The sequence below is a fragment of the Sphingomonas sp. So64.6b genome (assembly GCF_014171475.1).
Lineage (GTDB): Bacteria > Pseudomonadota > Alphaproteobacteria > Sphingomonadales > Sphingomonadaceae > Sphingomonas > Sphingomonas alpina_A.
In genome coordinates, this window is record NZ_CP048817.1 from 1,310,782 (window position 1) to 1,424,973 (window position 114,192).

The 114,192-nt window shown below is 63.2% G+C and carries 104 protein-coding genes, 2 tRNA genes and 5 pseudogenes (2 of these 111 cut by a window edge); 64 read left to right on the plus strand and 47 right to left on the minus strand.

Annotated features, from left to right (window positions below; translation table 11 throughout):
- Both G4G27_RS06285 and G4G27_RS06290 read right to left on the minus strand, forming a co-directional pair.
- Positions 1-668 carry the 5' portion of a PPC domain-containing protein gene (locus tag G4G27_RS06285; protein ID WP_183112551.1) on the minus strand. Its footprint begins 88 nt before the window's first position, so the window shows 668 of its 756 coding nt (coding positions 1-668); the start codon lies at positions 666-668; its stop codon lies beyond the left edge, outside the window.
- A 261-nt stretch (positions 669-929) separates the two neighbouring features.
- Positions 930-1,310, minus strand: coding sequence for a small multi-drug resistant family protein (locus tag G4G27_RS06290; RefSeq protein ID WP_183112552.1), 381 nt, complete (start codon positions 1,308-1,310; stop codon positions 930-932).
- Between the two features lie 176 nt (positions 1,311-1,486).
- Between G4G27_RS06290 and G4G27_RS06295 the strand changes: the two genes are divergently transcribed.
- The gene (locus tag G4G27_RS06295) at positions 1,487-2,665 is read left to right on the plus strand and encodes a glycosyltransferase family 39 protein (RefSeq protein ID WP_183112553.1); all 1,179 of its coding nucleotides are present in this window, start codon (positions 1,487-1,489) and stop codon (positions 2,663-2,665) included.
- Positions 2,662-4,104, plus strand: a complete 1,443-nt coding sequence (locus tag G4G27_RS06300) for a UbiA family prenyltransferase (protein WP_183112554.1) — start codon at positions 2,662-2,664, stop codon at positions 4,102-4,104. The genes G4G27_RS06295 and G4G27_RS06300 overlap by 4 nt, the downstream gene beginning before the upstream one ends.
- Before the next feature lie 77 nt (positions 4,105-4,181).
- On the opposite strand, the gene G4G27_RS06305 is transcribed toward G4G27_RS06300, so the two are convergent.
- The gene (locus tag G4G27_RS06305) at positions 4,182-4,661 is read right to left on the minus strand and encodes an RNA pyrophosphohydrolase (protein WP_183112555.1); all 480 of its coding nucleotides are present in this window, start codon (positions 4,659-4,661) and stop codon (positions 4,182-4,184) included.
- A 162-nt stretch (positions 4,662-4,823) separates the two neighbouring features.
- The gene (locus G4G27_RS06310; protein WP_183112556.1) at positions 4,824-5,798 is read right to left on the minus strand and encodes an alpha/beta hydrolase; all 975 of its coding nucleotides are present in this window, start codon (positions 5,796-5,798) and stop codon (positions 4,824-4,826) included.
- A 64-nt stretch (positions 5,799-5,862) separates the two neighbouring features.
- Here G4G27_RS06310 and G4G27_RS06315 point away from each other — a divergent pair, with 64 nt between their 5' ends.
- Genes G4G27_RS06315 through G4G27_RS06345 form a run of 7 tightly spaced genes read left to right on the plus strand, consistent with a single transcriptional unit; the run spans position 5,863 to position 14,092 of the window.
- A complete protein-coding gene (locus G4G27_RS06315; protein WP_183112557.1) occupies positions 5,863-6,870 on the plus strand; it encodes a histone deacetylase in 1,008 nt (335 codons plus the stop codon).
- Positions 6,851-8,737: a 2-oxoacid:acceptor oxidoreductase subunit alpha gene (locus G4G27_RS06320; RefSeq protein WP_183112558.1), complete on the plus strand. Its 1,887-nt coding sequence runs from the start codon at positions 6,851-6,853 to the stop codon at positions 8,735-8,737. Before G4G27_RS06315 ends, G4G27_RS06320 begins: the two co-directional genes overlap by 20 nt.
- The gene (locus tag G4G27_RS06325; protein WP_183112559.1) at positions 8,734-9,768 is read left to right on the plus strand and encodes a 2-oxoacid:ferredoxin oxidoreductase subunit beta; all 1,035 of its coding nucleotides are present in this window, start codon (positions 8,734-8,736) and stop codon (positions 9,766-9,768) included. The genes G4G27_RS06320 and G4G27_RS06325 overlap by 4 nt, the downstream gene beginning before the upstream one ends.
- Positions 9,768-10,196, plus strand: coding sequence for a hypothetical protein (locus tag G4G27_RS06330; protein ID WP_183112560.1), 429 nt, complete (start codon positions 9,768-9,770; stop codon positions 10,194-10,196). Before G4G27_RS06325 ends, G4G27_RS06330 begins: the two co-directional genes overlap by 1 nt.
- Complete coding sequence (locus tag G4G27_RS06335; RefSeq protein WP_183112561.1) at positions 10,193-11,566, plus strand: deoxyribodipyrimidine photo-lyase; 1,374 nt, start codon at positions 10,193-10,195, stop codon at positions 11,564-11,566. Before G4G27_RS06330 ends, G4G27_RS06335 begins: the two co-directional genes overlap by 4 nt.
- A gap of 58 nt (positions 11,567-11,624) precedes the next feature.
- The gene (locus G4G27_RS06340) at positions 11,625-12,893 is read left to right on the plus strand and encodes a cyclopropane-fatty-acyl-phospholipid synthase family protein (protein ID WP_183112562.1); all 1,269 of its coding nucleotides are present in this window, start codon (positions 11,625-11,627) and stop codon (positions 12,891-12,893) included.
- Positions 12,894-12,907: 14 nt separating this feature from the next.
- The gene (locus tag G4G27_RS06345) at positions 12,908-14,092 is read left to right on the plus strand and encodes a serine hydrolase domain-containing protein (protein WP_183112563.1); all 1,185 of its coding nucleotides are present in this window, start codon (positions 12,908-12,910) and stop codon (positions 14,090-14,092) included.
- Between the two features lie 21 nt (positions 14,093-14,113).
- Here G4G27_RS06345 and G4G27_RS06350 read toward each other — a convergent pair whose 3' ends face one another.
- Both G4G27_RS06350 and purF read right to left on the minus strand, forming a co-directional pair.
- A complete protein-coding gene (locus G4G27_RS06350; RefSeq protein WP_183112564.1) occupies positions 14,114-14,824 on the minus strand; it encodes an SDR family NAD(P)-dependent oxidoreductase in 711 nt (236 codons plus the stop codon).
- A gap of 164 nt (positions 14,825-14,988) precedes the next feature.
- Positions 14,989-16,455, minus strand: a complete 1,467-nt coding sequence (gene purF, locus G4G27_RS06355; RefSeq protein ID WP_183112565.1) for an amidophosphoribosyltransferase — start codon at positions 16,453-16,455, stop codon at positions 14,989-14,991.
- A 128-nt stretch (positions 16,456-16,583) separates the two neighbouring features.
- Between purF and G4G27_RS06360 the strand changes: the two genes are divergently transcribed.
- The 5 genes from G4G27_RS06360 (at position 16,584) to G4G27_RS06380 (ending at position 20,199) form a co-directional block, all read left to right on the plus strand.
- Positions 16,584-16,832, plus strand: a complete 249-nt coding sequence (locus G4G27_RS06360; protein ID WP_183112566.1) for a Rho termination factor N-terminal domain-containing protein — start codon at positions 16,584-16,586, stop codon at positions 16,830-16,832.
- Between the two features lie 170 nt (positions 16,833-17,002).
- Entirely contained in the window at positions 17,003-17,365 is a 363-nt protein-coding gene (hisI, locus tag G4G27_RS06365; RefSeq protein ID WP_183112567.1) for a phosphoribosyl-AMP cyclohydrolase, read from the plus strand.
- Positions 17,362-17,871: a hypothetical protein gene (locus G4G27_RS06370; RefSeq protein ID WP_183112568.1), complete on the plus strand. Its 510-nt coding sequence runs from the start codon at positions 17,362-17,364 to the stop codon at positions 17,869-17,871. The genes hisI and G4G27_RS06370 overlap by 4 nt, the downstream gene beginning before the upstream one ends.
- An 84-nt stretch (positions 17,872-17,955) precedes the next feature.
- A complete protein-coding gene (locus G4G27_RS06375; protein ID WP_183112569.1) occupies positions 17,956-18,369 on the plus strand; it encodes a MerR family DNA-binding transcriptional regulator in 414 nt (137 codons plus the stop codon).
- 27 nt (positions 18,370-18,396) lie between these two features.
- The gene (locus tag G4G27_RS06380; RefSeq protein ID WP_183112570.1) at positions 18,397-20,199 is read left to right on the plus strand and encodes an acyl-CoA dehydrogenase C-terminal domain-containing protein; all 1,803 of its coding nucleotides are present in this window, start codon (positions 18,397-18,399) and stop codon (positions 20,197-20,199) included.
- A 145-nt stretch (positions 20,200-20,344) separates the two neighbouring features.
- Here G4G27_RS06380 and G4G27_RS06385 read toward each other — a convergent pair whose 3' ends face one another.
- From G4G27_RS06385 to G4G27_RS06395, 3 genes are all read right to left on the minus strand, one after another.
- Complete coding sequence (locus G4G27_RS06385; RefSeq protein ID WP_202049669.1) at positions 20,345-21,913, minus strand: serine hydrolase domain-containing protein; 1,569 nt, start codon at positions 21,911-21,913, stop codon at positions 20,345-20,347.
- A gap of 65 nt (positions 21,914-21,978) precedes the next feature.
- Positions 21,979-23,343 (minus strand): cell wall hydrolase, encoded by a 1,365-nt coding sequence (locus G4G27_RS06390; RefSeq protein WP_183112571.1) that lies wholly within the window; start codon positions 23,341-23,343, stop codon positions 21,979-21,981.
- 396 nt (positions 23,344-23,739) lie between these two features.
- Positions 23,740-24,369 (minus strand): TetR family transcriptional regulator, encoded by a 630-nt coding sequence (locus tag G4G27_RS06395; RefSeq protein ID WP_183112572.1) that lies wholly within the window; start codon positions 24,367-24,369, stop codon positions 23,740-23,742.
- Positions 24,370-24,460: 91 nt separating this feature from the next.
- On the opposite strand from G4G27_RS06395, the gene G4G27_RS06400 reads away from it, so the two are divergent.
- Positions 24,461-25,126 (plus strand): O-methyltransferase, encoded by a 666-nt coding sequence (locus G4G27_RS06400; RefSeq protein WP_183112573.1) that lies wholly within the window; start codon positions 24,461-24,463, stop codon positions 25,124-25,126.
- 75 nt (positions 25,127-25,201) lie between these two features.
- Here G4G27_RS06400 and cysK read toward each other — a convergent pair whose 3' ends face one another.
- Together cysK and G4G27_RS06410 are read right to left on the minus strand one after the other, a co-directional pair.
- Complete coding sequence (gene cysK, locus G4G27_RS06405; protein WP_183112574.1) at positions 25,202-26,122, minus strand: cysteine synthase A; 921 nt, start codon at positions 26,120-26,122, stop codon at positions 25,202-25,204.
- Positions 26,119-27,402, minus strand: a complete 1,284-nt coding sequence (locus tag G4G27_RS06410; protein WP_183112575.1) for an MFS transporter — start codon at positions 27,400-27,402, stop codon at positions 26,119-26,121. The genes cysK and G4G27_RS06410 overlap by 4 nt, the downstream gene beginning before the upstream one ends.
- Before the next feature lie 153 nt (positions 27,403-27,555).
- On the opposite strand from G4G27_RS06410, the gene pdhA reads away from it, so the two are divergent.
- Complete coding sequence (pdhA, locus tag G4G27_RS06415) at positions 27,556-28,611, plus strand: pyruvate dehydrogenase (acetyl-transferring) E1 component subunit alpha (protein ID WP_244624577.1); 1,056 nt, start codon at positions 27,556-27,558, stop codon at positions 28,609-28,611.
- Entirely contained in the window at positions 28,611-30,029 is a 1,419-nt protein-coding gene (locus tag G4G27_RS06420) for a pyruvate dehydrogenase complex E1 component subunit beta (protein ID WP_183112577.1), read from the plus strand. The genes pdhA and G4G27_RS06420 overlap by 1 nt, the downstream gene beginning before the upstream one ends.
- A 9-nt stretch (positions 30,030-30,038) precedes the next feature.
- Here the strand turns inward: G4G27_RS06420 and G4G27_RS06425 are convergent, their stop codons facing one another.
- The 3 genes from G4G27_RS06425 to G4G27_RS06435 are packed head-to-tail and all read right to left on the minus strand — an operon-like array spanning position 30,039 to position 33,144.
- Positions 30,039-30,713: a pilus assembly protein gene (locus G4G27_RS06425; RefSeq protein ID WP_183112578.1), complete on the minus strand. Its 675-nt coding sequence runs from the start codon at positions 30,711-30,713 to the stop codon at positions 30,039-30,041.
- Complete coding sequence (locus G4G27_RS06430; protein ID WP_183112579.1) at positions 30,710-31,333, minus strand: TadE family protein; 624 nt, start codon at positions 31,331-31,333, stop codon at positions 30,710-30,712. Before G4G27_RS06430 ends, G4G27_RS06425 begins: the two co-directional genes overlap by 4 nt.
- Positions 31,330-33,144 carry a TadE/TadG family type IV pilus assembly protein gene (locus G4G27_RS06435; protein WP_183112580.1) on the minus strand — a complete coding sequence of 605 codons (1,815 nt, stop codon included), beginning with the start codon at positions 33,142-33,144 and terminating at the stop codon, positions 31,330-31,332. Before G4G27_RS06435 ends, G4G27_RS06430 begins: the two co-directional genes overlap by 4 nt.
- Before the next feature lie 90 nt (positions 33,145-33,234).
- On the opposite strand from G4G27_RS06435, the gene G4G27_RS06440 reads away from it, so the two are divergent.
- A complete protein-coding gene (locus G4G27_RS06440; RefSeq protein WP_244624578.1) occupies positions 33,235-33,924 on the plus strand; it encodes a squalene/phytoene synthase family protein in 690 nt (229 codons plus the stop codon).
- A 58-nt stretch (positions 33,925-33,982) separates the two neighbouring features.
- Positions 33,983-34,453, plus strand: a complete 471-nt coding sequence (locus tag G4G27_RS06445; protein WP_345940670.1) for a histidine kinase — start codon at positions 33,983-33,985, stop codon at positions 34,451-34,453.
- Positions 34,454-34,720: 267 nt separating this feature from the next.
- On the opposite strand, the gene trmFO is transcribed toward G4G27_RS06445, so the two are convergent.
- From trmFO to G4G27_RS06465, 4 genes are all read right to left on the minus strand, one after another.
- The gene (trmFO, locus tag G4G27_RS06450) at positions 34,721-36,055 is read right to left on the minus strand and encodes a methylenetetrahydrofolate--tRNA-(uracil(54)-C(5))-methyltransferase (FADH(2)-oxidizing) TrmFO (protein WP_183112581.1); all 1,335 of its coding nucleotides are present in this window, start codon (positions 36,053-36,055) and stop codon (positions 34,721-34,723) included.
- On the minus strand, positions 36,055-36,555 hold the full coding sequence (locus tag G4G27_RS06455) for a hypothetical protein (protein WP_183112582.1): 501 nt from the start codon (positions 36,553-36,555) through the stop codon (positions 36,055-36,057). The genes trmFO and G4G27_RS06455 overlap by 1 nt, the downstream gene beginning before the upstream one ends.
- A 58-nt stretch (positions 36,556-36,613) precedes the next feature.
- Entirely contained in the window at positions 36,614-36,994 is a 381-nt protein-coding gene (locus G4G27_RS06460; protein ID WP_183112583.1) for a hypothetical protein, read from the minus strand.
- An 86-nt stretch (positions 36,995-37,080) separates the two neighbouring features.
- Complete coding sequence (locus G4G27_RS06465) at positions 37,081-37,623, minus strand: MarR family transcriptional regulator (protein WP_183112584.1); 543 nt, start codon at positions 37,621-37,623, stop codon at positions 37,081-37,083.
- Between the two features lie 286 nt (positions 37,624-37,909).
- Here G4G27_RS06465 and G4G27_RS06470 point away from each other — a divergent pair, with 286 nt between their 5' ends.
- From G4G27_RS06470 to G4G27_RS06490, 5 genes are all read left to right on the plus strand, one after another.
- Positions 37,910-39,022 (plus strand): aspartate-semialdehyde dehydrogenase, encoded by a 1,113-nt coding sequence (locus G4G27_RS06470; protein WP_244624579.1) that lies wholly within the window; start codon positions 37,910-37,912, stop codon positions 39,020-39,022.
- 105 nt (positions 39,023-39,127) lie between these two features.
- Positions 39,128-39,517, plus strand: a complete 390-nt coding sequence (locus G4G27_RS06475) for a VOC family protein (protein ID WP_183112585.1) — start codon at positions 39,128-39,130, stop codon at positions 39,515-39,517.
- A 59-nt stretch (positions 39,518-39,576) separates the two neighbouring features.
- Positions 39,577-40,218, plus strand: a complete 642-nt coding sequence (locus G4G27_RS06480) for a lysoplasmalogenase (protein ID WP_183112586.1) — start codon at positions 39,577-39,579, stop codon at positions 40,216-40,218.
- Complete coding sequence (locus G4G27_RS06485; protein WP_183112587.1) at positions 40,215-40,646, plus strand: DUF488 domain-containing protein; 432 nt, start codon at positions 40,215-40,217, stop codon at positions 40,644-40,646. Before G4G27_RS06480 ends, G4G27_RS06485 begins: the two co-directional genes overlap by 4 nt.
- Positions 40,643-41,008: an AAA family ATPase gene (locus tag G4G27_RS06490; RefSeq protein WP_183112588.1), complete on the plus strand. Its 366-nt coding sequence runs from the start codon at positions 40,643-40,645 to the stop codon at positions 41,006-41,008. The genes G4G27_RS06485 and G4G27_RS06490 overlap by 4 nt, the downstream gene beginning before the upstream one ends.
- Positions 41,009-41,045: 37 nt before the next feature.
- On the opposite strand, the gene G4G27_RS06495 is transcribed toward G4G27_RS06490, so the two are convergent.
- Positions 41,046-41,591, minus strand: a complete 546-nt coding sequence (locus G4G27_RS06495; RefSeq protein WP_183112589.1) for a hypothetical protein — start codon at positions 41,589-41,591, stop codon at positions 41,046-41,048.
- 305 nt (positions 41,592-41,896) lie between these two features.
- On the opposite strand from G4G27_RS06495, the gene G4G27_RS06500 reads away from it, so the two are divergent.
- Positions 41,897-42,802, plus strand: coding sequence for a prolyl oligopeptidase family serine peptidase (locus G4G27_RS06500; RefSeq protein ID WP_183112590.1), 906 nt, complete (start codon positions 41,897-41,899; stop codon positions 42,800-42,802).
- Positions 42,803-43,167: 365 nt separating this feature from the next.
- Here the strand turns inward: G4G27_RS06500 and G4G27_RS06505 are convergent, their stop codons facing one another.
- The 5 genes from G4G27_RS06505 to yaaA form a co-directional block, all read right to left on the minus strand.
- On the minus strand, positions 43,168-43,521 hold the full coding sequence (locus G4G27_RS06505; protein ID WP_183112591.1) for a DUF952 domain-containing protein: 354 nt from the start codon (positions 43,519-43,521) through the stop codon (positions 43,168-43,170).
- Positions 43,518-46,319 carry a DNA gyrase subunit A gene (gene gyrA / locus G4G27_RS06510; protein WP_183112592.1) on the minus strand — a complete coding sequence of 934 codons (2,802 nt, stop codon included), beginning with the start codon at positions 46,317-46,319 and terminating at the stop codon, positions 43,518-43,520. Before gyrA ends, G4G27_RS06505 begins: the two co-directional genes overlap by 4 nt.
- A gap of 113 nt (positions 46,320-46,432) precedes the next feature.
- On the minus strand, positions 46,433-46,783 hold the full coding sequence (locus G4G27_RS06515; protein ID WP_183112593.1) for a hypothetical protein: 351 nt from the start codon (positions 46,781-46,783) through the stop codon (positions 46,433-46,435).
- A gap of 98 nt (positions 46,784-46,881) precedes the next feature.
- Positions 46,882-47,580, minus strand: coding sequence for an SDR family NAD(P)-dependent oxidoreductase (locus G4G27_RS06520; RefSeq protein WP_183113652.1), 699 nt, complete (start codon positions 47,578-47,580; stop codon positions 46,882-46,884).
- Positions 47,580-48,341 carry a peroxide stress protein YaaA gene (yaaA, locus tag G4G27_RS06525; RefSeq protein WP_183112594.1) on the minus strand — a complete coding sequence of 254 codons (762 nt, stop codon included), beginning with the start codon at positions 48,339-48,341 and terminating at the stop codon, positions 47,580-47,582. The genes G4G27_RS06520 and yaaA overlap by 1 nt, the downstream gene beginning before the upstream one ends.
- Positions 48,342-48,562: 221 nt before the next feature.
- On the opposite strand from yaaA, the gene G4G27_RS06530 reads away from it, so the two are divergent.
- Positions 48,563-49,882 (plus strand): hypothetical protein, encoded by a 1,320-nt coding sequence (locus G4G27_RS06530; protein ID WP_183112595.1) that lies wholly within the window; start codon positions 48,563-48,565, stop codon positions 49,880-49,882.
- A gap of 197 nt (positions 49,883-50,079) precedes the next feature.
- On the opposite strand, the gene G4G27_RS06535 is transcribed toward G4G27_RS06530, so the two are convergent.
- Positions 50,080-50,547, minus strand: coding sequence for an Lrp/AsnC family transcriptional regulator (locus tag G4G27_RS06535; protein WP_183112596.1), 468 nt, complete (start codon positions 50,545-50,547; stop codon positions 50,080-50,082).
- Between the two features lie 171 nt (positions 50,548-50,718).
- On the opposite strand from G4G27_RS06535, the gene G4G27_RS06540 reads away from it, so the two are divergent.
- From G4G27_RS06540 to G4G27_RS06565, 6 genes are all read left to right on the plus strand, one after another.
- A complete protein-coding gene (locus tag G4G27_RS06540) occupies positions 50,719-52,569 on the plus strand; it encodes a histidine kinase dimerization/phospho-acceptor domain-containing protein (RefSeq protein ID WP_244624580.1) in 1,851 nt (616 codons plus the stop codon).
- A 2-nt stretch (positions 52,570-52,571) separates the two neighbouring features.
- Positions 52,572-53,609, plus strand: coding sequence for a polysaccharide deacetylase family protein (locus G4G27_RS06545; RefSeq protein ID WP_244624581.1), 1,038 nt, complete (start codon positions 52,572-52,574; stop codon positions 53,607-53,609).
- Between the two features lie 52 nt (positions 53,610-53,661).
- Positions 53,662-53,738 (plus strand) — tRNA-Ile (locus tag G4G27_RS06550).
- Between the two features lie 152 nt (positions 53,739-53,890).
- A tRNA-Pro gene (locus G4G27_RS06555) sits at positions 53,891-53,967 on the plus strand.
- 214 nt (positions 53,968-54,181) lie between these two features.
- Positions 54,182-55,039 carry an integrase arm-type DNA-binding domain-containing protein gene (locus tag G4G27_RS06560; RefSeq protein ID WP_183112597.1) on the plus strand — a complete coding sequence of 286 codons (858 nt, stop codon included), beginning with the start codon at positions 54,182-54,184 and terminating at the stop codon, positions 55,037-55,039.
- Positions 55,040-55,473: 434 nt separating this feature from the next.
- A complete protein-coding gene (locus G4G27_RS06565) occupies positions 55,474-56,025 on the plus strand; it encodes a DNA-3-methyladenine glycosylase I (RefSeq protein WP_183112598.1) in 552 nt (183 codons plus the stop codon).
- 70 nt (positions 56,026-56,095) lie between these two features.
- Here G4G27_RS06565 and G4G27_RS06570 read toward each other — a convergent pair whose 3' ends face one another.
- Positions 56,096-57,175, minus strand: a complete 1,080-nt coding sequence (locus G4G27_RS06570) for a YadA-like family protein (protein ID WP_183112599.1) — start codon at positions 57,173-57,175, stop codon at positions 56,096-56,098.
- A 125-nt stretch (positions 57,176-57,300) separates the two neighbouring features.
- Between G4G27_RS06570 and G4G27_RS06575 the strand changes: the two are divergent.
- Positions 57,301-58,085 (plus strand): annotated as a pseudogene (locus tag G4G27_RS06575) (MobA/MobL family protein); the annotation flags it as partial.
- On the opposite strand, the pseudogene G4G27_RS06580 reads toward G4G27_RS06575, so the two are convergent.
- Positions 58,085-58,338, minus strand: a pseudogene (locus G4G27_RS06580) (IS5/IS1182 family transposase); the annotation flags it as partial. The pseudogenes G4G27_RS06575 and G4G27_RS06580 overlap by 1 nt on opposite strands.
- A gap of 38 nt (positions 58,339-58,376) precedes the next feature.
- Between G4G27_RS06580 and G4G27_RS06585 the strand changes: the two are divergent.
- The 3 genes from G4G27_RS06585 to G4G27_RS06595 all read left to right on the plus strand — a co-directional run bounded on the left by G4G27_RS06585 (position 58,377) and on the right by G4G27_RS06595 (position 61,642).
- A complete protein-coding gene (locus G4G27_RS06585; protein ID WP_183112600.1) occupies positions 58,377-58,721 on the plus strand; it encodes a hypothetical protein in 345 nt (114 codons plus the stop codon).
- Positions 58,682-59,041 (plus strand): hypothetical protein, encoded by a 360-nt coding sequence (locus G4G27_RS06590; RefSeq protein ID WP_183112601.1) that lies wholly within the window; start codon positions 58,682-58,684, stop codon positions 59,039-59,041. Before G4G27_RS06585 ends, G4G27_RS06590 begins: the two co-directional genes overlap by 40 nt.
- A 141-nt stretch (positions 59,042-59,182) precedes the next feature.
- On the plus strand, positions 59,183-61,642 hold the full coding sequence (locus G4G27_RS06595; RefSeq protein ID WP_183112602.1) for a serine/threonine-protein kinase: 2,460 nt from the start codon (positions 59,183-59,185) through the stop codon (positions 61,640-61,642).
- Positions 61,643-61,646: 4 nt separating this feature from the next.
- Here the strand turns inward: G4G27_RS06595 and G4G27_RS06600 are convergent, their stop codons facing one another.
- Positions 61,647-62,174 (minus strand): ECF-type sigma factor, encoded by a 528-nt coding sequence (locus tag G4G27_RS06600; RefSeq protein ID WP_183112603.1) that lies wholly within the window; start codon positions 62,172-62,174, stop codon positions 61,647-61,649.
- 64 nt (positions 62,175-62,238) lie between these two features.
- Between G4G27_RS06600 and G4G27_RS06605 the strand changes: the two genes are divergently transcribed.
- From G4G27_RS06605 to G4G27_RS06635, 7 genes are all read left to right on the plus strand, one after another.
- Positions 62,239-62,832 (plus strand): helix-turn-helix transcriptional regulator, encoded by a 594-nt coding sequence (locus G4G27_RS06605; protein WP_183112604.1) that lies wholly within the window; start codon positions 62,239-62,241, stop codon positions 62,830-62,832.
- A gap of 41 nt (positions 62,833-62,873) precedes the next feature.
- A complete protein-coding gene (locus G4G27_RS06610; protein ID WP_183112605.1) occupies positions 62,874-63,401 on the plus strand; it encodes a DCC1-like thiol-disulfide oxidoreductase family protein in 528 nt (175 codons plus the stop codon).
- Positions 63,402-63,743: 342 nt separating this feature from the next.
- Positions 63,744-64,211, plus strand: a complete 468-nt coding sequence (locus tag G4G27_RS06615) for a hypothetical protein (RefSeq protein WP_183112606.1) — start codon at positions 63,744-63,746, stop codon at positions 64,209-64,211.
- 68 nt (positions 64,212-64,279) lie between these two features.
- The gene (locus G4G27_RS06620) at positions 64,280-64,537 is read left to right on the plus strand and encodes a hypothetical protein (protein WP_202049671.1); all 258 of its coding nucleotides are present in this window, start codon (positions 64,280-64,282) and stop codon (positions 64,535-64,537) included.
- A 284-nt stretch (positions 64,538-64,821) separates the two neighbouring features.
- Positions 64,822-67,341, plus strand: a complete 2,520-nt coding sequence (locus G4G27_RS06625) for a TonB-dependent receptor (protein ID WP_202049672.1) — start codon at positions 64,822-64,824, stop codon at positions 67,339-67,341.
- Positions 67,341-68,807, plus strand: a complete 1,467-nt coding sequence (locus tag G4G27_RS06630) for a CehA/McbA family metallohydrolase (RefSeq protein WP_183112607.1) — start codon at positions 67,341-67,343, stop codon at positions 68,805-68,807. The genes G4G27_RS06625 and G4G27_RS06630 overlap by 1 nt, the downstream gene beginning before the upstream one ends.
- A 135-nt stretch (positions 68,808-68,942) precedes the next feature.
- Positions 68,943-69,137, plus strand: coding sequence for a hypothetical protein (locus G4G27_RS06635; RefSeq protein WP_183112608.1), 195 nt, complete (start codon positions 68,943-68,945; stop codon positions 69,135-69,137).
- A 197-nt stretch (positions 69,138-69,334) separates the two neighbouring features.
- Here the strand turns inward: G4G27_RS06635 and G4G27_RS06640 are convergent, their stop codons facing one another.
- Complete coding sequence (locus G4G27_RS06640) at positions 69,335-69,595, minus strand: hypothetical protein (protein WP_183112609.1); 261 nt, start codon at positions 69,593-69,595, stop codon at positions 69,335-69,337.
- 156 nt (positions 69,596-69,751) lie between these two features.
- On the minus strand, positions 69,752-71,161 hold the full coding sequence (locus tag G4G27_RS06645; RefSeq protein WP_183113656.1) for a M20/M25/M40 family metallo-hydrolase: 1,410 nt from the start codon (positions 71,159-71,161) through the stop codon (positions 69,752-69,754).
- A gap of 236 nt (positions 71,162-71,397) precedes the next feature.
- On the opposite strand from G4G27_RS06645, the gene ettA reads away from it, so the two are divergent.
- A complete protein-coding gene (ettA, locus tag G4G27_RS06650; protein ID WP_183112610.1) occupies positions 71,398-73,077 on the plus strand; it encodes an energy-dependent translational throttle protein EttA in 1,680 nt (559 codons plus the stop codon).
- A 69-nt stretch (positions 73,078-73,146) separates the two neighbouring features.
- On the opposite strand, the gene G4G27_RS06655 is transcribed toward ettA, so the two are convergent.
- The 7 genes from G4G27_RS06655 to G4G27_RS06685 form a co-directional block, all read right to left on the minus strand.
- The gene (locus G4G27_RS06655; protein ID WP_183112611.1) at positions 73,147-73,425 is read right to left on the minus strand and encodes an acylphosphatase; all 279 of its coding nucleotides are present in this window, start codon (positions 73,423-73,425) and stop codon (positions 73,147-73,149) included.
- Between the two features lie 223 nt (positions 73,426-73,648).
- Positions 73,649-75,316, minus strand: coding sequence for a M28 family metallopeptidase (locus G4G27_RS06660; protein ID WP_183112612.1), 1,668 nt, complete (start codon positions 75,314-75,316; stop codon positions 73,649-73,651).
- Between the two features lie 10 nt (positions 75,317-75,326).
- Entirely contained in the window at positions 75,327-76,055 is a 729-nt protein-coding gene (locus G4G27_RS06665) for an NYN domain-containing protein (protein WP_183112613.1), read from the minus strand.
- A 50-nt stretch (positions 76,056-76,105) separates the two neighbouring features.
- A complete protein-coding gene (locus G4G27_RS06670) occupies positions 76,106-76,384 on the minus strand; it encodes an acylphosphatase (protein ID WP_183112614.1) in 279 nt (92 codons plus the stop codon).
- Between the two features lie 152 nt (positions 76,385-76,536).
- Positions 76,537-76,917: a DoxX family protein gene (locus tag G4G27_RS06675; protein ID WP_183112615.1), complete on the minus strand. Its 381-nt coding sequence runs from the start codon at positions 76,915-76,917 to the stop codon at positions 76,537-76,539.
- A gap of 52 nt (positions 76,918-76,969) precedes the next feature.
- The gene (gene greB, locus G4G27_RS06680) at positions 76,970-77,473 is read right to left on the minus strand and encodes a transcription elongation factor GreB (protein WP_183112616.1); all 504 of its coding nucleotides are present in this window, start codon (positions 77,471-77,473) and stop codon (positions 76,970-76,972) included.
- A gap of 6 nt (positions 77,474-77,479) precedes the next feature.
- On the minus strand, positions 77,480-79,471 hold the full coding sequence (locus G4G27_RS06685; RefSeq protein ID WP_183113657.1) for a lytic transglycosylase domain-containing protein: 1,992 nt from the start codon (positions 79,469-79,471) through the stop codon (positions 77,480-77,482).
- A gap of 89 nt (positions 79,472-79,560) precedes the next feature.
- Here G4G27_RS06685 and dapA point away from each other — a divergent pair, with 89 nt between their 5' ends.
- The 9 genes and pseudogenes from dapA to G4G27_RS06730 all read left to right on the plus strand — a co-directional run bounded on the left by dapA (position 79,561) and on the right by G4G27_RS06730 (position 89,096).
- Positions 79,561-80,439, plus strand: coding sequence for a 4-hydroxy-tetrahydrodipicolinate synthase (gene dapA / locus G4G27_RS06690; protein ID WP_183112617.1), 879 nt, complete (start codon positions 79,561-79,563; stop codon positions 80,437-80,439).
- A gap of 82 nt (positions 80,440-80,521) precedes the next feature.
- A pseudogene (locus G4G27_RS06695) lies at positions 80,522-80,813 on the plus strand (GIY-YIG nuclease family protein).
- A gap of 146 nt (positions 80,814-80,959) precedes the next feature.
- Positions 80,960-81,442 carry an SsrA-binding protein SmpB gene (gene smpB, locus G4G27_RS06700; RefSeq protein WP_183112618.1) on the plus strand — a complete coding sequence of 161 codons (483 nt, stop codon included), beginning with the start codon at positions 80,960-80,962 and terminating at the stop codon, positions 81,440-81,442.
- Positions 81,435-82,007 carry a DUF2062 domain-containing protein gene (locus G4G27_RS06705; protein WP_244624582.1) on the plus strand — a complete coding sequence of 191 codons (573 nt, stop codon included), beginning with the start codon at positions 81,435-81,437 and terminating at the stop codon, positions 82,005-82,007. The genes smpB and G4G27_RS06705 overlap by 8 nt, the downstream gene beginning before the upstream one ends.
- An 82-nt stretch (positions 82,008-82,089) precedes the next feature.
- The gene (locus G4G27_RS06710) at positions 82,090-84,135 is read left to right on the plus strand and encodes a M13 family metallopeptidase (protein ID WP_183112619.1); all 2,046 of its coding nucleotides are present in this window, start codon (positions 82,090-82,092) and stop codon (positions 84,133-84,135) included.
- Between the two features lie 42 nt (positions 84,136-84,177).
- Positions 84,178-86,592, plus strand: a complete 2,415-nt coding sequence (locus tag G4G27_RS06715; RefSeq protein ID WP_183112620.1) for a response regulator — start codon at positions 84,178-84,180, stop codon at positions 86,590-86,592.
- Between the two features lie 37 nt (positions 86,593-86,629).
- Positions 86,630-86,983 (plus strand): response regulator, encoded by a 354-nt coding sequence (locus G4G27_RS06720; protein ID WP_183112621.1) that lies wholly within the window; start codon positions 86,630-86,632, stop codon positions 86,981-86,983.
- A 168-nt stretch (positions 86,984-87,151) separates the two neighbouring features.
- The gene (gene recA / locus G4G27_RS06725) at positions 87,152-88,246 is read left to right on the plus strand and encodes a recombinase RecA (protein WP_183112622.1); all 1,095 of its coding nucleotides are present in this window, start codon (positions 87,152-87,154) and stop codon (positions 88,244-88,246) included.
- A 217-nt stretch (positions 88,247-88,463) separates the two neighbouring features.
- Complete coding sequence (locus G4G27_RS06730; RefSeq protein WP_183112623.1) at positions 88,464-89,096, plus strand: glutathione S-transferase; 633 nt, start codon at positions 88,464-88,466, stop codon at positions 89,094-89,096.
- 67 nt (positions 89,097-89,163) lie between these two features.
- Here the strand turns inward: G4G27_RS06730 and G4G27_RS06735 are convergent, their stop codons facing one another.
- Positions 89,164-90,459, minus strand: a complete 1,296-nt coding sequence (locus G4G27_RS06735; RefSeq protein WP_183112624.1) for a dicarboxylate/amino acid:cation symporter — start codon at positions 90,457-90,459, stop codon at positions 89,164-89,166.
- A 99-nt stretch (positions 90,460-90,558) separates the two neighbouring features.
- Between G4G27_RS06735 and G4G27_RS06740 the strand changes: the two genes are divergently transcribed.
- The 4 genes from G4G27_RS06740 (at position 90,559) to G4G27_RS06755 (ending at position 96,640) form a co-directional block, all read left to right on the plus strand.
- Positions 90,559-91,827 (plus strand): Xaa-Pro peptidase family protein, encoded by a 1,269-nt coding sequence (locus G4G27_RS06740; RefSeq protein WP_183112625.1) that lies wholly within the window; start codon positions 90,559-90,561, stop codon positions 91,825-91,827.
- Positions 91,824-92,735: a diacylglycerol kinase family protein gene (locus G4G27_RS06745; protein WP_183112626.1), complete on the plus strand. Its 912-nt coding sequence runs from the start codon at positions 91,824-91,826 to the stop codon at positions 92,733-92,735. Before G4G27_RS06740 ends, G4G27_RS06745 begins: the two co-directional genes overlap by 4 nt.
- 32 nt (positions 92,736-92,767) lie before the next feature.
- On the plus strand, positions 92,768-95,428 hold the full coding sequence (gene alaS, locus G4G27_RS06750; protein WP_183112627.1) for an alanine--tRNA ligase: 2,661 nt from the start codon (positions 92,768-92,770) through the stop codon (positions 95,426-95,428).
- A gap of 195 nt (positions 95,429-95,623) precedes the next feature.
- On the plus strand, positions 95,624-96,640 hold the full coding sequence (locus G4G27_RS06755; protein WP_183112628.1) for an LLM class flavin-dependent oxidoreductase: 1,017 nt from the start codon (positions 95,624-95,626) through the stop codon (positions 96,638-96,640).
- A gap of 931 nt (positions 96,641-97,571) precedes the next feature.
- On the opposite strand, the pseudogene G4G27_RS06760 reads toward G4G27_RS06755, so the two are convergent.
- Positions 97,572-97,912 (minus strand): annotated as a pseudogene (locus tag G4G27_RS06760) (transposase); the annotation flags it as partial.
- Between the two features lie 711 nt (positions 97,913-98,623).
- Between G4G27_RS06760 and G4G27_RS06765 the strand changes: the two are divergent.
- The 4 genes from G4G27_RS06765 to G4G27_RS06780 all read left to right on the plus strand — a co-directional run bounded on the left by G4G27_RS06765 (position 98,624) and on the right by G4G27_RS06780 (position 101,714).
- A complete protein-coding gene (locus G4G27_RS06765) occupies positions 98,624-99,325 on the plus strand; it encodes a VIT family protein (protein ID WP_183112629.1) in 702 nt (233 codons plus the stop codon).
- Positions 99,326-99,452: 127 nt separating this feature from the next.
- Entirely contained in the window at positions 99,453-100,121 is a 669-nt protein-coding gene (locus G4G27_RS06770) for an NAD(P)H-dependent oxidoreductase (RefSeq protein ID WP_183112630.1), read from the plus strand.
- Positions 100,122-100,305: 184 nt separating this feature from the next.
- On the plus strand, positions 100,306-100,890 hold the full coding sequence (locus G4G27_RS06775) for a GNAT family N-acetyltransferase (RefSeq protein ID WP_244624583.1): 585 nt from the start codon (positions 100,306-100,308) through the stop codon (positions 100,888-100,890).
- Positions 100,891-100,988: 98 nt separating this feature from the next.
- Entirely contained in the window at positions 100,989-101,714 is a 726-nt protein-coding gene (locus G4G27_RS06780) for an alternative oxidase (protein WP_183112632.1), read from the plus strand.
- A 396-nt stretch (positions 101,715-102,110) separates the two neighbouring features.
- Here G4G27_RS06780 and G4G27_RS06785 read toward each other — a convergent pair whose 3' ends face one another.
- On the minus strand, positions 102,111-103,049 hold the full coding sequence (locus tag G4G27_RS06785) for a L,D-transpeptidase (RefSeq protein ID WP_183113659.1): 939 nt from the start codon (positions 103,047-103,049) through the stop codon (positions 102,111-102,113).
- A gap of 5 nt (positions 103,050-103,054) precedes the next feature.
- Entirely contained in the window at positions 103,055-103,327 is a 273-nt protein-coding gene (locus G4G27_RS06790; RefSeq protein ID WP_183112633.1) for a hypothetical protein, read from the minus strand.
- 315 nt (positions 103,328-103,642) lie between these two features.
- Here G4G27_RS06790 and G4G27_RS06795 point away from each other — a divergent pair, with 315 nt between their 5' ends.
- From G4G27_RS06795 to G4G27_RS06805, 3 genes and pseudogenes are all read left to right on the plus strand, one after another.
- On the plus strand, positions 103,643-104,335 hold the full coding sequence (locus G4G27_RS06795; RefSeq protein ID WP_244624584.1) for an NAD(P)H-dependent oxidoreductase: 693 nt from the start codon (positions 103,643-103,645) through the stop codon (positions 104,333-104,335).
- Positions 104,336-104,430: 95 nt separating this feature from the next.
- Positions 104,431-106,748: pseudogene (locus G4G27_RS06800) on the plus strand (phosphoketolase family protein).
- On the plus strand, positions 106,736-107,785 hold the full coding sequence (locus G4G27_RS06805) for an acetate kinase (protein ID WP_183112635.1): 1,050 nt from the start codon (positions 106,736-106,738) through the stop codon (positions 107,783-107,785). Before G4G27_RS06800 ends, G4G27_RS06805 begins: the two are co-directional and overlap by 13 nt.
- A gap of 45 nt (positions 107,786-107,830) precedes the next feature.
- On the opposite strand, the gene G4G27_RS06810 is transcribed toward G4G27_RS06805, so the two are convergent.
- From G4G27_RS06810 to mgtA, 6 genes are all read right to left on the minus strand, one after another.
- Positions 107,831-108,493, minus strand: coding sequence for a BON domain-containing protein (locus G4G27_RS06810; RefSeq protein ID WP_183112636.1), 663 nt, complete (start codon positions 108,491-108,493; stop codon positions 107,831-107,833).
- A gap of 126 nt (positions 108,494-108,619) precedes the next feature.
- Positions 108,620-109,885, minus strand: a complete 1,266-nt coding sequence (locus G4G27_RS06815; RefSeq protein ID WP_244624684.1) for a glycoside hydrolase family 130 protein — start codon at positions 109,883-109,885, stop codon at positions 108,620-108,622.
- A gap of 107 nt (positions 109,886-109,992) precedes the next feature.
- On the minus strand, positions 109,993-110,613 hold the full coding sequence (locus tag G4G27_RS06820; RefSeq protein ID WP_244624585.1) for a BON domain-containing protein: 621 nt from the start codon (positions 110,611-110,613) through the stop codon (positions 109,993-109,995).
- 94 nt (positions 110,614-110,707) lie between these two features.
- A complete protein-coding gene (locus tag G4G27_RS06825; protein WP_183112638.1) occupies positions 110,708-111,529 on the minus strand; it encodes a universal stress protein in 822 nt (273 codons plus the stop codon).
- A 170-nt stretch (positions 111,530-111,699) separates the two neighbouring features.
- Positions 111,700-112,755 carry a lysylphosphatidylglycerol synthase transmembrane domain-containing protein gene (locus G4G27_RS06830; protein ID WP_244624586.1) on the minus strand — a complete coding sequence of 352 codons (1,056 nt, stop codon included), beginning with the start codon at positions 112,753-112,755 and terminating at the stop codon, positions 111,700-111,702.
- Positions 112,752-114,192, minus strand: the 3' portion of a protein-coding gene (gene mgtA, locus G4G27_RS06835) for a magnesium-translocating P-type ATPase (protein ID WP_183112639.1). It continues 1,127 nt past the right edge of the window; 1,441 of the gene's 2,568 nt are visible here — the last part of the coding sequence; its start codon lies beyond the right edge, outside the window — the gene reads right to left on this strand; it ends in the stop codon at positions 112,752-112,754. Before mgtA ends, G4G27_RS06830 begins: the two co-directional genes overlap by 4 nt.

Sequence of the window (114,192 nt, forward strand, 5' to 3'; positions counted from 1 at the left end):
TCCTCCGGCGTGAAGCTGAGAAAAGCGTTCATCTTGCCGCCGCTATCGTCATCGCCGGCAAGGGGGTCGGTGCTCTGGCGATTGCCTGCAGGATAGACCTGCAGCAGCGGATCGAGATCGTCGCCCTCATGATCCATCGAGATCAGGACTTGCTTGCCGCCCTCGAAGTGGAACACATAATCATCGATACGGCGGCCGCGTATTTCGCCATCCGTCTCGGTCAATGCGCCGTTATAATGTTTGAAGACGATGGTGCTGGTCCCGACCGGGGTTGGCCGCAACGGCGCCGGCAACGGCGGAAGGTCGCGCACCTTCAGCACATAGCCGCCCTTATTGTCGCCGACGGAGGACACACGCACGCGATAGGTCCCGCTCTGCGCGGGCGCGAATTCGATATAGGCGTTGGTCCCGTCGCCGCTATCGTCGTCTTCGGCGATCTGTTCATCATTATCGTCGGCGAGGGAGAGGCGCATTTTGGGGTCGAAATCTTCGGACTCCGCGCTGAACGCGTAGCGCTTTCCCGCCTCCAAAGGCAGTGTGCGGACCTGATAGGGGTGATCGTCGTCCTTCGGGCTGTTGCTGTCCAGCTGTCCCGGAAGCTGCCGTTCATTCTTGCCGGCGGTCTGCGCCGACGCCGGCGTAGCGACCATCGCGATGGCCGCAGTCATGGCCGAAGCCAGCGCCAGCCATTTCATTTTCATCCGCGACGTTCCGGTCATAGCGTTTCCCATTCACTTTCGGTTCCCCGGCGCGGCTAGCGAGGTCCGGCGCATCTGACAATTCCGAAAACATGGCATGGATGGGCGAAGCATCGGGCAACTAAGGAGCCCGTGCGGTGCGCGATGAGCGTAGCCGGCATCACAGCGCCCGCTTTCGACCCGAGTAGGTTGAAAAAAGGCGCTCGGCCTGTGCCAGCCGTCAAGCACACGCTATCCGCTTCGCGCCACCAATACGGCTCCAGCCATGATCAGCAACGTGCCGCTCAGGCGCGCGGCGTTCGCAGTTTCGCCCAGGAAGACGGTTCCGATCAGGAAAGTGAACACGAAGCCGAGTCCCACGAAAGGATAGGCCAGCGACAGGTCTACCCTGGACAGCACCGCGATCCAGAATCCGGCCGAGAGGGCATAGACGGCGAGTCCACCAATAAGCGTGGGGGTCGTGATCAACGCGATCGCTCGCGCTTCAAACGCGCCATCCCCGCCGAGCGCGGCGCGCACGGCCGGCGCGCTGGCCCCGAGCTTCAGCAGAAACTGCGCCGTCGCACTCAGCACGACGCTGCCCAGGATAAGGACGAGATCAGTCGTTTTCATGAATAATGCTCCGACGCGGTGGTAGAATCGCACCGGATAAGAAGTGCTTAATTGAATAGTAAGTCGGGCGAGCTAGCACCTGCGACATGCAGTCCCCCGGCTCAGCGAAACTCCTCCAATCGAGGAATGGGCCCAGCCTGGAATGGCGAGCTCTCGGCCTGGCGCTGGCGCTTGCCGTGGCCGCCCGGGCTTCCGCGATGGTCGTGCTTGAGGAACCCCTACTCAGTGATTCGGCTGCCTATTTCGAGATGGCGCGAACGCTGCTGGCTCCAGGGCCGATGCGCGATACCTATGGCAACGCCGCCTTCTACAGCCCCGGCTATCCGTTCGCCATGGCGCTCGCCTTTGCAATTGGCGGGGTGAAACTCGGTGCAGCACTGGCGCTCAATCTGGCGCTCGGCGCGATATCCACCTTGCTTGTCTATCTGCTCGCACGGCGCGCAACGGCGGATGGCCTTGTCGCGCTGATCGCCGCGGCCTCCTATGCCGTGCTGATCCCCGCAGTGGCCGGGTCTGCGTTCCTGCTGCGCGAGAATCTTTCGGTGCCGCTGCTGCTCGGCTTCACGTTGGCCGCCGTGCTGCTGCTCGATACCAGGCGTCCCAAGCTCGTCTCCGCCGTGTCAGGCGTTCTCTACGGAGCAGGAATGCTCGCCGGTGCGTCGGTAATTCTCACCGGCGCAGCAGTAGCGGTCGCCCTTTTATGGCGACGGGAGTCGTTACTTGAGACGGCAGTCGCCGCTCTCGCCTTCGCCGCCGGAGCCGCGCTAATCCTTGGTCCCTGGGTCGTTCATGTCGATCGGACGCTGGGTCGTCCCGTCCTGACGACCAACGGACCGTTCAACCTTTATATCGGCAACAATCCTGCCGCCGACGGCCGCTTCGTCAGCATGAAGGACACGCCGCTTGGCGCCCGGTGGCGCACGATTCGCGCCGACTATGGCGAGTTGCGCGCGACCGACTTCCTTGGTGCACAGGCGATGACGCATATCCAGACCCATCCGGTGCAAACCGGAGCCTTGGCGCTGCGGAAGCTGGCATTGTTTTGGGTGCCTGACTTTCCCGACAGCGAGGATCGCTCGAGCCCTGTCGTCACGGCGTTGCGCTGGGCGGATGTGCTACAGTTTACGCTGATCCTTGCCTTCGCCGTGCTCGCTATGGCGCAATGGCGGCGGCGGACCAGGGCGGAGCGCTTGATCCTCGTCACGATCGGCTGTTTCTGGGCGATCCATGCTGCGGCCTATGTGATGCCGCGCTACCGTCTCCCGGTGATGCCATTGCTGATCATCTCTGCGGCGAGCGTTGCGCTTCCGCTGATACGGCGCCCTCTCCAACGTGGCGATGCGGTGCTCGCATGAACGCGCCCGTCACCGGCCTGAAAGCGCCCGTCGGGCGTCCGCTTTATGTCGATCTGGACAGAACGCTGATCTCGGCTGATGTGTCGCTGGAGAATTGGCTGAATTTCGCCAAGCGTGGCATCGTACCCGCCTTGCTGCTGTGCTGGTGGCTGCTGCGCGGACGCGCCTATGCGAAATCCATGGTGGCGCGACGTGTCCGGCTCGATCCGGCAACCCTGCCTTACCGCGAAGAAGTGCTGGAGATCGTCCGCGCGGCGCGAGCCGACGGTCGGCGCGTCGTACTCGCCAGCGGGTCGCACCAGCGGCACGTTACGCGCGTTGCGCGCCATCTCGGGCTGTTCGACAATGCGGTCGGCTCAGTCGCCCGGCGCAACCTCAAGGGCCGCACCAAGCTTGCCTGGATCAACGCGGATGCGGACGGGCCTTTCGACTATGTCGGCGACAGCCGCGCCGACCGCCCGATCTGGTCCTCCGCGCATGAAGGCCTGACAGTCGGATATGATCCGCGACAGCGCCATGTGCGGTCGGTCACCCTTCGGCGTGTACCCATCTGGCGCGCGACGCTGAAAGCAATGCGGCCGCATCAATGGGCGAAGAACGCGCTGATCGGTGTTCCCTTGGCGACTTCGGGGCTCTGGTTTGAGCCACTGGCGACCCTGAAGACGGGCCTCGCTTTCCTGCTCTTCTCGCTGACGGCATCTGGCGTCTACCTGATCAACGATCTGCTCGATATCGAATCGGACCGCGCGCACCGCGTGAAGTTCAGCCGCCCGATTGCGTCCGGAACGCTGCCGATCCCGATTGCGATCGGGCTGGGTCTTGCGCTTCTCACCTTGCCGCTTCTCGCAGCCGCGCTGACGCTCGGCCTGGCCTTTGCGGCCGTAATGGCCACCTATCTCGTCGTCACGACGGCCTATTCGTTGCGGTTGAAGCAGGCGATGACGCTCGATGTGGTCGTGCTCGCCTGCCTCTACACCATACGGATCTTCGCCGGCGGCGTCGCCATCGAGGTAGCGGTCAGTTCCTGGCTGCTGACCTTTGCGGTGTTCTTCTTCCTCAGCCTGGCATATCTCAAGCGATATACCGAGCTCGCCGTCACCACTCAGCCACCGCACCGGCTCCTGAGCGGCCGCGGTTATGTCGGCAGCGACATCGAGATCGTGATGATGAGCGGCGTGGCGAGCGGGATGGTCTCCATCCTGGTGCTCGCGCTGTTTATCAAGAGCGCCTCGCCGGCATATCAGGGCGGTACGCCTGAACTGCTTTGGGGTCTTTGCCTGGTGCTGCTCTATTGGCTCAACCGCGTCTGGATGATGGCCCGGCGAGGCCAGGTCTCGGGCGATCCGATCGCTTTTGCCATCACCGACCGGCGCAGCCTCATTCTGGGCGCGATCGCGCTCGTCATCGCCCTGGCGGCACAGCGGCTGTCGCTACCGTGAAGAGTACTTGCCATAGGGCATCCTCCTCCTGACGATTGATGATCGATGATGCACTATCGGACTTCGGGACGACACATCTAGCCCAGATAGGACGCGAACCCGGCCAGCACTTCCTCGTACAGCGCTTTCTTGAACGGGACGATGACCTCGGGCAGTTCGGCCGGGTCGGCCCAGCGCCAGGTGCGGAATTCCTGGTGCCTGGTCTTGATGTCGACATCGCTGTTCTCGCCGAGGAAGCGGTAGAGGAACCAGCGCTGGCGCTGGCCGCGCCATTTTCCCTTCCACACCTTGCCGATCATGTCCTCGGGCAAGTCGTAGAATAGTTCGTCGTCGATCGTCGCGATCAGCTCGACCTTGTCGGGGGTGATGCCGGTTTCTTCGCCGAGCTCGCGGATCGCGGCTTGTTCGGCGTTCTCGCCGTCGTCGATCCCGCCTTGCGGCATTTGCCATGCCTCAAGCGTCGTATCGATGCGCTGGCCGACGAAGATCTTGCCCTGGGCGTTGAGCAGCATCACGCCGGCGCAGGGGCGGTAGGGCAGGGAGGATGGGTCGGTCATTGATCTTGTCCCGGTGGGATTGGTGCGAAACTGGAATCCTAGGGGGACCAGCGCAGCTGGTGGAGGGATCAGCCGGCAACGTGGCGCTTGGGGAAGTCCCCCTCCACCATTCGCTGAAGAAGCGAATGGTCCCCCTCCCCCTCCGGGGGAGGATTTGCGGTTTTAGCTTGCCGCCTGGGCCATGACGCGATTGGCTTCGGCTTCGGCGATGATGGTCCTGAGCACGGCCAGCGCGCCGGCGACGTCGCCCTGCGACGAGGGGATCGCCTGACGCAGTGTCACGAAGCCGTGGATGTTGCCGACCGCTTCACGGAAGATCGTCGGCACGCCGGCCGCGATCAGTGCGCCGGCATAGGCGCGGCCCTGATCGCGCAACGGATCGAGGCTCGCCGTCATCACCAGTGCGGGCGGTAGTCCGGCGAGATCGCCGACCAGTGGTGAGGCGCGGATATGCGTGCGTTCCGCCTTATAGGCGGCGTCGAACCATTCCATGCTCTCGCGGGTGAGCAGAAAGCCTTGGCCGAACTCGCTATAGGAGGGAAGCTCGCGGCTCGAATCGGTTGCCGGATAGATCGGGAATTGCGCGATCACCGGGACCTTGGCGGGGGTGTCGCGCAGCGCGACGGCGGTGACGATCGACAAATTGCCGCCCGCGCTGTCGCCGCACACGACCAGGCCGGTTACCGAACGGCCAAGCTCGGCGGGGCTTTCGGCGACCCAGCGCGCGGCCGCTTCGCAATCATCGGGTGCGGCGGGCCAGGCATGTTCGGGCGCGAGGCGATAATCGACCGCGATGAGCGGCAGGTCGAGCGCGCGCGCGATCTCGGCGCAGAAGCTCGCATGGCTGTCGAGATCGCCGATCACGAAGCCGCCGCCATGATAGAACATGACCGCAGGACCCGGCTCGCGCGATGCCCGGGCGTCGAACAGTCGCGCCGGGATGTCGCCGGCCGGGCCGGGAATGGTCAGGTCGGTGATCGTTGCGAGGTCGCCAACGGGCAAATCCGCGACATCCTTCATCGCGACATAGACGGCGCGCGCCGCGGGCGGCTCCAGCTCGTGCATCTTGGGGCCGGGGACGTTGTTGAGATAGGTCAGGAAGCCGCGCACATCTGGGCGGACGAAAGGATCGGACATCAGTGCTGTCTCCACATCTTCCGGGTGCATGGCGAAGCCCGGCGGTCGCGCTTACCTAAGGGGCATGATCGCGCTCGTCCATCACCCGGATTATGTCGCGCCCGCACCGGCGCGAAGCCAATATCAGTGGAACAAGAACGGCCTGATCCGCGACCTGCTGCGCGATAGCGATGCGGATCTGACCTGGTTTCAACCGGCGCCGATGCCGATCGAGTGGCTGGAGGCGGCGCACGACGCCGATTATGTCGCCGAAGTGCTGGAGGCACGTGTTCCCGCCTTCAAGGAACGGCGGATCGGTTTTCCGGTCACGCCGCTGGTCGCGCGCCGTGCCGCCATGGTGCCGGGCGGAACATGGCTGGCGGCGAGGCTGGCGCTCGACCATGGATTTGCCGCCAACACGGCGGGCGGCAGCCATCATGCGCTGGCCGATACCGGCGCGGGGTTTTGCGTGTTCAACGACCTTGCCATCGCAGCCATCCGCCTGACCGAGCAACGTATCGTCGAGCGCGTGCTGATCGTCGACTGCGATGTCCATCAGGGCGACGGCACCGCAGCACTGACCGCGGGCCGACCCGACATCGCGACCTATTCGATCCATGCGGAGAAGAATTTTCCGGTTCGGAAAGCGCGCTCGACGCTCGATGTGCCGCTGCCCGATGGGACTGGCGACGATGCCTATCTCGACGCGCTGCAAGGGACGCTGGAACCGATGCTCGACGCGTTCCAGCCCGACCTGATCCTGTATCAGGCGGGGGTCGATCCATTCGCGGGCGATCGTCTTGGTCGCCTCGATCTGTCGTTGGCGGGACTCGATCGCCGCGAGTCGCTGATTGCCGGGCTGGCGATCGATCGCGCCATCCCGCTCGCGAGTACGGTCGGCGGTGGTTATGGCACGGATGCGATGGAGGTCGCGCGGCGACATGTGGCATCGCTGCTCAGCCTGGGACGGGCCTTTGAAAAGAAGCGGTTGCACACGCCAACGCATTTTCTACCTTGGGTGGCAAGCGTCGCGGGCCTAGACGACGCACAGCAAAGTTTACAGGATGATGATAATGGCGACCGCCGTCCATGAGGTGACACCCGAAGAGGCGTCCGCCCACCCGCTTGCAGAATCCGTCGTGGTTCGTTTCGCCGGCGACTCGGGCGACGGCATGCAGCTGACCGGTGGCCAGTTCACTCTTTCGACCGCGCTGTCGGGCAATGACCTCGCGACCTTCCCCGATTTTCCGGCCGAGATCCGCGCGCCGCAGGGGACGTTGTTCGGCGTCTCCGCCTTCCAGATCAATTTCGGGTCGACCGCGATCGAGACCGCCGGCGATGCGCCCGATGTGCTGGTGGCGATGAACCCAGCGGCTTTGAAGACCAATGTCGATGCGCTGAAGCCTGGCGGCCTGATCATCGCCGACGAAGGCGAATTCTCGAAGCGCAACCTCGACAAGGCGAAATACGAGGTCAGTCCGCTGACCGACGGCAGCCTGGCCAAATGGCAGTTGCTCGCGTTCAACATCTCGCAGCTGACGCTCGATGCGGTGAAGCCGTTCGGGCTCGGCAACAAGGAAGCGCTGCGCTGCAAGAATATGTGGACGCTGGGGCTGGCGCTGTGGATGTTCGATCGCGACCGCCAGCCGATTATCGACTGGCTGAAGAGCAAGTTCGCCAAGATGCCGGTCCTTGCCGAAGCGAATATCGCCGCGTTGAATGCCGGTCATGCTTATGGCGAGACGGCCGAACTCGCCGGGGGCGGGCTTGGGGACGCAGGGCTCAGGCAGCATCATATCGCGGCGGCACCGGCGGAGGAGGGGCTTTACCGCACCGTCACCGGCGCCGAGGCGATCTCGCTCGGGCTGGTCGCGGGCGTGCAACTGGCCGATGTCCCGATGTTCTTCGGCGGCTATCCGATCACCCCGGCCTCTGCGATCCTGCATCACCTGTCGCGCCTCAAGGAATATGGCATCACGACCTTCCAGGCGGAGGACGAGATCGCCGCGATCGCCAGCGCGATCGGCGCGTCCTATGCCGGGCAGCTTGGCGTCACCTCGTCATCCGGCCCCGGCATCGCGCTCAAAGGCGAGGCGATGGGGCTGGCGATCATGACCGAACTGCCTTTGGTCATCGTCAATTCGCAGCGTGGCGGTCCCTCGACCGGCCTGCCGACCAAGACCGAGCAGTCGGATCTCTATCAGGCGGTCTATGGCCGCAACGGCGACGCGCCGATGCCGGTGATCGCGGCGCGCTCGCCCGCCGACGCGTTCGATTGCGCGATCGAGGCGGTGCGCATCGCGGTGCAATATATGACGCCGGTGATGCTGCTCACCGACGGCTATATCGCCAATGCCGCCGAGCCGTGGAAGGTGCCCGACATGAGCACCTACGCCCCGTTCCCGGTGACCTATCTCGACCATGTGCCGGAGGGTGGTTTCCTGCCCTATGGCCGCGACGAGAAGCTGGCGCGGCCCTGGGTCAAGCCCGGCACGCCCGGCCTGCTCCATCGCATCGGCGGGATCGAAAAGCAGATCGGCACCGGCAACATCGAATATGGCGCCGCCAACCACCAGAAAATGACCGAGATCCGCCGCGACAAGGTCGCGAATATCGCGATCCCCGATCAGGAGGTCGAGCTTGGCGAAACGAGCGGCAAGCTGGCGATCGTCGGCTGGGGCTCGACTTTCGGGCCGATTCATCAGGCGGTGCGGCGCATGCGTCGCAAGGGCCATGACGTCAGCCATATCCATATCCGCCATATCTGGCCGATGCCGGCAAATCTCGGCGACTTGCTAAAGGGTTATGAGAAGATCATCGTGCCGGAAATGAATACGGGCCAGCTCAAGACGGTGCTGCGCGACCAGTTCCTGGTCGATGCGAAACCGCTCAACAAGATTTCCGGCCAACCCTTCATGATCTCAGAGATCGAAGCTGCCATCGAAAGCGCACTCGCATGAACGACATGACCCCTATCGCGAAGACCACGCCGAAGGACTGGGAAACCGACCAGGAAGTGCGCTGGTGCCCGGGTTGCGGCGATTATGCGATCCTGAAGGCTGTGCAGCGGACCATGCCCGAACTGGGCGTGCGGCCGGAAAACACCGTGTTCGTCAGCGGCATCGGCTGCTCGTCGCGTTTCCCATATTATATGGAGACGTACGGGTTCCACACCATCCATGGCCGCGCGCCGGCGGTGGCGACCGGGGTCAAGCTGGCCAATCCCGATCTCGACGTGTGGATCATCACCGGTGACGGCGATGCGCTGTCGATCGGCGGCAATCACACGATGCATTTGCTGCGCCGCAATCTCGATTGCCAGGTGCTGTTGTTCAACAACGAGATTTACGGCCTGACCAAGGGGCAATATTCGCCGACCAGCCGGGTCGGCACGCGCTCGCCCTCGACGCCGTTCGGCTCGGTCGACCGGCCGGCCAGCCCATGTGCGTTTGCGCTGGGTTCGGGCGCGCGCTTCGTCGCGCGTGCGATCGATGTGAACAAGAATCTGCCGTCGGTGCTGAAGGCCGCGCATGCGCACAAGGGCGCGAGCTTCATCGAGATCTATCAGAATTGCATCGTTTATAATGACGATGTGTTCGCCAGCTTCACCGACAAGGACAAGGCGCAGGCCGGGCAGTTGTGGGTCGAGCATGGCCAGCCTTTGCTGTTTGCCGGCGGGACCAAGGGCATTGCGCTCGATCAGGAGCGGCTGATCCTCAAGATCGTCGATGTCGTCGATGGCGACTGGGCGGCGGCGAAGGTCATCGTGCATGACCAGACCAACCGCGCGGTCGCGCATATGCTGGTCGAACTGCCGCTGGGCACCTTCCCGGTCGCGCTTGGCGTGATCTACAATGATCCGGCGCCGACTTTCGAAAGCGCGGTTGTCGCGCAGAACAAGCAGGCGTCCGAGGGCAAGAAGCCCGACCTGCAGAAATTGCTGTCGCAGGGGCAGACCTGGCAGGTTGAGAAACAGCCGCACACGATGTGATGATCCCAGCGCTGGCCTTGCTTGCATCGCTGCCCTTTGCGCAGGCCTCCGAACAGCCGGTAGCAAGGCCGTCTCTGTCGATCGTCATTGCCAGGATGGTGACGACGAAATGGACCGGGGAAGACACGTGTCCCCCAGATTTCATCTGCATGCGATATCCCAATCGAGCAAAATTCGATCGGGGCAGAACGATCAGCGGACCGCCCGTCCCGGCAAAGTTCGTTGGCCGTATCTGGGTTCACGCCGTCCAGCCTAAGACAAGGCTGGGAATGCTGGTCGAACGTGTCGGTGATCGCTATGAGATTCGTGCCTGGGTCTATCCATCAAAAGATCATAAGTTCTGCTTTCAACAAACGGTATTGGCGGAATTTTCGGTTGATTTGACTGGTACGGACAGGGATGGTGAGGATGCCTGTATTGCCGAATGACTGACCCAGTTCTGCTCTGGCTGCGCCGGGATCTGCGTCTGAGCGATCAGGCCGCGCTGACCGCCGCCGCGGGGGAAGGGCCGGTCATTCCGGTTTATGTTCTTGACGACGAGACCCCAAGGCACCGCAGGATGGGCGGGGCCTCGCGCTGGTGGTTGCACCATAGCCTCCGGTCGCTCGACGCTGGTCTTCGCGCCAAAGGTTCGCGACTGATCCTGCGACAGGGCAAGTCCGATGAAGTGCTGGCCGAACTTGCCAAGGAAACCGGCGCGACGCGGGTGCATTGCCTGCGGCATTACGAGCCATGGTGGCGCAACGCCGAGAAGACGGTCGCGAAGTCGCTCGGCCTTGTCTGTCATGACGGCAATTATCTGCTTCCACCGGGATCGGTGACCACCGGCGCGGGACAGCCTTACAAGATCTACACGCCGTTCTGGCGCGCGCTGAACGAGCATATGCCGCCAGCACCGGGCGCGCCGGAGCCGCACATCATCCCGACGCCGGAGCATTGGCCGAAAAGCGACCATCTGAGCGACTGGAAGCTGCTGCCCAGCAAACCGGACTGGGCAGGGGGCTTTGGCAGGGAATGGACGCCAGGCGAAGCGGGGGGCGCTGAACGGCTCGACCACTTCATCCCGAAAGCGGCGCATTACGATATCGGCCGCAACCTGCCCGCCGAAGAATCGAGTTCGCGCCTGTCGCCGCATCTTCATTTCGGCGAAATCTCGCCGGCGACGGTGTGGCATCACAGTCTGAAGGCAGAAGGCGACACAACGACCTTCCTGAAGGAGATCGCCTGGCGCGACTATGCGCAGAATGTGATCCTGCAATTTCCCGATTACGGCAAAACCAATGGCCGGCCGGCGTTGGACGATCTGGCCTGGCGAACCGGGGCGGAGGCCGATGCCGACCTAAAGGCGTGGAAGACTGGACAGACCGGTTATCCGATCGTCGATGCCGGCATGCGCCAGCTCTGGACCACCGGCTGGATGCACAACCGCGTGCGAATGATCGCGGCGTCGTTCCTGATCAAGCATTTGCTGATCGACTGGCGGGTCGGAGAACAATGGTTCTGGGATACGCTGGTCGATGCCGATTACGCCAGCAACAGCGTCAACTGGCAATGGACCGCCGGCACGGGCGTCGATTCGAACATGTTCGTGCGCATCATGGCGCCGCTGAGCCAGTCGGAGAAATTCGCCGCAGGCGATTATATTCGCGAATGGGTGCCCGAACTGGCCGGGCTGGGTGACGATGCGATCCACGATCCCGATGCGTTCGGGCGGCGCCCGGCAGCCTATCCGGCGAAGATCATCGGTCACCGCGAGGCGCGGGAACGCGCGCTTGCGGCGGTCCGACAGGTGAAGTGACGGCGCCCTCCAAGAATCGCTTTTCGCCGCCCCGCGCCGGGTGCATGAGGCTGCGGATATGAACGTAACCGTGCCAAACAGGGGGCGCCGGTTCGGGGCGCGGACCGCGCGGGGAGAGGGAAGCGGCGGCTGGCTGCTCAACCGCTTTTCGTGGGCGTTCCACCGTATCCTCGACCGGATCGACCAAGGCCTTGAGCATGGCGCGATCGAGGCGTCGCTGCCCGATGGCACGCGACGTTTGCTCGGCGGGCGGGCGCCGGGGCCGGTGCCGGTCGTCGACGTGCGCAGCTGGCGGGCGCTGCTGCGGCTGATCCGCAGTGGATCGGCCGGCTGGTACACCGCATGGTTGGCGGGTGAATGGTCGAGCCCCGATCCGGTGCCGCTGTTCGATCTGTTCATGCGCAACGGGCGATCGCTGGGCGACACGGCGCGGGCCGGGGGCTTGTCGCGCCTGACGCGGCGCATCGGTCATTGGCTGCGTCGCAACGACAAGGCCGGGGCGCGGCGCAATATCGAATTCCATTACGATCTTGGTAATGATTTCTATAGCTTATGGCTCGATCCTGGCATGACTTATTCGAGCGCGCTGTTCGCCGAGCCGGTCGACCCAGCGCAATCGCTCGAAGCGGCGCAGGCGGCCAAGCTGCAGGCGATGCTCGATCGGACGGCGACCAGGCCGGGCGATACGATCCTCGAAATCGGTAGTGGCTGGGGTTCGTTCGCCGAACTTGCCGCACGAGCAGGGCGCAAGATCCATGGCATCACGCTGTCGGCGGAACAGAAGGCGATGGTCGACCAGCGCATGGTCGATGCCGGGCTGGACGGCGTCACCGTTTCGCTGACCGATTATCGCGATGTCGCCGGAAGCTATGACGCGGTGGTCAGCATCGAGATGGTCGAGGCGGTCGGACAGCAATATTGGCCGGCTTATCTTCAAGCGATCGCCCGCGCGCTGAAGCCCGGCGGGCGTGCCGCGATCCAGTATATCATCATCGATGACGCGCTGTTCGAGAGCTATGCGCGTAACGTCGACTTCATCCAGCGCTTCGTTTTTCCGGGCGGCATGCTGTTGTCGGAAAGCCGTTTTCGCACGCTCGCCGAACGCAACGGGCTGGTCTGGCAGGACCGGGTCGGCTTTGGCCAGCATTATGCCGAAACGCTGCGGCGCTGGCGGGTGAATTTCGACACGGCGGTCGAGGCGGGAAACCTCCCACCGGAATTCGATACGGATTTCGTGGACTTATGGCGCTATTATCTGATGTATTGCGAAGGCGGCTTCCGCGGCGGCGGTATCGATGTCGCGCAAGTGACGCTGGTAAAACAATAAAAGGGGAGATGAGCATGCGGCGGCTGGCGATATTGGGCGCGATAGCGCTGGCGGGGATCGCAACTCATGTCGAGCACAGCAGTGCGCAAGCGGTTGAATCACCTGACGTCCGCCTGTCGACCGGCGATTCGGACAAATTGCGCAGCGCCGGCGCGACGATCCTGTTCTGGTCGCAGGCGCAGCGCGACCAGAATTTCCCGGCGATGGAAAAGCTCTTTCCCGGGCACATCGCCAGGGCGGGCGGCAAGGTCCATCGCTTGCCACAAGGCAAGCCGCTGCCGCTCGATGCAGCGACGATCGACGCCTATATGGCGGCGCAGAATGTCGCCGGGCTGATCGTGCTGCAGGACGGCAAGATCCGCCTCGAACGCTATGCCCGCGGCTATTCCGCCACCGGGCGCTACACGTCATTCTCGGTCGCCAAGTCGTTCAGCTCGACTCTGGTCGGCGCGGCGATCCGCGACGGTTATATCAAGTCGGTGTCGGAGCCGGTGACCAAATACATCCCGGAACTGGCCGGCAGCGGCTATGACGGCGTGACCATCAAGCAATTGCTGACGATGACCTCGGGCGTGAAATGGAACGAGAGTTATTTCGATCCGAAATCCGACGTCGCGACGATGTATTCGAAACCGGTGCCGGCCGGCGTCGATCCGACCGTCGCCTATATGCGCACCTTGCCGCGCGAAACGCCGCCGGGCGAGAAATGGGTCTACAAGACCGGCGAGACCAATCTGATCGGGGTGCTGGTGACCAAGGCCACCGGCAAGCCGCTGGCGACCTATCTCAGCGAGAAGGTGTGGAAGCCCTATGGCATGGAGCGCGACGCGTTCTGGATGATCGACCAGTCGGGCCAGGAAATCGGCGGTTGCTGCCTGTCGGTCTCGCTGCGCGACTATGCGCGGATGGGCCAGCTGGTGCTCGACGGCGGCAAGGGCATCGTGCCAGATGGCTGGTTCGCCGATGCGACCCGCGCGCAAGTCGAGACCTCGCCGGCTTATGGCTATGGCTATCAATGGTGGACTTATCCCAACGGCTATTTCGGCGCGCAGGGGATTTTCGGCCAGAGCATCTTCATCGACCCGGCAAAGAAGATCGTCATCGCGGTATCGGGGGCCTGGCCGAAAGCGACTGGCGACGATTTGAAGACGGAGCGGGCGGTGTTTCAGTTGCAGGTGATCGAGGCGGCGGGGAAGTAACTTCCTCGCCGGTTCGGTGGGTCAGTCGACCCGCTCGAAATGCCCGGTGTCGAAATCCTCGTCGATGAGTGTGACGATCCGGTCCGCCACGACTTCCGGTTCCTTGACCGAGGCGGGGTCTTCGCCCGGATAGGCGCGCGCGCGCATCGCAGTGCGGGTCGCGCCGGGATCGATGATCGCGGTGCGGATCGAGCTGATCCGCTGCATCTCGTCGCCATAGGCCGCGATCAGCGTCTCGAACGCCGCCTTGGACGCGCCATACAGGCCCCAGAAAGCACGCGGTTTTCGTCCGACGCTGGAAGTGATGCCGAGCACACGAGCGCGCGGCGATTTGCGCAGCATCGGGTCGAACGCGGCGATCAACGCGGCCTGTGCGCTGACGTTGAGCGTCAGCACTTGCGCCAGTTCCTTCGCATCGATCGCTGGCACCGGTGCAAGGCTGCCGAGCATGCCGGCGTTCAACACCATGATGTCGAGTTTTTCCCAGCGCTCGCCGATCGCCGCGCCGAGCCGCGCGATGCTGTCGGTTTCGGTCAGGTCGAGCGGCGCGATCGTTGCGCTGCCGCCGGCGTCGAAGATCGCGGTCTCGACCTGCTCCAGATCCTTGGCGGTCCGTGCGGTGAGAATGACATGCGCGCCCGCGGCGGCCAGTGCCCTGGCGGTTGCCGCGCCGATCCCGCGGCTGGCGCCGGTGACGAGAGCGATCTGGTTGGCGAGGGGCTTGTCGGTCATGGGCAATTCCGTAGTTTAGCCGTCACCCTGAACTTGTTTCGGGGTCCAGGCGCGGTCATCTGCCAAACGGGCGACGCTCATGGGGTCAATGACCGCGCATGGATGCTGAAACAAGTTCAGCATGACGTTATTTTTGTGGGTTAGCTGACCCGCTCCGCCAGCAATTAGCTCACTCGCTCCGCGAGAAGGGCGAACTGGTCGACCGAAGCGACATCGTCGTGATCGGTCAGCATCGTCGGATAATCGCCGGTGAAACAGGCGTCGCAATGGCTCGGGCGGTTGGCCGCGCGGCCCGGCTCGCCGAGCGCCTTGTACAGTCCGTCGATCGACACGAACGCAAGGCTGTCGGCCTGGATATAGGTGTTCATCTCGTCGATGTTCATGTTGGCGGCGAGCAGCTTGCCGCGCTCGGGCGTATCGACGCCATAGAAGCAGCTATGCCGGGTCGGCGGGCTGGCGATGCGCATATGCACTTCCGCCGCGCCGGCATCGCGCATCATCTGCACGATCTTCAAGGAGGTCGTGCCGCGCACGATCGAATCGTCGATCAGCACGACGCGCTTGCCCTTGATCAGCGCGCGATTGGCATTGTGCTTCAGTTTGACGCCGAGATGCCGGACTTCGTTGTTCGGCTGGATGAAGGTGCGCCCGACATAATGCGAGCGGATGATGCCGAGTTCGAACGGAATGCCCGATTGCTGCGCATAACCGATCGCGGCGGGCGTGCCCGAATCGGGCACCGGGATGACCAGATCGGCATCGACCGGGCTTTCGATCGCCAGCTGCGCGCCGATTTCCTTGCGCACGGTATAGACGCTGCGGTCGTCCGAAATCGAATCGGGGCGCGAGAAATAGACATATTCGAAGATGCACGGCCTGGGCTCGGTCGGCGCGAAGGGGCGGTGCGAAGACATCTCGCTGCCCTTGACGATGACCAGCTCACCCGGCTCGATCGAGCGCACGAATGTCGCGCCGACCACATCCAGCGCGACGGTTTCCGACGCGAAGATGATCGTCTCGCCAAGCTTGCCCATGACCAGCGGGCGGATGCCAAGCGGATCGCGGCAGGCGATCATGCCCTCCGGCGTCATCACGATCAGCGAATAGGCGCCCTCGACTCGCTTCAGCGCGTCGATGAACTTGTCGACAAAGGTGCGATAGTTGGACGTCGCGACGAGATGGATGATCGTCTCGGTGTCGGAGGTCGACTGGAAGATCGATCCGCGCCGCACCAGGTCGCGCCGTAGCCGCATCGCGTTCGAGATATTGCCGTTGTGCGCGATCGCGAAGCCGCCTGAGGCGAGATCGGCATAAAGCGGCTGGACGTTGCGCAGCGCGGTTTCGCCGGTGGTCGAATAGCGAACATGGCCGCACGCGACATTGCCGCGCAGCGCATTCATGATCGCCGGGCTGTCGAAATTGCCCGCGACATGGCCCATCGCACGGTGCGTATGAAATTCGGCGCCGTCGAAACTGGTGATTCCCGCGGCCTCCTGGCCACGATGTTGCAGCGCATGGAGACCGAGCGCGACAAGCGCCGCAGCGCCGTCACTACCGGTTGCGCCAAAGATACCGCACTCTTCATGCAGCTTGTCCCCATCGAGGACGTCGAACGGATTGGTTGTCAGCATGGCGCCCTTCAGGGGGGTAGCGTCGCCCGCCATATAGGGAGCCGATCCGGGTTTGTCGCGCTTTTGTCACATCGATCGGGAGCATTTTGCCGCATCGACGGTTTTCTGCGGGTCAGGAGGCGTTTGTCATGGCCAAGGACCACGGACCGACAGTCAAGAACGATAAATTATACGAGGATTTGCGCCGCGACGGTGCATCGAAGGAGAAGGCGGCACGGATTGCCAATGCCAAGGCGGCGGGAACGCTCGACCATCGCGGCACCGACCTAGAAGATCGCACCAAGGCCGATTTGATGAAGGAAGCGGGCGAGATCGGCATCGAGGGCCGGTCGAAAATGGACAAGGCGGATCTGGTCAAGGCGATTCGCAAGGGGTGATGATAGGTCGCCGGCCTTCTCTCCATCACCACTTCCGTCATCCCAGCGAAGGCCGGGATCTCAATGAGGAAGGTGCGACGCCAGCCCCACAAAGACCCCAGCCTTCGCTGAGGTGACGGATGGCGGGTGTCGCGCTTTCACCCGAGAGCAGGCAGCCCTATGAGGTCATCATGCCTGATTCCCGCGACACCGGTCTGACCCTTGATCCGAATTATGACGCGAACGGCCTGGTCACCGCCGTCGCGACCGACCGCGCGAGTGGTGAACTGCTCATGCTGGCGCATATGAATGCCGAAGCGCTGGCCGCCACCATCGCGACTCGCGAAGCGCATTTCTGGTCGCGCAGCCGCGCCAAGCTGTGGAAGAAAGGCGAAACGTCGGGCCATATCCTGCACGTCGCCGACATCCGCATCGATTGCGATCAGGACGCGGTGTGGCTGATCGTCGATCCTGCCGGCCCGGCCTGCCATACCGGCCAACGCAGTTGCTTTTATCGCCGGATCGAAGGCGATGGATTGAGCCCGGTGGAATGAAGCGCGGCCCGGTCCTGGTGCTGTTGTTGCTTGCCGCCTGTTCGCGCCAGCCGGAGTCGCCGAAACAAGCGAAAGCCGCGCCGGCGACTGGCCTGGAGGCGGCAGCGATCGAGGCGGGCGTGATTCCCGATCCCAACGGTGCCGACATCGCGGGGCTTTATGCGCTGGACACCGACCGCATGTGCGTCGTCCCCACCGCAACCGCGTACCGGATCGGCGTCTATGTCGATTATGGCGAAGACCAGAATTGCGGCGGATCCGGCGTGGTCACGCGCGTCGGCGAGACGCTGAATGTCGATTTCCCTACCGCACCCGGATGCAATTTCGATGCGCGCTTCGAGGGTGACCGGATCGCCTTTCCGGGCAGGGTCCCCGATGGTTGCGCCAAGCTGTGCTCGAATCGGGCATCCCTCGCGGCGCTCGATGTCGACCGGCTGAGCGAATCGGTGTCCGAGGCATCGACGCTGCGCGACGCCAAGGGCAAGTTGCTGTGCAATGGCGGGTGACAGGTGGGGGCGGGTGACAGGCGGGGGTGACGGGCGGGGCGGTTGACCTTGACGTTCACGTAAGCTGATTTTACAAAGGCGGCCATGTCGACCGTCGCCGCCTATGCCGTCGTTCCGCAACGTACCGATCGCGATCAATTCTCGATTTCCGATCTGTCCGCCGAATTCGACGTGACCGCCCGCGCTTTGCGTTTCTATGAGGATGAGGGGCTGATCGCGCCCGAACGGCGCGGCACGACGCGAATCTATTCGCATCGCGACCGCGCCCGGCTGGCTTGGATCCTGCGTGGCAAACGGGTTGGCTTTTCGCTCACCGAAATTCGCGAGATGATCGACCTTTACGACATTGGCGACGGCCGCAAGGCGCAGCGCGAAGTGACCATCGAGCGTTGCCGCGAACGCGTTGCACTGCTCGAATCGCAGAAGCACGATATCGACGCGGCGATCGCCGAACTGGTCGAGTTCGTCGCTGTCCTCGAAAATCCCCAATCTCACTAGAATCCCAGCAAGGCTGAAGGACTTACAATGCCGCAATATACGCCCCCCGTTCGCGACGTGCGCTTCATCCTCGAACATGTCGTTGGGCTCCACGCTCACGCCAATCTGCCGGGCTTCCAGAACGCGACCCCCGATGTGGTCGATGCGGTGCTCGACGAGGGCGGCAAGTTCGTTGCCGAAGTGCTCTTCCCGCTCAATCATTCGGGCGATCAGGAAGGCTGCACGCGCCATGACGATGGCAGCGTGACCACGCCCGCCGGGTTCAAGCAAGCCTATCAGGCGTTCGTCGAATCCGGCTGGGGCACCTTGTCCGCGCCGGAGGAATTCGGCGGCCAGGCGATGCCGCATGTCGTGTCGACTGCATTCCAGGAATTCATGATCTCATCGAACATGGCGTTCGCCATGTATCCCGGCCTGACGCATGGCGCGATCGCCGCGCTGCTGGTCAAGGGCACGCCCGAGCAACAGGCCAAGTACGTCCCCAATATGGTGTCGGGCAAATGGGGCGGCACGATGAACCTGACCGAGCCGCAATGCGGCACCGATCTCGGCCTGATCCGCACCCGCGCCGAACCGCAGGCGGACGGCAGCTATGCGATCACCGGCACCAAGATTTTCATTTCGTCGGGCGAGCATGACCTGACCGAGAACATCATCCACCTCGTGCTGGCCAAGACGCCGGGCGCACCGGACAGCTCGAAGGGCATTTCACTGTTCGTCGTGCCGAAGTTCATGGTGGGCGATGACGGCGCGCTCGGCGCGCGCAACGCGGTGTCGTGCGGCTCGATCGAGCACAAGATGGGCATCCATGCCAATTCGACTTGCGTGATGAATTACGACGGCGCGACCGGCTGGCTGGTCGGCGACGAGATGAAGGGCCTGGCCGCGATGTTCATCATGATGAACGCCGCGCGCCTCGGCGTTGGCCTGCAGGGCCTCGCCGTGGCCGAGACCGCCTATCAGAACGCCGTGCAATATGCGCATGACCGTCGTCAGGGCCGCGCGCTGACGGGGCCGAAGGAGCCGAACGAAAAGGCCGATACGCTGTTCGTCCATCCCGACATCCGCCGCATGCTGATGGATGCCAAGGCGATGACCGAAGGATTGCGTGCACTCTGCCTGTGGGGCGCGCTGCAGGTCGATCTCGAACATGCCGCCGCGACCGATGAAGAGAAGCAGCTCGCCGCCGATCTGATCGGCCTGCTCACCCCGGTGATCAAGGGCTATGGCACCGACAAGGGCTATGACATCGCGACCAACGCGCAGCAGGTTTATGGCGGCCATGGCTACGTCGCCGAATGGGGCATGGAACAATATGTCCGCGATGCCCGGATCGCGATGATCTATGAAGGCACCAATGGCGTGCAGGCGATGGACCTGGTCGGTCGCAAGCTCGCGCAGAATGGCGGCCGCGCGGTGCAGGCGTTCTTCAAGGTCGTCGCCGACGATATCGCGGCCGGCAAGGCCGATCCGGCCACTGCGGCCTTTGCGACGGCGCTCGAAAAGGCGAGTGGCGAGCTTCAGGCCGCGACGATGTGGTTCATGCAGAACGGCATGCAGAACCCCGACAATGTCGGCGCGGGCGCACACAGCTATATGCACATCATGGGCATCGTCGCGACCGGGCTGATGTGGTTGCGCATGGCGAAGGCCGCTGCCGACCTGAAGGCAGCCGGAGAGGGCGATGCCGCCTTCCTCGACGCCAAGCTAGTGACCGCGCGCTATTTCGCGGAGCGCATCCTGCCCGACGCCGGCGCGCTGCGCCGCAAGATCGAAGGCGGGGCGGAGGCAATGATGGCATTGCCGCCGGAGATGTTCGCGGCCGCCTGATCGACGATCGGCAAGCCTGGGTATTCTCGAACTGAATTGGTGCAGCGCTTCCCCGACACAGGCTGGTGGCCGTGTCGGGGAAGCGATTGCCGAGTGATTATGGCTTGACCGGGATCACCTCTTTCCCAACGGAGAGCCGCAGAAGTCATTCGTGCGCGTAATAGGCCACCGAATTCGCCTCAGGCATCGACACGGATACCCCGCGGACCTTGCCCGAGGCGTCGCGGCGGAAATCGAACATGTACGAATAGAGGCCGCTTTGAACGAACTGCGCTGGCCCGAGCGGGAGCAAGGGCAGGGGTTTCTCCTGGCCCGGCAGCGCGATCTCGACCGTGTTGCCGACGATATTCACCTGGATGGTTTCATGGTCGAAGCTGTCGGCCAGGGCGCGGCGCAGGTCCATCGGCACGGCGCTGTCGAGCCGGTAGCGGCCGGCATAGTCCGGCGACGGCGGCGCGCGGAACGCCACAGTGCGCACCACGGGGTGCGCACCCAGACTGATCGCGTCGGACAATGCGTTGCGGATTTCGGCCGCCAGTGCGGTGCCGTTGCTGCCATTGGTCAGAATCACATAGCCATCGCCGGTTTCCGGATACCCCTCCAGTAAGGCGCGGTAGCTTTCGTTGGCGCCTAAATGGAAGAAATGCCGACCCGGGCCGGTACCACCCAGGCGCGGGCCCAGGCCGAATACGCTTGGCGATACCTCGGTCATCATCGCCGTCGCCAGAGGTTGGGGCAGGAAATCGCCGCGGCCCTGATAGCTCTTGATCAGGCCGCCGACGACCTGTCCCAGGTCGTGCGCGCTGGTCCACAGGCCCGACGCCCCTGCCTCCGCGAAACTTTCCCAGCCGCGCGGCAACGCGGTCGGCGCGCCGTTGCCGTCGTGCGCCTTGGCGATGTTGCCGTGCGCGGCTGACAACGGGCTCTCGAACGTACTGCGCCGCATGCCCAGCGGCCTGAACACCTGCGCCTCGGCCAGCTGCTGTAGCGGCTGGCCTGTCGTATCCTCGATCACCGCCTGTTCCACCGTGACGCCGCCACCGGAATAATCGTTGAGCAAACCAGGCGCAGTCTTGAACCGCACCGCCTCATTCTTGGCCGGCTTCTGCCCGTCGAGCACCTGTACCAGCGTGGGCAGCGGTTCATTGGGCTGGTAGTCCGCGAACCCATGCACGCCCAACCCCGAACTGTGCGACATCAGCATGCGCAGGCTGACTCGCGGCTGCGGTACTTGCTCTGACGCAGGCAGCTTCCAGCGTTTCAGATAATCATCGACATTGCGGTCCAAGTCGAGCTTTCCCGCCGCGACCAGGCGCAGCGTCGTCGCCGCCGTCACCACCTTGCTGATCGACCCGACGGAGAACAACGTGTCGCCATCGACCTTGTCCTGCGTGCCGGCTTCACGCTCGCCATAGCCGACCGCTCGCACAACCTCGCCATTCTTCAGCACCGCCACTGCCACGCCGGGTACCTTGTGGAAGCGCATGCGTTCCGTCAGCGACCAGCGCGGCACTGCCTCGCCCGGCGCGATCACGGTCGGGCGCAAGCCATGGTCGAGCGCGGCGAGCGGATTCGAATCGGCCGGCGGCTGGGTCTGCGCCTGTGCCTGCGTCGCGATGGCGGCTAATGCGGCTACGGTCATCCAGAGCAGGCGTGTCGCGGGAAGATGGCTCGTGGCGGCGCCGGAAGCACAAACAGGCAGGCTGACGTTCACGGGCAAGCCCTTTGCTGAAACGAAGGCGGCCAATGTGGTCGAAACGACCTTCTGAAATCAAGCCGCTATGGTCTGCTTACCGGCGCCGTTGTCGGCTGCGGCCCTGGTTTTGCCGGTGTCGCGGTGATTTCGACTCGCCGTCTGATGCCGCTCAGCCCATCTGGTGTCGCTTTCACTGTCCTTGCCACCGGCGGCGGGACGACCCGCGCGCCGGGGAGATTCTCCAGCCGGAAGCCGTCGGTCTGGCGAACTACGGGCACGAACACCTGGATCTTCATGCACTGGGTGAGGTCGGGCCGGCGATACTCGGCGCAATTCCACAGCGCCTTGTCATAACCCTTGGTCCGATCGCGCAGATAGCTGAACGACATGGTCGATACCTGGCTCGATTGCAGCGGCAGTGCGGCAGGCGTCTTCGCCTTGCTGCTCCACGCCATGAACTTGCAATAAGGACGCTCGCCACAGGTCGCCGAGGCGAGCGCGGCAAAGCTCTCGGGCGGCATCTTTGGGTCGAGCGTGACGATGAAGCTGTTGGTATCCGCCGCGATCGGCGGCGGCAGGGTGCCGCTCACCGCTGCGGCCTCGATCGTCGCCGCCGCGGCTTCGTCGAGCGCGGCACCCATGCGGTGTGCGTCGGACAAGGCGGCAAGCTGGGCGATGACCGGCTCGGCGGACAATACACGGCGCCCGAACGCGGGCGGCGTGCCCCACCAGCCGGTCCAGCGGAAGAACAAATGCGTGCGCACCTTGGTCACCTTGTCGAGGCTGGAACTCCAATAAGGCACCACCCAATCGGTGTGGTAATGAGTCGAATAGCCGACCGGCTTGAACACCGATCCGGTCAGCGCCAGCACCGCCGTCTCGCGCGCGCGTTTCCAGGCCAGGTCGGACCAGCGATGGCGGGCCAGCGCGCCGTCGCAGGTGAAGGTGAACTGGCAACCGGTGGCGCGCTCCTGGCCCTGGAACACCACACCGCAGATCGTCTTGGGAAAGGCGGGATGGCGAGTGCGGTTGATCACGACCTGAGCCACGGATCGCTGCCCGAGTGTGTCGTCGCCCGCTTCGTACAGCACGGCGGCGGCCATGCAGTCGATCGCGCGCGCCTTGTCCTCATCGGTGCCGGTCAGCACGAACGGACGCGCCGCAGGGTTGGGGGCGGTCGAATAGGGGATGGTGGCGTTGAAGCTGCGCGCGTCGTCCGGCGGCAGATCCTGATATTTGAGCGGTTCGACCGCCGGAATCTCGGTCTGGGGCACGACACGTTGTGGCGGCATGGCGATGTGGCGATAGGGGCGCACCGGTGGCGCGAAAATGACGATCAGCGCCGGCACCACAAGCGCGGCGATCGCCAGCGTGGCGAGCAGCAGCCGGATCGCGATGCTCGGTGACGCGACGATTCGCGCTCGGATGGCGGTGTGGGATTCAGTCATAGAGAATGGCTCAGCGGCGGTCGGTCTGGAGCGGGAAGGGGATCACGGTCGGCTCCTGGCGGATCGGGCAGCGCGCCTTAGCGCAGAATGCCGGGAATGAGAAATCGACGGGTGCCGGGTAGCGTCTCGCCGGTGATGGCAGCGGGAATCACCGACCGACTTTGGTTGCTTGAGGGTTTTTTGAGCGGATTGACGCTGATGCCCCCGCTCCTAAGGTTCGCGGTGCTTACAAGAAGCGGGATCCTTAAAATGAGCCATCCAATGCAATCCGGATTGATCGGCGGCGGCCTGTTTGTAGGAGGCATGATTTTCGGGACGCTCATCCAGAAACTCTACGGCGCTTGGAAGCGCCGCTAGATTCAAACTGAGACACTACCAAGCGCCGCGATGCTGATCTCAACGATCGAGACTCTTGAGATAGGCGCAAAACATATCGGCCATGGCGTCGGCATAGGTTGCGATCTCTGCCGGGGTTCGCGGACTCTCCGAAAAATGCTTTCCCACTTTGCCGAGCGTCGTCCCGATCAGGTCGCCGGCCAATGCGCGAGTCGCTTGCGAGGCCCTGGGCAGCGCTTCCTCCATGAAGGCCTGGATAATGCGGTCGCCCATCGCTCGCACTTCCTGAGCCTCGGGGGCATTGCGGTAAAGCGGGGCAGCGTCGTTGAGCGCCACGCGCATTTCCGCTTCGTCGCATTCCGAGCGAATGAAGGCGTGAACCAGGATGCGTAGTCGTTCCGGCGGCGGGCGCTGAAAATCCTCGAGGATGCTGCGCAGCATCCCGGTCGTCTGCCCCCATTCGTCGCTCTGGAGCCGGAACAGGATCGCCGCCTTGTTCGGGAAATACTGGTACAGCGACCCGACACTGACGCCCGCTTTCTCGGCCACGCGCACGGTGGTGAATCGCTGCGCGCCTTCCTTTGCTAAAACCTGAACCGCAGCCTCCAGAATCGCGGCGACAAGATCGCTCGAACGCGCCTGTTTGGGCTGTTTTCGCGAGGATATTCGGGTGTTTCGGTGATCGGTCATGGCGCTGTGTGGCAATGCGAATAGGAAACGCGAAGGATTATTCGTATTTTTCGCGCAGCGCAACAACGCTGCTCATCGACCGGAGTTATGTATGACCATCCTGACCACCAACCCGCTTGCGCCGCTACTGGATCGCCTGTTCGAAGAGGCGAAGACCGCGTCCCCGGCAACCAGCTCCGCAATCGCCGACCTTTCGCCCGAAGAGCGATCTCGTCTGATGCAGAGCAAGACCGATTATATCGATCTCTACGCGCGCCTGAAGGACGTTCCGCTTCCCGTCTCGCGGGAAACCGGTGCGCTGCTCTATATGCTGGCGCGTGGCTGCGGCGCGCGGACGATCGTCGAATTCGGGACCTCCTTCGGCATCTCGACCCTGCATCTGGCCGCCGCCTTGCGCGACAATGGCGGCGGCCGTCTGATCACCAGCGAGTTCGAGCCATCCAAGGTGGCACGGGCGCGGGATAACCTGACTGCCGGCGGCCTTGTCGACCTGGTGGAGATCCGAGTGGGCGACGCGTTGCAGACGCTGAGCATCGACCTTCCCGATACGATCGACCTGGTCCTGCTCGACGGCGCCAAGGCGCTCTATCCCGAGGTTCTGAGCCTGGTGGAAAGCCGCCTCAGGTCGGGGGCATTCATCGTCGCCGATAATGCGGATTACAGCCCGGACTATCTGGCGCGCGTGAGATCGCCTGGGAATGGCTATCTGTCCACGCCGTTCGGCGATGACGTCGAGCTGTCGATGCGGATCGGCTAGGGCGAGCTCAGCTGCATCCCTGCGGCGGCGAGGTGGGGAATATTCCACTCGCCGCCGCGGGCTCGTCTTTGGGCCTCAGCTTTCCGGCAGGAAGTCCGGCACCGACAGATAACGCTCGCCTGTGTCGTAGTTGAAGCCGAGCACGCGCACGTTCGCGGGTAGTTCGGCGAGCTTCTGCTTGATTGCCGCGAGCGTCGCGCCCGAACTGATCCCGACCAATATGCCTTCCTCGGTCGCGGCGCGGCGCGCGAAATCCTTGGCGGCGCCCGCCTCGACCTTGATCGCGCCATCGATCGCCTGGGTGTGCAGATTGGCCGGCACGAAACCCGCACCGATGCCCTGGATCGGGTGCGGGCCGGGCTGGCCGCCGGAAATGACCGGCGATGCTTCGGGCTCGACCGCATAGACTTTGAGGTTCGGCCATTCCTTTTTGAGCGTCTCGGCGACGCCCGTGATGTGGCCGCCGGTGCCCACGCCGGTGATGATCACATCGATTGGCGTGTCACGGAAGTCTGCGAGGATCTCCTGTGCGGTGGTCCGGCTATGGACCGCGATATTGGCGGGGTTTTCGAACTGCTGCGGCATCCATGCGCCGGCGGTTTGATCGACCAGTTCGAGCGCGCGTTCGATTGCGCCCTTCATGCCCTTTTCGCGCGGGGTCAGGTCGAAGGTCGCGCCATAAGCGAGCATCAGGCGGCGGCGTTCGAGCGACATGCTCTCCGGCATGACCAGCACCAGCTTGTAACCCTTAACCGCCGCGACCATCGCCAGGCCGACACCGGTATTGCCGCTGGTCGGTTCGATGATTGTGCCGCCGGGCTTCAGGTCGCCCGAGGCTTCCGCTGCCTCGACCATGGCGAGCGCGATGCGATCCTTGATCGAGCCGCCGGGATTGGAACGCTCCGACTTGATCCATACTTCGCGGTCGGGGAACAGCTTCGCCACGCGGATGTGCGGGGTGTTGCCGATCGTTTCCAGGATCGTGTTGGCTTTCATCGTGCTGCCTCCATCTCAATGTCTGCGGCGTCTCGCGCCGTCTCGGGTGGATCGAACGTCTTTGCCTTGCGGATAACAGGGAACAGATAGGTCCACAGGATTGTCACCACAATCGCTCCCGTGCCGCCGACCAGTACCGCGCCGACCGGACCCAGCCCCGCGGCAAGGAACCCCGATTCGGCCTCGCCCAGTTCATTGGACGCCGAAATGGTCAATTGCGAGACCGCGCCAACCCGGCCGCGCTTGTCGTCCGGGGTGTAGAGCTGGATCAGCGATTGGCGGATATAGACCGAGAACATGTCGGCCGCGCCGGCGATAGCGAGCGCAACGAGGCTGAGCGCCATGATCTGCGACAGGCCGAACACGATCGTCGCGGTGCCGTAGATCAGCACCGAGATCAGCATCTTGGGCCCGACATTGGTCTTGAGCGGGCGGAACGAGAAGAATAGTGCGACGACCGACGCCCCCACCGCAGGCGCGGCGGCAAGTGCGCTCAGCCCCTGTGGTCCGACCTTCAATATGTCGTGCGCATAGATCGGCAGCAGCGCGGTCGTACCCGCCAGAAACACGGCGAACAGATCGAGCGTGATGGTGCCGAACACCATCTTGTTCTGAAATACATAAGTGAGGCCGTCGGCGATCTGCTTCAATGGATGCGTGCTGCCGACCGCGATGGTGCGGGGTACCTTGCCGATCAGGAACACACAGACCAACGCCACGGCGAACAACAGGGTGGCGAGCCAATAGGCGCCTGACGGTGTGATCGCATAAGCGAAGCCACCGACCGCCGGGCCGATGATCGTGCCGACCTGCCAGGAGATCGAGCTGAGCGCGATTGCGGTGGGCAACACTTCGCGCGGCACCAGATTCGGCGCAAGTGCGCTGAACGCCGGTCCGGAAAAAGCGCGCGCCAGACCGAGCAGGACGGCGACTCCGAACAGCACCGGCAGGGTCATCGCGCCGTCGAGCGTGACGAGCGCCAGAATAAGCGCGCAAGCGAATTGCAGAGTCACCGTGACACGCGTGATCCAGCGCCGGTCGAAACGGTCAGCGACCCAGCCGCTGATCGGCGTGGTCACGAACAAGGGTATGAATTGCAGCAAGCCGATCAGGCCGAGTTGTGCCGCCGCGGCGCTGGGCGACATGGTCTGACGGGCGATTGTGTACGTCTGCCAGCCAATCACGATAATCATCGCGTTCTGGGCGATCGTCATGGCGAAGCGTGCCGCCCAATAAGCGCGGAAATTGGCAATGCGGAACGGGTGGGGGGCGGGAGCCATCGCGAAAACCCTTAGGCGCGAGCATTGCGGCGGGGCAATCGCCGATTGCTTGGGGCCTGCAAACTTTGCTTGTTACCCAGACGATTGATGTCCGGCCCGGAACGGGCTTATAGGCACCGCTTCCCCTCCCCACGGAAACGAGGTTTTCCCATCGTGGCCAAAGCCCCCGCCGCTAACAAACCCGCCCGGATCGCTGAACCGCCGACGCCCAACCGCGAACGCCCTAACGAGCCGAAGCTCTACAAGGCGTCGAAGGAAGAGCTGCTCGAATTCTACAAGCAGATGCTGCTCATCCGCCGCTTCGAGGAGAAGGCGGGCCAGCTTTATGGCCTCGGCCTGATCGGCGGTTTCTGCCACCTTTACATCGGTCAGGAAGCGGTCGCGGTCGGCTTGCAATCGGCGCTATCCGAGAAGGATAGCGTGATCACCGGCTATCGCGACCATGGCCATATGCTGCTCTGCGGCATCCCGCCCAAGGATGTGATGGCGGAGCTGACCGGGCGTCAGGCCGGCATCTCCAAGGGCAAGGGCGGCTCGATGCACATGTTCAGCGTCGAGCATAAATTCTATGGCGGGCACGGCATTGTCGGCGCGCAGGTGTCGCTTGGCACCGGGCTGGGCTTCAGCCACAAATATAAGGGCGATGGCGGCGTGTGCCTCGCTTATTTCGGCGATGGTGCGTCGAATCAGGGCCAGGTTTACGAGAGCTTCAACATGGCCGAGCTGTGGAAGCTGCCGGTCATCTATGTGATCGAGAACAACCAGTATGCGATGGGCACCAGCGTCAATCGCTCATCGGCCGAAGACCAGCTGTTCCGCCGTGGCGAGAGCTTTCGTATTCCCGGTATTCAGATCGACGGCATGGACGTGCTCGCGGCGCGCGGCGCGGCCGAAGAGGCGCTGGCCTGGGTTCGCGCGGGCAAGGGCCCGATCATCCTCGAAATGAAGACCTATCGCTATCGCGGCCATTCCATGTCCGACCCGGCGAAATATCGCAGCCGTGACGAGGTCCAGGCGGTGCGCGACAAGTCCGACCCGATCGATCACTGCAAGAAGCTGCTTGAAGCCGAGGGGGTGAAGGAGGACGAGCTGAAGAAGATCGAGCAGGAAATCCGCAAGGTCGTCAACGAAGCCGCCGACTTCGCCGAGAGCGCGCCCGAACCGGAGCCCGCCGAACTCTATACCGACGTGCTGGTGGAAACTTACTGATGCCGATTGAAATCAAGATGCCCGCGCTTTCCCCGACGATGGAGGAAGGCACGCTTGCCAAATGGCTCGTGAAGGAAGGCGATACCGTCAAGTCCGGCGACATCATGGCCGAGATCGAGACCGACAAGGCGACGATGGAGTTCGAGGCGGTCGATGAAGGCACGATCGGCAAGATCCTGATCGCAGAGGGTACCGACAATGTGAAGGTCGGCACCGTCATCGCGACGCTCGACGCGGAGGGCGAGGAGCCAGCTGAAGCTGCGCCGGTCAAGGCGGAGCCCAAGGCTGAAGCCAAGGAAGAGCCGTCCACCGACAACGCGCCGCCAGCGCCGGAGAGCGCGACGCCGCATCAGGTCGAAACCGGTGCCCGCCAGATGTACGAAGCCGCCAAACATGACGGCCCGACCGACCCGGCGATCCCCGCGGGGACGGAAATGGTCAAGGTCACGCTGCGCGAAGCGTTGCGCGACGCGATGGCGGAGGAAATGCGCCGCGACGACCGGGTGTTCCTGATGGGCGAGGAAGTCGCGCAATATCAGGGCGCGTACAAGGTCAGCCAGGGCCTGCTCGACGAGTTCGGCGACAAGCGCGTGATCGACACGCCGATCACCGAATACGGCTTTGCCGGCGTCGGTACGGGCGCAGCAATGGGTGGTTTGCGTCCGATCGTCGAGTTCATGACGTTCAATTTCGCGATGCAGGCGATCGATCATATCGTCAATTCGGCGGCCAAGACCAATTACATGTCGGGCGGTCAGATGCGCTGCCCGATCGTGTTCCGCGGACCCAATGGCGCGGCGAGCCGCGTCGGCGCGCAGCATAGCCAGAATTACGGTCCGTGGTACGCCAGCGTTCCCGGCCTGATCGTCATCGCGCCCTATGACGCGGCCGACGCCAAGGGCCTGATGAAGGCCGCGATCCGCAGCGAAGATCCGGTCGTCTTCCTCGAAAACGAACTGCTCTATGGGCGCACGTTCGAGGTGCCGAAGCTCGACGATTATGTCCTGCCGATCGGCAAGGCGCGCACCATGCGCGAGGGCAAGGACGTGACGATCGTCAGCTATTCTATTGGCGTCGGCCTGTCGCTCGAAGCCGCCGAGGAACTGGCCAAGGAAGGCATCGACGCGGAGGTCATCGACCTGCGCACGCTGCGCCCGCTCGACAAGCAGGCGGTGCTCAAGAGCCTCAAAAAGACCAACCGCATGGTCGTGGTCGAAGAAGGCTGGGCGACGTGCTCGATCGCGTCGGAGATCGTCGCAATCTGCATGGAGGAAGGGTTCGACGACCTCGATGCCCCGATCCTGCGCGTCGCCAATGAGGATGTGCCGCTGCCTTACGCGGCGAACCTTGAAAAGCTCGCTCTGGTCAATTCGGCGAAGATCGTCGCAGCGGTGAAGAAGGTGACGTATCGGGGGTGATCGCTGGACCTAACAGGTCGATGCGGTCACGCCGGTCACTTTGTACACACCGTTCGGATGAAGATTGGTAGTGGAGCTATCGTCGCTCATATCGCGCCGGTCGCGAACGGACATCGATGCTATTTCGGTGACGCTGGTCGTCGGCGCGAGCGTGCCGCGTCCGACCAGCGGGATATATTCGTAATAGACTTCGACGAACATCGTGGCGTTGTCACTTTGCGTCGTGACTTGTCGGCCGGTCGGTCCCATCCCCGTCAGGTTGGTCGCGCCTGCCACGCCGTAGCTCGATGCATGTCCTGTCTTCGAGCCACGGCAACGCTGCCAGCGGATGCGATATTTGCCGGTGTTGGCGGGGTCGACTTCCAGGCTGGAAACGATCACTCGGCCTTGCGCATAAAGGTTGAGCTCGCCTGCCTGCAGCCCTGCGCCAGTAAGCAGATCGTCGATGTCGGTTTCGCTGATCGTCTTGGCGGACAACAGGCTGCCATTTCCCATTCGCGCGGCGTTATCCGCAACATGCAGCGCCACCTGGCTGATCCGCATCTTGGCGGTGATGTAATTCGTCATCTCCGCCCCGGTCAGACTCAAGACCAGAAAGATCGGCAGCATAAATGCGAATTCGAGCAGCGCGACGCCGCGGCGATTGTCGCGCAGCGTTGCGATCATCAGGCGTAAGCGAGTCATGGGTTGCAATGTCCTGCTAAGGGCGCACCATAAGTTTCCTGATCGCTGTAAGGCTGGTTTTCGAGCACGGTTGCGGCAGAGATCCGTGTCGTGTTGGATCCGCCAACGAGCTTGTACAACGGAAAGAACCGCGGATAGCTGACCGCCACGGTATACAGGGTCCTGTCCTTCGCGCCGCCCTGTCCGGAATCGCCGCCGTCCATGTCGCGCACGCCGTTACGATTATCGTCCTGGAAAATCTCGTTATTGTCGCAAACACCATTGTGATTGGTGTCGTTCGCGGCTGGAAACGGTTCGGCGATCGCGGCGGCGGCGGTAGAAAAAGTCCGATAGAAGCGGCGAGTGAAGGTGATCGTCGCCTTGTTGGCGATCGCCAGGACCGAATTTCGAACCTTGTTGTCGAGAATCGTTTGCTGAGCCGTCGCCACGCCGGATTCCAGTGCTGAATCGCGCGCAACCTTCTGCACGATCCCCTGCAGGACTGAGCGCATATAGAGCGAGTGGGCAGTGTCGAACGCGCCCAGCAACAGCAGGCCCAGCACCGGTGCAACGATGGCGAATTCGACAATCGTCGCGCCGCTTGTATCGGTCGCGAGCTTCGAAACGGGACGGCGCCTCACCGGGTCAGCCTCAACTGCGAAATCTGATCGGCGATCGACGCGAAGGTCGTCTGGAGCGTCGCTGAATCGCGCGCCGTGAAGAATTTGCCGTCGGATGCGCATGTTTCGAGCCTGCCTTCGGTAGTCGCGTTCGACCCGTCGCCGAACGAGATGACCCACAGCGTGATGTTCTGGTTTCTCACTGCGGCGCAAAGCGCAAGAAAGCGTGCATTGACCTGATCGTTGAGATCAGAAGCGCGCGGCGCGCTGGTGGAACTGGTCTGACGGCGATCGAACCAGGGCAAACCATAAGCGGCATAATCGGTATTGCTGGCGTTGGTGTCGCCGTCCGTCATGAAGATCAGATGCCGCTCGATCTCTCCGCCCTGTGGGGTCAGCGCATTCTCCGAGGCGAACAGGCCGGTCGGCGAAAGCAGGCGTGCGCCCCAGAGCAAACCGATATCATGATACGTGTTTCCCGACGGAGTGAGACTGTCGACATAAGTGTCGAACGTGCTGGCCGTGGGCCATTCCTGCATTTTACGCGCTTCGGCTGGGCACGCATAGGAATAGCCGCCACTAAAATTAGTGGCAGAGGTCACCGCTGCGGTGTTGAACTGGTTAGTGCTGTTCACATACTGGCGTGGAAAGATTACTTCGCGCAGCGCAGGTGCCCAGAGCGTGGATGTATCGCCTTGGGTCGGCACAAGGTCGATGTCCAAGTCTCTTGCTTCAGTCTTTTGCAATACCGTCATCGAGGAATAATTGGTCAGTTTGGCGGTTCGACGTTCCTCGATGCAGCCATCCCAATCGACCGTGCGGATGCTGCCATCATCGTTGATCGGCAAGGTGAAGCTGTTGTTCCACGATGTGCCATTTTTCAGGCCGCTGATGTCGACCGGTTTCTGACCATAATCCCATTGCGGAACGAGATCGCGAGCCTCGTTATAGCAGAGATAGCCATAGCCGCTATAGTAATTCTTCGTGGAACGATATTCACGTGTAGAAGTATTGGCGGATGCAACGCAATTGCCGGAGCCATTTGGATAAGTATAGTTGACACCCGTCCAAGATAACCAGACACTACCGTTACGCACTCGGGTCTGGTAGGGCCAGCTATTGGCGAAATAGCTGGTTGGCAGCAGCTTTCCGACATTGACGTTGGTGGCATACGGCACAAATCCGAACCGTATCTGGGTCTGGTCGCCGGTACCGCCGCTTGGCGTGCCGGTGGTGCATGTGGCGTCAGTGTTAAGCCGTGCCACGATTTCGTAAAAGCATTTCACCGCGTTCTTTAGGCTGACGATCTTGGTATCGGGGTCGCTTGACACCGCCTTCGACGCCATCGACCCGGTCGTATCGAGCACGAACATGATATCGGTATTGGGCAGCCGCATTTCGGCGTCGCACGTCACCGTCAGCGTCTCGGTATATTTCTTGAAGATCTTCATCAACGTCATCGGCAAGGTGGCGCTCGCGGTGCCGCTGACCTTGCCTGCACTTTCGGTGAAGGTCGCCGAAGAGCCGGTCGAACCATAGGCACCGGACTGATAGTTGGCGGTGAAGAACTTCTGTGCGACGTCACTGTCGTCGCTGCCCCATATGCCACCGCCCATCGCCTTGCGCCCGGCCAACGCGCCGGCGTCGCAAGCATGTTGCAGACGCGTCTTGGTGATATACATGCGGCTCATGTCGATACCGCCGCCGACCAGCCCAGCGAGGGGAATCAGTGCCGCCGCCATGATCGCCAGCGTATTGCCGCGTATGTCATGTCGCAGCCGGCTCATGAAGCCGCGCGTCATTGCTCGCTCGATCGCCTTCATCCCCGACATTCAGCCGCCCCGCACTGTAGGTATTGGTCCCAACCAGCGGCCTATGCGGGGCGAAGGGATAATTGTGTTTCAAGCGACATGGTTAATGTCATGGTTACGATCTGGGGCCGCAGCCTCATGACGGCGGATCCGGAGCGCCTTCTCGCGCTATCCTATTCGCCCGTATCGCATCGTGCCGGGGTCACGGCATTGTTCGCGCTCGACGATACGCTTGCCGCGATTCTACGCACCACGCGCGAGCCGCTGGTCGGGCAGATGCGGCTGACCTGGTGGCATGAGGCACTGAGCAAGCTCGACAAGGAGGGCGCACCGGCCGAGCCCGTGCTCCAGGCGCTTGCTGCCGAGGTGATTCCGCGCGGCGTGCCGGGCGCGCGGCTTGCCGAGATGATCGATGCCTGGGAAGTCCTGCTCGACCCGGATACGCCTGACGATGCCACGTTGGAGCGTTACGCCACGCGTGGCGTGATCCTGTTCGCCGCCGCCGGCACGTTGCTCGGCACGGCGCCGGGCGATCCGATCGCGCCGGCCGGGCGCGGCTGGGCGCTGGCCGATCTGGCGCGCAATGTTGCGGACAAGGATGTCGCGGCGAGTGCGCTTCGGCTCGCCGCAGGACCGCTCGCGGCGGCAACCGCCACACGGTGGAGTCGGGCGGGGCGAACACTCGGTGCGCTTGCTCATCTCGCGCGTCTCGACCTGACCGTGCCGGTCGGCGATCCGATCGCGCGCGGCGCGCCGCGTCGGGTGTGGCGTATCCTGATTCATCGGATTTGGGGGCGTTAGCTTTCCGGCACGGTAATTCGGCGATAAGTTCGCCCTGTTGTCAGTTGGGGAGACCGGAATGATGTGGCGTTATGTGGCAGGCAGCGCGGCTGCGCTGCTGTTGATCACTGCGGGGATTATGTTGTCGAACGGATCCGCTCGCCCGGTTTCACCGCTCATGGCGGCGCCGGCCCAAGCGGGCCAGGTCGCCGATGAAGACGAAGCGCTGCCCGACACCATTCCGGAAGCGGGCGCCAAAACGCGCGAGGAGAAGCGCTTCAACCGCTATGACAAGGATCGCGATGGCGCGGTGACGCGCGAGGAGTATCTCGTGTCGCGCCGCAAGGCCTATGCGAAGCTCGACCTCAATCATGACGGACAATTGTCGTTCGACGAATGGGCGACCAAGACGACGACCAAATTCGCCGATGCGGATAAGGACAAGTCGGGGGCGATGAACGCTGCCGAATTCGCCACGACCGCGCCGAAACGCCGCGCCAAGGCCAAGCCGAACTGCCCGCCGGCGGCTCCGCGCGACGAGGAGGGTTAGGGTCCAAACCCAGCCACCGCAACGGTCGAGACGGAGCGGCATTAGCCGCACGGCTAGGAGTAAGGAAGGAGCGATGGCTTTCCCATCGTGACTGACGCGCGACGCCGCTGTGCGGCTAAAGCCGCCCGCCGCGAAGCGGTCGCCCGGCACAGGCCGCTGGGCAGCGTCGCTTGCTTGCGCGTAGCTTTAGCTACGCGTCTGCGCAGCGCTCCTTGCCAGCGGCCTGTGCCGGGCAATCTCGGTCATTGCGGTGGCTGGGTTTGGACCCTAAGCCGCGCTGCTGCCGGTTGCCGCGACCCATTCGCCGAGCGCGGCACGGGCGCGATCGGTATACATCTTCTTGCGATCGGCCTTTTTGGTGCGGCCCTCGATCGGCGGGAACAGGCCGAAATTGACGTTCATCGGCTGATAGCTGTCGGCCTCCGCGCCGCCGGTGATGTGTCCGAGCAAAGCGCCGAGCGCGGTTTCGACCGGGGGCGGGGCGAGCGAGGCGCCGGCAAGCTCCGCCGCGGCGAAGCGCCCGGCGAGCAGGCCGATCGCTGCGCTCTCGATATAACCCTCGCAGCCGGTGATCTGACCGGCGAAGCGGACATTGGTGCGTGCCTTCAAGCGCAGTGTTTCATCGAGCAGGACGGGCGAGCGGATAAAGGTGTTGCGGTGCAGCCCGCCGAGCCGCGCGAACTCGGCATTCTCCAGGCCCGGAATGGTGCGGAACAGGCGGACTTGCTCGGCATGTTTGAGCTTGGTCTGAAAACCGACGATGTTCCACAGCGTGCCCGATGCATTGTCCTGGCGCAGCTGCACGACGGCATGCGGCCAGCGTCCGGTTCTTGGATCGTCAAGTCCGACCGGCTTCATCGGCCCGAAGCGCAACGTATCGAAACCGCGTTCGGCCATCACCTCGATCGGCATACAGCCTTCGAAATAGGGCGTGTCCTTTTCCCAATCCCGGAACGGCGTTTTTTCGCCGTCGACCAGGCCCTGATGGAAGGCTGCATATTGATCGCGGTCCATCGCGCAGTTGATGTAATCCTTGCCCTCTCCCTTGTTCCAGCGCGACTGGAACCAGGCGGTGTCCATGTCGATACTGTCGAAATGGACGATCGGCGCGATCGCGTCGAAGAACGCCAGCGCTTCCGCGCCAGTCGCCGCACCGATGCTCTCGGCGAGGCCGGCAGCGGTAAGCGGACCGGTCGAGATAATCACCGGGCCATCCGATGGAATGACATCGACACGTTCACGCACCACGGTGATGCCTGGATGCCCTTCGATCGCCGCCGTCACACCGGCCGAAAAGCCGTCGCGATCGACCGCCAGCGCCGACCCCGCCGGCACCTTGTGGATATCGCCCTCGCGCATGATCAGCGAGCCAAGCGCGCGCATTTCGGCATGGAGCAGGCCGACCGCGTTGCTGGTCGCGTCGTCGGAGCGGAAGCTGTTCGAGCAGACCAGTTCGGCGAGGCCGTCGGTATGGTGCGCCGGCGTCATCTCGCCCGAGCCGCGCATTTCGGAGAGCTTTACGCGGTAACCCGCCTGGGCAAGCTGCCACGCGGCTTCGGAGCCGGCGAGGCCGCCGCCAATGATATGGATGTCGTGATTCATCACTTGCCGATAGCGACCCTTGGCGCGCCTGACAAAGGCTGAGGGGCCGGATCGTCCCAAACCACCCGCCAGCGGCAGATCAGCGCGCAGATCGCCCCGGTAAAGGAGAAGGCAAAGCCGGCGATCATATCATTCCGGGTGCCGCCGATCATGGCGACGGGCAGTGCAGTGGAGAGTCCTCCGGCCAGCGCCCAGGCGACGGGCAGGCGCATCGCCGCATTATGCCGTCCAAACCATTGCATCAGGCGGGTGCCAAGCAAATTGGGGATGCCCGAGACCAAAGCACCGACCAACATCGTCAAGACGATGCCGACGACGATGGTGATGAAGACGCCAGCGCCGACATCCGGCAAATCCGGCACTATGATCGCGGCATCCATGGTGGTCGACCAGGTACCGAGCAGAAGGCCGATCACGAAGATTGGGCCGGCCAATAGTGTCGCCGCGACTGGGCCTGAACCCGAAACTGAGCCGGAACCCGAATATGTGCTGCGGTACATCGTCATTCTCCAATTGCCGGGCCGGAAGCGGCATGGCCGCTTCCGGCGGCACAGCGGTTCAGCGGGCCATCGCCACGGAGCCGTCGCGTTCGTTGAGCCAGCCATTCACCTTGCGGCCGAACTGCGCGACCGCGCCCATATTGAAGAAATGCATCGCCCCGAGCACGACGACCGCGAGACCGACCTTGCCGCTGAGGAACCGTATCGCGCCGGTCAGCGTGGTCGGTTCATTGCCGAGGCTGAGTGTCAGGGTGATGAAGCCGATATTGACGAGATAGAACCCGACCACGAGCAGATGGTTGGTGGAGCGCGCCAGCACCTCATTCTGACCGAAGCACTGGATCAGGAATACCACGCCGTTCTTCGACAAGGTTCGTGCGACCCAGATGGTGATGGCGATCGTGATGACGAGGTAAAGGGCATAGACCGTTTCGACCATGACTTATTCCTTTTTGTATCTTAAATTTCTGTAATTTGAGAAAGGAGTGGGCGTGGCTAGGGTGGGAGAGGGGGCATGATGTCTCCTCAGTCTTTCGACTTGCCGGGAATGAACCGCGCGACCTTGCCGCCGAGTTTCATCAGCGTGACCAGGGTCGGTTTGGGCAGGACGCGGACCTGATCGTACCAGGTGCCGAGCGTCGAGAGGAATTCGTGCATCCGGGTGATGCGGTCGCGGACATGAGCGGGGGCGGTCCCATCGGCCTTTAGCCGTTCCGATAGTTGTCCCATCAGCGCGATCGTCGGGTCGATCTCTCGGCGCTTGCGTTCCGCGGCGATGCGCATGAGCATTTCCCACAGATCGGTTTCCGCGTTGAAATGGTCGCGGCGATCGCCCTCGACATGGACCCGGCGCACGATGCCGTAACCCTGCAATTCCTTGAGCGCGGTCGACACGTTGGACCGTGCCAGCACCAATGTCTCGACAATCTCCTCGGCATGCATCGGGCGGTCGGACAGATAGAGCAGGGCATGGATCTGCGCGACCGAGCGGTTCACGCCCCAATGCGTGCCCATTTCCCCCCAATGAAGGATGAAGGCCTTGACGTCGGGATGGTCGTTTATCTGCATGCGTCTTTCATTTCTGTTATTTCAGAAATACAGAATATGGCTCGCGCGGTCAAGGGGTGTTCAGAGAGTGCGCAATGTCATTGTTGCCATATTCATTTCCGCCTGATAGCCGGCGCGTCATGTCGATGATGATCAACATGACGCGCATTACCAAAACGACCGTGAAAGCGGGCGTTCTCTGGTGCGCGTGGTGATCCCCACGACATAGCAACAGAGGCCCCGCCGGGAACGGACGGGGCCAGTCGATCCAGACAGCGCCGTCCTCCGCATCATGGAAGGAAGCGTTATGCTGAACGAATTATCCAATCCCAATTCTCTCCGACGCCAGGACGATTCCGCCGATGCGCCGGTGATCGCCCCGATGATCGCCCCGATGATCGCCCCGATGATCGCCCCGATGATCGCCATAGTCGGTGCGACCGGCGCGGTCGGTGTCGAGCTGATGCGATGTCTGGAGAAGAGGAATTTCCCGGCCGGCGCGCTGCGCCTGCTGGCGTCGGCGCGCTCGGCCGGAAGCACCTTGCCTTATGGCGCGGACCAGGTGCTGGTGGAGGAACTGCGCGACGATAGTTTCGCGGGCGTCGATGTCGCGTTGTTTTCGGCCGGCGCAACGATCTCGCGCCGCTATGCGCCGATCGCGGTCGCCGCCGGCGCGATGGTGGTCGACAATAGCTCGGCCTTTCGCATGCAGGCCGATGTCCCGCTAGTGGTGCCCGAAGTGAACGGCGCGACGCTGGCCGGACATAATGGCATCGTCGCCAATCCCAATTGCGTCGCTGCGATCATGACCATGGCACTAGCGCCGCTGCACCGCGCCGCAACGATCCGCCGCGTCTTTGCCGCCACTTATCAATCGGCATCGGGCGCCGGCGCGGCGGCGATGGAGGAATTGCGCCAGGCGACGGCGGCACATCTGGAGGATCGGCCGTTCGAGCCGAAGGTCCTGCCGCATCCCTATGCCTTCAACCTGTTCAGCCACAATGCCGATGTCGATGGCGAGAGCGGCTATAATGGCGAGGAATTGAAGGCGGCGGCAGAGACGCGGCGGATCCTCGACATGCCGTACCTGCCGATCGGAATCACCTGCGTCCGGGTGCCGGTGCTGCGCGCGCATTCGATCGCGCTCAGCGTCGAGTTCGAGCGGTCTGTCTCTCCGGATGAAGCACGCAACCTGCTTGCCGCCGCGCCAGGGGTGCAGGTGGTGGACGACCGCGCCGCCAATCATTTTCCGATGCCATCGGAGGCCAGCGGGATCGACGATGTGCTGGTCGGGCGGATCCGCACCGATCTCGGCGACCCGTCCGGCCATACGCTCGCTTTGTTCGTGTCGGGCGACCAGTTGCTGAAGGGCGCCGCGCTGAACGCGGTGCAGATCCTGGAACACCTGCTCGGTCGCTGAGCGCCGCTGCCGCATGGTGCGATCCACAGGGATTTCGCCATGCGGCTAAACCGATGCGCGGGTCATGCGTTATGACTTGCTGCGAGCTCAGCAAAGGAGAGCGACATGATCGACCATATCGGCCTCGCCGTGACCGACATTGCGCGGTCGCGTGCCTTTTACGAAGCAGCGCTTGCACCGCTTGGCATCCGCACCATCGAGGTAATCGACCCGAGCCAGACCGAGAGCGGCGGGACGGCGGTGATGATGGGCATCGATGAAATCTTCTTCGTCATCGCCGACAATGAAGCGATCGGGGAGGGGACGCATGTCGCGTTCCGCGCCCCATCCCGTGATGACGTCGATGCCTTTCATGCCGCCGCCATGGCAGCCGGCGGGCGCGACAATGGGGCGCCGGGAATCCGGGAGAGATATCACCCCGATTATTATGCCGCATTCGTCCATGACCCTGACGGCATCAATGTCGAGGCGGTGTGCCATCTGGCAGAAGGCTGACGGCCGGGGCTGAGAAGGCCGGGGCTGACACCGGCGTGCGATGCGATACAAGGTGGGCCATGTCGAACCGCCTTCTTTTCATCGCTGCGCTGATTGCCGGGGCAAGCTATTATTTCGTCGATCATGTCCTGGCGCCCGGGACTGCGGCGATCGTCTGGAAGGGGGCCGGGGTCGGCTTGCTCGCTTTATGGGCGGCGATACAGGCGCGGGATGGTGCCGGATGGCTGATCACGGCGGTGCTTGCGCTCGGCGCGCTGGGTGACGTGCTGCTCGAAACGTCGGGACTAACGATCGGTGCGTTGGCATTTCTTGCCGGGCACCTCGTTGCAGTCGGTCTGTACCTCACTCATCGCCGCGCGGCCGGCACGTTGGATTGGGCTGTCGCGGCGCTGGTGCTGATCGCAACACCTATCGCGGCGTGGTTGTTGCCGTCGGATCGCGGCGCGGCGCCGGGCATTGCCCTTTATGCCACGGGTCTGGGCGCGATGGCGGCCAGTGCCTGGCTCAGCCGCTTTCCCCGTGGCCATGTCGCGCTGGGCGCCTTGTTGTTCGTCGTCTCCGACCTGCTGATTTTTGCCCGGATCGGACCGTTGTCCACGTCGCCTGTCCCCAATCTGCTTATCTGGCCGACCTATTTCGGCGGTCAGGCGCTGATCGCCTGGGGGGTGCTCGCGGCACTCGATCGAACGAGGCGGACATGAAGATTTTCACGATCGGTTACGAAGCTACGACGATGGCCGATTTTCTCGCGGCGCTGAGCGGGGCCGGGGTCGAGCGCGTGATCGATGTACGGGCCTTGCCCCTGTCGCGGCGCCCCGGTTTTTCGAAGAATATCCTCGCCGCATCGCTGGCCGAGGCGGGGATCGGTTATGTTCATCTGAAAGCACTGGGGACGCCCAAGCCGGGACGCGATGCCGCCAAGAAAGGCGATGTCGCGACCTTGCGTGCGGTTTATGCCGAACAGCTTGAACTCCCCGAGGCGCAAGTGCAGGCGGCGCAGATGCTCGACCTTGCGGCGGAGAAACCGTCCGCGCTGCTCTGCTTCGAACGCGATCCCTGTCATTGCCATCGCACCTTGCTGTTAAAGGCGGTTGGCGAGGGTGCCGACGTGGTCGACCTTTATCCGTGATCCATACGCTGGCCATTACCGGCTATCGCTCGCTGCGCGACGTCAAGCTGGCGCTGGGCGAGGTGACGGTCGTCACCGGCGCCAATGGCAGCGGCAAGTCGAGCCTGTATCGCGCGCTGCGGCTATTGTCGGACGTGGCGCAGGGCAGGGTGGTCGCTTCGCTGGCGGGCGAGGGCGGGTTGTCCTCGACGCTGTGGGCGGGACCGGAACGGTTCAGTCGCGAGATGAGGGAGGGCACGCAAGCGATCGAGGGAGTGGTGCGTTCCGGGCCGGTCAGCCTCAAACTTGGCTTTTCGGGGGACGATCTGGGCTATGCGATCCGCGCGCTTCGTGACCCGCATCTGCAGGCGTTTCGCCAATGACCCTTCCAATGTCGCACTTCAAAATTGACACCGCCGCTCACCAAAGCACCGAGAGCGGATAGAGCGCGATCAGCCAGATCAGGCACGCGATGACGATGCGCCTTTTGTTGAGGGCTATCGCGATCACGATGACGGGGAAGAAGGACCATGTCACCACAGCTGACCGTATATCAACGGGGGGCAGGCCGCCGAGTGCCATCGTCGTCGTCAGCAGAGCCATGTTGCACAGGAGTATACCGATCAACACCTTGCGGCTGTGCTTGTCGAAATGGCCGTCGAGATTGCTCCATTCTTCGGGGTCGTCCGGAAAGATCAGCGACGTCGAAACATAATAGATGCCGGTTACGACGAAACCCCCGAACAGGACAGGCCAGTTGAGTGGAAGCAGGTCACGGAGCGACCAGCCGTACATCCAGAACGTGACGACGTCGCATGAAACGAAGATGCCGAGCAGCGCCGTCGAATAGCCGATGCGGACCTTGTGGCTCGCCTTGATCGATCGGGACAGGCCGCCCAGCCCTTCGGCAAGCGCCAGTCCCAGCAACAGGCCGAACAGCGAGAAGATGAATTCAAACCCACTCATGTGCCAACGCACCCCCTATGACACGCCGTCTTCGTCGTAGCGTCCCACCCCGCCGAACCGATAAAGCGGCGCGTCTTATCAGTCCAGCCGGCGGTTTGGACTTGTCGGGGAAGGGGCTGCTTTCGGGGCTGTCGTTGAGTATCGGTGACAGTGCGCTTTTTCGACGTCGTGACGTGATCGCGCGGCCAAACTCACATGCTGAATTGAATGGACTGTCTCCGACACTCTAGCGCGATTAAGATGACTGACGAGCAAAGGGGCATGACATGCGCAAGCGGGCAATATTGGCATTGGCAGCTTTGTGTATGCCGATCACTCTGGCGGCCTGTGATGAGACTCAGGGTGCCGCACAAACTGCCCAGGCACAGGGGCTGGCGGCAGCGCGTGCCGGGTTCAAAACGCACCTTACTCAGCAGACCCGCGATGGCACGCCGGCGCCGCAGCCGCCCAAGGGCGTGCTCGACCTGATCCATTACAAATCACCGGCGGGGCAGCTTGCCGGCTATCTAACGCCGCGTCCGGCCGGCGGTGGCCGTCATCCGGCGATCATCTGGATTTCCGGCGGCGACAGTAATTCGATCGGGAATTTCTGGGACAAGGCGGATCCCGAAAACGACCAGACCGCTGCGGCGTTTCGCGATGCCGGGATCGTGACGATGTATCCCTCGCTGCGCGGCGGCAACGACAATCCGGGCTATCGCGAAGGGTTTTACGGCGAGGTCGACGATATTCTGGCCGCGGCCGACTATCTTGCGGCGCAGGATTATGTCGATCCGCAGCGCATCTATCTCGGCGGGCACAGCACGGGTGGCACGCTGGTTCTGCTGACTGCGGAGATGAGCAAGCGGTTTCGCGGGATATTCGCCTTTGGCCCGGTCGCGGAGGCGAGCGATTATAGCGGTCAGTTCTTCTATGCCGACCTGAACGACGCGACTGAGGTCAAGCTGCGCTCACCGATCCACTGGCTCGGGTCGGTGACAAGCCCGACATTCGTGTTCGAGGGCGCGGATCAGGGCAATGGCGACTCGCTTGACGCGCTGAGCGCCGACTCCAGCAATCCGCAGCTGCATTTCTACAAGGTTCCGGGGCGCACCCATTTCAGCATCCTGGCGCCGGTCACAGCGACGATCGCGCGTAAGATCATCGGCGATGCTGCCGGAAAAGGGGCGGTGTCGTTCAGCCAGGCCGAGCTGAACATGGCACCGCGCTGATTGCGTGGAGATTGAACCATCACCGTCATTCCCGAGAAAGCGGGAATCCCGCTTCTTCTTCTTCTGAGTGCCGACCAGATGCGCTTTCGCTGGGATAGCAGTGAGAGTCGCGTCGAAGAGTTTCCGTATAAATATCTGATATACAGTGGTTTATACCAGAATCCCGCCGAAACGGTGACGGGAGATATCGGACATTACCGGTGTCCCATATCTCCCGTCGTCGGTGGGCTTCGCGCGGTCGCCGTCAGTGATTCAAGCATGACGCAAGGTCGGGCATTTCATCCCGTGCCAGGCTTGCACCGGCGCGCTCTTTCTCAGTGTCGGAAAACAGGGTGTCGCGTATTTATGCGCGCTAGGGCCGCCTTTTAGCCCGCCACCGGAAGCTTGACCGTCCCGTCGTCGTTCCGTTCCAGTGGTCCATAAGCGAACACCGTTTCGAGCAATAACGGACCGTAGATGTGCGGGAACAATTGCCCGCCGCGCGACTCTTCCCATTTCAGCGACGCGCCGAACGAGCCGAGATCGACCGCCGCGACGTGCAGACCGGTCTGACCGGCGAAATGCTTGTCCACCGTCTCGGTCAGCTGTTCGCAGGTCGAGAGGTGGATATAGCCGTCGGCCAAGTCGACCGGCGCACCGGCGAATGTCCCGTCACGTTCCAGCGCCGCCATCTGTTCGGACGTCAGCACCTTATAAGCCGTGTCGGGCAATTCGCTCACTCGCCGTCCTCCGGACCGCCCTCGGGACTGGCTGCCGCATCGTCATCGATGACTGTGTCAGTATCCGCGCCCGTGTTCGGTGCGGGTTCCGCAGCAGGATCGCCGAGATCGACTTCGACTTCCTCATCGCTTTCCTCGATCCGTGCGGCGGAGACGACATGTTCGTCCTTGGCGACATCGAACAGCTTCACCCCGGCCGAGCCGCGGCTGATGATGCGGAAACCGGAATCGTCGTCGCGCTCATGGCGCAGCGTGATCGGCATGCGGATCATCTTGGCCTGATCGGTGACCAGCATCAATTGCTCGCCATGTTTCGACGGGAAGCTTGCCACCACGTCGCCGTTGCGGGCGAGATTGTCGATATTGGTGATGCCCTGGCCGCCGCGACCGATACGGCGATATTCATAGGCCGATGACAGCTTGCCATAACCATTGGCGCACACTGTCAGGATGAATTCCTCGCGCGATTTCAGCTCGGCAAAGCGATCCGCGCTCATCGTCGGCTCGCCTTCCTTTTCCGGCTTCCATGGCGCGAAGCGGACATATTCCTCGCGTTCTTCCTGGCTGGTGCCGACACGGTGCAGGATCGACAATGAGATGACTTCGTCGTCGTTCTTGAGCGAGATGCCGCGCACGCCGGTCGCGGTGCGGCTCTGGAACTCGCGCACATCGTCGCCGGCGAAGCGGATCGCCTTGCCCTTGCGTGTCGCGAGCAGGACATCGTCATTCTCGTTGAGCAGCGCGACGCCGATCAGGCGATCCTCGCTTTCGTCATCGAAGCGCATCGCGATCTTGCCGTTGTTGGGCACGTTGGTGAACGCGTCCATCGAGTTGCGGCGGACACTGCCCTTGGCGGTCGCGAACATGACGTGGAGCGCACCCCATTCCGCTTCGTCCTCAGGCAATGGCAGCACGGTCGAGATCGTCTCGCCTTCGGCCAAGGGCAGCAGGTTGACCATCGGCCGGCCGCGTGTCGCGGCGCCACCCTCGGGCAGGCGCCAGACCTTCTTGCGGTAAACCTTGCCGTGGTTGGAGAAGAACAGCACGGGGGTGTGCGTCGAGGTGACGAACAATTCAGTGACGACATCCTCGTCCTTGGTCGCCATGCCGGCGCGCCCCTTGCCGCCCTTGGCCTGGGCGCGGAATGTGTCGAGCGTGGTGCGCTTGATATAACCCTGCATGGTCACGGTCACGACCATGTCCTCGCGCTCGATCAGATCCTCATCGTCGATGCCGTCGGCCGCCGCGGCGATCACGGTACGGCGCGGCGTGGCGAACTGATCGCGCACGGCGGCCAGTTCTTCCTTCATCACTTCGTACAGTTTGTAGCGGTCGGCGAGGATCGCGAGCAATTCGGTGATCGATTCGGCCAGTGTCTTGAGTTCGTCGCCGATCTCGTCACGGCCAAGCGCGGTCAAGCGATGCAGGCGCAGATCGAGGATCGCGCGGACCTGAATATCGGACAGGCGATAGACATCGCCTTCCTGCTTGTCCTCGACCGCCTCGACCAGGCGGATATAGGGCGCGATCTCGGCGATCGGCCATTCGCGCGCGGCGAGTGCGGCGCGGGCGACGACCGGACTTGCCGAGCCACGGATGATGCGCACCATCTCGTCGAGATTGCTCACCGCGATGACCAGGCCGAGCAAGATGTGCGCACGTTCGCGCGCCTTGGCCAGTTCGAACTTCGACCGGCGCGTGATCACCTCTTCGCGGAATTTGACGAACGCTTCGATGATGTCGCGCAGGTTGAGCGTTTCGGGCCGGCCGCCGCGGATCGCGAGCATATTGGCCGGGAAGCTCGATTGCGCCGGGGTGTGGCGCCACAATTGGTTGAGCACGACCTCCGGGGTCGCGTCGCGCTTCAGGTCGATGACGATACGCACGCCGTGGCGGTTCGATTCGTCGCGAATGTCGCTGACGCCTTCGATGCGCTTGTCCTTGGCGGCTTCGGCGATTTTCTCGACCAGGCCGTTCTTGCCGACCTGATAGGGGATTTCGGTGAGCACGATCGAACGGCGATCGCCACGGCCTTCCTCGACCTCATAGCGCGAGCGCACGATGATCGAGCCGCGGCCTTCCTGATAGGCGGAGCGGCAGCCCGAACGGCCTAGGATCGTCGCGCCGGTCGGGAAATCGGGGCCGGGGATGATCTCCATCAGTTCTTCGATGGTGATGCCGCCATTCTCGATATAGGCGAGGCAGGCGTCGATCACTTCGCCGAGATTGTGCGGCGGGATGTTGGTCGCCATGCCGACGGCGATACCGCCCGCGCCATTGACCAGGATGTTGGGGAAACGCGCCGGCAGGACGGTCGGCTCTTCGCGCGACCCGTCATAATTGGGCGCGAAATCGACCGTGTCCTTTTCGATGTCCTGAAGCAGCGCCATCGCCGCTTTGGTCAGCCGCGCTTCGGTGTAACGCATCGAGGCCGGCATATCCGGATCCATCGATCCGAAATTGCCCTGGCCGTCCATCAGCATCACGCGCATCGCCCAATCCTGGGCGAGGCGGGCGAGCGCCATATAGATCGAACTGTCGCCGTGCGGATGGTAATTGCCCATCACGTCGCCGACGATCTTGGCGCATTTGCGATACGGCCGGCCGGGGACGAAGCCGCCCTCCTGGCTGGCATAGAGAATGCGGCGATGAACCGGCTTCAGCCCGTCGCGCACATCGGGCAGCGCGCGCGACACGATCACGCTCATCGCGTAATCGAGATAGCTGGAACGCATTTCGTCGACGATCGAGATCGGCGAGATATCGGAAGGGTCGGCGAGGAGTGTCTCGTCGGTCAAATTTCGAAGCTTTCGGGTTGTGTGACGTTGTGGTTACGACACTAGCCGATCAACTTCGTGCTGACCACCCCCGCACGCGCCCGAGCGCGCGCGGGGGACGGTCGATCAGGCGCCTATCTGCAGGCCTTCTTGGTCGCGTTTCCAGCCTTTGAGCAGTTGTAGGTGATCTGCTTGCCGGTGGTCGTTTTGGTCGTGACCATGCGGCCGGCCGGGGTCGAGGATGCAGCGACCCTGGTGGTGGTGCGGTGGGTCGCGACGGCGGCATGGGTCTTTACCGTCGGGGCGACCGTTGCTCGCGTCGTGACCGTGGTTTTGGCGCTGGTCTTGACCGCTTTGGCTTTTGCCGGCGCGACTTTGGCGGCGGTCGTCGTGCTTTGGGCCAGCGGCTTGGCGGTGGCGATGCCGGCGGCACCGGCGAGCAGCGCGGAAGCGGCGAGCATCGAGGCGATGATGGTTTTCGACATTGCTTTATCCTGTCCAAACGCGACGCCTTGGTGCGTCACTGATCAGGGTTTTGCGCCAGTCGTGTTATCGGCGATGTGACGCCAAGGTGAAATGATCGTCATGCGGGGACTTCGGCGCCATCCCAGGCGAAGACCTTGCCGCTGTCGGGTGCACGCAATCCGTCGATCACATCGAGCAATTGCACCGCCGCGCGATCGGGCGCGAACAGGTTGCCGGGCGTGACGTTGCCCTGAAAGGGGCGCGACAAGGCGGTATCGACTGTGCCGGGATGCAGACCGACAACGATCGAGCTGCTGTTGCGGCGCCGTTCCTCGATCGCCAGCGTGCGGATCATCATGTTGAGCGCGGCCTTCGATGCGCGATAGCCATACCAGCCGCCGAGACGGTTGTCGGCGATGCTGCCGACCCGTGCGGTCAACGCGGCGAAGACGGTGCGGCCGGTCTTTGGCGTCAGCGGCAGGAAATGCTTGGCGACGAGTGCCGGACCGATCGTGTTGATCGCGAACTGGCGCGCGAGCCAGGCGGGCTCGAGATCGCCCAGCGCTTTTTCCGGGGCATGATCGCCTTCGTGAAGCAGGCCCGTGGCGATGAAGACCAGCGTCGGGGCGGGGCCATTGGCGACCAGTGTGGCGGCGGCGGCGACGCTGGATTCATCGGTCAGGTCGAGATGGCGATCGCCGCTGGCGCTGCGCGAGAAGCCATGGACGATGTCGAACGCTCCTTCGTCGACCAGTGCTTCCGCGAACGCGGCACCGATGCCGCCGGACGCGCCGATCACGACCGCCGCACCAGCCATCAGGCGGGTTGACGCATAAAACGCCATTGCGTGTCACTGCTCTCGCCGGCGTCGAAGCGATAACCGTCGCTGTCGAAGCCCTTCATCGAATCGACATCGTCGATGCGGTGTTCGCACAGCCAGCGTGCCATCATGCCGCGCGCGCGTTTGGCGTTGAAGCTGACGAAACGTGGTCCATCCGGGCCGGGCTCGCGGAAATCGACCTGGATGACGCGGATATCGCGCGGCAGTCGATCCGCGACCGCATGCCAATATTCCTGGCTGGCGAGATTGAGTATGATGCCAGATCCTTCTTCGGTGACATCGTCGGCGAGCAGCGCGGCGATGCGATCGCCCCACCAGTCGTACAGCGTCTTGCGGCGCGGCGCCCAGCGCGTGCCCATTTCGAGCCGATAGGGCCGCATCGAATCGAGCGGGCGGAGCAGCCCGTACAGGCCCGACAGCATCCGGACATGATCCTGGGCGAAGGCGATCCCCTCCTCATCGACCGTTTTCGCGTCGAACCCGGTATAGACATCGCCGGCAAAGGCGAAGAGCGCGGGTCGCACCGGCGCTTGGGCGAAGCCGGCAAAGCGGTCGGCATTGAGCTTGGCCAGCGGCTTCGAGATGCCCATCAATCCGGCCAGCCGCTTCTGGCTGAGATTGGCGGCCGACTTGGCGAGCGCCGCCGCCTCGGTTTCGAAACGCGGTTCAGTCGGCGTCACGGCCGGTATCGGTTTCACATAGTCGAGCGTCTTGGCGGGGGAGAGGACAGCAATCATCGCGCCCGGTTAGCGGGGTGACAGGCCCCGGTCAAAGCCCCACTCTTTATGTGCCGGGCGAGGTGATTCCTGCCCGTGGGAACCATGGCCTTGTTCAATCGTCGTTCAGCGCATGAGCGGCATTGGGCCCTCTTGTCACTTGCTTGAACCCTGCGCCTTGGGTGGCTACAGCGCGCAGGCTAGGGTAGGGCGCAGCGCGCCGCCAATAGGAGAGTTCCACCGTGAAGAAATTGTCCCGGGCCGCACTGGCGGCCATATTGATCGCCAGCACGTCCAGCGTCGCGATCGTCGCGCCGGCCTATGCCAAGAAGAAGGAAGAAGCGAAGCCTGGCGGGTTGCAGCTGAGTAAGGAAGCACGCGAGTTCGCGATCAAGATCGACGAAGCGGGCAAGGCACGCGAAGCCACGACCGACAAGGCGCAGGGTGATGCGGCCTATGTCGCTGCGCTCGCCGCCAATCTTCCCGGCCTTGAGGGCGTGGCGAAGACCGATGACGAGAAGTATATCGCCCAAGCATATCGCTTCCAGTACGAGGCGATGAAACTGGGCGCAGGCGGCAATGAGGCGACTCTGGCCGGGCCGCTCGACGCACTGCTCGCCAATCCGAAGACGCCGGCGGATTCTATTGGGCGCTATGCCTTTATGCGCGGCAATATCGCCTATAACGCCAAGCAATATCCGGTCGCGCTGAGCAATTACACGCGGGCGAAGACGGCGGGTTACAACGCCAATGATATTTCGCTGTTGATCGCCAAGGCGAAGATCCTTGGCGGCGACCCCGCCGGCGGTGTCGCCGATATCGAGGCTGCGGTGGCGGCCGACAAGGCGGCTGGCAAGCCGGTGTCGGAGGATCTCTACACCTATGCGATCACCGCGCTGCAGAAGACCGGCGACAATGCCGCGACGCAACGCTGGACGCGCAACTGGCTGCACGCTTACGGCACGCCAAAGAACTGGCGTACCGCAATCTATGTGTTCGGGTTCCAGGGCGCAGGCGCCAAGCGCATCGACAAGAAGCAGCGCGTCGATCTGTTCCGCCTGATGCGCGCGACCAACGGCCTGGCGGGCCAGGAGGATTATCTCGAATATGCCGAACTGACCTTCTCGATCGGCCTTGGCAGCGAGACGATCTCGGTGATCGACGAGGGCAAGAAGAACCAGAAGATTCCCGCAACGAGCACCTCGGCGACCGGATATCGCGCCGATGCGGTCAAGCAGATCGCGAATGAAGGGTCGTTGGCGTCGCAGGAAACCAAGGCCAAGGCGGCGCCCAACGGCAAGCTGGCGGCTGATACCGGCGATTTCTGCCTTGGGCAGGGCAACAATGCCAAGGCGATCGAGATGTACCGCCTTGCGCTCACCAAGGGTGGGGTGGATGCGGATGAGGTGAATACCCATCTCGGCATCGCACTCGCCGGAACCGGCGACAAGGCCGGCGCCAAGGAGGCGTTCGCCCTGGTCAAGACCGCGCCGCGCAGCGAGATCGCGACGCTGTGGACGACCTGGATCGACGCGCCGACGGGTGCTGCACCTGCCGCCTGAGCAGTTCGATTATTCGGGAATAAGATTCGGGAATAAGAAAAGGGCGGCAGCGATGCCGCCCTTTTTCATTGGGGTCTTTGCGACTTGCGTCGAGACGGTACCAGCCCGCTCCCCCTCCCGACCACCCATTTCAGGATATTCTGTGGGTGGTCGGGAAGGGGAGCGGGCTGGTATCGTCTAAATCGCCCGATTCTCGCTCAGCCGGGGCGGACCGGGATGCCTGGTACTGATTTCGCGGTGCGGATGGTGAGCGACGTCTTGACGCTGGCCACGTTGGGCGCGGGGGTCAAATGCGTCGTCAGTATGTCCTGGAAGCTCTTCAGGTCGCCGGCAACGATCTTCAGGATGAAGTCGATCTCACCATTGAGCATATGGCATTCGCGGATTTCTGGAATCACCGCGACATGTTCCTCGAACGCGGCAAGGTCATGCTCGGCCTGACTGCGCAGGCTGACCATCGCGAACACGGTTATCGGATAGCCCAGCGTCGCCGCGTCGAGTTCGGCATGATAGCCCTTGATCGCACCGGCATCCTCGAGCGCGCGGACGCGACGCAGACATGGCGGCGCGGTCAGGCCGACCCTTTCGGCGAGTTCGACATTGGTCATCCGCCCGTCGTCCTGCAACAAACCCAGAATCTGTCGGTCGATTTGATCAAACGCCATTGCGCAACGCTCCCGCGGGTCGCGAGTTTTCGCGCGCCTCTCAATCATTCAGCATAAGATAATTGCGAGGGAACGCAATTGTCCCACATTGCTACGTCCCGAAATCAACGGTTCCTCAACCGCGCCGGGGCGGTTAAGAAATCCTTACGACGCGCCATCTGGCGGTTCGTGATGGGGGCTCCCGGTTTGCGCTTCGACGACAGTCTTGAAACGGTACTCTCGGCAGACATGTCGACCCCGTTTGGCGCGCAATCGGCATGGCGCCAGCTGGTCGACCTGATCGGGCGGCGCCGAGTGCCGGTGGATTCCACCGCGATCGCACGGTTGCAGGTACTTCGCGCGCAGGTGCCGCCGCCGGTTCGCGCGGCAAGTGCGCGGTCGCTCGCTTTTGCCGACCCGCCCGCTGCGCTGGTGCAATTGTTCGCCGATGACGAGATCGCCGTCGCCGCGCCGGTCCTGCGTGTCGCCAGGATGCGCGTCGATCAGTGGATCGCAATGCTCCCCGGCCTGTCGCCCGCGGGGCGATCGGTTCTGCGCCATCGTCGCGATCTAGCGCCCGAAGTACGCCGCGCACTGGAGAGTTTCGGGGCGGTCGATTTCCGTTTGCCGGCCGCTGAGGTCATTCCGTTATCCGACCTTGCGTCGGGGGCGGAGAGGAGCGCGATCGATCAAATCGTGGTCGAACCGGGCAATGAAGCAGAGGCGCCGGCGGGTGCCGCGAACCCGATCTTTCAACCGCCAGTCGATTCGGCATTCGTCTCGCTTGGGTCGGTCGCGCTGGGCTTACCGGTCGTCGCCGAGGCGTTGCGCCTGGCGGATGATGTGCCCGCTTCGATCGAGCCCCAGGCGGACGGGCCGTTCCAGATCAACGAATTGCTGCAGCGGATCGATGCCTATCAGCGCCAGCGCGAGGATTCGCCCACCGTGCCGCTGTTCCGCAGCACACCCGATGCGCAGCCGGCATTGTTCGAGCTGGAGCCGGTCGTGGCGCCGAGCTTTCGCTTCGAAACCGATGCTGCAGGCGTGGTGCGCTGGATCGAAGGCGCCGCCCGCGCGGCGTTGATTGGCCTGTCGCTCGATTTCGCGGCACTGCCGAACGGATCGCGCGTCGATGGCGTCGCGGCGGGTGCGTTTCGCCGCCGGGCCGGGTTCGCCAATGCGCGCCTTGTCGTCGATGGCCAGTCGGACGCCGCAGGCCAATGGCGCATTACCGGTATTCCGGTGTTCGACCGCGAGAGCGGCCGTTTTACCGGTTATCGCGGCACCGCTCGTCGGCCGCGAGCGGACGAAAGCGCCGAGCCGATCCACGCGTCGCGCAATCCCCAGTCCGACGCCTTGCGCCAGCTCGTCCATGAGTTGCGCACGCCGACCAATGCCATTGCCGGTTTCGCAGAGATGATCGAAACGCAATTGCTCGGGCCGGTACCTCAGCCGTATCGCGACCATGCCGGCACGATCCGCAACCAGGTGGCCGACCTGCTCACCGCGATCGACGATATCGATCTGGCCGCGCGGATCGAATCGAACGCGCTCGACCTGCGCCCCGGCACTGTGCCCGTTGCACCCCTGCTCGCCCAGGTGGCGGGCGATCTGGCACCGCTTGCCGGCTTACGCGGCTCGTTCCTGACGATCGATCCCGGCCCGCTCGACATGGCGATCGCCGGTGACGATCGCGCGGTGGAACGGTTGATCGCGCGGTTGATGGCGACATTGGTCGCCTCGGGTAGCCAGGGCGAGACGATCGGTGTCACCGCGGCACTGGGTAGCGATGCACAGATCATCTTCACCTTCGATCGCCCGCGCACGCTCGCCGCTTATGGCGCTGAGAGCATCCTGACGATCGACGCGGAGACGGAGGCCGAAGCCGAGGGCGCGCCGTTGCTCGGCACTGGCTTCGCCCTGCGGCTGGCGCGTAATCTTGCCGCCGAACTTGGCGGCGCTCTCGCGATCGGTGAGCAAAACTTGACATTGTGCTTGCCCGCCGCCGTTATCGCCGTCGTGGAGCAGGCTTCTTCCAGCTGAGCGTGGCAGCGACCACCCCCCCCTCGACCGGAGCATCGATCGGGGCGGTCCACCGCCCTGCGCCTCCGGCTGCCGCTGATCTGGTCGCGTGGCCCGACGATTTCGGCACCCGCTTCACGATCATGGTCGATACCGAGGAGGAGTTTGACTGGAACGAACCGCTGTCGCGCGATTCGCGCGGCGCGTCCGCGATGGCAGCGCTGCCCGAAGCACATCGCCGCTTCGTCGATCGCGGTGTACCGCTGACTTATCTCATCGACCATCCGATCGCGACCGATCCGCTCTCGATCGACGTGTTGCGCGGTGTGCTGGCCGACGGCGTATCGGCGATCGGGACGCAGCTCCACCCTTGGGTCAACCCGCCGTTCGAGGAGAGCATAACGCCGGCAAACAGCTTTGTCGGCAACTTGCCTGAAGCGCTCGAAGCAGCGAAGATCGATGCGCTGAGCACCGCGATCGTCGCGGCGTTCGGCGTCGCGCCACGAGCCTATCGTGCCGGGCGTTATGGTATCGGCCGCTCCACCTTCGCGCTGCTCGCATCGCGCGGCTACCGGATCGATAGCTCGATGCGGTCGGCTTATGACTATAGCGCAGAGGGCGGACCCGATTTCCGAGCGATCGGCAATCATGCCTTTCATGCGGGGCCGGATGGCGCAATCCTGGAATTGCCGCTGACCAGCGTGTTCACCGGCGCCGCGCGCCGCGGCGGGATGGCGCTTTATCGGGCGCTGAAACATGTTCCGAAGGGCCGGGGGGTGTTCGCCCGTGCCGGGTTGTTGTCGCGGGTCGCGCTGACGCCCGAGGACATGCCGCTCGCCGATGTGCTGGAAGCGATCGCGGTTGCACTGGGCGAAGGTGTGCGAGTGCTGAATTTTTCGTTCCACTCGCCCTCTCTTGCCCCCGGCCACACGCCTTATGTGCGCGACGTGGCCGATCTGGTCGCGTTCCACCGCTGGTGGGACAGCGTGCTCGCCGATCTCGACAGGCGCGGCGTCCGCCCGGCGTCGCTCGACCAACTGATCGCGGCGGGCGCAAAGTAACATCGTCCGACTTGCCACCGCAGCCGCGCCTCCGCTAACGGGGCAGGCGGTGGGGCCTGTAGCTCAACTGGTTAGAGCTGCCCGCTCATAACGGGTAGGTTGCGGGTTCAAGTCCTGCCGGGCCCACCAACCGCCCGCCGTCGTGGCGACAGCGATGCTATCGCACGTCCCAAGGCGAGCGTGGCAGACGGCGCGGCTTTGCCGCGGCGCGAACTGTTTAGTCATTCATTGCCGCAAGCGCCTTGCGCCCCCGGAATTGCACGCCTAAGCGAAACCCGCGTCGGGGAGTGGCGCAGTCCGGTAGCGCGCCTGCTTTGGGAGCAGGATGTCGCAGGTTCGAATCCTGTCTCCCCGACCATCACCGTTTTCCGAGGGCGTCCGAAGACCCTCCAAAACGTCCCCGAGCCTCAACGCTCACTCTTATATTTCAATCATTTAGCATACCACTGGGTCCCAGGGGCTGGCCTTGCAGCGCACCCGGATTATTGCCAGTTTGTTGGTTCAAATTCGACTGAACCAACATCCAACCAACACTGAACCAACAAATTTGGTCAGTGCGGGAGTAAGGCGAAATGCTGACCGATATCGCACTCAAGAACCTGAAGCCCGAGTCCAAGGCGTACAAGCGTTCGGATGGCGGTGGGTTGTTCGTCACCGTCCTGCCCAATGGACGAAAATACTGGGGCATCGCCTGCCGGGTAGCCGGAAAGCAGAAATTCCTTTCTGGCGGAGCTTACCCCGAGGTCAGTCTCCGAGACGCCCGCGACTGGCGTGAGGCGATCAAAGCCCAGATTGTACTGGGTATGGAATTGACCGCCCAGCCCAAGAGCCGTGTGAAGGTTGCTAAAACGCCGCCACCAAAGCCCGCTACGGATGCACTGGAAGGTAGCTTCAAGGCTGTAGCGCTCGAGTGGTACGAGACCAGGCTGCTGGGTTGGTCACCGCGCTATGCGGGCGTGCTGATGCGGCGGATGAAAGCCGACATTTTTCCCGTAATCGGCGACGAGCCAATCGCCAGCATCACACCCCGGCAGATGCTGGAAGCGCTTCGGGCGATCGAGAAGCGCGGCTCGATTGAGATGGCGCATCGCGTCAAGAACCACTGCAGCGAGGTGTTTCGCTACGCCATCCCAGACGGTCGATGCGAAAGCGGTCCTTGTCGCGACCTCGCGCCAGTTCGGGTTCGAAGAGCCGTGCATCGATGCCTTCGATCAAGGCATCGATGGCGAGACCACGGGCGTCGGCATCCTTTCCGACCAGTCCGATGCAGAGCAGGAGATGGCCGGGTTCGCGCCAAGGGCGCCCGCGCTGGAACAGCGGCTGGAAATAGCCATGGCTCGGGCTCCAGCTACTGCTATTCTCATCGGTTCGCAGCATCAACCTCGTTACGCCACGAATACACGAGGCAGCTGGGTTCTGGGGCCACATGAAGGATAGCCACTGCGATACCCAAGGCGAATTCATCTCTCCAGACCAGTAGCGCTTTGTGTCCATGCGTCGGTTGAGCGCGGCTGCCGGCAAGCTGCTCCAGTCAGTCGCGGCTCGAACTCTGATCGCCGAAGTGATCCGCCCAAAAAAGCCGCTTGGCTTCTCGAAGTCCGCAGCGCCCTGGCCACCATCGCAGGTGACGGAAATCGCGAAATCTGGAAACTTCAGGCGCGTCCGGTCATACTGGTGCGGCTTGTGCGATGACCGCCAGACGTAGCGTGCCGGTCGAATGCCACTCCGGGAGTGCGTTACCAATAGCCGGCGATTCAGGGGAGTTAAGGGTGACCGAACAGACGTTAGCGCGGGTGGAGGAGCCGGACGGTACGCCGCGGTCGCTGGTCGAATGGCGGCGCCTGCCGTTCCGCAAGCGAGCCGCATGACTGTCCAGCGCTGCCCCTGGGCGGGAAACGACCCGATGATGCGCGACTATCACGATCGGGAATGGGGCGTTCCCGAGCACGATAGTCGCGCACTGTGGGAAAAACTGATCCTCGACGGTTTTCAGGCTGGATTGTCGTGGAGCATCATCCTGCGCAAACGCGATGCCTTTCGTGAAGTCTTCAAAGGTTTCGATCCGGAGATCGTCGCGCGTTTCGACGAAGCGGATATCGAGCGCCTGGTCACCGATGCCCGCATCATCCGGTCGCGTGCGAAGATCGTCGCGACGATCGGCAATGCCCGCGCCTGGCTGGCGATGTGTGAGGCGGGCGAGGATTTCGCGGCCTTTATCTGGGGCATGGCGGGCGACGCGCCGATCGTTGGCGACGGCGTTCACTTGCCAACCAAAACGCCATTGTCGGAGGAAATATCCAGGGCGCTCAAGAAACGCGGTTTCAAATTCGTCGGGCCGGTGATCGTCTATGCCTGGATGGAGGCGTGCGGCATCGTCGACGATCATGTCGCGGGCTGTTTTCGCCGCAAGAATTGATCAGAGGCACGGCGGCGCGGCCGCCGCGCCTCTTGGTTTCAGAAGCTGCGGCCGCCGCGCCCTCCTGACTTCAGAAGCTGAAACCTACCCCGACGCCGCCGCCGGACCCGTCGCCGCCGCTGAAGTTCGCGCTGCCCCTGATCGCGACGCGGCCGTTCGCCATCAAATGCGATGCACCGATCGCAAAGGCCTGTTCGCCGCGATAGGTGCCGCCGCCGATGCCGATCGTCGTGCGGCCAGGTTCGACCGATTGGGGGATGTTAGCGCCCGCGATCGCCGCCGCGGTCCCGGCGTCGGCATGGCGGCGCACCTCGCTCAAGTCGAACTGCAGTCCGGCGATGCGCGCATCGGTATAGGAATTGGCCGAGGCCAGCGTCTGCGCACCGACTTGATCGGCATAGGATCGCGCGCTGGTCAGCGTGGCCACATCCCCGGCCCGCGCGAAATCCTGCGCCGAAGCCAGCGTCTGAGCATTGCCGGCATCGGTATAGGCGTTGGCCGAGATCAGGGTGGCTGCGTCGCCGGCATCGGTATAGGCGTTGGCCGAGATCAAGGTGGCTGCGTCGCCGGCATCAGTATAGGCGTTGGCCGCAGTCAAAGTGACCGCATCGCCGGCATCGGAGTAGCTGTTGGCTGCGGTCAAGGTGGCCGCATTGCCGGCCGCCATCTGACCGACCGTGGCGGCATCGCTATCGGCGATGCCGTCGGCGATGTGGATCAGTCTGCGTTCAAGCGAGCCGTTGCCGAACGACACCGTGCGATCCTCGCTCGACGTCGTGGTCGAATTCCTGCCGATCGCGACGGAATCCGTCCCCCTGGCCACCGCGTTCTCGCCGATCGCCGCGCTGCCGGCGGCGCGCGCTTCGGCATTGGCCCCGATCGCCATGCTGTCGACCGTCGTCGCGATCGACCGGTACCCGATGGCGACCGAGGCGGTGCCGGAGGCTCGTGCGGATCGGCCGACCGCGACGGACTGGGTATCGGCCCGCGATCCCGTGCCGACCGCGGTTGCTGCGCCGCCTGTCACGTTGCCGCCAGCCACTTCCTGCGCATGCGCCACCGGCGAAGCAAGGAAGGCCATGACCGCAAGGCCCGTACCGCTGAGCAGGTGGCGATGGCCAGAGCCCCGAATCGTAAAGCTGTCGAACATCCCAATCTCCATGAACGTCATTGCGGAGTGGGCGATGCTATGTCCGGGATGATCGCGCATCCTACGTTCGAAGGAGAGTCGGCCATATCGGTGCCGATGGCATGGCCAAGCCGCACGCGCATGTGATGCTGACGATGCGCGAGGTCGGTGAGGACGGCTTCGGCAAGAAGAACCGCGACTGGAACCGCACCGACCTGTTGGAGGAGTGGCGCGAGCGCTGGAGCGAGCACGTCAACCAGCGGCTCGCGGAACTCGATATCGATGCGCGGATCGATCACCGCTCTTTGGGAGCGCAGGGGATCGAACTGGAGCTGCAGCACAAGATCGGGCCGGCGGCGTCGCGGATGGCGGCGCACGGGCTGGAATCCGAACGGCTCGAAGAACACCAGGTCATTGCCCGCGCGAACGGCGAGAAGTTGCTGGCGAACCAGGCGCTCGCGCTCGACGCGATCACGCACCAGCAGGCCACGTTCACCAACCGCGACGTCGCCATGTTCGTTCACCGGCATAGCGATGGGAAGGAGCAGTTCGACCAGGTGATGGCCGCTGTACGCGCCGCGCCTGAGTTGGTTGCACTCGGCAGGGACGGGCGCGGCGAGCAGCGCTTCACCAGCCGAGCGATGGTCGAGACTGAACAGCGGCTTGAACGCGCGACTTCGGCGATGGTGAACCGCGATCGTCACGCCGTCGCCGAACGATATCGCGACACAGCGCTGGCGCGCGCTGGCGAAGCGGAAAAGCGCGGTGCGAAAGTCGTGCTGGTCGGTGACCCGGAGCAACTCCAGCGATCGAGGCGGGTGCCGCGTTCCGTGCCACCGCCGAGCGCCACGGTAGTGTCGAGATCACTCAGATTCGCCGTCAGCGTCACGACTGGCAGCGTGACGCTACCCGGCAGCTGGCGACCGGGCGCAGGCCCATCGCATTGATGCGGAGATGGATCTTGGTCGTAAAGCCACCTTTTGAGCGGGCAAGACCCTGACACGGAGACCCCCTTTAGCGCCGGCTGAACAATGGTGCGCCCGGATTATTGTGCTGTCGATCATCTGCAAACTGGGGTTGCCGCCGCCGCTGTCGTTGAAGCCTTCGAGCAACAACTCCCACAGGCCGGACAGCGTCCAGCGCCGGAACTGACGGTAAACCGACGACCATTTGCCAAAATGCTCGCCCGAGCGCCTGTATGATTCTGAGGACGAGGCCCGCGATGATCCCCAACGTCACCGGCGCGAACAACAACGCCACGAAACTGAGGAAGATGCCGGCGATGACCGCGGCGATCAGGCAGATCAAAGTCGTCCGCCAGTTCCGCCGCCGCTGCCGGGCCTGCGCGGCATGGAAGGTCACCGGCATGATTCGGCGCAGTTCGGATGCCGCGATCGGAAAGGTGATATCTGATGTCATCGCCAGTCGGTCTAGAAACGGCGGCGACACCCGGCGTCATCCGAACGAAGGATGTGAAGTGCTGCGGCTGGCCTTAGGTCGGGGCAATATCCTCATCGGAACACAGCCATGCCGGTCCTTCGCTCTATCCTCATCCTCTCCTGCCTGAGTTTGCTCGCTGCCAATCCCGGGTCCCGCACGATCACGATCGAGAACCGCACCACCGACGTGCTGCGCGGCGCGCATCTGTCTCCCACGGCCAGCGATCACTGGGGTCCCGATCGAGCGACCGAGAACGTACCGATCGGCAAGCAGCTGGTGATCGCGCTTCCGGGCGCGGGCTGCCGCTGGGACGTTCGCATCATCCTGGGCGACCGCCGGGCCGAGCAGATTTTTCGCAACCGGGACCTCTGCATATCCCCGATGCTGATCGTCGATGGAACATCGGGGAAATTCTTGCGGGACCGCGAGCCGGCGCGCTGGAACTGACGGGCGATGTCGCAGGCGTCATCGCTGCGGACACAAGTGGGACGGCGCGTCGCCGCCCTGTTCGGCGCCGGCTGGCCACATGCCGCTTTACCGGCACGCTGGAACGCTACAGACACTGTCGGGCCAGCCGGGAGAATGACCGTGACCCGTAAGCCGACCCAGTCCGAATGGGCTGAGATCAGCCGCTATTTCGATACCCTGGTCGATCTGCCCGGGGAGACGCGGGAAGCCAAGCTCGGGCGGTTGAAGGCCGATCCTTTCGTCGTTGATCAATTGCGCTCGCTGCTACAGGCCGAAAGCGCGGTGGGCGTGCTCGATACTCGGGCGCCGGCGACCGGCGATGCGGGGCATGCCTCTGGCTATGCGTCGCTGTCGCCGGACACGATCGTCGGCGGGTTCCGCGTCGAGCGGCTGATCGGCCGGGGTGGCATGGGGGAAGTCTATCTGGCGCACCGCGACGGCGCCGGCTTCGCGCAGCGCGTCGCGCTCAAGATGCTGCGACCCGAGGCAGCCGGACGCGTGCGCATGTTCGACGCCGAGCGGCGTTTGCTCGCAAGCCTCGAGCATCCCGGCATCGCGCGATTGATCGACGGCGGCGTCGCGCCCGATGGTCGGCCCTATATGGCGCTCGAATATGTCGAGGGCCGGGAAATCGCCGGCTGGTGCGGCGAGCATCGCTGCGATCTGCCGACTCGGCTGAAGCTGTTCCTGGAGCTGTGCGACGCTGTCGAACACGCTCACGCGCATCTGGTGCTGCATCTGGACATCAAGCCGTCGAACATCATGATCGACAGCGATGGCCGCGCGCGGCTGCTCGACTTCGGGGTCGCCAAGATCGTCGATGCGGCAGCACTCGATCGCACGATGACGCAGGCTTTGCTCACGCCCGACTATGCCGCGCCGGAGCAGTTCGGCGGTGGCAGGCCGACCGTGGCGACCGACGTCTACGCGCTGGGCGCGGTGCTGTTTGAGTTGCTGGCCGGGCGCGGGCCTTGGCAGTTCGACGACGCGCCGCTGCCGACGGTGCTGCGCCGCCTCCTCCACGACGATCCCGATTATCCCAGCCGCGCGACGACCGATGGCGCTATACCCGCGGCACGTCTCAAGGGCGATCTCGACGCGATCGTGATGAAGGCGATGCGGCGTAACCCAGCCGATCGCTATGCCAGCGTGGCGGCGCTGGCGATCGACGTCCGGCGCTACATCGCCTTCGAACCGGTCAGCGCGCGTGGCGGCACGACCGCTTACCGCGCGCGCCGGTTCCTGCGACGCAACCGCTGGGCTGCCGCTGCGGCGACAGTCGCGCTGCTGGTGCTGGTGGGGGGTGTGGCCGGCATCGCCTGGCAGGCGCGCAAGACTGCGGTCGAGCGGGACATTGCTCGCGGCGAGGCACGCAAAGCGGAGGCGGTGAACAACGCCATGTCGCTGATGTTTCGCAACGCCAAGGATTTCGGCGCCGGCGGATCGACGACCGCACGCGACCTACTCGACGACAGCGCCAAGCGGCTCGTCGAGTCGCACGACCCCGGAGCACCTGATACTGCGGCGGTCGTGTCGGCGGTGGGCGAACTCTATACCGATATCGGCGATGTCGTCGGCGCGGAAACACTGCTCGACCGTGCGCTGGCAAAAGGCGTTGGCAAGAACGACCCTGCTGCCACCGCCAAGTTCCAGATGGATCTCGGCACGATCAAGGCGATCACTGGCAAGCTCGACGAAGCCGAGGTGCTGCTCGATCGCTCCGACCGGGTGTGGGCAACGGATCCCGAGCGATTTCGCAGCGAGCGACTGGAGGCAACAGGCGCGCGCGCCCAAATGCTGCGGATGACCGGGTCCACCGACGCGGCGATCAAGCTGCTGACCGACAGCCTGCCCGAAGCCGAGCGGGAATATGCCGAAAACCCGCGTAAGTTACTGATCAGATACAATAATCTGGCGGTCCATCTCGTTTTGGCCAACAAGCTCGACGCGCTGAGTGCGGTGCTGAAACGCGCCGAGGCCGCCGTGGTGCGGCTGCATCAAGAGGGAAGTCCTCTCGCGATCTCGCTGCTTCAGCTGCGCGGGGGCTGGTATAGCCGCACTGGTGATCAGCGCGCGGCACTCGGTGCTTTTCGGCGATGTGCCAGACAGCGTCGCGCGCTCTACGGGCCGTCGAGCTCGCTGGCGTCGGACCTGATGCAGGTCGGCCTGGTCATGCTCAACCTCAATGAGATCGGCGAGGCCGTGCCGGTGTTGCAGGAGTCGAGCCAGATGGCGGCAACGTATAGCGGTGCGGAATCACAGATTATGCAAAACGCGACCATGTCGCTCGGCGGCGCCTATGCCCGGCTCGGTGAGGTGGGCAAGGCCAGGGCCGCGCTGGCGGGGATTGAACCGATCGTCGTCAAGCAGGGCCGCGAAACATTGCTGTACGGGATTTTCCTGCGCGCGCGGTTCGAACTCAACGTCGCCGAACGGCGCTTTTCCGCCGCCAAGACCGATCTCGATGCAGCGGAGCGGATTTTCAGGACGATCGGCGCTCCCGCCCAGCCGTTCGTCGACTCGATCAAGACCCTGCGTGGTCGCCTTGCCGGGCAGATCGCGGCGCAGCGGGGCGGCTGACCGGCTATTGCTCCAGCATCGAACGGTGGATCCAGGCTCGCGCCTGCACCCAGCGGCGGCGCACTGTGCGGTCGCTGATGTCAAGAACCCGCGCCGTCTCCGCCTCGGTCAGCCCGGCGAAATAGCGACAATCGACCAGCCGGGCGAGGTCGGGATCGAGTTCGGCGAGTTCGCCCAATGTTTCGCCGAGGCGGATCAGCGTATCGTCATCGAGATCGCCCGCCGCGACATCGTCCGCCGCCTCGATCGGCAGGCTGGGCACGCCGCCGCCGCGCCGCAACGCCAGTCGCGCCCGTGCCGCATCGATCATGACGTGGCGCATCGCAGTCGATGCGGTGCGGATGAAATGCTCGCGGCTCTCCCAATCGTCGCGGGTGTGGAGCTTCAGCCAGGTCTCGTTGATGATCGCGGTCGTCTGCCAGGTCTGGGGTGACCCAGCGCGGCGCAGCTCGCGGTGGGCCGCCTTGCGGAGGTCCTGGTACAGCGCCCCGACCAGGGTGTCCGACCCCTCGATCTTTAAATTAGCCGTCATGCTGTCCGCTTTCGCCTCAGCCTTGCGTCATCCTTGTTGAAGGCAATGCCGGGAGTCGCATGCTATGTACAGCCAAGCTTTTGCAATTGATCCGATCGCCAGTGGTTTATCGCCGCTTTCTCGCTCATTGATGCCGCAGGACGGCGGGCCGAAAATCATTGTCCTGGATGCCGCGCGCAACCTGATCCAGATCACAGCCGGGGCGCGGGCGATGCTCGCGAAAGGAACCGTGCTGCGGCGCTGCTTCGATCAGTTGGCCACCGTGACCCGCGGTGATGCTGCGCGCCTCGATGCAGCCTTGAAACTCGCCGTCGCCGAAGGTCAGGCCCATGCTGCGTTCGAAGGCGATGGCGAACCTCTGGACGCCGACCTGGCCGCCGTCTCGACCGACGGCACGTGCGTCGGACACGTCGTGATGATCCTGAAGCCCGCGCTGGAAGAACGCCGCCAGCGGCTGTGCGATGCGCAGGCCCGATTCGGCCTGACCCGCGCCGAAAGCCGGCTGCTGGCCGCCTTGTTCGAAGGTTGTTCGGTCCCCCAGGCGGCCGATCGGCTGGGTGTCGCGCGGAGCACGGCGCGCACCCATCTGCAGCGCGTCTTCGACAAGACCGGCGCCCGTCGCCAAGGCGATCTGCTGCGGCTGGTCGCCTGCGCCTGATTTGGCTGAACGGACGTACCGCGTGCTCGTTTGCTCCTCTGATGAGTGACAGCACAGGCTCGATCATCATCTTCGACGCGCAGTGCGTGCTGTGTTCGGCCAACGCCCAGTTTGTCCTGCGCCATGACCGGCGGCGCGTTTTCCGCCTCGCGCCGATGCAAAGCGCGGCAGGTAGCGCGCTCTATCGTCATCACGGTATCGATCCAACCAATCCCGAAACAATGATCGTCGTCGATGGCGAACATGTGCTGAAGGACTCGGAGGCAGTGATCGCAATCTACAGCGGTTGCGGATGGCCGTGGCGACTGGCGGCAATCGCGCGCGCGGTGCCGCGACCGGCCCGCGACGCGGCCTATCGCCTGATAGCGCGCAACCGCTACCGCTTGTTCGGCAAGCGCGACACCTGCTGGCCCCCGGCGATCGCGACCGGATCTTACCATAGGATATCGCTGATGCCGTTTGTGGTTCCGGTGGCTGGCCTTCGGCAACGGGCTCTTGTGGCGCCTCCTCCGCGACGACAGGCTCTTCTGCCGGCACTTGTGGCTGCTCTTCGGTCGGTGTCGCTGTAACAGCCGGCTTCGCGTTGCCCCGCACGATCCGGTCAAACAGCGACATTAGCAATTGCCCGCCTAGCTGTTTGATCTGATCGCCCGCCGCGGGCTGGGGCGCAGGGGTCTCGCTCGGCGTGTCCTGCGCCATGACGGGCGAGACCGTGGCGAACGAGGCTATCCACAGGGCGACGGTGAGCATCTTTGCGATTTTCTTGACTGGCTCCTCGTAAGAATCGCTCGGGCTTCAATTCCGACAGGCGGCAATGTCGCCGAACGGTGCCGGACCCGCATCCTAGGTTCGTGGGATGCGCTGGTGGATCAGCGGCGTAATCCGGACCTGCCGACATCTGGGGAACAGCAATGACCCTTCTTCATCGAATTTCCGGTTGCGGGATTACTTTGGCAGCCATCACAGTGGCCACCCTGGTCGCAGCGCCCCTCCGTGCCGCGTCCGAACGGCAAGAGCAGTTGTGCAGTCTTGGGCCGTGCCTGCCGCCGCACCCGACTCCGCCGACGGTCCATGACGGCCGTTTCTCGGTGGGCTACCAGCAGATCTATTGTAAAAGGGCGCCTTGTCCCGCGGGAGGTCTCGCCATCTTCTTTGCCGATCGCCCGCCGATCCGGGTCAAGACGATCGCCTTTGCTCCCGGCACACCCAGGAATCTCCAGCCCGCTTATCAGTGGGACGATCCGAGGCGAAGATATGTCGTGTTCGAGGGTTCGGTTACGATCGCCTTCGACAAGTCGATCGCGGTGATTCGCCCCCTCACTGCCGCTTACAGTCAATCCGCCAAGCCGCCCTCGTCCCCGTTTGGCCCGAAGCGTTGAGCCGATGTACCGAATCCCGCATAATTGCGCTGGACACAATCCACCCGCCGCCGCTCCGATCAGCGGCAATGGTGCACGCACCCCCCATTGCAGCTGAACCGGTCCATGCCGCGGGGACGATCCTGGTGCTTGGCGCCTATGGCGGGTTCGGTGCGCGGTTGTCGCGCCGTCGTGTGGCTGCCGGCCATCATGTCCTCGTGGCTGGCCGCCATCTCGATCGTGCCTCCGCCTTTTGTGCCCGCGAAAAGGGGTTTGCACACGGTTTACAGCGAGCCTCGTTTCTCGCGCTGCGCGTCCGCGATTCTGGCATCCGCCCAGAGGATTAAAAGTCCGCTGGCTATACCAGTAAAATCAACGTCGGTTCCGGCATATGCTGCATTGCTCCCATCGCTGTCATACGAGGGCGGTTCGGGTTTTGTCGGAGTGGGCAGGGGAACGGCGGCGCGCCGTTCGATCGCTTTACGACGTGGCGACGGCCGGGCTCATGCGGCCCGATTGTCAAATTAAGTGCCCGGTTTCGTCATCATTCCGTCGTCCGATCATCGTGAAAGCGCAACGCGCCGATCCTAGCGGGGTCGCTTGATCCGTTAGAGATTAAAGGGACGCGCAAATGATGATGAAAGCGAAGATGGCCGGCCTTGGGATGGCCGTTCTGTCGATGACGTACGGTACATTGGCGTTCGCCCAGACGAAAGCCGACGCGTCGCCGCCTGCAGAAACGCCGAATAGCGATGAGGACATCATCGTCACCGGCCGCGCCGGCAGCGGCGAGCGGACCAAGCTCGAAACCAGTTACGCCATCACGACCTTGTCGAACGATGCGCTTCGGTCGCGCGCGCCATCCAGCGTCACCGAGACATTGAAGTCGGTGCCCGGATTCTGGGTCGAGGCCTCGGGTGGCGAGGGCAGCGGCAATGTCCGCGCGCGCGGCATTCCAGTCGACGGGTTCGGCTCGATCAACCTGCTTGAGGACGGTCTGCCGGTGCAGCATGATCCCTCGCTTGGTTATCTCAACGCTGATCAGGCATTCCGGATGGACGAGTCTATCGACCGAATCGAGGTCGTACGCGGCGGCCCGTCCTCGATCTTTTCGCCGAACGCGCCGGGCGGCGTGGTCAACTTCATCACCAAGCGGCCCGGCGATTCCTTCTCGGGCAATGCTCGGATACTCTACGGACCGACCGCTGACCTGTATCGCTTCGACGGCTGGGTCGGCGGACCGATCGGCGGGGGCTGGAAAGTCGATGTCGGGGGCTTCTACCGCAACGAACGGGGTGTCCGCGATCCGGGCTATACCGGAAACAAGGGCGGCCAGATACGCGCCGATCTGTCGCGCGACTTCGGCAATGGCCATGTCAGCCTGAGTTACAAGCGGCTCGCCGACAATGCGGTCTTCTATACCGGCATTCCGCTGAGCAAGGATCGCGATGGCAATATCGTCGGCATCGCCGGCTTCGACCCGCATTATGGCACCACCGCGAGCCGCGCGAGCGCGTTCCTGACGCTGCGCAACGCTAATGGCCCGGTCTCATTCGACAATACCGATGGCAGCAGCATTCGGCTCGACCAGTTTTCGGCGATGGCGGACTGGGAGTTCGGCGACGGCTGGACGCTCTCCAACAAGGCGCGCTATCGCGATTCGGCGACTGTTCGCAATGGCGTCTATCCGGCTGCGATCAATATCGGCGCGGCTTATGTCGCCTCGAAACAGGCCGCGTTGCTCGCCGCCTATCCCAGCGCCGCGGGCCTGGTGCTTCGCTACACCGACACCGGCCAGGCATTCAATCTCACAGGCCAGAACGGCAACGGCCTGATCTTCGAGAACAGCGCGCGCCCGGTGACGGTCGACGAGAGCGAATTCCTCGACGACCTGCGCCTGACCCGCAAATTCGATCTGTTTGGTCAGACGCACGACATCGCGTTCGGCGTTTATTTCGCGCATATCGATGAGACGTTCCGGCGCTATTCGGCGACGACATTGCAGGATGTTTCGGACAATTCGCGGCTGCTCGATCTCGTCGCGGTCAACGCTGCCGGTCAGGTCGTCGGTTCGCTGACGCAGAACGGCGTGTCACGTTATGGCTCGGAATTTGCCAATGGATCGGGTTCGTCGGATACGATCGCGCTCTATGCGTCGGACGAGTGGCAGGTGACGCCGAAGCTGCGGATCGATGGAGGTGTCCGTTATGAGCGCGTCACGACCAAGGGGGCGCAGGAGGGGACAAAGACGGTCAACCTCGGCGACGCGAGCACGCTGGCGGACAATAATGTGCTGACCGGAAACGGCTTGTTTACCCCGTTCGACCGGCGCTTCGATCATGTCGGCTTCACGATCGGCGGCAATTGGCAGTTCAGCGATTCCGCTGGCCTGTTCGGGCGCTACACCTCCACCTTCCGCCTGCCGAGCGTGGGCAGTTTCATCACCAGCGCCACAGCGGTACCAGTGATCCAGGGCATTCGCATGTGGGAAGCCGGGGTGAAGGCCTCGACCCCGTTGCTCAGTGTCTATGCGACGGGCTTCCTGACCGATTTCGATTCCTTTTCGATCTCAAACTTTCAGTTCAACAGCAGCACCGGCGGTTACACCTCGCAGACCGTCTATACCGATACGCGCGCTTATGGCGTCGAGTTTGAGGGTACGATCCGCCCGGTCGAGTGGTTCGACTTCACGGTCAACGCGACGGTGCAGGAAGCCACGTTCCGTAACTTGCGTTTCAATGAAGTCACAACGAAGCAGGATGGTACCCAGCAGCTAACCGGTCGTGACTATTCGGGCAATCAGCTGCTGCGCGTTCCAAAGGTCGCGCTGCGGGCGACGCCGGGGGTCAATCTGTTCGACAAACGCTTCCGCGCCCAGATGGACGTCGAATATTATTCAGATCGTTATGCCGACGCCGCCAACATCTCGAAGCTGCCAGCCTATACCGTGATCAACGCCAGTGTCCGTTTCGGCCTGACCGACCAGATCACGCTCTGGGCTTACGGGGACAATCTGACCAATCAGCTCGGTTTGACCGAGGGCAATCCGCGCGCCGGCGAGTTGACCAGCGGTCAGGCCAATGATCAGTTGTTCATCGGTCGACCGATTCTCGGTCGCAACGTTCGGTTCGCGGTGGATTTCAAATTCTGATGGTGCTGGCCCGGACCCTGTTTGCCTTGCTGCTCGCTCTGGCCGTCACCACTCCGGCGGCGGCCGAGCCGGCGGCGCCTGATTTTCGTGCCAGGGGTGTCGTGACCGGTGCCGACCACCAGCATTACAGGGAAGTGCCGTTTGACGTGCCGACCGGCGTCGAACGGATCACCGTGACCCTGTCCTATGACAAGGCCAACAAGACGGTGATCGATCTGGGCATATGGGATCCCAAGACGTTCCGCGGATGGAGTGGTGGTGCGCGCGACCGTTTCACGATCGGCCCGAGCGATGCGTCGCCCGGTTATCTTTCCGGCGCCATTCCGGCGGGCCGCTGGCGGGTCACGCTCGGCGTTCCCAATGCGCGAGCGGGAAGCTGCAGTGCTTATACCGTCAGCGTCTTTTTCGACCGCGGCACGGCGCGCAGGGCGACTGCGGCGATCGCCGATGCGCCGTTGAACGATGCGCCCGGCTGGTACCGCGGCGATCTGCACATGCATGACGCTAATAGCGATGGAAGCTGTCTCAGCCAGTCGGGCAAACGCGTGCCGTGCCCCTTGTTCCGCACGATCGAAGCCGCAGCGCAGGCGGGGCTCGATTTCGTCGCGGTCACCGATCACAACACGGTCGCCCATTTGGGAGCCCTGCGCGAACTTCAGCCCTGGTTCGATCGGCTTTTGCTGATCCCGGGCGTCGAGGTCACCACTTTCGGCGGCCATGCCAATATCTTCGCGCCATCGCATTTCGTCGACTTCAGGATTGGCAGCAAGGGTGTGCCGAATGTCGCCGCGCTGGAACGCAAAGTTGCCGAGGCGGGCGCGATCATGTCGATCAACCATCCCGCCTTGCCCTCGGGTGAAGCGTGTATGGGATGTGGCTGGACATGGCCGGCCACCGACTATGCCGGCATCACGGCGATCGAGGCCGTCAACGGCACCATGGCGGAAGGTCCCCTGGCTGGAGTCGGCTTTTGGTACGCCCGGCTCAACGAAGGTCATCGCCTGACCGGCATCGGCGGCAGCGACAATCATGATCCCGACGCGCCCGCCGGCAAGGCGCCAATCGGCCGGCCGACCACCGTGGTCCGTGCCGAGGCGCTGTCGACGCCGGCGATCATTGCCGGGATTCGCGCCGGCAACGTCTTCATCGATGTCGATGGCAGTCGCGACCGGCTGCTCGAATTGCAGGCGATATCGGGCGCCGCCCGCGCCGTGATGGGCGAGACCCTGCAGTTCGTCGGAACGCTCGAGCTCAAGGTGCATGTGGTCGGCATGACCGAGGGCACGATTCAGGTCATCGCCAACGGAAAACCCGACCCGTCGCATCAGGCGGTGGTGACCGGGCCAGATGAATGGCGTTCATTCTCGCTGAATCGAGCCCAGGCCTGCGGCTGGATCAGCGCGACAGTGCTGTCGGGCGGACATCCCCGGCTCATCGGAAATCCGATCTATATCCGGTGTCGCTGACCAGAAGTGCTGCTGGCGCGCGCTGTCAGCGGGCGTTCATTGCGGCGTATGGGCCGAGGTTAAGCGAATGACGATTGCATAGTGGCGGGGAATATTGTCATCGCCGTCGAGCAAATTGCCGGGCGGGAAAAAGAGATGCGCACCATTTCCGACGACGTTGCCGTCAGGCTCTATCACCTCGGTGATGACGGGGCTGCCGCGACGCTGGTGTACGGGACGCTGGGCGAGGCGCTCGCATTGGCCGCGGCGCAAACCGATGATGTGCAGGACGGACTGTTTCTGCAGACCAGCAACGATGTGATCAGTTATCTCGATTATATCGAGGGGTAGGGGGCGGAGGTCGCGGCTCAGTAATGCGCCGTGGCAAAGCCACGTCGTCGGTCGGCGCTGTGGGCGCCGCCGGCCGGTTGCGCCTACAGGCTTGCGATAGCTTCGCTATCGCTTTGCCCGGCGCAACGAAAAAGGGCGCCCCCGAAGGGACGCCCTTTCCGCATCAAACCGATCGGGCCGAAACCCGATCAAGCTGATTACATGTTGTCGGTCTTGGCGTCCGCGGCTTCGCGAACGTTGTCAGCTGCTGCGTTCATGTTGTCAGCAACGTTGCCGGCGTTCTCAGTGATCGCGTCGGCGGTGTTCGAAGCGGCGGCTTCCAGATTGTCAGCGCCGATTTCGAGGTTGTCGGCAACCATCTCAGCGTTGTTTTCAACGGCTGCGGCTTCCGGCGACTTGGTGCAGGCAGCCACGGACATCAGGCCGGCGGCGGCGAGAACAAAGGCGATTTTCTTCATGCGGTTGCTCCCAAGCATAGCAATATTCGCGGCCAGCCCGAATGCTGTCACGAAGCTTGAGCAAATAGCGGCGAATATCGCACCGTCAATCGCAATTTGATCATGATCCTGCCTTAATTCAGCTTGCCGCAAGGTTCTTGGCACTCGGTTCGTCGCTTATCTGGGTGTGACCGACCCGATTTCCTCAGGTGCATTGGCTATAATACCGAGCATCGCGGTCCATGCTGCCACATTCTGGCGCAGCTGTTCCGGATCGATACGGTCGAGCGTATCCTCGGGCGTGTGGTGGTAATCGAAATAGCGCTGGCCAGACTGATTCAGGTCGATCGCCGCCACGCCTTTCTGCATCATCGGGCCGACATCCGAGCCGTCACCGCCGAGTCCCTTGCCGCGTACGATGCCGAGCGGGGCGAGTGCGGCTGCGAGTCGATCGCCCACCGGCTTCGCGCTTTCCGGCAGATTAACTTCGAAGCGCCAGACCCGATCGGCGCCGAAGTCCGATTCTGATGCGGTCGCGTGTTTTTCCGAGCCATGCGCTTCGGCATAGGCGCGGCCGCCAAAGCCGCCGACCTCTTCGGAGCCGAACCACACGACGCGGATCGTCCGGCGCGGCCTGGGGCCATCAAGGAAGCGCTTGGCGGCGGCGGCGGTGATCGCAATCCCCGCGCCATCGTCGATCGCGCCCGTGCCCAGGTCCCAGCTGTCGAGATGTCCCCCGACCAAGACGATGCCGGCCTTCGGATCCGACCCCGGCACTTCGGCGATGACATTGCCCGATTCGTGCGTGCCGGTCTGCTGCGGTGTCAGTACGAGCTTGAGCGTCACCGGCTTGCCGCGTGCAATCATGCGCGAGAGGTTGTCGGCATCCGCGGTGGACAGCGCGGCGGCCGGGATCGGCGTTACCCCGGCGGCGAAGGTGGTGAGGCCGGCATGCGGCCCGCGGCCATGGTCCGATCCGATCGACCGGATGACGATCGCCGCCGCACCCTTGGTCGCGGCGACGTTCGGCCCGACGAAGCGGGCCACACCATAGCTGCCGTAAGAAGACCCATCCTGTGTCGCGACCATCGCGTTCGAGACGAAAGCGATCTTGCCCTTCAGGCTGCCATCGGGCGCGGCCTGAAGGTCAGCGAAGCTGGGGAAATAGGCGATCTCGGCAGTCAAGCCCTCCGGCGGGGTGGCGCCCGAATTGCCCAGCGCGGTGAGGCGCATTTTCTGCGGAAAGGGCGAGACGACTTCGGCGGTTTCCTCGCCGCGAACCCAGACCGGCATCTGATAGGTTTCGATCCGGACATTCTTGAAGCCGAGCGCCTTCAGTTTGGCGAGGCTCCAGGTGCGTGCGCGTGCTTCGGCCTCGGTACCGGCAAGGCGCGGGCCGACCTCGGTCGTAATCCCTTCGATGATGTCATAGGCGACATCGTCCTTCAGTGCCGCATCGCGCATTTTTTCGATCTGGGCAGGCACGACAGGCGCCGCGGCGGTGATGCCCGGGCGCGTCTGAGCGATCAGCGGAGTGGAGAGTGCGGTGGCGGCGAGCGCCGCTATCAGGGCTGTGGTGCGCGACATATATTCTCCATTCGCCTTGAGCGTGTCGCCCGCAACCGGGGTGCCGCTCAACGGTCATTTCGTAATGGTGAGGGACTTAGAGCGAAGACCGGTACTTCGACAAGCCGCTCTTGAGTGAAGGCGAACAGGTCAGGCATAAAAGGTTTTGCGGCGGCCGGCGTTTGCCAACCGGGCCATCGGCCACTACATGGCCCACGACATTTCCAGCATTCTTTTCCCGCGGAGCACGACCCCCGATGGCCGTCCAGTATAGCTATGTGATGAAGGGTCTGACCAAGACCTTCCCCGGTGCCGCCAAGCCGGTGCTCAACAATATCCACCTGCAGTTCCTGCCCACCGCGAAAATCGCGATCATCGGCCCGAACGGGTCGGGCAAGTCGACGCTGATGAAGATCATGGGCGGGATCGACCCCGATTTCACCGGTGAGGCCTGGGCGGCCGAGGGGATCAAGGTTGGTTACCTGCCGCAGGAGCCGCAACTCGACCAAACGCGGACGGTGATCGAGAACGTCAAGCTGGGTGCCGGTCCGGTGGCGCAGATGGTCGAACGCTTCAATGCGATCAGCGCCGAGATGGGCGACCCGACTGACGACACCGATTTCGACGCGCTGCTGGTCGAAATGGGCGAGCTTCAGGAGAAGATCGACGCGGTCGATGGTTGGAGCCTCGACAGCCAGCTTGAACAGGCGATGGAAGCGTTACGCTGCCCGCCGAGCGATTCGTCGGTGGTCAATTTGTCGGGCGGCGAAAAGCGCCGCGTCGCGCTGTGCAAGCTGTTGCTCGAAAAGCCCGATATTCTGCTGCTCGACGAACCGACCAACCATCTCGACGCCGAAAGCGTCGCCTGGCTGGAGAATTTCCTCAAGGAATATACCGGTAACGTCATCCTCGTGACGCATGATCGCTACTTCCTCGACAATGTCGTCAACTGGGTGCTCGAACTCGATCGCGGGCGCTATTACACCTATGAAAGCAACTATTCGGGCTATCTCGAAAAGAAGTCCAAGCGGCTCGAACAGGAAGATCGCGAGGAGCAGGGCAAGCAAAAGGCGATTCAGGACGAACTCGCCTGGATCCGTCAGACGCCCAAGGCGCGCCAGACCAAGTCCAAGGCACGTATCCGCGCGTTCGACGAACTGGTCGCTGCACAGGAGAACCGCACCGTCGGCAAGGCCGCGATCCTCATTCAGATGCCTGAGCGGCTCGGCGGCCGGGTGATCGAGGCGAAGGGCCTGACCAAGGCTTATGGCGACAAATTGCTGTTCGAGAATCTCGATTTCAACTTGCCGCCCGGCGGTATCGTCGGCGTGATCGGCCCAAACGGCGCGGGCAAATCGACGCTGTTCAAGCTGATCACGGGTCAGGAAACGCCGGACGAGGGCGAGATCAGCGTCGGCCAGACGGTCAAGCTTGGTTATGTCGACCAGAGCCGCGACGATCTGACCGCGACCAAGACGGTGTGGGAAGAGGTTTCGGGCGGCTCGGACGTGTTCCGTTTCGGCAAGCAGGAGATCGGCACGCGCGCTTATGTCGGCGCGTTCAACTTCAAAGGCCAGGACCAGCAGAAGAAGGTCGGCCAGCTATCCGGTGGTGAACGCAACCGCGTCCATCTTGCCAAGATGCTCAAGGAGGGCGGCAACGTCCTGCTGCTCGACGAACCGACCAACGATCTCGACGTCGAGACGCTGCGCGCTCTGGAAGAGGCGCTGGAGAGCTTCGCCGGCTGCGCCGTGGTGATCAGCCATGACCGCTTCTTCCTCGATCGCCTGGCGACGCACATCCTGGCGTTCGAAGGCGATTCGCATGTCGAATGGTTCGAGGGCAATTTCGAAAGCTATGAAGAGGACAAGCGCCGCCGCCTCGGCGACGCGGCGGATCGTCCGACGCGCCTGGCGTACAAGAAACTCACGCGCTGATCAGTTTTGTTGCGTCCTCCCGACCTCACCGGCTGCAACGTCCGGTGAGGTCGGGCGCGGGGCGCTATCTCAGGTGCCTAGGCGCTTGGTGAATCCTTTCAACTTGGCATCCTGAGCGGCGAGCACTTCGATGTGATCGACGCGGGCCATTTCAGGCCCTTGGCGCAGTGCTTCGACCAGTGCGCCGACGGCCTCTTCCTCGCCCGAGGCGACGAGCTCGACACCGCCGCCATGCGTATTACGCACCCAGCCGGTCACGCCGAGCGCGCGGGCGCGATTCACCGCCCAGTTACGATATCCAACACCTTGTACGCGGCCGGTCACGATCATCCGTTGTGTTGCGGTCATTTTCGTTCGCCCATTCCGCCGTGCGACCCCCGCGCGGCTCATCTGACGCTATCGACGAGTTAAAATCGCGACAGATGGAGTTTCAGCGTTTTGCCGTGATTGCAGAAGCTTCTGGCGTGAATTGAGCTGCATATGCGATGAGCTGAGCAGGTTGTAACTGCGGCGCGGCACGATCGCCCGATAGAAGGCGGCTCCTAGCGATCCCCACCGCGCGCGCCGCAAACTACCGGCGCTCCGCCGATGTTTTTGCCCTAATCGCGGCGAATTCTGACTCCTTGCTCCATACAGGCCAGACCCGCGAGTTGCCGAGCGACGTGCCGATCGTTTTAAAAAGTGCGACGTCCGCGGCCGCGCCGCGCAGATCCCAGTCGGCGGACCAAGCGTCGCACGTCTTGTGATAACAGGTCATATAGTCATCGAGCCATTTCTGCCCGGCCACGCGTCCGCCAGTTTTCAGGTCGGGCGCGCCGCCCAACGCCATCAGCAGCAGTGAAGGCACGCCCCGGCGCACGACGGAGAAATGATCGGCGCGATAGAACAGGCCGCGCTCGGAAAAGGTCTCCGGCGTGATCGCGCGGCCCTGTGCCTTCGCTGCAGTTGTCAGATCGGCGTCGAGCGAGGAACTGCCGGCGCCGACCAGAATGACATCTTGCGCCGGACCGGCGGTTTGCAAGATATCAAGGGTCAGATTTGCCGCCGTCTTGCTGAGCGGCCGTAGCGGGTGCGTAGCGTAATATTCGGAACCGAGCAGGCCACGTTCCTCGCCTGTCCATAGCGCGAAAACCATGGTTCGATCGGCGCGCGGTGCCGCCTTGAACACCCTGGCCAGTTCGAGCACGCCCGCCACACCCAGCCCATCGTCATTCGCGCCGGGGCGGATTGTTTTGCCTTGGGCGTCGGACGGACCGGCGCCATAAGCGTCCCAGTGCGCGGCGAACATGACGCTCTCGTCCGGCCGCGTCCGGCCCGGCAAAGTGGCCAGGACATTGGCGCTTTCGATCCGCTCGACATTGACCGGCAGCGCGGCGTTGAAGTTTAAACCCTTGAGTTCAACCGGCTGGAACCCGGCCGAGCGGGCCTGCACGCGCAGCGCGCCAAGATCGAGCCCGGCAGCGGTGAAGATGCGCGTCGCGGTGTCATCCTCGATCCACCCCTGGAGCGGGACACGTGGATCGTCGGCGGAACGTACGATATCGAAATTCTCACCGTTCGATGCCGCAGCGGTGCTCCATCCATAGCCGGCACCGGCGGTATCATGGACGATTAGCGCAGCGATCGCCCCGCGCCGCGCCGCCTCTTCGAACTTGTAGGTCCAGCGGCCGTAATAGGTCATGCGGCGCCCCCCGAACCGGCCGGCCGCATCCTCTCCGGCCACCGCCTCGAAATCGGGATCGTTAACCAGGAAGATGGCGACTTTTCCCTTCAGGTCCAGGCCCTTGAAGTCGTCCCAGCCGGCCTCGGGTGCGCTGACCCCATAGCCAACGAACACCAGCGGCGCCGCCGCGATATCGATACGCGGCGCATCGCGCACGGTGGTCAGGTTGATCTGGGTCGACTGAGCGAGCGACATGGACTGGCCGTTGGCGACCGTCAGTGAAACCGATCCGCCCGCGCCAATTCGGGTGTGGATCAATGGGACGGCCTGCGTCCAGCCGCCCTGGTCGCCACCTGGTTCGAGCCCCATCGCCTTGAAGCGCGCAATGAGGAAATCGATCGTCTTGCGTTCCCCGGGCGTCCCCGGCGCACGTCCTTCATACTCGTCCGATGCAAGCGTCTTCACGATTTCCGACAAACGTGCCGGATCGATGCTTGCACGTGGTGGTGACGCGTCCCGGGCCAATGCCGGCGCCGTCAGCAAGAGAGCGCCCGTGGCGATAATCAATGCGCGCATGGCGACCTCCTTATTTCTTCAATTTGACGAATGCCCCGCCGTCGCGGCGATCGACGACGAATCCGGGCACGGCCTCGAACATGTCCGATAGCCGGCCATAGCCATAGCTGCGCACATCAAAACTCGAACGGTTGCTGGCGCGCTGGCCGACCTCGCTTAGCGACGCGAACCCTCCTGCGTCGCGTTTAGATGCGTTATAGGCATCGATCAGCATGGTGACGACGTCGGGTTCGATCCCGTTGCGCGCCCTGCCTGGCGTCGCCGGGGCGGGGACGGCAGGGGCAGGCTCCTTGCGGGCAATCAGTTCAGCGACGTCAATGAAACGGTTGCAAGCCGCACGAAAACCCTCCGGAGTGGTGGAACGACCAAAGCCGTAAACCTTCAGCCCATCCTGGCGAATGCGCGTCACCAGCGGCATGAAATCGCTGTCCGACGACATGATGCCGAATCCCGTCACGCGACCGCTGGCGAGCAGGTCCATCGCGTCGATCGTCATCTTCATGTCGGTTGCGTTCTTGCCCTTGGTCAGGTCGAACTGCTGTTGCGGCTCGAGCGCGTAGCGCAGCGCGACCGCCTCCCAGCCTTTCAGGGCGGGCTTGTTCCAATTGCCATAGATGCGGCGAACATTGACGGTGCCGAGATCGGCAAGCGCGGTCAGCACCGGGTCGATCGCCGCGGGTGAAGCATTGTCCGCGTCGATCAGGAGCGCAACATTGCCGGTAGGAAGGGTATCGGTCATCACGCCATCCTGCACTGGGTAAACGGTGGCGTCACCCCGCGTTTATCGCTTCAGGCGGTAAAGCGCTTGGTGAAGCCTTTGGGGGCACGTTCGTCGTCGGGCCTGGCTTGCAGGCTGTCGATTCGGGCCAGGTCGGAACCCCGGCGGCAGGCATCGATGAACGCGGTCGCGGCATCGTCCTCGCCCACGACCAGTATCTCGACCCGGCCGTCGCGTAGATTGCGTACCCAGCCGGTTACGCCATTTTCCTGCGCACGCCGCACGATCCAGTCGCGAAAACCGATATTCTGAACTTTGCCGCTGATAAAGACACGCTGCGTCGATGCCATTCCCGCCCCCACTCATGCTACAAGACGACCGCCCAAGAAGGGCGCCGCCGTGACCGGCCTAGCACAGGCCGAGGGGAGTGGAGCGCGGCCTGCCGGGAATCCGTCGTATTCCCGGCAGCTTTTATCGTACCGACATGGTCAGCCTGATCGGATCAGGCGCGATTGCGTGCTGCGTCGGCGCTCCAGGCGCCAGCGCCCGCGGCGGCGAGAAACAGGAAGATGAAGCAATAAAGCATCGCCGCCTCACCGCCATTAACCGAAGGATAGAGGCTCTTCGGTGCATGGGCCATGAAATAGGCGACCGCCATCATGCCCGAAAGGACGAACGCCACAGGCCGCGTGAACAACCCGATGATGATCAGCGCGCCGCCGACCAGTTCCAGCGTACCGGCCGCGTAAAGCAAAGGATTGAGCGGCACGGGGAAGGGCGGCACGTTGAAGAATTTCGAGACGCCGTGATGCAGGAAACCCAGACCCGCAACGATCCGGAGCAGGGCGAGCAATTTGGGCGACCAGGTGGCGGGTATCGGCATGGCGAATATCCTTTGTTTCGATGCCGCATCGTTCCACGCACCCGCCACCGGGTCAATCCGCGGCGATGAAACGCTCGGTTGCCGGATAGACGATCGCCACCACTTCATATTCCTTTTCGCCGCCGGGCAATGTCACCCTGCGTACATCGCCGACCGCCGCACCGCGCAAGGCCCGCGCGAGTGGTGCACCCCAGCCGATCCTGCCCAAGCCCGTTTCGGTCTCGTCATCTCCGACAATGGTCAGGACCCGCTCGACATCATCCTGATCGGTGATGGTGACGGTCGCGCCGAAAAAGACCCGGCTGCGGTCGGGCTGGTCGGCGGGGTCGATCACCTTGGCCGCTTTCATGCGTTTCGCCAGCCAGCCGAGCCGGCGGTCGATCTCGCGCAATCTCTTGCGACCATAGATATAGTCGCCATTCTCCGACCGGTCGCCATTGCCGGCAGCCCAGGAAATGACGTCGACCAGCTTGGGCCGCTCCTCGCCCAGCAAGTGACGATATTCGGCGCTGAGCACGGCATAACCGGCCGGCGTGATATAATTGGGTTGATCCAAGGGGGCTCAGCCCGGCCGCTGCTTGCCCAGATACCAGCTGATCCGGTTCGCACCGCTCGAGCGCGAGCGTGCCGGGTTCATCAGGTCATAGACCACGGCATTTTCCAGCACGCGCTGAACATAGTTGCGCGTCTCCTGGATCGGGATCGCCTCGATCCAGTCGACCATGTCGACCGCGCCGGTACGCGGGTCGCCATTGGCGCGGAGCCATTTGTTCACATTGCCCGGCCCGGCATTGTACGCCGCGACGGCCAGCGGATAGCTGTTATAGTTATTGTAGACGCGCTGGAAATAACTCGAACCGAGCTGGATATTATAATCGGTGTCGGTGGTCAGCGAGCCCGGTTGATAGGTCAGGCCCAGCTTGCCCGCGGTTTCCCGCGCGGTGCCGGGCATCAACTGCATCAGGCCGCGCGCGCCGGCATGGCTGATCGCGGCGCGGTCGAACTGGCTTTCCTGACGCGCGATCGCATGGATCATCGTCCAGTTGCTTGCCTGCGTGTCCGGCACGCGGACATTGGGGAAGGCGACCGTGGTATAATCGGTGAAACCATTCTGCAGCGCACTACGCCCCACCATCACGCCGAGATCGGGCCGGCCGAGCATGCGCGACAATTCGGTCGCAAGCATGTGATCGCTGTCGCTTTTCGCGTCGATTGCGATCTGGCGCACAAATGCGGTCTGATCTTCCCAGCGGCCGACCGTGCCGAGATATTGCGCCGCACGCACCGTTTCGCGTGCGAAATAGGCCGCGCGGACCGATTCATCGATCGGACGCGGCACCGGATTGCCTGGCGGCGTCAGCGGCAGCGCGAGCCGCTCGAGTGCAAGCTGGCCGTAAAACAGGTCGCGATAACCGGCGGCGCGCGTGAAGAAGGCATTGGCATCCGCCGAGCGCCCCGCTGCCAGCGCCGCGCGGCCCGCCCAATAATAACCCTTGGACTGCGATTGCGGCGTCTGGGAACCCCGGGCGTAACGGTCGTACATGCCGATCGCATCGGCCGGCCTGTTGAGCCTCTTGAGCGCGGTCTGTCCGGCCAGCCAGACCAGGCTGGTATAATCGTCGCGCTCACCCAGTGGCGCCCGGCTGATATCGGTCCCTTCGGAGAACGCATCGTCAACCTTGCTCGCGATATCGAAAGCGGTCTGGGCCTGACCGTCGTTCGCCGCTTCGCGGGCATTGGCGAGCAGCACCTCGAACCATTTCTCGACATCGCCGGGGCGCCGCGCGAGCGAACGGGGACGGGCGAGCCAGGAGCGCGCGCTCGGTGCGGCGGAATTGTTGCGCAGCCAGGTCGCGCGATCGGCGATGTAACCGGGATCGTTCGCGCCGATACCCTGCGTCGCGGCCGAGCGCTCCGCAGCGTCCACCGCATTGGTGCGGAAGGCGAGCCGCGCCTCGAACAGGGCGCGCTTGCCCGGGCTGACCAGCGCGATCTGGCGTTGCGCCGATGCCGTCGAGCCCTGCCAGAGCAGTTCGTCCATCCGCGCGTCATGGTCCTCGGAACGGAGCGCGCCGGGGAAGCCGGAAATCAGCTTCGCCTCGTCGGTCACCGACAGCGGTCCCGATACCCAAGCGTTGCGCGCCGCGACCTGCGCTTCGTCACGCTGGCCGGTCAGCGACAAGGCCTCGGCATGACGGGTCTTGCCGGCCCCGGTCAGGGGAGCGTGACGCCGAAAATAACTGACCGCGGTGGAGGGCGACCAGTTGCCCGCCTCCATCGATCGCTCGGCCGTGCGGCGTAGCGCGTTCTCGCCTGGCCAGCCGGGATGGGCGATCAGGAAGCGCGCATATCGATCGAACGGATAGCTGCTCGACTGGCGCAACGCGTTCCATTCGCTGACCGCTGCGGCCATCGCCGCGCTTTGCGGCGTCTGTCCCTGAAGCAATTGCTGAGCGCGGCCCCAACCGAGCTGTTCCTGCGGGACGCCCGATGCGACGGCGAGCCCTGAGATACCGGCAAGCAATACGCCGGATTTGATGACCGATGCTATCATGTGGACAGAATAGGCCATCGCACCTTATTTGTCGCTGAACAAAATTACAAAATACGTGGGATTCATCGCCCGCGAGGAGCATATCACCCATGTTTTCCGGATCGATCCCAGCGCTCGTCACGCTGTTCGAAGACGACGGCGCGTTCGCGGAAAACGCCTATCGCGATTTCGTCGAGTGGCAGATCAGCGAAGGTTCGGCCGGACTGGTGCCGTGCGGCACAACCGGCGAGGCCGCGACATTGAGCGCGGAAGAGCATTTCCACGTGGTACGCGTTTGCGCCGAACAGGCGAAGGGCAGGGTGCCCATTCTTGCCGGGGCCGGGTCGAACGATACGCGCGTGGCGATCGCCAATGTGAAGGCGGCGAAGCAGGCTGGCGCCGATGCCGCGCTGATGGTGCCGCCCTATTATAACCGGCCCAGCCAGGAAGGCATTTTCCGCCATTTCGAAGCAGTGGCAACGGAATCGCCGCTGCCGATCGTGCTCTACAACGTCCCCGGCCGCACCGTGACCGACATCCAGCCGGCGACGATGGCGCGGATCGTCCAGGCGTTTCCGGACATATTCATCGGCGTGAAGGACGCGACCGGCTCGCTTGGCCGTGTCAGCGAACAGCGCGCCGGTTGCGGCCGGGATTTCGTGCAACTTTCGGGCAATGACGAGACGGCGCTGGCCTTCAACGCGATGGGCGGGATCGGCTGCATCTCCGTCACCGCGAACATCGCGCCGCGGCTGTGCGCCGATTTCCAGGCGGCGTGGGCGGCGGGGGACACGGCGGGCGCATTGGCGCTGCACGACCGGCTTTATCCGCTGCACATCGCGATGTTCACCGACGCATCGCCCGGGCCGGTGAAATATGCGCTGGGCAAAATCCGGCCGGAATGGCCTGTGGCTTTACGCTTGCCGATGACCTGGCCGAACGAGGCAAGCCAGCGCGCGGTGGATGCGGCGTTGGCGGTCGCTCTCTGACGTTCGTTCCAACTTCGTCACCAACACCTCAGTCGTCACCCCAACGAAGGCTGGGGTCTCAAGCCGCAGGGGAACGCTTGAAATGACACGCGGTGGCTGGACCTACATGATGGCCAACAAACCGCGCGGCATGATCTACATCGGCGTTACCGCCTATCTCGCCCAGCGTGTCGATCAAAACCGTCGCGACGTTGGATCGGCATTTTGCCGGCGATATGGGATCAAGACCCTGATGCTCGTCGAATGGCACGATGAAATCGAATTCGCGATCGCTCGAGAAAAAGGCATTGAAGGCGTGGAAGCGTGATTGGAAGATCCGCTTGATTGAGGAAACCAATCCTGAGTGGAATGATTTGTTCGACCTCATCACATGATCGCTTGAGATCCCAGCCTTCGCTGGGGTGACGAGGGGGTGGGGGATGGCGATGAGGTGAGCGGCGCTGCATTGGAGGTGAGTGCGGTGCTAAGTTATCACCCCCGCTTCCAATCCGCTTCGCCCGCGCCTACATGCCCACCTCCCATGGCCCGTCCCAAACCCGCCACCTTCGAAAAGACCAAGGTCGTTGCCGAGAACCGGCGCGCCAAATTCGATTATGCGATCGAGACGGTCTATGAGGCCGGCATCGCGCTGACCGGCACCGAAGTGAAGGCGTTGCGCACCGGCCAGGGATCGATCGCCGAAAGCTATGCCGAAGTCGATGACGGCCAGGTCTGGCTGATTAATTCCAACGTGCCCGAATTCAGCCATGGCAACCGCTTCAACCATGAGCCCAAGCGCCCCCGTAAATTGCTCCTTCACGAGAGGGAGATAAACAAGATGCACGGGGCGGTGGCGCGCGAGGGCATGACCCTGGTGCCGCTGTCGATCTATTTCAATTCGTCGGGCAAGGCGAAGGTGGAATTGGCGTTGGCGAAGGGCAAAAAGGCGCATGACAAGCGCGAGACGATCAAGGAGCGCGACTGGAAGCGCGAGCAGGGAAGGTTGATGCGTGATCGTGGCTGAGCAGGGGGTGTTCGCCAAGTTCGTCGCATGGTGCCGGCGCAACACGCCCACGCGCGAAAGCATGGAGAGCAATCGCTTTCTCAAGCCCGTCGCGCACCGTGTGTTGCGGCCGGAGCTGTGGCGCTTCACGCGTCGCTCGGTGCCGCGCGGCGTCGCGCTGGGCATGGTCACCGGCATCCTCGCGCCGGTCGCGCAAGTGGCGCTGTCCGCCGTTCTCGCGCTGCCATTTCGCGCCAATATCCCGGCGGCGGCGCTCACCACCTTCATCACTAATCCTTTCACCACGCCGCCTTTATGGGTTGCCGCTTATTGGATCGGCCGCTCCGTGCTGCGCCTGGACGCGCACGTGCCGGGCAGTCCGATCGCCAACACCGTCGATGCGAATGCCGGCTGGCTGAGCTGGATCGCGTCGGAAGCGGCGCCGGCCACTGCGATTGGGCTGCTGATCATCACCGTCGCCTTTGCCGTCGTCGGTTATTTCGCCAGCGCGCTCGGCTGGCGCCTGTGGATCGCGCGTAAATGGCGCAATCGCCACCGGTCGAGGGTGGTCGATCCGGCAAATTGACCCCAAATTGACGGCCCCAAATTGACTGGGCGTATTGTTCGACTAGAACACGGCATCCTTCCCTGAATTTTCGGATGCCCCAATGTCCAGAACGCCGTTCGTAACGCTGCTGTTGTCCGCCACCGCCTTTATAGGCTGCGCTGCTGCCAGCTCTTCGCAAAATGCCCCGGTTATCGAGGCCGCTGCCAAGCCATCGATCGGTAGCTTCGGCTTTGACGAGACCGGCATGGACCGCAAGGTGGCGCCGGGCGACGATTTCTATGATTTCGCCAACGGTGCCTGGGTGGAAAAGACGCCGATCCCGGCGGACAAGGCCAATTTTGGCGCGTTCGACCTGCTGCAGGACCTGTCGCGCGAACGGACGCGTGGCATCCTGGAGGCAGCGAAGGCGAAGCCCGGTTCTAAGATCGGTGCGGCCTATGCCGCCTATCTCGATCAGGCGGCGATCGAGGCCAAAGGGCTGGCGCCGATCAAGCCATGGCTGAACAAGATCAAGGCGCTGAAGTCGCCGGCCGGTTATGCCGCATTGGTTGCGGAGGCCGATCGCAACGGCGTCGGCGTGCCGTTCAACACCGGCGTCTCGCAGGATCAAAAGAATCCGGACGCCTATGCCTTGCAGATGCGCCAAGGTGGCCTCGGCCTGCCCGACCGCGATTTCTATCTTGATGCGAACGATGCCAAGCTTGCCGCCGCCAAGACGGCCTATCAGGCGCATATCGCGAAAATGTTCACGTTTGCCGGCGAGCCCGATGCGGATGCGCGGGCCAGGGCAATCGTCGATTTCGAAACCGGGATCGCCCAGGTTAGCTGGACCCGCGCCGAAAGCCGCGATGCCGACAAGACGTATAACAAGATGACGGTTGCCGACCTGGGGAAGTCCGCGCCCGGTTTCGATTTCGCGACCTATTTCAGGGGTATCGGCATTCCGGCCGATAGCGTCATCGTCGGCCAGCCGAGCGCGATCAGCGGCATCGCCAAATTGATCGGCGCGACACCGGTCGGCGTACTCCGGGATCAGTTGCTGATCCGCTCGCTCGAAGGGTTCGCGTCGGTCCTGCCAACGGCGTTCGACAAGGAGAATTTCGCGATGTTCAGCACCGTGCTGTCGGGGACGCCCGAACAGCAGGCGCGCTGGAAACGCGGCGTCGATTATACCAGCGGTGTGCTGACCGACGATGTCAGCAAGCTTTACGTCGCGCAATATTTCCCGCCCGAAACCAAGGCGGCGGCGGATGCACTGGTCAAGAACATCATTACCGCGATGAACGCGCGGATCGACAAGCTCGACTGGATGGCGCCCGAAACCAAGGTCAAGGCGCACGCCAAGCTCGCCGCGTTCACGCCGCGGATCGGTTATCCCGATAAGTGGCGCGATTATTCGGCGCTGCGCGTCGCGCCCGGCGACGCGTTCGGCAACACGCTGCGCGCCAATCAATGGGCGCATGATTATAATGCCGGGAAGCTGGGCAAGCCGATCTACCGCTGGGAGTGGGGCCTGGCCCCGATGACGGTCAACGCACAGGCCAACCCGACCTTGGTCGCGATCACCTTCCCGGCGGCGATCCTGCAGCCGCCCTTTTTCGATCCCAATGCCGACCCCGCGATCAACTATGGCGGCATCGGCGCAGTGATCGGCCATGAGATGAGCCATCATTTCGACGATCAGGGCGCAAAATATGATCTGAAGGGCCGGTTGACCGACTGGTGGACGCCCGCCGATGTGGCGAGCTTCAAGAAGCTGACCGGCAATCTTGTCGCGCAATATGACGCTTATGAACCGCTGCCCGGCCGCAAGGTCAACGGCACGCTGACGCTGGGTGAGAATACCGCCGACTTGGCCGGCCTGAGCGCGTCGTTCGACGCCTATCACGCTTCGCTCGGCGGCAAGCCCGCGCCGGTGATCGACGGTTTCACCGGCGACCAGCGTTTCTATCTCGGTTGGGCACAGGTGTGGCGGCGCAGCTATCGCGAGGCGGACATGATCCAGCGCCTCAAGACCGATCCGCACGCGCCCTCGCAGCTGCGCGCGGGAATCGTGCGCAATCTCGATCCCTGGTACGGCGCATTCGAGCCGGAAGCGGGCGAGAAACTCTATCTGGCACCGGAACAGCGCGTTCGCATCTGGTAACCGCTTGACGATGCACCGAGCGCGGCCAAAGAGGGGCGGGCAATGGCCAGCCTTCCCGCACCTCCGACCCCGTCACTCAGTCCAGCGCGCAGCGCCGCGCTGATCGCTGGCGGTTGCGGCGTAGCCGCGGCGCTGATCATCCTTGGGCTGATCGGCAATTTACCGATCGCCGGCGCCTTCCTGGCCACTGCGCTGGTCATTGTCGGTTGTCTCGTCGCGGCACGCCGCTTGTTTCCGCAAAGCCGCACCGGCGAGGTCGAGGCCGACTGGACCGTCGCGCGCACGCTTGCGGCAAGCAGCGCCGATGCGGTCGCGATCACTGACCGCGCCGGGCGACTGGTATGCGCCAACGACCGTTACGAGACGCTGTTTGCCGGTTTTCCGACGCCGCCCGGCCTGCCGATCGACGATGCCGGCGTGGATCGCCTGAGCACCGCTGGCCGCGCCGCGTGGCGCGACGGCACGGCCACAGTCGATCGCCTGATCGCGCGGGGCACGCCGCTTGCGGCGGAAGTCGAACGTGCCGGACGCGACGAAGATCTGCTCGTGTGGCGCTTCCGCGGCGCCGAGGGGCTCGACCTCGCCACCTCGGTCGAGGGAATGATCGGCGGCCCGACTGGAGACCGGCTCGCCGCTGCGGGGATCATGACCGCGCTGATCGGGCCCGACGGGCGCATCCGTTCGGCCAACCGCGTGTTCCGCGCGCGCGCGATGGGGCATGAGGAAGGGGCGATCGCCGGGCGTGATTTCGCTCGCTTCCTGATCACCGACAGCCATGGCCTGGTGCGTTTCGAACGCGAAGGCCTGACCGGCGTGCCGCTGCGTGTGCTGCAGATACCCTTTCTCGAAGGCGAAGACGCGCCGATGCTTGTCGCGCTGCTCGATGACGAGGGCGGCGGCGACACCCCGGCGATTGGCGGTAGCGCATCGGCGCATGTGCGCAGCCTGGTCAGCCTCATGCCGTTCGGCATGGCGCTGGTCGATCGCGATGGCCGCTTCATCCAGATGAACGACGCGTTCGCACGTGCGGCGCAGGTCGATGCCGCGGCGCCGCCGCTTTATCCCGGCGACCTGCTGGTGCGGGAGGACAAGGGTGTGGTCGCCGACGCGATCCGGCGCTTTGCCAATGGCGCGACGCATTCGACCGACCTTGCGGTACGGTTGAAAGATCATCCCGACGAACCAGTCGCTTTGTCGATCGCCGGCGCGCGCGGCCTGGGCGATGCTGCGGTGCTGCTCAGCCTCAAGGACAATGGCGAGGAAACCCGGCTCAAGCGCGAAGTTGCGCAGGCGACCAAGATGCAGGCAGTGGGCCAGCTTGCCGGCGGCGTCGCGCATGATTTCAATAATATCCTGACCGCGATCATCGGGCATTGCGACCTGATGCTGATGCGCCATACCCCTGGCGACAGCGATTATGACGACATCCAGCAGATCAGGGCGAATTCGAATCGCGCCGCCAGCCTGACTCGCCAGTTGCTCGCCTTTTCGCGTCAGCAGACGTTACGGCCGCAGGTGCTGCAACTGCCCGATGTCATTTCCGAAGTCTCGAACCTGCTCAAGCGCCTGCTCGGCGAGACGGTCGCGCTGACCGTCAAGCATGGCCGCAATCTGGGGCCAGTGCGCGCCGATCCCGGCCAGCTCGAACAGGTCGTGGTCAACCTCGCGGTCAATGCGCGCGATGCGATGCTCGCGCGCGACCCGCGCGGCGGTGGCACATTGTCGATCCTGACCAAGTCGGTCTCCATTGCGGATGTGCGCAAGATGGGCTCCGACATCCTGCCGATCGCCGATTATATCGCGCTCGAGATCGCCGATACCGGCAGCGGTATTCCGGCCGATATCTTGCCCAAGATCTTCGAACCCTTCTTCACCACCAAGGAAGTGGGCAAGGGGACGGGACTCGGGCTCTCGACCGTCTATGGCATCGTCAAGCAATCGGGCGGCTATATCTTCGCCGACAATAACAAGGGCGGGCCTGGCGCGGTTTTCACCATCTATCTGCCGGTCCATACCGCGAGCGGTGTCGTCGAAGCGCCACCACCGGCCGCGGCGCGGGCCGTGCCGAAAGACAAGCCGGCCGATCTATGGGGTACCGGCACGATCCTGTTGGTCGAAGACGAAGACATGGTCCGCGCGGTCGCCGAGCGCGCGCTGACTCGCCAGGGCTATACCGTGCTGACCGCGGAACATGGCGAGGCCGCGCTGGAAGTGCTGGCGCGCAGCGAGAAGCCGGACCTGCTCATTTCCGACGTGATGATGCCGTTGATGGATGGTCCGACCATGGTCCGACATGTTCGCGAGCGTTATCCCGATCTGCCGATCCTGTTCATGTCGGGCTATGCCGAGGAGACGCTGCGCAAGTCGATCGACCTCGACAATGTCCAGTTTCTCGCCAAGCCCTTCTCGGTGCAACAGCTTGCCGAAGCCGCTCGTAGCGTTTTGACAGCGAAATAACTTGGCGCGATGATCGGCCTGCGGCTAAAGCCGCGACATGAGCTCACCGCAGCATATCCTCATTGTCGAGGACGAGCCCCTTATCGCCATGATGCTTGAGGATTTCCTCGACGTGCTGGGCAAGCAGCTGGCCGGCAGCGTGGATAATGTCGCCGATGCGCTGGCGCTGATCGAAGCGGGTGGAATCGACGCGGCGATTCTCGATGTGAATCTGCGCGGTGGGGAAAAGAGTTTTGCGATTGCCGATGCGCTGGCGGGAATTGGTGTTCCGTTCGTTTTCGCCAGTGGCGGAAGCGGTGAAGCGATAATCGAGGAGCATCGCGAACGTCCCAGATTGGCCAAACCATTCACCATGGATGGCGTCGCCAAGGCACTGGAAGCGCTTAACTAATTGTCCTGCCGGTCATGCGCCACAATTCGGCAACCTTGATTTCATGGGCGTTCCATAACGGCTCCAACAAATTTTATGTTCCGCTCTTGTTCTATGAGAACAAACGCGATACAAGGCCTTAACACGCATTGAATGCGTGGCGGTATAGGTCTAGCGGCGGAGGCTCCAATGGCGGCGAACTTGAAGGTCATCGACAGCAAAATGGCAGTTTCCAACGATAAGGCGTCGACTGAGCGCCAAAAGGCGCTCGACGCAGCACTCGCGCAGATCGATCGCGCGTTCGGCAAGGGTTCGGCAATGCGGCTCGGCTCGAAAGAGACGATGCAGGTTGAGGTGATCTCGACTGGCTCGCTCGGGCTCGACATCGCGCTCGGCGTCGGCGGTCTGCCGCGTGGCCGGGTGATCGAGATTTACGGCCCGGAAAGCTCGGGCAAGACCACGCTCGCGTTGCATGTCATCGCCGAAGCACAAAAGGGCGGCGGCACCGCGGCGTTCGTCGATGCCGAGCATGCGCTCGATCCGGTCTATGCCAAGAAGCTCGGCGTCAATATCGACGAGTTGATCGTGTCGCAGCCCGACACTGGTGAGCAGGCGCTTGAGATTGTGGATACGCTGGTCCGCTCCAACGCGATCGACGTGCTGGTGATCGATTCGGTCGCCGCTCTCGTGCCGCGTGCCGAAATCGAGGGCGAAATGGGCGACAGCCATGTCGGCCTTCAGGCTCGCCTGATGTCGCAGTCGCTGCGCAAGCTGACCGGATCGATCAGCCGTTCGCGCTGCATGGTGATCTTCATCAACCAGCTGCGCATGAAGATCGGCGTGATGTACGGTAACCCCGAAACGACGACCGGCGGCAATGCGCTGAAATTCTACGCCAGCGTCCGTCTCGACATCCGTCGCACCGGCCAGATCAAGGATCGCGACGAGATCATCGGCAACACCACCCGGGTGAAGGTCGTCAAGAACAAGGTCGCGCCGCCGTTCAAGCAGGTCGAATTCGACATCATGTACGGCCAGGGCGTGTCCAAGATCGGCGAAATCCTCGATCTCGGCGTCAAAGCCGGGCTGGTCGAAAAATCGGGTGCCTGGTTCTCCTATGACAGTGTCCGCATCGGTCAGGGGCGTGAGAATTCGAAGACCTTCCTCAAGGAAAATCCGGAAATGTGCGACCGCCTCGAAAAGGCAATCCGCACGCGCACCGACAAGGTCGCCGAAGAAATGATGGCCGGCCCCGAACCAGAGGATGACGGCGAGGAGATGTAAGCCCTCCCTCTCCCGACGGGGAGAGGGACGGTATCACGATCCCGCCAGTTTCAAGTCGGCGTCCCGCGCGTCGCAAACACATGGGAAGGCCCGCCTGTTATGGCGGGCCTTTCGCGTTTCATCGGCATTTTCGGGTGGCGCTTTCGGCCGGAAAGCTGATCCGCTCGACATCGTCTCGCAAGCCGCTAGCGTGCCGGCAAAGCAGGAGAGGACTGCCATGACCATCATTGTCCATCATCTCGAAAACTCGCGCTCGCAACGTGTCCTGTGGATGCTTGAAGAACTCGGCCTGCCCTATGAGATCAAGCGTTACGAGCGGAACAAGGCGACCATGCTCGCGCCGCCCGAACTCAAACGCGTCCACCCGCTCGGCAAATCGCCGGTCATTGAGGACACAGAGGCTGGTGTGACGATCGCCGAAACCGGCGCGATCGTCGAATATCTGGTCGAAAAGGCCGATGGAAAGCTCGGCCCATTGGCGCATCGCGATTCAGTGCTGCGCTACCGTCATTTCCTGCATTATGCCGAAGGCTCGATGATGCCGCCGCTGCTGCTCAAGCTGGTGCTCGCGCGTATCCCGCTGTTCGGGAAAAAGGCGATGAAACGCATCCAGCCGATGATTGATGTCCATCTCGACTATGTCGAAGCCGAACTCGCCAACCGTCCCTGGTTTGCCGGCGACGAGATGACCGCGGCGGACATCATGATGAGCTTTCCGCTCGAAGCCGCGCGCAGCCGTGCCGGGCTCGACGCCTCACGCCCGGCGACGATCGCCTGGCTCGACAAAATCCACACCCGCCCGGCCTATCAGGTCGCGCTGGAGAAGGGCGGGCCCTATGCCTATGCCTGATCGCTAATAGGATTGCGCAAACTCACCCACCCGTTCTCGAAAGGACGGGTGGGGTAGATACACTGCCCTAGCCCGACAGGCCCTTGGACGGCGCATGGGGTGGTTCGACCTCGGCCGGTTCGCGCGGATCGAGATCGCCTTCCCATTTCGCCACGACACTCGCCGCGACGGCATTGCCGATCACATTGGTCGCCGACCGCCCCATGTCGAGGAAGTGATCGACCGCGAGGATCAGCAACAGGCCGGCCTCCGGAATCTTGAACATCGGCAGGGTGGCGGCGATCACCACCAGGCTGGCGCGCGGCACGCCGGCAATACCTTTCGACGTGACCATCAGCACCAGCAACATGGTGATCTGCTGTCCCAGGCTGAGGTCGATGCCATACGCCTGGGCGATGAACAGCGACGCGAAGGTCATGTAGATCATCGAGCCGTCGAGGTTGAACGAATACCCCAGCGGCAGCACGAAACTGGCGATCTTGGGCGGGACGCCGAACCGGTCGAGTGCTTCCAGCGTGCGCGGATAAGCCGCTTCCGACGATGCGGTCGAGAAGGCCAGCAGCAAAGGCTCGCGGATATAGCGCACCAGCAGCCCGGTACGCTTGCCGATGAACAGGAAGCCGATGCCGATCAGCAGTGCCCACAAGGTGAAAAGACCGATGTAAAAAGTGCCCATGAAATAGGCGAGATCACCGATCACGCCCGGCCCGCGTTCCGCCAATGTGCTCGCCACCGCTGCGAAGACCGCGATCGGGGCGAAGCGCATGACGTAATTGGTCACCTGCAGCATTACCGCGGCGAGCGCCTCGACGCCCCTCACCAACGGCGCGGCCTTTTCACCGATTGCGGTGATCGCGACACCGATGAACAGCGAGAAGATAACGATCTGCAGGATCTCGTTATCGGCCATCGCCTCGATACCGGAGGCCGGCACGACATGCGTGACGAACTTGGCGAGGTCGAACGCGCTCTGATCGATCCCGCTCGCCGCGGTCGCGGCCGGGATCGCCAGATTCAATCCGACGCCGGGCTGGAAGATATGGACGAGGATTAGGCCGAGCGTCAGCGACAACAGGCTGGCGCAGAGAAACCAGGCGACCGATCGCAGCCCGACCCGGCCGAGCGCACCCGTGTCGCCCATATGAGCGATACCGACGACCAGCGTGGCGAAGACCAGGGGCGCGATGATCATCTTGATCAGGCGCAGGAACAGCGTGGTGACGATCGAGAGATAATACGCGATGTTCTTGAGTTCCGCCGTTGCGGCGGGGGTGCCGTCATCGATCCAGGCGTTGAGCGCCCAGCCGACCACCAGGCCCAGCACCAGCCCGATCAAGATATACCATGTAAGGCGCTTGGCCATGAACCTCTCCGAGAAACGATTGCCGATAGGGAAGGGTATTGCGGCCGCGCGGTCAAGGACCGTATCGCTTGGTCGGTATCGGGTAAGCAAAGGACGATCATGATTCAGCGGCCATTTTCGATCGATCGACGCGGCCTGCTGGCCGGTGCAGCAGCGCTGCCGCTGCTTGCGACACCAGCAATCCTGCGCGCGGCCGAACCTGATTTGTCGGCGCTGTCCGACATAACCGGCGCCACCCGGCCGATCGATACGGCCGAGCGCAACACGCGCATCGCCCGGGCACAGGCCTTGATGAAGGCCAATGGCATCGGCGCGATGTTGATCGAATCGGGATCGAGCCTGATCTATTTCACTGGCGTGCGCTGGGGCCGCAGCGAACGGCTGACCGCGGTGGTGATCCCGGTCGAGGGCGATCCGTGCATCGTCACGCCGTTCTTCGAGGAACCGTCGATCCGCGAATCACTGGGCATCGCGGCCGATGTCCGGGTGTGGCAGGAGGATCAGGATCCGCTCGCGGTCGTCGCGGGTTTCCTAAAGGATCGTAAGCTGAGTGCCCGTCCGATCGGGATCGAGGAAACGACGCGTTATTTCGCGGTCGACGGGCTGGCGCGCGCGCTGCCCGGCGCGAAGATCGTGTCGGCCAATCCGGTGGTGCGCGGCTGCCGGCTGGTCAAGACACCGGCCGAGATCGCGCTGATGCAGGCCGCGACCGACGTGACGATCGCGGCCTATCGCTGGACCGGGCCGCGCATCGAAAAGGGTATGACCAATACCCAGGTCGGCGCGCTGATGAACGCGGCGACGCGCAAACTTGGCGGCAGTCCCGAATTCGCGCTGATCCTGCTCGGCGAGGCTGCCGCTTATCCGCACGGCAGCGGTAAGCCGCAGATCGTCACCGAAGGCGAAGTCGTGCTGATGGATTGCGGTTGCACCGTGCAGGGCTATCAGTCGGACGTGTCGCGCACGTTCGTGTTCGGGGGGGCGAGCGCCGAACAACGCAAGGTATGGGATCAGGTCCGCAATGGACAGGCGACCGCGTTCGCCGCGGCAAAGATCGGCGTGCCGGCAGGACAGGTCGATGACGCAGTGCGCCGCTATTATGCCGCCAATGGCTATGGCCCCGACTATCAACTTCCTGGCCTGTCGCATCGTACCGGACACGGCATCGGCATGGACGGTCATGAACCGGTCAACCTGGTACGCGGCGAAAAGACGCCGCTGGCGGTCGGCATGTGTTTTTCCGACGAGCCGGGCCTTTATCTGCCGGGCAAGTTCGGCGTCCGGCTGGAGGATTGCTTCCACATGACCGCGACCGGGCCGAAATGGTTTTCGGTGCCGCCGACGTCGATCGACAAGCCGTTCGGATGACCGACGCTATACCCGTCCTGATCAACAGCGCTGGCGGCACCGCCGCGAGCAAGGGCGATGCGCTTGCCGGTGAGGTTCGTACGGCGTTCGCCACGGCCGGCTTGCAGATCGACTTGCGCCTGCTCGATGCGGAAGGTTTGCGCGACGCGGTCAAGGAATTGAAGGGTGAGCGGCTGATCGTGGTCGGCGGTGGCGACGGCACATTGGGATGCGCAGCGCGGATCCTGGTCGAGCGCGGCGAAGGGACCGCGCTTGGCATCCTGCCGCTCGGTACGCGCAATCACCTCGCGCGCGAACTCGGCATTCCGCTCGATCTTCCCGGTGCGGCCAAGGTCATCGCCGCGCGCGACACGCGCAAGATCGATGTGGCCTGGGCAGCGGACCGGATGTTCCTGAACAACGCGTCGATCGGGCTCTACCCGCAAATGGTTGAGCTGCGCGAAGACACGCGGCGACGGCACAAGGTGACGAAATGGCTGGCGGCGATTCCCGCCAGTATCGCGACACTGAAGCGCATCCGCCACCACCGCTTGCGGCTGCGCAGCGCCGAAGGCGCGCGTCAGATCGTCACGCCGATGTTGTTCGTCGGCAATAACCATTACGAGATCGAGCAGGGTCATCCCGGCAAGCGCAGCGCGCTCGACGACGGGCTGCTCTCCGTCTTCGCGATCGGGCCGAGCCATCGTTTCCAGCTGATCGGTTTCGCCATTCGCAGCTTGCTCGGCCGGACCCAGCGCGACCGGGATTTCGCCGCGATCGGCGATGTCGCGGAGATGGAGGTCAGTGGCCCGTCGCGCGCGGTCGACATCGCGCTCGACGGCGAAGTAACCGAATTGCAGCTGCCCTTCACCTTCCGCATCGATCCACTGGCGCTGACCGTCGTTGCGCCGCCACCACCGGTGGCTTGAGTAGGGCGCGGTCCTCGCCTAGATCGCTCGACATGACATCGACCAACGACATCCGCCGCAGCTTCCTCGATTATTTCGAGTCCGCCGGTCACGCCCGCGTCCAATCCGCGCCGCTCGTGCCGCAGAACGACCCGACCCTGATGTTCGTCAATGCCGGGATGGTGCCGTTCAAGAACGTCTTCACCGGGCTCGAAACGCGACCCTATGTGACTGCGGCGTCGAGCCAGAAGTGCGTCCGCGCCGGGGGCAAGCATAACGATCTCGACAATGTCGGCTATACCGCGCGGCACCACACTTTCTTCGAAATGCTCGGCAATTTCTCGTTCGGCGATTATTTCAAGCATCAGGCGATCACTCATGCGTGGACCTTGCTGACCAAGGTGTGGGGTATTCAGCCCGACAAGCTAACCGTCACCGTCTACCATACCGACGACGAGGCGTTCGATTTGTGGCGCAAGATCGCCGGCCTGCCCGAAGAACGCATCATCCGCATTGCGACCTCGGACAATTTCTGGACGATGGGCGACAACGGCCCATGCGGACCGTGTTCGGAGATTTTCTACGACCATGGTGATCATATCCCGGGCGGCCCGCCGGGCAGTCCGGACGAGGATGGTGACCGCTTCGTCGAGATCTGGAACCTGGTGTTCATGCAGTACGAGCAGGCCGACAACAAAATCGTCACCGACTTGCCCAAACCGTCGATCGATACCGGCATGGGGCTGGAGCGCATCGCCGCGGTGCTGCAGGGCGTTCACGACAATTACGATACCGACACATTCAAGGCGCTGATCGCGGAATCGGGCGCGCTGACCGGTACGTCGACGACTGGCGACAATCAGGCGAGCCATCGCATCATCGCCGATCATCTGCGCACTAGCGGTTTCCTGGTCGCGGACGGCGTGCTGCCGGCCAATGAGGGGCGCGGCTACGTCCTGCGCCGCATCATGCGCCGCGCCATGCGTCATGCGCATCTGCTTGGTGCAAAGGAACCGTTGATGCACCGGCTGGTGCCGGCGCTGATCGCCGAGATGGGCGCTGCCTATCCCGAGCTGCTGCGTGCGCAGGCATCGATCGAATCGACTTTGCTGCAGGAGGAGACGCAGTTCCGCCGCACGTTGACCAATGGCCTGCGCCTGCTCGACGAGGCGACGGCGAAGCTGGCGCCGGGTGCCACGCTGCCGGGTGAGACCGCGTTCAAGCTCTACGACACGTTCGGTTTTCCCTATGATTTGACCGAAGACGCGTTGCGCTCGCAAGGTTTCGGTATCGATCGCGAGGGCTTCGACACCGCGATGGCGGAACAGAAGCGCGCGGCGCGTGCCGCGTGGAAGGGCTCCGGCGCCAAGGCATCCGACGATATCTGGTTCGACATCGCCGAAGCATCGGGCGGTACCGAATTTCTCGGCTACACCGCAACGGCGGGTGAGGGGCAAGTGGTTGCCCTGGTCAAGGACGGCGCGCGGGTCGATGCATCGACCACTGGCGATACGGTTTCGATCGTGGTCAACCAGACACCTTTTTATGGTGAGAGCGGCGGCCAGGTCGGCGATACCGGCACGATCTCGAATGATGAAGGCCTGCGCGCGAACGTCACCGAAACGTCCAAGCAGCTTGGCCGCGTCTTCGTCCATCATGCGATCGTCGATGCCGGCGGCGTCAAGGTCGGCGATACGGTGAAGTTGCAGATCGATGTCGCGCGCCGCGACCAGATCCGCGCCAATCACAGCGCGACCCATTTGTTACACGAGGCGCTGCGCCAGCGGCTTGGCCTGCATGTTGCGCAGAAGGGCAGCCTGGTCGCGCCCGATCGCCTGCGCTTCGATTTCTCGCAGCCCAGCGCGATCGACCCCGCGCGCATCGGCGAGGTCGAGGCCGATGTGAACCGTCACATTCGCGCCAATGGCCCGGTATCGACACGGCTGATGACGCCGGACGAAGCGATCGAGGAAGGCGCGATGGCGCTGTTCGGCGAGAAATATGGCGACGAGGTGCGCGTCGTTTCGATGGGCAGCGAAGAGGGCAAGACCTATTCGCTCGAACTGTGCGGCGGCACGCATGTCGCGGCACTCGGCGATATTGGCCTGTTCAAGGTGGTCGGCGAGAGCGCGGTGTCTTCGGGCATCCGCCGGATCGAAGCGCTGACCGGCGAGGCGGCGCGGCAATATTTCACCGGCCGCGACGAGAAATTGCGCGAAACCGCCGCGACCTTGAAAGCGACGCCCGACGAAGTGCCGGCGCGCGTTGCCGCCCTGGTCGAGGATCGCCGCCGGCTCGAGCGTGAGCTGGCCGAGGCGAAGAAGGCGCTGGCGCTCGGCGGCGGCGCTGGCGCAGCGCCGGCGGGGCCGGAACAGGTCGGCGGAGTCAATTTCGTTGGCCAGGTAATTGCCGATTTCGATGCCAAGGGCCTGCGCGGCGCGGTCGACGAGGCCAAGCAGCGCATCGGTTCGGGCGTGGTGGTGATGGTCGCCGTGAATGACGGCCGCGCGTCGATCGCTGTCGGTGTCAGCGATGATTTGGTCGCGTCGCACAATGCGGTGGATCTGCTGCGCCGTGCCGTTGCCGTGCTCGGCGGGCAGGGCGGGGGCGGTCGTCCCGACATGGCACAAGGCGGCGGACCCGATGGCGACAAAGCGGACGATGCCGTTGCCGCGATCCAAGCGGCACTGGAGGAAGCGGGCGTGGCCGCCTGACTTCCTGCTCGGATCAACGCCCGATTGGTCCAGATCGCCGCTCCCAGGGGCGGCATATCTGACGAGCGGAAAAGGAGCGTTTCCGATCGGGACAGGGTCGCAGCGATGCACTTGTCCCATGGACAGCCTATCTGAGTGTCGACGCCAGACCTGCCGATCGCGGGTACTGCCAGACTTCAGCATCAGGACCGTCATATGAAGAAGATCGGATTTCTTTCGTTCGGACATTGGTCCGCTTCGTCCCAGTCGGCGACGCGCTCCGCCTCGGACGTGTTGTTGCAGTCGATCGACCTTGCCGTGGCGGCCGAGGAACTCGGCGCGGACGGCGCTTATTTCAGGGTCCATCATTTCGCGCAGCAGCTCGCCTCGCCATTTCCGCTGTTGGCGGCGATCGGCGCGAAGACCAGCCGGATCGAGATCGGCACCGGCGTGATCGATATGCGGTATGAGAATCCGTTCTACATGATCGAGGATGCGAGCTCCGCCGATCTGATCAGCGGTGGCCGGCTTCAGCTCGGCATCAGTCGCGGCTCACCCGAACAGGTCATCGAAGGCTGGCGCAATTTCGGCTACGCGCCAGCCGAGGGCGAAAACGATGCCGATATGGGGCGGCGCCACGCCGAGGTGTTCCTCGACCTGTTGAAAGGTGAAGGGTTCGCTCAGCCCAATCCGCGGCCCATGTTCCCCAATCCGCCGGGCCTGCTGCGCCTGGAGCCGCATTCGGCCGGGCTGCGTCGGCGCATCTGGTGGGGGTCGGCATCGAACGCGACGGCACTATGGGCCGCCCAGCAGGGCATGAACCTGCAGAGCTCGACCCTGAAGGCCGATGAAAGCGGCGAGCCTTTCCATATCCAGCAGGCGAAGCAGATCCGCGCCTATCGTGAAGCGTGGAAGGAGGCCGGCCATGACTGGGCACCGCGCGTCTCGGTCTCGCGCTCGATCTTCGCGCTTATGAATGACCGCGACCGCGCCTATTTCGGACGCGGCGACAGCAGCGACCAGATCGGCATCATCGACGATATGCGTGCCGTGTTTGGACGTTCCTACGCAGCCGAACCGGAGCAGCTGATCGAGCAACTGCGCAGTGACGAGGCGATCGCCGAGGCTGACACGTTGCTGCTGACCGTGCCGAACCAGCTTGGCGTGGATTACAACGCCCATGTGCTCGACTCCATCCTGACGCATATAGCGCCTGCCTTGGGATGGCGTTGAGGAACCGCACGCTGCCGGGGCGGGGCAGCGGTAGTTTGGGTTCGTCATGTGAAAGAGCGGGACGGCGGTCTGGTACAAGTTGAGTTGATATACTGCCTGGACCGGCGGGATTGAATCGGCTCCGTTATCCTGGCCGAACGCCGATAGGCGTCTGGCTGCTAAGGCCGTTACATTCCCGCGGCGACGGGTAGCGCTGCGGGACATAGGTTTTTTCGGGCGTTCTGCGGGAAGCTGCGGGAGAAACTGCGGGAAAACCGACGCGACGTAACGGGAGTTTTCGGGTGTGCTCCTGCGCAGAGTGGCGCGGCAAGCTGCGATCGCTCGCATTCTCGACGCAGCGCTCCTCCGCCTGAAGAACATAGATGGCCTTGAAGATCGAGAGACGCGTTTCATGCTTGCCGTCCTAGCGGCGGTTAAAAGATGCTTGAATTCGTGGCGTGGCGAGAGGGAGATATGGGACACCCTATGTTGTATATCTCTAGCGCAATCCGAGTACGGGCGAAATCGCGGGATAACCAAGTTGGCAAAAAGGATGATAGCCAGATTACGGTATAGTTGAGCTGCTATCCCACATTATTGCCAATATCATAAAATGTGGGATAATCTTGCTTCATGGCGGTGCGGCCGCCTGGCCCCTATCTGCCGGCCAAAACTCGCTGCTTTATCGACTTCGCCGTCGAGAAGCTCTCCGCTTCGGTCGGGCTGGCCCCAGGCATCGCAGCGGCGGACGTCCGAGTGTAGGTCTCGACCGATCGATGCGTATGGCTGATGCACCTGATCATTTATCCGTGTTTCGCGCGGTCCCGCGATACGGGTTCTTTTCAGACCGCGCCTGTTCGATGCTCGGAAACGCCTCGTGGCTCGTACCGCGCCAGCAATGCCTTGCGACGAAGACCATAATATCGGACGTCACAAACAGTTATCGTAGTTGCAGCAATGACACCGGCCAGATCCCTCGATGCTTTGCGATGAACCCGAACTTCATGTCGAGTCCCTGGCAAAGTAGGCCGCGGCTTTTTTTAGGATGTCGCGTTCGGCCTTCATCCGGGCCAACCCGCGGCGCAGCCGCTCAATCTCCTGCTGCTCCGGCTTCATCTGGCCGTTGCCGGGAAATGCCGACTGGGGATCAGCTTCCGCTTCGCGGACTCATTTGCGCAGCACGTTCTCGTCCAGATCCAGATCGCGTGCGGCCTGCGCCACCGCCACGCCCCGTTCGCGGACCAACTTCACCGCCTCGAGCTTAAACTCTCGGCTGAACTTTCGTCGTTGCATTGTCACCCTCCGGTTCCGAAAACACCTTATCTCGGGGTCCATGAAACCGGCAGCAGCTCAGCCCGTGTTAGTCATTGAAAAGATGGTGGACGCACTTGGGCTCGAACCAAGGACCCGCTGATTAAGAGAGCGCAGTTCTATTAATAATATCAATCACTTAGCTGCATTCGTGTATAATTCTTTGAACACTTACTCACATTAAAAACCGTTTTTCGATTGTCGGTAACGGCACAAAATCGCTCACATGAAATCGCGGTCATGCGATCGCGGATGGACGAATAGCAAGTTCGGGACCGCAGGGCACCGTAGATCCGCCACACGTCGGAGTGAAGGAAGGCGACATGCGGGCCGTTCGAAAAATGTTGGGCTCGACCTTCCAGGTACGACGTCGCCGGTTCCCGCGCTGAAACGAATGGTTCGCCGGGCGCGAATTGCGTAGTTTCCGATCCTTAGATCTTATCGGGCCTATGCTAGGGTCGCTGCCACACCCAAGCGGCTTTGAGGGAGTTAGCGCAGTGAGTTCGTTCCCTAGATTATCGACGGTCCGGGAGGGCTGCGTGCTCGCGTCGGCAGCGCCGCGGCGGCGAGCTCGATGATTGCAACAGCACTTGGCATCTCGACCGTCGCGCTGGCCGCCTGTGCCAGCGCTCGCCAAGATTATCGCGAGTGCCGCAGCGTGACAAATTTCACCAGCTCCCTCCGACGTCACCCATGAGCGGCGCGTCACTGAAGGTTGAGCCGCATCGCACTGACAATATTGGCTGGCTGCGCGCTGCGGTGTTGGGGGCGAACGATGGCATCCTGTCTACCGCAAGCCTGGTTCTGGGCGTTGCGGCGGCTCATGGCAGCCGAAACGGCGTGCTCGTTGCTGGCGTCGCCGGGCTGGTCGCCGGTGCCATGTCGATGGCTGCGGGCGAATATGTGTCGGTACATTCGCAGCAGGACACCGAAGACGCCGATATCGCACGCGAACGCGCAGAACTGAGATCTGATGACGGCGGCGAGCATCGCGAGCTCGCGGCAATCTATGTCGGTCGAGGCCTTGAGCCGGCGCTTGCCGCCCAGGTTGCCGATCAACTTATGGCGCACGATGCGTTGGGGGCACATGCCCGCGACGAGCTCGGCATTACCGAGGCGCTGCGAGCACGTCCCGTTCAGGCCGCTGTGGCATCGGCGATGAGTTTTGCCACTGGCGCGGCACTGCCTGTTTTGGTGACATGGATCGCACCGCAGTCGATTTTGATCGTCTCGGTTTCATCCACTTCATTGATTTTTCTAGCCGTCCTGGGTGCGCTGGCGGCGCGCGCGGGAGGGGCGCGCCTTGTTCCGGGAGCTGTCCGAGTCACGTTCTGGGGCGCGCTTGCAATGGGCGTGACGGCAGGGGTCGGCGCTTTGTTTGGCACATCAATCTGATCCGGCCAGCTATCAGCATGACCCCCGGGATGGGGTCAGTCCGCCGGTGATCCGGTCCCCGATAAGTAGAACCCACAAGGCGGCGCACCGGCCAAATCTGGCTATTTGGAGGTATCGGAGAATCATCTTGATCGCCAATCGCGTTCCGCGCCACGTCGTCGTCCTTGGGCATCCCGCCGTCGATAGCTTCAATCATGCGATCGCTGAGAAATACTGCGCCACGGTCCGGGCATGTGGGCAGGAGGCAGTGCTGCGTGACCTGTACGCGCTCGACTTCGATCCGTGCCTGCATGTGGAGCACCGTCCCGGGCACCAGACGCGCCCGATGTCCGGCGACGTGGCCGGTGAAATCGCTCTGTTGCGCGGTGGGGATACGATCGTGTTTGTCTATCCGATGTGGTTCGGCATGCCGCCGGCGATCATCAAAGGGTATGTCGATCGCGTCCTTGGCGAAGCGCTCACGCCTCGCGACATTGCGCATGATGTTCCGGATGCCATCCTGCATGGGAAATTGTTCGCCACTCTTTCAACATCGGCTACGACCCGCCCCTGGCTGGACGAGCAAGGTCAGCTGGATTCGTTGCGCAATGCATTCGATCGCTACCTCCTGAAGATCTTTGGCATGCGCGACGGCGGTCACACCCATTTCGATGCCATTGTCGAGGGTCAGCAGGAAGACCATGCCCGTCGGAATCTGTCCAACGTGGAGGAACAGGCCCGGAGGCTGTGCGCCGAATTGGCTGCCGAGCACCCCGCCGCGCCGATCGGGGCGCTGTTGGGGGCGGATGCCGAATAGGATCCGCAGCAGCACTCTCGGTTCATTCTCGACAGGCACGTACGTCCCACCCCAGAGTCATCGAGAAATGGGCCGAACTAGGTTTCCCGATTCTCCGACGGGGCTCGATTATCCGCTAGGCCATGAGACCGGGCACTTGATCAACGGATCAAACGCCAACTACTTTTTGCCGGAGGACGCCGCCTTGACCGATCTCGCCACACGAAACGATATCGGACGATCGTCATCAACGTCGGTCGATGTCTCAAGTGACTGGAGCGGCGACCTGACGACGCGTCGTGGATACCAGTTCCATGTCCGCCCCGCGGTCCCGGCCGACGAGACCGGGCTGGCGGAATTCTTCACGCACGTGACCGCCGACGATCTGCGATTCCGGTTCCTCACTGCGATACGCAAGGTGAGCCATGAGCAACTGGCGAATCTGGTCAATGTCGATCATCGCCGCACCGAGAATTTCCTGGCGCTCGATCCGGAGACCGGTTTCATCATCGCTACGGCGATGATGGCGGCGGACAAGGCGCTTGCGAGTGCCGAGGTGGCGATCGCCATTCGCAGTGATTTCAAGGATCGTGGAATCAGCTGGATGCTGCTCGAACATGTGGCCAAGTTCGCCGGGGCCTCAGGGATCAAGACGCTCGAATCGATCGAAAGCCGCGACAACCACCAAGCCATCGAACTCGAGCGCGAAATGGGCTTCGCAGCCCATTCGATCCCGGGTGACCCGACGGTCGTCGTCGTTCGCGCGACGCTTTCTGCGCTGCCAGCCTGAGAATTTTCGACAGACCCAGCATCTGCCGCCGATAACCGAATTTGACGCAGCCATCGCTGCCGGCTTCGCCGTGCGGCGGAATTCCCAGGAACATTGTTATGGTCAACACCATCCTTTCGCCCGATGCACGTGCACTGGCTGACGAGCGTGCTGCAGAGCCCGTCATCCACCACACGCCGAATGGGTTTTCAGATCACTTCGCGCTTGGCTTTACCAAGCTGCTGCGGTTCAGCGCGGACACCTTCTTCGCCAAGCGTTATGGTCACCGCGCCATCGTCCTCGAGACGGTTGCGGCCGTGCCCGGCATGGTCGGGGCTATGTTCACTCACCTGACTTGCCTGCGCCGCATGCGTGATGACCAAGGCTGGATCCGAACCCTGATGGAGGAAGCGGAGAACGAGCGCATGCATCTGATGACCTTTATCGAGATCGCCAAGCCCACCCGGTTCGAGCGTATGGTCATCCTCGCCGTCCAGGGCGTGTTCCTCGTCGGCTTTTCGATTCTTTATATCACCTCGTCGCGGACTGCCCACCGCGTGGTTGGCTATTTCGAGGAAGAGGCGGTTACAAGTTACACGCTCTACCTCCAGGAAATCGACGAAGGCCGCTCGCCCAACGTCCCGGCCCCCGCAATCGCTAAGCATTATTGGAAGATGGCTGATGACGCGACGCTTCGTGACGTCGTGCTCGTCGTCCGGGATGACGAAGCCCATCATCGCGACGTCAATCATGGCTTCGCCAGCACGCTGGGCGGGTCGCCGCGCGACCTGATGGGTATTGCGCCCTATCCGGCGCATGCCACCGACCTTGGAGCGGGTGCCTGAGGAAAGACAGGCGACGCTCGATCAGGCCGTTCGCGCTGATGTCGGGCGGGCTGACGCCGAGACTGCGTAGTCACTGTATCTGAACGGCATGTATTGGTGCAACGCTTTGCTTGGCGTGACCTGCTCCCCGTTGCCGCTGTGTGCATGCCAAAACGCGGGTGGTTCGATAGCGATCATGGCTGAATGTTCGGGAGGGTTGGCCGGGCTGCTGCGTTTGCTAACTGGCCCGTCAACTCTAGGCTGACGACCAGGCAATTGCAGAGCGTCCCCACCAGGATCAATGTGCCGGCCGGACTGCGTTCGGGGTCGAAGACGACGAAATTATTCTTGCCGCACAATTAGGTGCCAGCCTGCAAAAAAGGTTGGCTGGAATCAGTTTGCCGCCGCCAACGATCTCTACGGCGCGTCGGCCGCCACAACCGTGAGCGGCTGCCCGGTTCCGGCAGCCTTCAACGTATCACGGGTGACCAATATTGTCGTACCCGGTTTAAGGATAGTTGCCAGCAGCGCGCTGAATTCCACAGGAAGGTGCCCGGAGGCCTGTTCTCGCGCGGTCAGTTCTGCCCCGACTGGCGTCGGCTGACCGGGCAGGGGAAGCCGGAACCAGTGCTGCCCTGCTGCGTCGATCGACTGGAGCGTGAAGGCCGCCGTCACCGCTACCGGATCGTCAAGAACGATGGCGCTCGACCCGATCTCGACGCCGTTGCGGAGCACGACGAGGCGCCGATCGCGTCCGCTGATCACAATTGACACCGGGCCAGTCGCGGACCGTTCAGGATGCCAATCATAATCGACACTGACATCGTATTCTCCCGCCAGTACCGGGGGCACGGGCACGGCGACCGGGACCGTCGATGCCTCGGTAATCACGACGGTCATACCGAGCCTGGTCAGCCCATAAAGCAGCTTTGCGAAGGCGGGAGGCAAACGCACGCAGCCATGCGAGGCCGGATAGCCCGGGAGGTTGCCGGCATGCAGCGCGATGCCGCCCCAGGTCAGCCGCTGCATGAAGGGCATCGGCGCATCCGAATAGATGTTCGACACATGGTCGACATCCTTTTGCAGGATCGTGAAAACACCTGTCGGCGTGCGGTGGCCGGCGGCACCCGTTGATACGGTCGACACGCCGATCGGGACGCCATTGCGGTATGCATAAGCACGCTGCGTTTTCAGGTTTACGACGATTATGACCGGACCCGCCGGTGCGATGCCGGGAGCCCAGAGATATTCGCCCGGCTTGAGTTGCTCGATCTGTCCATCGACTTCCACTGGGGAAGACTGTGAGATCGCCGCAGTTGCCGTACCGAGCGCGAGAAATGCAGCGAGCTTCCACATGCGCGTCACGTGAGTTCTCCGACAGTGGAAGTGACCGTTGTACGAACCCCTCCGGCCGAACTCACACCAACAGCAATGGCATTTGGATTTGCAGCGTTGGCTTGCCGAACGACCGGTCGCGGCGCTGGTCGGCGCAGCGCGATCAACGCTTGCTCATAATAGCTTGCAAGTGCCCGATGGGAGGCGCGAGCACAGTCGCTCGCTGCGGCTTCCGCCATGTCGAGCGATACCATCACGCGCTTCTTCAAATATGCCGCTTCTAAGTTGTCGACGTACACATGATGTCTCCTAAACAACCGCCTCGGCCTCGGCCGCCGCGATCACCTTGTCTAATCCGGAGAGGCTGATTGGTCTGGCCTCGGATAACACTTACCCCAAGGAGTGCCGGTTCGGGACGTGCCGGTGTCATCTATCCCGCGTCGATTCAGGTCTCCGCAGATGGGGCCAGCGAGCATTTGAGTTCTGCGTAGTTTCCGAGGCTGACCAAGATCCGGCACTGGGCGTATGTGCGACTGAGATCAGCAACAGGCCCGCTGGTCCCCATGTTCGCTTCTTTCCGGCATCGCTTCGAAAGGTCGCGATCGATCATCGGAATGCGCGTCATGACATCGCCAACACCGGATCAAGCCCGCAATGGCCGGCACGTGGTCATTCTCTGCCACCCGGCTCCAGGCAGCTTCAATCACTCCATCGCTGACACCTACTGCAAAGTCGTGAGGGCGAACGGGCATCACGTGGTGTTCCGGGATCTGTACGCGATGGGCTTTGATCCAATCCTTCAGGCCAGCGAGCGTCCGGGAGCAGGCTTTTTGCCGTCACCCGATATTGCGCGCGAGCTTGCGACGATCGCTGGCGGCGACGTTTTTGTGCTCATCTATCCGATCTGGTTTGGCACCCCGCCAGCGATGATGAAGGGCTATGTCGAGCGTGTGCTTGGCTCGGGCATTGGACCGGACGCGGTCCAACGTCGCCTGCAGACACCCTTGCTGGGCAACAAGCGCCTGCTGAGTTTCACCACCTCGGCGGCGAGCAATGGCTGGCTCAACGAACAGGGGCAGGAAAGGTCGCTTCGCGATGTATTTGACGACTATCTGGCGCACGCCTTCGGTATGCACTCGCAGTCGCATGTCCGCTTCGATCACATCACCGACGGTCTCAGCGAACGCTTCGCGCTGCAATATCTTCGTGACGTTGAGGATCGGGCGCGGCGAATGTGTGCCGAGGTCGCGTTCGGCGACGAAGCGCTACTCGCTAATGCCGGACTTGTGGGGTTGTTCGCACAATGAACCTCTTTGCCTCAACGCCTCATAGCCGTCCCGCAGCATCGACCGGAAATCAATCCAACCCGCGCCGACCCCTGGCGCCTGAGTTACTGCGCCGCATGGATGCATATTGGCGCGCGGCCAACTATCTGTCGGTCGGCCAGATCTATCTGCGCGATAATGCGCTGCTCGAGCGTCCTCTGGCGATCGCGGACGTAAAGCCCCGGCTGCTCGGCCATTGGGGTACGACGCCAGGCCTGAATTTCCTCTATGTCCACCTCAACCGGTTGATCGTCGAGCATGACCTGAACATGATCAACGTCATCGGCCCGGGCCATGGCGGACCGGGACTGGTCGCCAACACCTATCTGGAGGGTTCCTACACCGAGCGTTATCCAGCGATCGAGCGCAGCCGGAGCGGGCTGCACCGGCTGTTCCGGCAATTCTCCTGGCCCGGCGGGATCCCGAGCCATGTCGCACCCGAGACTCCCGGGTCGATCCATGAGGGCGGCGAGCTCGGTTATTCGCTCGCTCATGCTTATGGTGCCGCGTTCGACAATCCCGATCTGATCGTCGCCTGTGTTATCGGCGACGGCGAGGCCGAGACTGGCGCGCTTGCGACCAGTTGGCATTCCAACAAATTCCTCAATCCGGCACGCGATGGCGCGGTGCTGCCGATCCTCCATCTCAACGGGTTCAAGATCGCCAACCCGACCATCCTGGCCAGGATCGATCCGCATGAGCTGAGCGACCTGCTGCGCGGCTATGGTTACGACCCCTTTTCGTCGAGGGCGATGATCCCGCCGAAATGCACCAGTTGCTGGCCGGTGCGCTCGACCGGGCGCTCGCCCGCATCCAGGAAATCCAGACGGCGGCACGTGCCCCTGGGGTCATTCCCGAACGACCTCGCTGGCCGATGATCGTGTTCCGGACGCCCAAGGGCTGGACCGGTCCGAAGATGGTTGACGGCAAGCCGGTCGAAGGCACCTGGCGGGCGCATCAGGTGCCGATCGCCAATTTCGATGATCCCGAACATCTATGCCAACTCGAGACATGGATGCGCAACTACCGGCCAGCGGAATTGTTCGACGAGCATGGCAAGTTCCACGACGACTATGCGTCGCTGGCGCCGACCGGGCACAGGCGGATGGGCTCCAACCCCCATGCCAATGGCGGTGAGCTGCTCCAGTCGCTGTCGCTTCCCGATTTTCGCGACTACGCCGTGGCCGTATCAGTGCCGGGACAGGTGAGGGCAGAGGCCACCCGCGTCCTTGGCTCTTATCTGCGCGACACGATGCGGCGCAATCTGGGGTCAGTGAACTTCCGGCTGTTCGGCCCCGACGAGACCGCCTCGAACCGGCTCGACGCGGTATATGAAGTCTCCGGCAAGGCGTGGATGGCGAGGACCGAGGAGATCGATACCGATCTCAGCGCCGACGGACGCGTGATGGAGATACTGAGCGAGCATCTCTGCCAGGGTTGGCTCGAGGGCTATCTGCTGACCGGCCGCCACGGCCTGTTCTCCTGTTACGAGGCGTTCGTCCATATCGTCGATTCAATGGTCAACCAGCACGCCAAATGGCTGAAGGTTACCAAGAAGATCCCGTGGCGCGCGCCGATCGCCTCGCTCAATTACCTGCTGACCTCGCATGTCTGGCGCCAGGATCATAACGGCCTGTCGCATCAGGATCCCGGCTTCATCGACCATGTCGCCAATAAGACCGCGGACCTCGCGCGCATCTATTTGCCGCCCGATGCGAACTGCCTGTTGTCCGTCGCCGACCATTGCCTGCGCAGCCGCGGCTATGTGAACGTGATCGTCGCGGGCAAGCAGCCGGAATGGCAATGGCTTGGGATCGACGAGGCCGTGCGGCACTGCACGACCGGCGCCGGTATCTGGCACTGGGCGAGCGATGAGGTCGAGCCCGATATCGTCATGGCGTGCGCCGGCGACGTGCCCACGCTCGAGACGATGGCTGCGGTCAGCTTGCTGCGGCAATATGTACCGGACATTCGCATCCGGGTCGTCAATGTCGTCGACCTGATGGTCCTGCAGCCGCAATCGGAACACCCACACGGGCTCGACGACCGCGCGTTCGATGCGCTCTTCACAGCCGACAAACCGGTGATCTTCGCGTTCCACGGCTATCCCGCAATGGTCCACAAGCTAACCTATCGCCGCACCAACCACGCCAACATCCATGTCCGCGGATACAAGGAAGAAGGCACCACGACGACGCCGTTCGACATGGTCGTGCTCAACGATCTCGACCGCTACCGCCTGGCGCTGGATGCGATCGAGCGGGTGCCGCGCCTGTATCATATCGTCGATCGGGAGCGTGACCGCTACTGGGCGATGATGGAGCGCCACAAGCTCCACATCGCCGAGCATGGTGATGATCTGCCCGAAGTCCGTGACTGGCAATGGCAGCGGTGATCGCCGATCTTCGCCCCGTGGTGCTCGCGTTCAATAGCGGTTCGTCGTCGCTCAAATTCGGCCTTTTTGAACTCGGTGGCGCGGTGCCCAGGGAACTGGTCGCCGGCAGCTTCGAGACGACCGACGACCACGGCGCCCTGTTCGATTCAGTCGACGCGGCGCTTGGTCGGACCGATGCGCCACCGCCAATCGCGATCGGCCACCGGGTGGTTCATGACGGGGCGAAACAAAATGCCCATTGCCTCATCGACGATGCCGTCATTCGTGACCTGGTCAGCGCCTGTGTGTTCGCACCGCTCCACGGCCCTGCCGCGCTGGCGCTGATCAAGGCTGCGCGCACGCATTATCCGACACTGCCGCAGGCCGCCTGCTTCGACACGGCATTCCATGCGGACATGCCCGATGTGGCAACGACACTCCCTATTCCTGGTGCCTTTCGCGCACCCGGTGTCCGGCGCTATGGTTTTCACGGGCTGTCATGCGAATCTATCGTCCGGCAACTTGGGTCCGATCTGCCGGCACGGCTGGTCCTCGCCCATCTCGGCAATGGCGCGAGTGTCACGGCCGTGCGGGATGGCCGGTCGATCGACACCAGCATGGGGCTGACCCCCGCCGGCGGCGTGGTGATGGCGACGCGCAGCGGGGATATCGACCCCGGTGTCCTGCTCTATCTGCTGCGCGAAAAAGGCCTGGACAATGGAGCGCTGGAACAGCTCATTGACCGTCGATCCGGCATGCTGGGCGTGTCCGGCCTGTCCGGCGATATGCGCGTCCTTCACGAGGCAGCGGCACATGATCCGGACGCGGATCTCGCGATCCGGCTATTCTGCCAGTCCGTCCGCAAGCAGATCGGCGCGATGATCGCGGTCCTCGAGGGGATCGATATGCTGGTTCTGACTGGCGGGATCGGGGAGCATGACACACTGGTTGGCGATGCGATCCGTCGGCAACTGGCGTGGAGCGGCGCGAAAATCCGTGTCCTGCGATCGCAAGAAGACGAGCAGATCGCACTGCACACGGCCAGCCTTGCCGCCTGATCGCGGGGCAGCGATTGCACTCCCCGCGAGCCCCGCGAAGATACGCTAGGCGATAGTGAGCATGTTGACGACGCTGACCGCACCGGCTGCCTGCAACGCCGTCTGTTCGGCCACGTCGCGTTCGTGAATGGAGGAGACGCTGCCGGTCAGGCGAACCGTGCCGCCATCGACCGCGACCATGACGGTATCGCGATCCAGGAAGGCCGAGCGATGCAGGGCGCTGCGAATGCTCTCCCGCACGTCGAGCACATCGACGCGAGGTTTGACCGTGATCATGTTCACCACGCCGACGACACCGGCGATCGGCCGCACATTCCGTTCCGCCGCATCGCGTTCGAAATGCCAATCTACTTCGCCGAGCAGGGTGATCCACCCGTCTTCGACGCGCGGGACGATCGCGCCTTGCGGAATCGTCCCGTCGGACCCCAGTCGCAAGCTGGCAGCAGCGGCGATGTCTTCGTCGTGAAACTTGGTGCTGCCGTTCAGCACCACCTCAACATGTTCGACGATCGCCTGCACACCCTTGACCCTGCTCGCGGCGGTTTCCGCTGCATGTTTGCCGAAGAAGCTGGTCGTATGCCCGCTCAGCGTCACCACGCCGTCCTTGACAGTGACGCCGATCTGGCCGGCCGGTACGCTCGGATCCCAACTCAATTCAGCGACTATATCGCGTTGCAGATCGGTATCGCAGCTCGTGGGGGCAGTCATCAGCGAACACTTTCTCGAAAAAGACGATCGATCCTATCGACGCCATGGTGATTATGCCCGATCGCTGTCGCCCGATACGCTCGGAAACTACGCAGAGTCCCGCGGCGTGATGTGGAGCCGGCCGCGCTATTCCATAGCAGCGAGAAGGGCATCGACCTCGATCCGCGCGAAGGTCGTGAAGCTGTCGGCAATTGCATAGGGCAGCAAGAGCGTTCGCCGGTTGAGGATGGCGCCGCAGCTATAGATGACGTTCGGCACATAACCGTCGCGCTCTTCAGCCCTGCATCGCAGCAGCGGATGGGTCATCCGAGCCATGACCTTGGTCGGGTCAGTCTTGTCCAAGAGACAGGCGCCGATGCAATAGTTTCGCACCGCTCCGACCCCATGGGTCAGGACCAGCCAGCCTTCGTCGATCTCGATCGGAGAACCGCAATTGCCGATCTGGATGAACTCCCAGGGCCAGCGCGGTGTGACCGTCCGGGTGCCACCTTGCCAATTATAGAGGTCGTCCGACATGAGCAGCCAGATATTCTCATGGTCCTGACGTCCGAGCATCGCATATCGGCCGCCGATTTTGCGCGGAAACAATGCCATCCCCTTGTTGGCGGTCGCATCGCCGCGCAACGCGCTGAGTTCGAACGTTGCAAAGTCGGCGGTTCTGAGAAGCTCCTGCCGGATCGCGCGGCCGCCAAAGGCGGTATAGGTGCCGAGATAGGTCACGATCCCGTCGTCATTGGTAAAGCGCACCAGGCGCAGATCCTCGATCCCCTGTCGTTGATGGTCGGTGATCGGGTAGATCACCACTTCGGAGAGGTCGCGGCTGGCATCGCAGAACAAGCGGACGCCGGGATCGTCCGGCGCGCCGCCCGGGATGCTCTCGACCCGTGGCGAAATCGCTTCGGCACTTGGTTCATCCAGCGTCACGGCGCCGTCTGCGGACCATAGCCCGGTGCGAAACGTGACGGATGAGATATGGCCTTCGCCGACGCCGCGCAGCGACAGTATGAACCGGATCGCGCCGGCCGGCGTCCGCGATTGGTCGGGATGAGCGACGATGCTGGGGTTGAACAACGCCGCTGCTTCGAAGGAATATTCCTCGCTGAAATATCCGCCGATGAGCAGCGCTTGAGTCGATGTGACGGACCCTGGGTCGATGACCAGCCCGTTTACTTCGTGAAACCGTCGTGAGAGGATGACCTCGATGTCACGGTGACGATTGGACAGCCCATCCGATACGCGCTCCCACTCATGCCGAAGCTGCGTTTCATCAAGGCTAAGCACCCGGTTCGCGACGCGCTGCGCGCGGGAGCAACCGGCCGATGCGAAGGCTGGCGGATCATCAGCCGGCATGAACGGCCGGATTACGACACGAGACGGATCGGCCCGAATCATGATCGGCAAATGGGTCACGATATCATGATCGATCACCGGATGATTGTCGGGGTCGAACGAGATCGCGGGTGCGCTGGCCGACCGGCTTGTAGCAGCGGCTGGATTGATCATTCGACTGAAAGCAGATTGATCACCGCAGCCGCACCCGGCGAGGCCCAGGCGATCGCTTCCGCAGTCCTGCGGTCACGCGAACTCGATACCTTTCCGGCCAATCTTACCGTTCCACCTTCGGCGCTGACCGAAACATGTTCGGGAGCGACCAGCCATGACCGGTGAAGCGCGTGGCGAATCTCGTCTTCGATGATCTCGACGTCCACTCGCGGCTTGATCGCGAGGTCGTTGGATATGCCGACAACGCCGAAAAGGCGCTCGACGACCTGCTCGGCCGCATCTTTCTCGAAACGCCAATGTACTTCACCGGTCAACGTGACCCAGCCCCTTTCGACGGTTGGTTTTATCCGATCGTGGGGAATCGCGACGTCACATGACAGTCGATTGACAATGGCGGTGGCGATCTCGTCGTCGGTGCGCTTGCCGAGATGGTTCAGTCGAACCTCGATCTCTTCCGCGACCCCCCTGACGCCTTTGACCCTTCGGGCTGCAGCCTCTGCGGCGCATTTGTCCGCGTAGTTTTCAACATGGCCGGTGAGCGTTATGATGCCACTGTCAGCGACCACACCGATATGTCCAGCGGGCACCCGCGGGTCCCAATTGAGTTCGGCCAGCACGTCTTTTTGAAGTTGGGTGTCCGTTGACATCATCGTCTCCTGAATGCCGCCACCATATCAACCGACAGAAGCGGGCCGATCAGCGAGGCCGACCTTAATGTGAGAGTAGCGCGCAACGATTGTTGCGCAGCAACAAGTCGCGCGTGACGCCGCCAAATGCCCATTCGCGCAGGCGGTTATGGCCATAGGCCCCGGCGACGATCAGATCCGCGCAATGGTCCTTGGCGATGAGCGCGAGAGTCCCGACAGAGTCGCCATAGGAGTCGCCAACGATCGTATCGGCGCTAACCATGTGCCGTGACAGCCAAGCCACCACGTCGTTGATCTGCGATCGTGCCTCTACCAGCTTTGGTGTCACCTCGACGATGAGCACCCGGTCGGCCTGCTCAAGTATTGGCAGGGCGTCGGTGATGGCGCGCCGGCACTCGCGCGTATTGGACCAGGCGATGATCACCGTTTCGAAGATCGCTGGCGCAGGTCCGTCCGGCACGACGAGCACGGGTCGGCCGGCGCGAATGATGAGTTCGCCGGTGTCGGCGTGCGTCAGGGGATTGCGCTGCGGGCCCGAGCCCGCGCTTGTGATGATAAGGTCCGCACACCGTGCTTCACTGGCGACAATCTCGGCAATGCACCCCATGGTCGGTATCGAGCGCCATTCCAGAATAAAGGGCTGAATTTCGGTGCAGTCGCGAAACTCGGTCTCGGCACGCTTCAGTTCCTGATCGACAATGTCTCGTTCCAGCGTGACGAGCTCGCCGGTAAAATAGCCGTCGGAGGTTCCGATCTCCATTGGCTGACAGACGGCCACGCCGATGACCTTTGCCCTATACCTCTCGGCCAATTTCGCCGCGAGCGACAGCGTCGCCATATTGGGGTGGCCCGCGTCGAGGTGAACCATCAAAGTTGAATACGTCATGGCGTCCGTCCTCATCGGCAACATGACCTGGCATCAGGCGATGTCACATGGCGGCCTGACCAAAATCACGCCTGCACATACATTTGTCGGCAAACCTGGGGCAGTAACAGCATCGGAAACTACGCATGCCGGGCGATGTGTTCGTGCTGACGACTGAGATGCGGAGGGTATCAGCCGGTGCTACCGGGCTTTCGCGGTCCCGTACTGGCAGGCCTTTTCCGGATGACGACACGCATCATAAACAGGCCCGGCAGTAACGGGAGCCACAGAGTGAATCCGCGCAGCAGCAGCGTCGCCGCGAGTGCCGTCTCCATGGGGACGCCCAAAAGGCTAAGTGCCGCTGTCGATCCGGCCTCGAAGCTGCCAAGGCCGAGCGGTACGGGGCCGAGCGTGACGATCATCGATGCGGCCATCACCGCGATGAACGCGATTTCAAAGGAGACGGGCTGACCAAGCGCCCGGAAGCAGACCGTCATGGTGGCGGCATCGGCGAAGAACACCAGCCCGTTCAACAGGGCGACCCGCACGATCAGCCGGCGATCGCCGATTAACGTGATCGGCGCCTCGCCGGCGACGTGCAACAAGCTGCGGACCAGCGTGAGGCGTTCAAGGATCGGCGACAAGCGATGACTCCCGCGCCTGCCCAGCCACAGGGCCAGCGCGGGGATCGCGATCGCGACGCTCAGGAACAGCGCCACCAAGATGGCGATCAGCGGAGTCGCTTTGCCGTTCATCCAGAGCAGCGCCAGCGTCGCGAGCGCGAGCGCCGCATAAGCGGCGTAAAAGCCGATCAGGGACACCAGCAGTACCGCCACGGCCGCGCCGCGTGGCACGCCAAGTGCGACCAGACGATCGATCAGGAGCATGTTGCCGCCCATGCCAGCAATCGGAATCATCTGATCGGCGAACAATTTGGAGATGGCGATCGGAAGCAGGTGCCGCAGTGGTATCGGCGACCCTGCCTTGATGAGCACGGCGCTCCAGCCGCGTGCGACGCAGGCATAGGTTACCGCCTGAAGGAGAAAGGCGGCAACCAGCCATCCGGGCTGGGCCTCTTTGAGGCTTTGCCCAAAAGCCTCGAGGTCGCCGAAATGCAGGACCACGAAAACCAGCGTCCCCGCCATGGCAGCGCCGAACAGCCAGGTGGCTAGCGTGCGGATGCGGCTTGGCGGTGATGGCGGCGGTAATCGCGCTGCTGCCGAAATGCGGGACGTTTCCTTCATCATGGCCGGCGCGGCCGCGCTGTCTGGTGGCTCGATTGCGCGATGGCCGCCCGTTTCAGCGCCTCGGCACAGGCAAGATAGACGATGACGATGAGGCCGAGACAGGCGGTCGCCGCCAGTGGCGGGGCAACGAAGCCGAACCAGGCCGCCGCTGGCGTGAACGGCAGGGCCATTGCGACCAACAATGCGCCGAGCGAGGAGGCGACGAGCATCGGGCGCGGCAGGTCGCGCCACGGCCGGCCGTTGGTGCGGATGACGAAGATCACCAGGATCTGCGTCGCCATCGATTCAAGAAACCATGCGGTGCGGAATTCCGGGGGCGAGACATGGAAGAGCAAAACCAGGCCGCCAAAGGTCATGAGATCAAAGGCCGACGACAATGGCCCCATGATTGCGGCGAAGCGGATCAGCGCTCGCATGTCCCACACTTGAGGACGGGCAACCGCTTCGGGCCGTACGCCATCGAACGGGATGCCGATCTCGGAAATATCGTACAACAGATTGTTGAGCAGAATCTGCGTCGGGAGCATGGGCAGAAACGGGAGAAACAGCGACGCGGCGGCCATCGACAGCATGTTCCCGAAGTTCGAGCTCGCGCCCATACGGATATATTTCAGGATGTTGGCGAAGGTCCGACGCCCTTCCTCGACACCGTCCGCGACCACGGCAAGGTCGCTGTCGAGCATGATCATGTCGGCCGATGCCTGCGCGACACCGGCCGCGCCATCGACAGACAGGCCGATATCGGCCGCCTTCAGGGCGGGCGCGTCGTTGATCCCGTCGCCGAGATAGCCGACGATCGCGCCGCTCGCCTGAAGCGCCCGAACCAGCCGGGCCTTCTGGTCGGGCGCGAGACGGCCATAAGCATCAATCGATCGCACTTGTACCGCCAGCGCCGCATCGCTGAGTTTGGCGACATCCGGTCCTGACAGGACCGTGTCCGCCGCAAGTCCGACCAGTCCTGCCAGCCTTTTGACGACCACCGGATCATCCCCGGACAGGATGATCAGGCGAATGCCTGCTTTGTCCAGCCGCGCAACGGCGGCGGCAGCCGTTGCCTTGGGCGGATCGGCAAACGCGCAAAACCCCTCGAAAACGAGCTCCGTCTCGTCATCCGCGACGAGGTCGCGCACCGCGCCGCTCCATCGCCGCGATGCGACCGCGATTGCGCGCAGGCCCTGCTCCGCGAGCTTGTGAACCTCGTGCAACGCATCCGCGCGTTCCGCCGAGCCGAATGCGATGACCTTCCCATCGGCAAGGCTTGACCGGCATGACGCGAGTACCGCTTCCGGCGCGCCTTTGGTGATCAGCAGGGGGCCTTCAGGGCCGGTGGTCAGCACTGAGCCCAGCCGACGGCTGAAATCGAAGCTGTGGCGCGCTGACAGCGTCCAGCCCGTCGCGGCGTCGGGTACCGCGTCGGACATCGCCGCATCGAGCGCG

Bases quoted from the DNA above. Each gene is read 5' to 3' on its own strand.
- G4G27_RS06290 (WP_183112552.1), bottom strand. From the start codon at position 1,310: ATGAAAACGACTGATCTCGTCCTTATCCTGGGCAGCGTCGTGCTGAGT.
- G4G27_RS06300 (WP_183112554.1), top strand. From the start codon at position 2,662: ATGAACGCGCCCGTCACCGGCCTGAAAGCGCCCGTCGGGCGTCCGCTT.
- G4G27_RS06305 (WP_183112555.1), bottom strand. From the start codon at position 4,661: ATGACCGACCCATCCTCCCTGCCCTACCGCCCCTGCGCCGGCGTGATG.
- G4G27_RS06310 (WP_183112556.1), bottom strand. From the start codon at position 5,798: ATGTCCGATCCTTTCGTCCGCCCAGATGTGCGCGGCTTCCTGACCTAT.
- G4G27_RS06315 (WP_183112557.1), top strand. From the start codon at position 5,863: ATGATCGCGCTCGTCCATCACCCGGATTATGTCGCGCCCGCACCGGCG.
- G4G27_RS06320 (WP_183112558.1), top strand. From the start codon at position 6,851: ATGGCGACCGCCGTCCATGAGGTGACACCCGAAGAGGCGTCCGCCCAC.
- G4G27_RS06325 (WP_183112559.1), top strand. From the start codon at position 8,734: ATGAACGACATGACCCCTATCGCGAAGACCACGCCGAAGGACTGGGAA.
- G4G27_RS06330 (WP_183112560.1), top strand. From the start codon at position 9,768: ATGATCCCAGCGCTGGCCTTGCTTGCATCGCTGCCCTTTGCGCAGGCC.
- G4G27_RS06335 (WP_183112561.1), top strand. From the start codon at position 10,193: ATGACTGACCCAGTTCTGCTCTGGCTGCGCCGGGATCTGCGTCTGAGC.
- G4G27_RS06340 (WP_183112562.1), top strand. From the start codon at position 11,625: ATGAACGTAACCGTGCCAAACAGGGGGCGCCGGTTCGGGGCGCGGACC.
- G4G27_RS06345 (WP_183112563.1), top strand. From the start codon at position 12,908: ATGCGGCGGCTGGCGATATTGGGCGCGATAGCGCTGGCGGGGATCGCA.
- G4G27_RS06350 (WP_183112564.1), bottom strand. From the start codon at position 14,824: ATGACCGACAAGCCCCTCGCCAACCAGATCGCTCTCGTCACCGGCGCC.
- purF (WP_183112565.1), bottom strand. From the start codon at position 16,455: ATGCTGACAACCAATCCGTTCGACGTCCTCGATGGGGACAAGCTGCAT.
- G4G27_RS06360 (WP_183112566.1), top strand. From the start codon at position 16,584: ATGGCCAAGGACCACGGACCGACAGTCAAGAACGATAAATTATACGAG.
- hisI (WP_183112567.1), top strand. From the start codon at position 17,003: ATGCCTGATTCCCGCGACACCGGTCTGACCCTTGATCCGAATTATGAC.
- G4G27_RS06370 (WP_183112568.1), top strand. From the start codon at position 17,362: ATGAAGCGCGGCCCGGTCCTGGTGCTGTTGTTGCTTGCCGCCTGTTCG.
- G4G27_RS06375 (WP_183112569.1), top strand. From the start codon at position 17,956: ATGTCGACCGTCGCCGCCTATGCCGTCGTTCCGCAACGTACCGATCGC.
- G4G27_RS06380 (WP_183112570.1), top strand. From the start codon at position 18,397: ATGCCGCAATATACGCCCCCCGTTCGCGACGTGCGCTTCATCCTCGAA.
- G4G27_RS06390 (WP_183112571.1), bottom strand. From the start codon at position 23,343: ATGACTGAATCCCACACCGCCATCCGAGCGCGAATCGTCGCGTCACCG.
- G4G27_RS06395 (WP_183112572.1), bottom strand. From the start codon at position 24,369: ATGACCGATCACCGAAACACCCGAATATCCTCGCGAAAACAGCCCAAA.
- G4G27_RS06400 (WP_183112573.1), top strand. From the start codon at position 24,461: ATGACCATCCTGACCACCAACCCGCTTGCGCCGCTACTGGATCGCCTG.
- cysK (WP_183112574.1), bottom strand. From the start codon at position 26,122: ATGAAAGCCAACACGATCCTGGAAACGATCGGCAACACCCCGCACATC.
- G4G27_RS06410 (WP_183112575.1), bottom strand. From the start codon at position 27,402: ATGGCTCCCGCCCCCCACCCGTTCCGCATTGCCAATTTCCGCGCTTAT.
- G4G27_RS06420 (WP_183112577.1), top strand. From the start codon at position 28,611: ATGCCGATTGAAATCAAGATGCCCGCGCTTTCCCCGACGATGGAGGAA.
- G4G27_RS06425 (WP_183112578.1), bottom strand. From the start codon at position 30,713: ATGACTCGCTTACGCCTGATGATCGCAACGCTGCGCGACAATCGCCGC.
- G4G27_RS06435 (WP_183112580.1), bottom strand. From the start codon at position 33,144: ATGTCGGGGATGAAGGCGATCGAGCGAGCAATGACGCGCGGCTTCATG.
- G4G27_RS06440 (WP_244624578.1), top strand. From the start codon at position 33,235: ATGGTTACGATCTGGGGCCGCAGCCTCATGACGGCGGATCCGGAGCGC.
- G4G27_RS06445 (WP_345940670.1), top strand. From the start codon at position 33,983: ATGATGTGGCGTTATGTGGCAGGCAGCGCGGCTGCGCTGCTGTTGATC.
- trmFO (WP_183112581.1), bottom strand. From the start codon at position 36,055: ATGAATCACGACATCCATATCATTGGCGGCGGCCTCGCCGGCTCCGAA.
- G4G27_RS06455 (WP_183112582.1), bottom strand. From the start codon at position 36,555: ATGTACCGCAGCACATATTCGGGTTCCGGCTCAGTTTCGGGTTCAGGC.
- G4G27_RS06460 (WP_183112583.1), bottom strand. From the start codon at position 36,994: ATGGTCGAAACGGTCTATGCCCTTTACCTCGTCATCACGATCGCCATC.
- G4G27_RS06465 (WP_183112584.1), bottom strand. From the start codon at position 37,623: ATGCAGATAAACGACCATCCCGACGTCAAGGCCTTCATCCTTCATTGG.
- G4G27_RS06470 (WP_244624579.1), top strand. From the start codon at position 37,910: ATGCTGAACGAATTATCCAATCCCAATTCTCTCCGACGCCAGGACGAT.
- G4G27_RS06475 (WP_183112585.1), top strand. From the start codon at position 39,128: ATGATCGACCATATCGGCCTCGCCGTGACCGACATTGCGCGGTCGCGT.
- G4G27_RS06480 (WP_183112586.1), top strand. From the start codon at position 39,577: ATGTCGAACCGCCTTCTTTTCATCGCTGCGCTGATTGCCGGGGCAAGC.
- G4G27_RS06485 (WP_183112587.1), top strand. From the start codon at position 40,215: ATGAAGATTTTCACGATCGGTTACGAAGCTACGACGATGGCCGATTTT.
- G4G27_RS06495 (WP_183112589.1), bottom strand. From the start codon at position 41,591: ATGAGTGGGTTTGAATTCATCTTCTCGCTGTTCGGCCTGTTGCTGGGA.
- G4G27_RS06500 (WP_183112590.1), top strand. From the start codon at position 41,897: ATGCCGATCACTCTGGCGGCCTGTGATGAGACTCAGGGTGCCGCACAA.
- G4G27_RS06515 (WP_183112593.1), bottom strand. From the start codon at position 46,783: ATGTCGAAAACCATCATCGCCTCGATGCTCGCCGCTTCCGCGCTGCTC.
- G4G27_RS06520 (WP_183113652.1), bottom strand. From the start codon at position 47,580: ATGGCTGGTGCGGCGGTCGTGATCGGCGCGTCCGGCGGCATCGGTGCC.
- yaaA (WP_183112594.1), bottom strand. From the start codon at position 48,341: ATGATTGCTGTCCTCTCCCCCGCCAAGACGCTCGACTATGTGAAACCG.
- G4G27_RS06535 (WP_183112596.1), bottom strand. From the start codon at position 50,547: ATGGCGTTTGATCAAATCGACCGACAGATTCTGGGTTTGTTGCAGGAC.
- G4G27_RS06540 (WP_244624580.1), top strand. From the start codon at position 50,719: ATGGGGGCTCCCGGTTTGCGCTTCGACGACAGTCTTGAAACGGTACTC.
- G4G27_RS06560 (WP_183112597.1), top strand. From the start codon at position 54,182: ATGCTGACCGATATCGCACTCAAGAACCTGAAGCCCGAGTCCAAGGCG.
- G4G27_RS06565 (WP_183112598.1), top strand. From the start codon at position 55,474: ATGACTGTCCAGCGCTGCCCCTGGGCGGGAAACGACCCGATGATGCGC.
- G4G27_RS06570 (WP_183112599.1), bottom strand. From the start codon at position 57,175: ATGTTCGACAGCTTTACGATTCGGGGCTCTGGCCATCGCCACCTGCTC.
- G4G27_RS06585 (WP_183112600.1), top strand. From the start codon at position 58,377: ATGATCCCCAACGTCACCGGCGCGAACAACAACGCCACGAAACTGAGG.
- G4G27_RS06590 (WP_183112601.1), top strand. From the start codon at position 58,682: ATGCCGGTCCTTCGCTCTATCCTCATCCTCTCCTGCCTGAGTTTGCTC.
- G4G27_RS06600 (WP_183112603.1), bottom strand. From the start codon at position 62,174: ATGACGGCTAATTTAAAGATCGAGGGGTCGGACACCCTGGTCGGGGCG.
- G4G27_RS06605 (WP_183112604.1), top strand. From the start codon at position 62,239: ATGTACAGCCAAGCTTTTGCAATTGATCCGATCGCCAGTGGTTTATCG.
- G4G27_RS06610 (WP_183112605.1), top strand. From the start codon at position 62,874: ATGAGTGACAGCACAGGCTCGATCATCATCTTCGACGCGCAGTGCGTG.
- G4G27_RS06615 (WP_183112606.1), top strand. From the start codon at position 63,744: ATGACCCTTCTTCATCGAATTTCCGGTTGCGGGATTACTTTGGCAGCC.
- G4G27_RS06620 (WP_202049671.1), top strand. From the start codon at position 64,280: ATGGTGCACGCACCCCCCATTGCAGCTGAACCGGTCCATGCCGCGGGG.
- G4G27_RS06625 (WP_202049672.1), top strand. From the start codon at position 64,822: ATGATGATGAAAGCGAAGATGGCCGGCCTTGGGATGGCCGTTCTGTCG.
- G4G27_RS06630 (WP_183112607.1), top strand. From the start codon at position 67,341: ATGGTGCTGGCCCGGACCCTGTTTGCCTTGCTGCTCGCTCTGGCCGTC.
- G4G27_RS06635 (WP_183112608.1), top strand. From the start codon at position 68,943: ATGCGCACCATTTCCGACGACGTTGCCGTCAGGCTCTATCACCTCGGT.
- G4G27_RS06640 (WP_183112609.1), bottom strand. From the start codon at position 69,595: ATGAAGAAAATCGCCTTTGTTCTCGCCGCCGCCGGCCTGATGTCCGTG.
- G4G27_RS06645 (WP_183113656.1), bottom strand. From the start codon at position 71,161: ATGTCGCGCACCACAGCCCTGATAGCGGCGCTCGCCGCCACCGCACTC.
- ettA (WP_183112610.1), top strand. From the start codon at position 71,398: ATGGCCGTCCAGTATAGCTATGTGATGAAGGGTCTGACCAAGACCTTC.
- G4G27_RS06655 (WP_183112611.1), bottom strand. From the start codon at position 73,425: ATGACCGCAACACAACGGATGATCGTGACCGGCCGCGTACAAGGTGTT.
- G4G27_RS06660 (WP_183112612.1), bottom strand. From the start codon at position 75,316: ATGCGCGCATTGATTATCGCCACGGGCGCTCTCTTGCTGACGGCGCCG.
- G4G27_RS06665 (WP_183112613.1), bottom strand. From the start codon at position 76,055: ATGACCGATACCCTTCCTACCGGCAATGTTGCGCTCCTGATCGACGCG.
- G4G27_RS06670 (WP_183112614.1), bottom strand. From the start codon at position 76,384: ATGGCATCGACGCAGCGTGTCTTTATCAGCGGCAAAGTTCAGAATATC.
- G4G27_RS06675 (WP_183112615.1), bottom strand. From the start codon at position 76,917: ATGCCGATACCCGCCACCTGGTCGCCCAAATTGCTCGCCCTGCTCCGG.
- G4G27_RS06685 (WP_183113657.1), bottom strand. From the start codon at position 79,471: ATGATAGCATCGGTCATCAAATCCGGCGTATTGCTTGCCGGTATCTCA.
- dapA (WP_183112617.1), top strand. From the start codon at position 79,561: ATGTTTTCCGGATCGATCCCAGCGCTCGTCACGCTGTTCGAAGACGAC.
- smpB (WP_183112618.1), top strand. From the start codon at position 80,960: ATGGCCCGTCCCAAACCCGCCACCTTCGAAAAGACCAAGGTCGTTGCC.
- G4G27_RS06710 (WP_183112619.1), top strand. From the start codon at position 82,090: ATGTCCAGAACGCCGTTCGTAACGCTGCTGTTGTCCGCCACCGCCTTT.
- G4G27_RS06715 (WP_183112620.1), top strand. From the start codon at position 84,178: ATGGCCAGCCTTCCCGCACCTCCGACCCCGTCACTCAGTCCAGCGCGC.
- G4G27_RS06720 (WP_183112621.1), top strand. From the start codon at position 86,630: ATGAGCTCACCGCAGCATATCCTCATTGTCGAGGACGAGCCCCTTATC.
- recA (WP_183112622.1), top strand. From the start codon at position 87,152: ATGGCGGCGAACTTGAAGGTCATCGACAGCAAAATGGCAGTTTCCAAC.
- G4G27_RS06730 (WP_183112623.1), top strand. From the start codon at position 88,464: ATGACCATCATTGTCCATCATCTCGAAAACTCGCGCTCGCAACGTGTC.
- G4G27_RS06735 (WP_183112624.1), bottom strand. From the start codon at position 90,459: ATGGCCAAGCGCCTTACATGGTATATCTTGATCGGGCTGGTGCTGGGC.
- G4G27_RS06740 (WP_183112625.1), top strand. From the start codon at position 90,559: ATGATTCAGCGGCCATTTTCGATCGATCGACGCGGCCTGCTGGCCGGT.
- G4G27_RS06745 (WP_183112626.1), top strand. From the start codon at position 91,824: ATGACCGACGCTATACCCGTCCTGATCAACAGCGCTGGCGGCACCGCC.
- alaS (WP_183112627.1), top strand. From the start codon at position 92,768: ATGACATCGACCAACGACATCCGCCGCAGCTTCCTCGATTATTTCGAG.
- G4G27_RS06755 (WP_183112628.1), top strand. From the start codon at position 95,624: ATGAAGAAGATCGGATTTCTTTCGTTCGGACATTGGTCCGCTTCGTCC.
- G4G27_RS06765 (WP_183112629.1), top strand. From the start codon at position 98,624: ATGAGCGGCGCGTCACTGAAGGTTGAGCCGCATCGCACTGACAATATT.
- G4G27_RS06780 (WP_183112632.1), top strand. From the start codon at position 100,989: ATGGTCAACACCATCCTTTCGCCCGATGCACGTGCACTGGCTGACGAG.
- G4G27_RS06785 (WP_183113659.1), bottom strand. From the start codon at position 103,049: ATGTGGAAGCTCGCTGCATTTCTCGCGCTCGGTACGGCAACTGCGGCG.
- G4G27_RS06795 (WP_244624584.1), top strand. From the start codon at position 103,643: ATGCGCGTCATGACATCGCCAACACCGGATCAAGCCCGCAATGGCCGG.
- G4G27_RS06805 (WP_183112635.1), top strand. From the start codon at position 106,736: ATGGCAGCGGTGATCGCCGATCTTCGCCCCGTGGTGCTCGCGTTCAAT.
- G4G27_RS06810 (WP_183112636.1), bottom strand. From the start codon at position 108,493: ATGACTGCCCCCACGAGCTGCGATACCGATCTGCAACGCGATATAGTC.
- G4G27_RS06815 (WP_244624684.1), bottom strand. From the start codon at position 109,885: ATGATTCGGGCCGATCCGTCTCGTGTCGTAATCCGGCCGTTCATGCCG.
- G4G27_RS06825 (WP_183112638.1), bottom strand. From the start codon at position 111,529: ATGACGTATTCAACTTTGATGGTTCACCTCGACGCGGGCCACCCCAAT.
- G4G27_RS06830 (WP_244624586.1), bottom strand. From the start codon at position 112,755: ATGATGAAGGAAACGTCCCGCATTTCGGCAGCAGCGCGATTACCGCCG.